Consider the following 115,343-nt stretch of genomic DNA (forward strand, 5'->3'; position numbering starts at 1 on the left):
TTATACTTATGACGGTCGTGAGTACGATGTTTACAAAGGCGGGATCTCGGTCCTCGAGAGCGACGAAGAAAAAACGTACCAATTCACGGTCGATTCAGAGACTGGCGCTTTACTTGAATATGCATGAAACAAAGTCGGCGAAACAATTCGCCGACTTTTTTGTTTAAACCGTTCGAAAGAGTGGAAAATTGAGAATGGTAGTTTTCAAACTTAAAAAGGAGTGATCCCACGTGAAAAAACTGATTGGTGAAGCAAGTGAACTTGTGTCGCAAATGGTCGAAGGGATGGTACACGCCCATCCTGAACTGTACGGTCGCGTCGAAGGGGTGAACGTCATCTGCAGAGCGGATGGCGCCAAGTCCGGAAAAGTCGGACTCGTCTCAGGTGGCGGAAGCGGGCATGAACCTGCACACGCCGGTTATGTTGGCGATGGGATGCTCGACGCCGCTGTCTGTGGTGAAGTGTTCACGTCCCCGACCCCAGACATGGTACTTGAGGGCATCAAGGCTGCGGACGGTGGCAACGGTGTGTTGCTCGTTGTCAAAAACTATGCTGGTGATGTCATGAACTTTGAACTAGCCGGCGAACTCGCTGACGCCGAAGGGATTAAAGTCGATCACGTCGTCGTCGCTGATGACGTCGCGATTGCGAATAAAGAAGACCGCCGTGGCGTAGCGGGCACGGTGTTCGTGCATAAGATTGCCGGAGCCGCAGCAGCGAGCGGGAAGTCATTGGAAGAAGTGAAAGCGCTTGCCGAGAAAGTCGCATCTCACGTCCGCTCGATGGGAATGGCGGTCGAGCCGTGCTACATGCCAGTGAGCGGTAAACCTGGCTTTGACCTGAACGAGGAAGAGATGGAAATCGGAATCGGGATTCACGGCGAGCGCGGTGTCGAACGGAAACCGACGACCGACGTCGATTCGATTGTCGACGACCTACTCGAACATTTGACAAAAGAAGTCGAGCCTGGAGAAGTCGCCGTCATGGTCAACGGTATGGGTGGGACACCGCTGTCTGAGCTTTACGTGACGTATCACTTCGTTGCCAAAAAATTAGAAGCAGCTGGTTACACGTTAAAACGTAAATACGTCGGTAACTATATGACATCTCTCGAGATGCATGGTTTCTCCATCACCCTGTTACCGCTCGACGATGAATTGACAAGTTATCTTGACGCGCCATCAGCGGCGCTCGGTTTCAAAATCTAACAAACGAGGTGTTTAATCGATGTTGACGATTGAAGGGTTCAAACAAGCGCTGCGCCATGCCCAATCTGAGATTGAAGCGAATAAAGATACACTGACAGACCTAGACCGGGCGATCGGGGACGGTGACCACGGCATCAATATGTCACGCGGCTTTGATGCAGTCGTTGCAATCCTCGACGATGAGTACGCTTCTCTCGGTGAGTTGAGTAAGAAAGTCGGGATGACGCTCATGTCAAAAGTCGGTGGTGCGGCCGGTCCACTCTACGGTTCGGCATTCGTCAAAGCAGCACCGAAATTTGGTGACGCGACCGAGGCCGACTTTGCGCTCGTGAAAGAAGCGCTAGAGGAAGGGACGGCTGCGATCAAAGCTCGTGGCAAGTCCACCGCCGGGCAAAAGACAATGGTCGACGTCTGGGAGCCATTTTTAGACGGTTTGAGTGAATCAGATGATTTCACCTCAAAGTTGGATCATCTCGTCAATGAGACGGAGGGGATGCTGGCGACGAAAGGCCGCGCCTCATACTTCGGAGAGAACTCTCGCGGTACAATCGACCCTGGCGCGTTGTCCAGTTCAATCGTCTTGAAAGCGATCATGAAGGAGGTCGATTGACATCGTAGAGCTCATCATCGTTTCGCATAGCGCTAAAATTGGTGAAGGGATTCAAGATTTGATGAAAGAGATGGCTCCAGCCGTTCCGATTCATCTTGCGAGCGGACTAGAAGACGGCAGTATCGGAACCGATGTGACCCGTATCCTCGAGGCCATCGAAACCGTCGGCAAAGAGGCACTCATCCTGTCCGATATCGGATCGGCGACGATGAACGCTGAGCTTGCCATCGATATGTATGAAGGCGATAAGAAAATCAAGTTCTATGACGGTCCGATCGTCGAGAGCGCGTTCGTCGCAGCCGTCTCTTCAGGAAACGGCATGGGTCTTGATCAAATTATGGAACAGTTGAAAATGACGTAAAAAAAGAGCCAATTCGCGAAAAGCGAATTGGTTCATCTTTTTTTATGTTCGATGACCTTGAGGCGCTCTGCCCGGCACAAGATTGAAAAAATGGTATGTATACAGTCTCTCCAGGCCAGTGAACTGGCCAACTTCTTCATATTTTATGCGGTGGCTGCCATAAGGTTGGCGCGATGGACGATGGAGAAGTCGACATGGCGGTCAATCTTACGGACGAGGTGGTTTTTCGGGACCAACTGGTCTAACGAGGCGTCGGTGCGGATCGGTTCATGATGATTCCCTTCCTGTTCGGAGGCGGTGACGGTCCATACATACCGTTTTCCGTTTTCATCGGTTCTAAGAACATATCCAGGGCTTTTCTCGTCGGCCATCGAGGCCTCAGAAAAAGACAAACGGCCGCCAGATGGCGACCGTTTGCGTTGCTCGTCCGACGGCGCCCCGACTCCTGCAGGAAAGCGTGGGCGCCGGAAGGACGAGCGATTCTATTGATGTTAGTCAACAAGCTGAAGAGCCTCTCGGCTCTTTTTTTTTTTAACGTGGATTATCGTTTTTCTCATAAATCGGATTCATGTAATCTGTCGTCGAGTAGAAGCGTGGTACGACGAAGAAAAGAATGAGCGCCGGAACCGCGATTAAGAGCAACATGATCAAGACCGGCAACCAGTAGATGATCTGTTGACCGAGCATGTCGATGTTCGCGTCCGAAAACTCGGTCGCACCTTCGACTTCGACAAGGTCAGCCGTTGCAAGAATCTTGTTGTCCGTCGCATCGTAATAATGGAACTCCGTCTTACGTGTGATGAAGATGCCGTCACGTACCGTATCGAGTTCGACGACCGCTGCGATGACTTCGTTGCCGTTCGAGTGCGTGAGCGTCTCTTCTTTGACGATTTTAGCCGTTCCTTCTTTATAGTCGTAATGCGTCGCTTTCAAATCCTCTTCGAGTGCGTCTAAGAACGCCTCGTTTGCCGAGGTATTGAGTGGTGCGATTGTTAGAATGAAGATTACTGCAAGCAGGCTTGCCCATGCTTTTTTCAACATCCCCATATTCCCCCTTCTCTAATTCCAATTTAGCGTCATTCCTATTGTACCAAGAAGAAAGAAAAAAGTGTGAAGAAAATGCTATCAAAATAAGAAAAAAGCGTGTCAAATTTTCGGTCGGAACGCTGCTTCCATCCGGTAGATCGGCTGACCCATGGCGCTGAAGCGCTCTTCGTACTCGGTACGTACGTTGTCAACAGGTTCGTTTGCGTGCAAATCGAGTGAAATATCCGTGAAGTACATGCCGTATTGGCTCATACTCTCGAGCGAATATTCGAACAGACTTCGGTTGTCCGTCTTAAAGTGGATTTCGCCCCCGCGAGGCAGAATCGCTTCGTATGTGGCTAAAAACGTCTTATACGTCAAGCGGCGCTTCGCATGTCTCGTCTTCGGCCAAGGGTCCGAGAAGTTCAAGTAAACGCGGTCGACTTCTCCTGCTTCGAAATAATCGACGAGTTGCTTCGCATCGACGGTCAAGACGCGTACGTTTGGCATCGGCGTTTCGACGAGTTTTTGGACGATCGAAACGGCAACGCTCTCGAATAGCTCGATGGCGATAAAGTTGGCGTCCGGGAACTGTTGGGCCATCCCGAGAACGAATTGCCCTTTCCCAGAACCGACCTCGATAAAGAGTGGATTGTCGTTACCGAATTCGGTTTTCCAACTCCCTTTCAACTGTTCGGGATTCGTGATAAATACATGTTCTTGGGCTTGCATATAGTCTTTAGCCCAAGGTTTATGGCGTAAGCGCATTGAAATCCTACCTTTCGTTCATGAAATGTTCAAGTTTCTGCTGACTGAGCCGCTTTACGCGAGCAGTCCCCTTGCGATTATACACGAAATCATTGTTTAATGGACATGAATCATCCCTCACAAGGAGGTTAAATCAATGAGCACGTTAGATCAATTCTTAATCTTTTATGCGGCCCCGCTCACGTTTTTCGGCGCCGTCATCGCTACGTTCGTCTGGGCGTACTTTATGAAACCTGAAGATGTCTGATGTATATCGAAAGGGATGACTCACATTCGTGAGCCATCCCTTTTTTCATTGCGTCCGTTCATCCGCTTCGTCGAGTAGCTCACGAAGCACGGTCAGACCTTCAGCTCTTGCCATAGCGCTCTGTTCACCATAGATGGTCAACACGGTCTGGGCAATCGCGTACCAGTGCATCCGATAATGCAGATCGGCGGTCAGCGTGATCCCGTAATGGCTGAACCACTCTTCCCAATCGACTTCATCGACGTAGCTATAGACGACCATCGCCAAATCAAACGCGCGATCCGCGATAATGGCGTCGTCCCAATCGGTCAAATAAAGAAGTCCCGACTCATCCTCAATCCAATTATTGTGATTGAGATCAGAGTGACAAACGACCAGTTCGCGCTCGTCATCGGGCAGCCGATGGTCTGATAACCAACGGACCGCCTCATCGATCGTCTCATCTGCCTCATCTTGCTCATAGGCGGCACATTGCCGGTACAACAGTTCTGAAGTGACCGGTGTATGGTTTAACTGCTGTAACATGAATAATAGCTCTTTCGAATGATGGATCTTTCCGAGTTGCGCCGCCACTTCGGAACGCTCCATGTCGGCAGGCGATAACTCGCGACCTTCGATGAACTGTTGGGCACTGAGAACGTCTCCGTTGAACATCCGCTTCGTCCACAATAGTTTCGGGACGATGCCTTCGGCGGATAGAATCGCTAAAAATGGAGACGAATTCCGTTTAACAAAGATTTTTTGTTGGTGCGTCGTCGCTACGTACGCTTCACCCGTAATCCCGCCTGCGGAAGCCACTGTCCACTCTTCACCGAGGGCACCGATTATATCTGAATACATGTTCATCACGCTCAAATCTCATTGGAAGTTAAAAAGATACAATCACAATATTAACACGCGATAATCGTCATTGACAACGACTCGACTTGAATCTGACTCGGGTTTCGAACAATCGGCGTCAAACTTGCCTTATCCCCTTGCACGTATACGTTCCAGTCGCCTTCGGCTTGGAACGTCACTTGCTCGAACGTCCCGTTCAAATACACACGCACTCGCTGCCAAGCATCGTAAGAATGGCTTGCTGTCAGTTCGTAAGCGATCACACCAGGCGGCGACGGGAGAAACTTGAACTGCTCGACTACTTTTTGCCGGGTATCATATCGGAAACACGTGTGGCGCCGGCGTAACTTGAGCAGCGTTTTCACATACTCCACTTCTGTCGCCCGACTGTCACGAAGGTCCCAATCAAAATGATTGATCCGATCAGGGGCGTTGTAGCTGTTCTCTACGCCTTGTTTCGTCCGACCGAACTCTTGTCCGGCGTGAAGGAACGGAACGCCTTGTGACGTAATGACGATCGCCGTAGCCAGCCGTTGCATCCGTAACCTCGTCGTCTCATCCGTATCCTCACAAGCGAGCAGCAATTTATCAAACGTCGTATAGTTATCGTGCGCTTCCACATAATTGATCGTATATTGCGGACTCGGGAACCGACCGACGGTGACGTTCGGAATCTGAACGGCACCGGTGATGCATTCACGAAGTTCCCACTCCCGCCATTCGTTCCCGGATACGAAGCCGCGCTCGCGCTCGTTGAACGAGGAACCTTTCAGCGCATCTCGCATCATATCGTTAAAATGACCAATTCGTGGCATATGCGCCGCATTGTGGGAAGACGCCTTCAAGGACGGGCCGAGCGGTGTCGCCAAATCCCAACCTTCTCCATAGATCAAGATAGACCTGTCGACTTTATCAAGCGACGTCCGAACTTGGTTCATCGTTTCCACATCATGGATCCCCATCAAATCGAATCGAAAACCGTCAACTTGATACGTCGTCGCAAAATAAGTGATGCAATCGACAATCATGCGACGCATCATATACCGTTCAGACGCTGTATCATTCCCGACACCGGTACCGTTTGCGACCGTCCCGTCGTGCTCATACCGGAAATAATAATATGGCACGAGCGCTTCGAGCGACGACTGTTCACGAATGAACACATGGTTCATGACGACATCGACGACGACGCGCATCCCGGTTTTGTGTAACTCGTTCACCATTCGGGCATACTCGAGCACTCTTGTTGTCGGGGCGCTTGGGTCTGAGGCGTAGCTCCCTTCTAAAGCAAACCAATGAATCGGGTCGTACCCCCAGTTATAAGGCATGCGTGTCAACTCGTCGACGCTGCCGAAGTCATGAACCGGGAGCAATTGTAAATGTGTGACGCCTAACTCTTTCAAGTAATCGAAACCGGCACTCTTATCACCGGTCGTCCGAATCCCGGTTTCGACGATGCTGCCGTATAATCCGTTTAGACGGCTCGTCGAAGCGGGGTGGCTCGTGAAGTCGCGGATATGAAGTTCGTAGATGACGGCGTCAGTCGCTTTTCGGAGCGGCGGCCGTAACACCGGTTCAACGTGTTTCGCAATCTCGGCTTCGACATCGACCAATACGCCAAATTCGCCATTCAAGCTGACGGCTTTCGCGTAAGGGTCGACGATATCGTTCGTTTCGACCGGTGTTTTGACGTGAAGACGGTACAGTAAACCTTCGTAACCTTTTGGCACCTCGGCATGCCAGACGCCGCGGCTACCGCGCATCATCCGAAATCGCTCGATTTCCCGATGCGTGTCTTCATCATGCACCGTCACCCAAATCGAGAAAGCGACAGGTGACCAGACGAATACGTCAATCACATTTATGCCAAAGAGGAGTCCGAGCGGTCCATCGTAGGCGTATCTGCGTTCAAACTCATTCGTCTGGACAATTTCTCTCGGGACGACCACGATTGTTTTATGTCCAGGATGAAATACGGTATAAACCGATTCCAGCGTTACCGGGCGCGCGAGACGGATGTCCCGTTCAATCGTCCCGGCCTCAGTTGATCGTTCTTCGAGCACCACGTAAGTAACAGGGCGCCCATTTTGCTCGATTTGTACTGGAATGGACTCATATTCGGCGATGACTTCGAGTCGAACCGTCTCAAATGAGAGGAGCGTTGCCCGCTCGATTGTCACATGCGTTGTCGCCTGTTGATCAGGTGTGTGATACATACTCGTTCCATCCTCTCCTACTGATCCAAAAATTGTCGAAACGGCATCTGTGCTGTCGTATCTAGAAGTTTCGCCACATCTCGAATTTGTTGGGCTTTCACGATGGATGCCCTCGCATTGACTTGTTTCATCCATTGGTCGTAATCCGACCGTGAAACAAACTGGGTCGCGCGTGTCTCCGGCACATGATCGAAATAGCCGTTCGGAGCCAACGCCACTTTTTGGATGACCCCATCATAGGACGGAAGAAACTGCCTTACGATTTCTTCGGTGCGTGTCAATGCGATGAGCGGATTGACTACACGTTTATTTTCCCCTTTGAGTGGTTGATGAATCCAAGTCTTCTGTTTCGATACGTGATAGATGCTGCGGTCACCTTCAAGCCATTCAACGAGATAAATATGCGACGGCCCAACGATGATATGGCTTAGTTCAACCATGGCCCCGTTCCACTCGACGACAGGACGATACATGAAAAAGTGATGCTCGTTCCATTCTGTAAGCATATGCCGATAACTATAGTCCCGCAAAAAAGCTAATAGTGGCATATCCGCTTCTGTTGCCCCTTCGCACGCAAATTGAAGCTTTTGGATGCGGCGCCGGTTTGTGAGCAGCGTTTGAAATTGTTTTTCCGTCAACGGGTTCGCTTCGAGTTCGATGCGCTCCGTACGACGCCAAAATTTCCACCACGGGTTTTCAAACTCCATGATTTCCGGCGGAGTTAGCCGATTTGAGTCGTAGAGTCTGCGCATTCGCGCCGTATCGGATTCGATATACTCTTGAAAACGATTGAATTGATCGAGCATGTTCCGTTCATATTTAGAAATTACGTCAAAAATTTTAATCGGGATCGCCATGTGTCCTCCTCTGAATGCGCTAGCGGAAATACTTCAACTGCTTCATAGGCAGGAGTCTTTGTCGGATTGATTCGATAGAGCACTACTTCTGTGATTGCTTCTTCCACGTCAAACGCAGGTGCGATATAAGGGATCCGCTCGCCGGTATCCCATTTCTTTGCAAGGGTGACGTGTGCTGCGAACGGTTTCCGATCGATGGCTGAAATCTCTTCTGCCAATTTGCGCCGAAGTGTACTGACGAATGTCAAAAGCGCTTCAGACGGATTCGGGATGATTGTCAGCACGCGCGGACGATCCGGTCTCCCAAAATGATCAATCTGCTGAAAAAGTAACGTGAACGGCGCCGTTTCGTGCGCCACGCCTCGAGTGATCTCTTTGACTGCCTCTACTTGGTCATCGTCTAATGCCCCTAAAAATTGAAGCGTCAAATGAAATTCCTCTGGTCGATAAACGCGGCGATAGGAATAAAACGGTAAGATGTCCCGTTGGATTTGTTCAAACTGTCGCGCTTCGATCGGGAGCGCTATAAAATAATGTGTCGACATCGCTCGTCATCCTTTCTCACGGAACCGTCTCAGTCCCAAGAATAAAATCGCGCCGATGACACTGACTGCTGTGTACATCCAAAATACACCGATAATGCTGTCTACTTCAATGATAATCCCGCTCAACTGATTGAATGCGGCCGTCGCCAAGCCCGATGTGACAGCCATATAGACGCCAATCGCTGTCGAAGTGACGTTTAAGCTGACAAGACTTCGGACAAACTGAAGTGCAACCGGAATGAGCAATCCGACGACGAGTCCTTGGACGATGGCAAGCAACCAAACGACCCACAACGACGGTTCGAGTGCGAGCCAACCGTTCCGAAGCGCTGAAATCAAAGCTGCCCCAGCGAGTACGTTGACGGTACCGAGACGTGCGACAATTTGATGCGCCACTTTCATAAACGGGATCTCACAGAGCACCGCCACTAAAAACAACGTCCCGACGAGCGTCGTCGAGCCGCCGATGCTCGTCACATAAATTCCAAAATAGTAGTTGTTTGCGTAAATCGGACCAAAGACGAGCATGCCGCCGACTAAAAACGCCACGAACGGTGCATTCCAAATGGCTGACCAAGCGAACGGGGCTGCTGTCGTCGTATGGGTTACACCCGTATCCGTAATTTGCTTCAAGGCGACGGTTCCGACGACGAGCACGATCGCACTAAGCAGAAACGTACTCGATAACCCCCATGACGTATCCGCAATCCGGCCGATCATGAAGACCGCGATGGCAAACCCAGCCGAGCCGAACAAACGGATGGCTCCGTAATCGATTTTAGCGCGGGACGTGTAGTCGAGCGTCATCATATCGACGAGCGGAATGTGGGCACATTGGAATATCGACCAGGCCACCATCAACAGAATGATCCAGACGTACGATGTCGCAAATAAAAATGTGAGCGAGATTGCCGCAGCCGCAATCATTGCTAACATTAACCAGGCGCGGGTTCGGCCCGTGCGGTCGGCCAGCATGCCCCAGAGTGGTTGTACACCAATCGATAAAATCGGCAAAATGGCGACGATCGTCCCGACCTCACTCGGTGACAAATCAAAACGTGCTTGTGAGAAGAACAAGGCCATGTATGGGATGAGGGCGCCTTGTGCGAAAAAGATGGCGACATAAATCGATTGAAACGATTTTTTTTGCTGGTTCACGTTCAACTTCCTTCCTAACAGACAGAGAGCCGACCGATGCAGTCAGCTCTCAAAGGTTATTATTTGGCGAGCTCGTAAATTGCTTCCGCATAGATTGCGGCCGCACGTAATAAATCTTCAACTTCCATATACTCGTCGACCTGATGGGCGACATCTTTCGCTCCCGGGAACAATGCGCCGAACGCGACGCCGGCTTCGAGCGAGCGAGCATACGTACCGCCTCCGATTGCCATCAGGTGCGCTGATTCACCAGTTTGGCGCTCATAGACGCCTGCTAATGTTGTCACGAGCGGATGGTCTTCCGAAACGTGGTGTGGCGGCATATGGTGTTTTGTCGTCAATTCGAAACCGAATGACAACGCGATTTCTTTCAAGTTTTGCAGACGTTCCGTGAACTTTGCCGTATACGGGTAACGGATGTTGACCGTCGCCATCCGCTCCGTGTCGTTGTAGCGGAAGACGCCACCGTTGATCGTCAGATCCCCGGTCTCGTCACTCGCTTCAATACCGAGCGAGATGCCGCGTGAGTCCGCAAAGACGTGACGGACGAACTCGATGTAGCGCTCACCTTGAATATCGAGCGCGAGCGTGAGCAGGAAGCCTGCGAGCACGTAGGCCGCGTTCACCCCGTTGTCTGGTTCCATCGCGTGGGCCGCGACGCCTTTTATTGTGAACGTGTACATCCCTTCTTCAAAAACACACGTCCCGTCCGCTTCATACTTCTCGAGATACGCCTCGAATTGGTCTTCGAGCACTTCATTCGTTTTCAACACCGCTGTCGCAACGTCTGGCACCATGTTCGGGCGTTCCCCGCTGATGAACGAGACGAGGTGATGTTTCGTTCCCGTGCCGTGCTGGATCGGAAGTTGCTTGAGCACGCCATCGTATAGACCTTTCTCGGCGTTGATAATCGGGAAATCGGCGTCAGGCGCAAACCCATACGTCGGCATTTCTTCTTGTTTAAAGTACTCACGGACGCAACGCCACTCGCTCTCTTCGTCACAGCCCGCAATGAGACGGACCCGTTTCGATAGTGGCAAACCGAGCTCTTTGACGATCCGCAGTCCGTAATAGGCAGCCATCGTCGGTCCTTTATCATCATTGCTGCCGCGTGCAAAAATTTTGCCGTCGGTGATTGTCGGGTTGAACGCCCCATACGTCCACCCGCCCCCGGCTGGTACGACATCGAGATGGCACAAGATGCCGACGAGTTCTTCACCTTCGCCGTATTCTAAATGTCCCGCATATCCGTCGACATCCTTTGTGATAAAGCCATCACGTTGACCTAGATCGAGCATATAGTCGAGCGCTTGACGGACTTCTGGGCCGAACGGCTCGTTCGGTCCTGTTTTCGATTCGTTTAACACGCTCGGAATTGTAAGTAATCCTTTAAGATCGTTTAAAAACGCATCTTTTCGTAAGTCGACTTCTTGTCTCCAGTTCATGTCAATCTCCCCTTTGCGAATGTTCTCTCCCTTATTAGTATATCCAAATGTCAGAAAGACGAACATTTATTTCGAAAATAATTTTTCGTTCGTCTTTAAGCTCCATAACCGATGATTTACAGTTCGTTCATTCGATATTTACGTTCATAACATGTTCTTTACATTGAAATCGTTCGTTCTTTTCTCTTGCTTTTCTGTTTAGGAGCGTTATACTTAAGATGTAATTTTAGAAAATAACAATTTCATATTTCATTCGTCGTCCGTCGGTTTCGTCTTTCACCATTCTACGCATTGGGAGGTCATCCAATGAAAGGTTCAACAGATCGTATGCTAACCCGTATTAAGTCGATTTATTTATTTATCAACGAAAGGGATTGCGTTACCACTTCAGAACTAGTAGAAGAGTTCGGCATCACATCACGCACTGTCCAGCGTGATTTGAACGTACTTGAATACAACAATCTTGTAGAAAGTCCGAGTCGCGGCACGTGGACGTCATCGAAACGTTCACTGAAGACGGCAAATTGAATATAATTACAAGGGGTTCCGCGAGCGGGGCCTCTTTTTTTACATAAAAAATGAGACCGGATGCCTTTCTGACATCCGGTCTCACTTTTCACTCCTGATTCATGACAAAAACTGTTCGACTTCTGCTTCAGTCAGTTCACGGTATTCACCAGGCTGTAACGATTCATCGAGTTCGAGCGGTCCAATTTGGACACGTTCGAGCTGTTCGACGTGCTTACCGACCGCAGCGATCATCCGCTTGACCTGATGATACTTCCCTTCCGACAACGTCAGGCGAACGACCGATTTTTGGCCCGTCTGACTGAGCACTTCAAGACGCGCCGGTTTCGTCGTGTATCCGTCCTCGAGAGCGACTCCTTCCGCGAACGTGCGGATGTCCTCGACCGTCATCTCACCGTCGACTTCGGCGATATACACCTTGTCGACGTGTTTACGCGGTGACATGAGAGCGTGGTTGAACGCCCCATCGTTCGTGATGAGCAGCAGGCCCGTCGTATCTTTGTCGAGACGACCGACAGGAAACAGCTCGTAATGGGCGTAAGCCGGGTCGATCAATTCGATGACCGTCGACTCAACTTTGTCCTCGGTCGCACTGATGACACCAGCCGGCTTATTCATCATCAAGTAGACGAACGGACGGTACTCGACCGGCTCACCGAGCACGGTGACCGTCTCACTGTCCGTGTCGACGTGACGTTTCGCATCTTTCACAGGTTGGTCGTCGATTCGAACCGCTCCCTGTTTTAATAACAGTTTCACGTCTTTACGTGAACCATAGCCCATATTGGCTAACAACTTATCAATTCGCATTATTTTTCCTCCGATATTGGAATCGTTTTCCTAACAGTTTCCCGGCCAAGTGGCTTCTCCATCCGAGATAGCCATACACGACGAGCCCGATCCCGAAGCCGACGACGGTCGCAACGATGTCATTGCTCCAACTTGGTTGGTCATTCAGTGTGACGAACAACGACCCATACACCGCAACGAACATCGCCGCACCCATCGCAAACATAAGGATCGTGCGACGTAACAGTTGTTTGTATGGAAACTGAAGTGCCCGCTGAATCTTCCACACCATGAGGATGATCGCCACGATGTATCCGGCAATCGTCGCATACCCGGCACCGATGCCGCCGAGCGCGTATACGAATGGGACGTTCAAGACGACTTTCGTCAAGAGCCCCATCGCTGTCGCGAAAATCGTGAAGTATTGTTTATTGATTCCTTGCAAAATTGCCGCAGCGACCGAGTAATAGGCGAGGAAGAATGCACTCGGTGCGTAGTGGAGCAAGTAGACCCACCCTTCCCGATCACCCGGGAAGAGCGTCCCAAACAACGGCTCTGAGAGCGCGACGAGTCCGATGACGGCTGGAATCGTCACGAAGAACGATACTTGGAAAATATGATTGACTTGATTGCGGACTTTATCCATGTCCCCGTGTGTGAACGATCGGGTGACGAGTGGAATCGTCGCCATCGACACACTGGCCGCGATCGATACCGGGATCAAAACGATCTTGTGGGCGTTACCGGTCAAAAAACCGAACGCCGACGTCGCCTCAGCCACCGATTTCCCGGCGTTGAGCAACGTGTTGACCATCGTCAACTGATCGACGAACTGGTAGAGCGGTGTCGACAAGCCGACCATGACGATCGGAATCGAGTAGCTGAGCAATTCAAGCAAGAGCGACTTCATCGAACGGACCGGCGTCCCTTCAGGGTTGTCGGTTTGACGATGAATGTCTTTCCGTTTGCGCCAGTACATCGCGAGGACGACGATACTTCCGATCGCCCCAATGAACGCACTGAACGTCGCGATCGTCACGGCGAGCACTTTCAATCCATTCAGTTCCGTCGTCTCGACCGCCGCCGTCCCGCCGAGCGTGTCAGCGAGCGGACGGACGAACTCCGAGTCTGAGAAGACGAACAAGACGAGCATCGTTCCGCTGAGCAAGAACATGATGCGTACGATCTGTTCGATGACTTGTGAGATAGCCGTCGGGGCCATATCTTGATGTCCCTGGAAATAACCACGGACCATACTCATCGCCGGGATGAGTAAGAGCGCAAAACTGACGCTTCTTGTGACGAGCGTGAGCGAGTCGATATACTGTTGATTATTTTCCGAATTGCGGACCATGAGCTCCGACAACCACGGAGCGGCAAAAAAGAGTAAGAAAAAGGCGACGACACCGGTCAAGAGCATCAGCTTCATCCCTTGCCGGAACAGCCGTTGACTCGTCCCATACTCGCCGAGCGCGTTATACTTGGCGATGAATTTCGAGACGGCAACCGGGATCCCTGCCGTCGAGATGGCGATCATGAGCGCATAATACGTATATGCCGCTTGGTATAACGTAACACCGGCAATCCCGACCATCGCTTGGAACGGGAACGTGTACAGCAGTCCGAGCGCACGGGAAATCAAGTTCCCGGCTGATAAGAGCAGCGTTCCTTTGACGAAGGATTCTCGTCCTGAATCTTGTTTGACGCTTGATGACATGAGATACCTCCATCTATTCATACAACGTTTGAAATGTCCTAGTTTTACAAAACGACCGTTTCTCATTATACTCTTACTGTTGCGGATAATAAAGTTACGATAATTTTACGTGTCGATTTGAAACAGAAACGAGGGATACTATGATGAAAGATGTCATCGTCATCGGAGGAGGCCCAAGCGGCCTGATGGCGACCTATGCAGCCGCAAAAGCCGGAGCGAACACGCTCCTGATTGATAAAGGTTCTAAACTCGGACGCAAACTCGCCATTTCAGGCGGAGGACGTTGCAACGTTACGAACCGTAAACCGGTCGATGAGTTGATTCAATTCATTCCTGGGAACGGACGCTTTTTATACAGCGCCCTCGCCCAGTTCGATAATCAGTCCATCATCGATTTGTTCACGGGCTTCGGCATCCCGTTGAAAGAAGAAGACAATGGCCGGATGTTCCCGGTGACGGACAAGGCCCAGGACGTCGTCAACACGCTCCTTCGCGCCATCGATTCGCTCGGGGTCGAGATTCGGAAGAACGCGAAAGTGAAGACGCTCCATTTTAATGAAGCAAACGAGTTCGAAGCGGTCGAATTAGAAGACGGGGAACGGATCGAGGCCAAGGCATGCGTCATCGCCGTCGGCGGACAATCCGTCCCCCACACCGGCTCGACCGGCGACGGCTATCCGTGGGCCGAGAAAGCGGGGCACACGATCACAGAACTATTCCCGACCGAGGTACCCATCCTATTGAACGATTCGTTCATCGGGACGAAACAGTTGCAAGGACTGTCGCTTCGTGATGTCGCACTCACCGTGCACGGTAAAAAAGGGAAGCCGATCAAGACGCACCGCGGTGACATGATCTTCACCCACTTTGGCATTTCGGGTCCGATTGCACTCAGATGCAGCCAATATACGATCAAAGAACGCAAGCGCAGCAAAGAACGGGTCGTCGCCCTATCCCTTGACTTGTTCCCGGACATGGCGCGCGATGAGCTCGTTCAAGAGTTGTGGAACCAAGTCCAAGCTCAGCCGAAACGTGCTGTCAAAAACGTCTGGAAAGGGTTCATCCCGGAGCGGATGCTCGACCTCCTCTTGGCTGAACTCGCTTTCGGCGAAGAGGACGCGAGCCAGTTGAAACGACAATCGGTTATCGATTTCGCGACGCGTCTCAAGACGTTCGAACTGCACGCGACAGGTACGCTCGACTTCGATAAGGCGTTCGTCACTGGCGGTGGTGTCTCGGTCAAAGAGATCGCCCCACAGACGATGATGTCAAAAAAAGCAGACGGTTTGTTCTTCGCCGGCGAGGTGCTCGATATTCATGGATACACGGGCGGCTATAACATTACGGCCGCTTTCACGACCGGCCACTGCGCCGGGTCACATGCGGCGGAATTCTCCACACTCGAGCCTGCAACGTAAAGAGAGCGTGGACTAACAGGAGTGATATCGCTCATCCTATCGGCGCCCACGCTTTCGCAGGCAATCCCGGAGCCGCATCGCGACTAACGTCGCTGCTGGGTCTCCGTCGGATTGCTTTCCTGCAGGAGTCGGGGCGCCGTCTGACGAGCAACTTAAACGGTCGACATCGGGCTACTGCGGACTCGACTTCAATTTTATGTTAGGCAGAGCGTCTCAAGGCCCTTGAACATAAAAAAAGATGAACCAGATCGCTGTTTACGATTTGGTTCATCAACAACCTGAGAGCGTGGTCCTAGTGACCACGCTCTCTTATTTTTCTGCCATTTGGCGATGGACCTCAGCCTCGAGTTCAGGCTCGGGTGGCATCCACCCTTCAGGCTTCATGACTTTATTGTCTGACGCGCGCAGGATCGGCAATCCGTCCGGGCCGAGTTTCGCCATGTTGGCACGCTGGACGATTTCAAACAGCGGCACCGGGTCGAGCCCGAGCTCGACGAAACTCCCCATCACGAAATAGAGTGCGTCCGTGAGCGCGTCCCCTTGACCGACGAGCCGGTCGACGTCGTTCGTCGGCGGCGCTTCTTGAAGCGATTTGTGCACGGCTTTCTCAAACCCTTGCTGGAACGTCGCGACGGCTTGCAAAAACTCGTCTTCCGTCCGGGCCGACTGGTGCAAAAATTCGACGACCGCTTCTTCTGCCGTCCAGACCGACCGTTTCACGGCCCGATCAAGTTCGAGCGGGCTCGGCACGCTTGCTTCCGGGTGTCCGAAAGTTTCGTGAAACTGGCGTACTTCTTCATAAAAATAGCGTTTACTCATTTAATCCGCTCCTATCAGTCGACCGAGACGAATGCGTCAAGATCGAACACGTCTGGTCGTACGATTGCAAAAATTTCATTGTCTTGCAGGAACATGCCGGTCGAACCGTAGACGCGGGGCGTCACCATTTGACCGTTCATCGTCCCTTCCCCTGGGTTGATCGTATATAACACGAGTTCTTCCGAATCGAGGACATAAATCCGTCCTTGCCGTTCGACGAGACCGACCCCACGGAACTTCTCAAACTTCTGTTGAATCGAGGCGCTCATCCCTTCCGTCGTGAGCGGCTTGCGTGATTCAATCGTCCACTCCGTCAACGGTTCGACGTCTTCTGTTTCTTCCGTTCCTTCTGATTGAAGTGCCTCATCTTCCGGAGAGACAGCATCCGTCTCGATCGTTTCTTCAGCCGATTGGGCCGGTTCATCCGTTGCTGGTTCGGCTTCCTCATCCGGTGTCGCTTCGGGTTCCTCCGGCGTTTTCGCCTTCATAATCCGTTCTTGTACATAGATGAGTTCGACATCCTGTGTCGCTGCCGTGCGGTTCATGATGATGAGCCGTTCCGTCTCTTGGTCGTACCCGAGCCCGAACAGCCGATCGGTCGAAACAAGCCCGCCGATTGCTTTTCGTTCGCGCTCCATCCAACGTCCTTCTTCTCGCTCGATCGTCACGATGACACCGGTCGATGTGACGGCATAAATTTTATCTTCTGCAATCATACGCATCCCGATAAAGTCACCGAGCGGGAACGATTGATTCTCGGTCTCGAGCTTGAACGAAGCGTTCACTCGATTCGCGTTTCCGCTCACTTCAAAGAAGTCGTTGTCTTTCGTCAAGACCAAATAAGCCCCGATCGTGTCGCTATAGTAAACCTCGTCAATATTCTGTATTTGTTCGAGCGCATCGGTCGTATCGATGTCTTCTTCGTCTGGCGAGGCCTCGACCGGAGGCATCGACGTCGCTTGATGACTCGTTTGAATCTCAATCTTTTCAAATGTCGCAGCGATTTGGCTTTGAATGTCTTCGTCTGAAAAAACGAACACGTAACAAAGAATCACGCCGACCACGACCGCAAACAACGTCGTGTACAGTACGTAAGATCGTTTCATGGACGCTTAGTCCCCTTTATATTCAGTGTCGCCCTTTAGTGTAACAAAACCGCCTCAAAAAGAAAACGGCATCCCCAAAAAGAAAGGAACGTGTGACAATGTCACACATTCCTTAACTTATCCTACGACGATGTTGACGAGTTTACCTGGGACGACGATCACTTTACGGACCGTTTTTCCTTCAGTGAACTCTTGTACACGCTCGTTCGCGAGTGCCTCCGCCTCAAGTGCTTCTTTTGAAGCGTCGCGCGTCACGTGCATCTTCGCCCGGAGCTTGCCGTTCACTTGGATGACGACCTCGATCGTATCGCTGACGAGTTTCGACTCGTCGAACGTCGGCCACGCCGCATACGTCAACTCTTCTGCCATCCCGAGACGCTCCCACAACTCTTCAGCCAAGTGTGGTGCGACCGGAGCGAGCATCTTGATGAAGTTGACCATCTCTTGCTTCGGTAACGTGTCTTGTTTGTACGCTTCGTTGATGAAGACCATGAGTTGCGAGATCGCTGTATTGAAGCGAAGTGCCTCATAATCTTCCGTCACTTTTTTCACAGTCTGATGGTACGTGCGCTCAAAGCCGGCCGTCGCAGCGACGTCTTCGAGTTTCGCTTGTTCGAACAAACGCCAGACACGGTCGAGGAAGCGACGTGCCCCGTCAAGGCCGTTCGTCGACCACGCGATGGCCGCATCAAGCGGTCCCATGAACATCTCATAGAGACGAAGCGTGTCGGCACCGTGCGACTTGACGATATCGTCCGGATTGACGACGTTGCCTTTTGATTTCGACATCTTCTCGTTGTTCTCACCGAGAATCATGCCTTGGTTGTAGAGCTTTTGGAATGGTTCGTTCGTTGGGACGATCCCGATGTCATAGAGTACTTTGTGCCAGAAACGCGCGTAGAGCAAGTGCAGGACCGCGTGCTCCGTACCACCGACGTACAAGTCGACCGGGAGCCAGCGCTTCAACTTCTCAGGATCGGCGATCATGTCTTCGTTATGCGGATCGATGTAGCGGATGTAGTACCAGCAACTGCCGGCCCATTGCGGCATCGTGTTCGTCTCACGACGACCCTTCTCACCCGTCACCGGGTCTGTGTACGTCAACCACTCGTCTGCGTTCGCGAGTGGTGACTCGCCTGTGCCTGACGGCTTGATCTCATCGATGATCGGAAGTTCGAGCGGAAGCTCTTCGATCGATACCGTCTTGAGCGTCCCGTCTTCCATATGAACGATCGGGATCGGCTCGCCCCAATAGCGTTGACGGCTGAACAACCAGTCACGGAGACGATACGTCGTCTTCGCCCGGCCTGTGCCGGCAAGTTCGAGTTCTTCGATGATTTTGGCGATGGCATCGACTTTATTGAGACCGTCGAGCGCTCCTGAGTTCACATGTTCGCCGTCTTCCGTGTAAGCCGCTTCATCCAAGTTACCGCCTTTGACGACTTCACGGATCGGGAGGTCAAACGTCTTCGCGAACTCATAGTCTCGCTCATCGTGGCCCGGTACGGCCATGACCGCACCCGTGCCGTACGTCGACAAGACGTAGTCAGCGATCCAGATTGGAAGTTGTTCCCCGTTGACCGGGTTGACCGCGTAAGCGCCCGTGAAGACACCCGTCTTCTCTTTGGCGAGATCGGTCCGTTCGAGGTCGGTCTTCTTCGAGACTTCTTCCGCGTACGCTTCGACTGCGACGAGTTGTTCCGGCGTCGCGATTGCTTTGACGAACGGGTGCTCAGGCGCGAGTGTGACGTACGTCGCTCCGTAAAGAGTATCAGGCCGCGTCGTGAACACGGTAACGACTTTATCGTGCCCGTCGACTTTAAAGTCGACTTCGGCGCCGACCGATTTTCCAATCCAGTTGCGTTGCATCTCTTTGACGCTCTCTGGCCAGTCGAGTGTTTCTAAATCATCAAGCAACCGCTCGGCGTAATGCGTGATGCGGAGCACCCACTGTTTCATCGGGACGCGGTAGACCGGATGGTTCCCACGCTCAGACAATCCGTCGATGACTTCCTCGTTAGCGAGTACCGTACCGAGGGCCGGACACCAGTTGACCGCCACTTCGTCGACGTAGGCAAGGCCACGCTCATAGAGCTGCGTGAAGATCCATTGCGTCCACTTGTAGTATTTCGGGTCGGTCGTGCTGATCTCACGGTCCCAGTCGTACGAGAAGCCGAGGTCTTTCAACTGACGGCGGAACGTCCCGATGTTACGCTCCGTGAACTCGCGCGGGTCGTTCCCTGTGTCGAGGGCGTACTGTTCGGCCGGAAGACCGAACGCGTCCCAACCGATCGGGTGAAGGACGTTATAGCCTTGCATCCGTTTCATACGGGCGATGATATCTGTCGCCGTGTAACCTTCCGGGTGACCGACGTGAAGTCCGGCTCCTGACGGGTAAGGGAACATGTCGAGGACGTAGAAACATTCCTTGTCCGGATCTTCCGTCGCCCGGAATGAATCTTTCTCTTCCCAACGCTTTTGCCATTTCGGCTCGATGTCTTGATGTTTAAAATAGCTCAAAATTATTCCTCCTCTGCATAATAAAAAGCCCTCCGCCCCGGTAAATGGGACGAAAGGCTTGAAAGCTCTCCGCGGTACCACCCATGTTGCATGTCTGCCACTTGAGACGCCGGTAACGAGGCGTAACTTCGGTTCACCCTACTTTTCGTTCAGGCGAACAGCTCCAAGGCGAGTTCTCGGGGTCCATATACCGGTTCACACCAACCACCGGCTCTCTACAATATCGACCTTACGATACTATTCCTTATCAACGCAATTTTTATCTCACCTCTTCATTCTAGCGCAAGATAAAAATCCACGTCAATGTGAACTTACAATCACGTTTTAATTTGTTTGAGCGTCGAGATCGTTTTCACTGCGAAGAAAGCGATCAATCCGAATCCGACCTTGTTGACCAAGTCGGCGACGTTGTAGATGAGCTCACGCACTAACTGAACCTCTACCCCGGTCGCGAACAGCGTGACCGCGTAACCGATCGGGTAAATCGCCCAACCGATCAAGATGAACAGGCGCATGTTGAGCAGCGCTTTCCGAATCGGGGCCGGCGACGATTCCGCCGCTTTCGTGACGTTCGTGAACAGCAAGTAGATGATATAGATCCAGGCCAAACAACCGACTAGATAGCCCCACAATCCAAGTTGCGTGAAGCCGCCGTTCAAGTTGATCGACGATTCACCGAGATATCCCGAAACGATCATAATAATGTCGGCGACGATCAATTTCGTCAGCAGTCCCGACTTCATCTTCCCTTTCAAACTGAGGAGCAACGGGAACTTCACGAGCAAGAGCGGTGTCGTCACGAGCCAATCGATATAACGAATCTCGGTCGGGAAACCTGTGATTTCAGACAACAGTCCCGTATCCCCGACGGCGTCCTTCATGAAATAGTAATGGATGGCAGCGACAAACGTGACCAAGGCAGCGACCGTGGCGACGGAACGATATTCCGGGTCGAGGCTGTTTCGTTCCACTAGAAAATAGAGCGTCGCGGCGGCCATTCCGACAAATCCGACCCAAAACATGTATTGGGTCGCGAGCACGAGTAAATTGACTTCTTCGTTCATGGTGTACATCCCCTCATCGGCTAGAAACAGGAAACGACGGAACGATTATGTGAAAGGATCCTTTACCTAGATTTTAAATGAGATTGCAACATCGCATGCGAATTGAATACGCGGTCGATGTGCAATTCGAATCAAGTTTGACGATTCAACGAACTGATTTTCATAAAGAAGAACAGCGCTGTGACAATGAGTAGAAGCAGCAATCCAAACACAGCGTTCATCCCGAGCAAATCGAACGTGAGTCCTGAGAGCGTCGGTCCAATCATCCGTCCGACCGACGCGGCGATGTTGACGAGTCCTTGGAACTGTCCGGCTTTACCTGGAGGTGCAAGTTTTGCGGCGATCGTCGGAACGGCCGGCCAGATGAACATCTCACCGATCGTCATGACGATCATCGCGACCATGAACATCGTAAATCCTCCCGCGAACGGGACGATGATGAAAGCAGCGAGGAAAATGACAGCACCGACGACGAGTTGGCGCTTCAAATCGTCTTCAAAGTAGCGCAGCGCCCGGTTAAGGAGCGGTTGGGCGAACACGATCAACGCCCCGTTGACCGTCCACAGCAATGAATATTGGCTGATCGTCACACCGAGGTCTTTCGAATGGACGGCAATCGTTCCTTGCCACTGGACGTAGACGAACCAGAGTGCGGCATAACCGATGGCGACAAACCACATCGATTTCATCGTCGCACCAGAGAGCGTCGTCGCCGCGGCCTCGAGCTGAGACTGGACGATTGGACGACCCGGGTTTTTTAAGTAGCGCAGGCCGAACAACAGCACAACGACGAAAAGGACCGACAAGAAGAAGTTCGCATAGAAGATCCACTCGATGTTGATACGCGCGATCTGACCGCTCATCGCCGTCCCGAGGGCGACACCGACGTTTTGGGCGACGTAGATCGCGTTGAACGAGCGTCGACCGCCTTCAGGCCAGATCAAACCGGCAAACGCGTATACGGTCGGAAAGACGAGACCTCCCGAGAACCCGATCAAACCGAGCCAAGCCAAATACCCGAAGAACGTGGCATGGAACAATAAGAAGCCGAGCGAGCTCGCGAGCAACAGCCCGACCGAGATGACGAGCGTCCGCTTCCCGCCGATGCGGTCGAACAACGTCCCGCCGATATAGTTACCAGCGATCGCGAGCGCCGAGTTGACGAGCAGCGCAATACCTGCGAGCGTCATCGACTCGCCTAAATATCCATTAATATAGAGTGTGTTAAATGGCCATAAAAAAGACGCCGCCGTTGTGTTGAGCGCCATCGCAATGACTAGAATCCATACCGAAATCGGCATTTTATTGTTCATACCCGTTACTCCTTTCATTCCTTTAAACGATAAAAAATCCGGCACGACGGCCGAATCTGTGATGAGTCCTTCTCCAAGCTAACGGAACGCTACATAACTGTCAAGAAAAATTACTTATTATGAAGTAAAGCAAGCTCCACCTTGTGATAGCATGAGCAAGGAAGGAGAGGATAGCATTGAATAATCCGTTTAGCCAAGCTAGATTCCACAAATTAAATGAAGCGTATCGTCGCGAATTCGGCGAGAAAGTGTTCAAAGTCCCGCTCGATGGCGGCTTCACGTGTCCGAACCGCGACGGCCTCGTCTCAAAAGGCGGCTGCACGTTCTGTTCGGATGACGGCAGCGGCGATTTTGCCGGCAACGCCTGTGATCCGATCCCGGTCCAGTTCGCCGAGGGCACGGCCCGTCTGCATCGGAAATGGAAGCAGGCGTTGTATATCGCCTACTTCCAAGCGTTCAGCAACACGTACGCACCCGTAGAGCGCTTGCGTGAGCTGTTCGAACCGGCACTCGCAGAAGAAGGCGTCGTCGGACTCGCGATCGCGACACGACCCGACTGTCTGCCAGACGACGTCGTCGACTATCTCGCTGAGTTGAACGAGCGGACGTCGCTCACGGTCGAACTCGGCCTGCAGACGATCCATGACTCAACCGCGAAAAAGATCAACCGGGGCCACGACTATAAGACGTTCCTCGATGGTCTCGCGAAACTGCGGAGCCGGAACATTTCCGTCTGTGTCCATATCATCAACGGGCTTCCCGGTGAAACGCCAGACATGATGCTCGACACGGCCCGAGAAGTTGCTAAAATGGATATACAAGGAATCAAGATCCATTTGCTCCACGTCTTAAAACAGACGCCGCTCGCCAGACAATACGAGTTAGGGCTGCTCGAACTCATGGACGAGACGACATACGTCTCGCTCGTCTGCGATCAGCTCGAGTACTTACCGCCTGAGATCGTGATTCATCGATTGACGGGCGACGGTCCACCCGACTTATTGATCGGACCGACGTGGAGCCGGCACAAAATGGCCGTCTTGAACGCCATCAACGCCGAGTTGGAACGTCGTGATTCCTTCCAAGGAAAAAAGAAGGATGAGATCTATGGGATTAATGAGAGTTTTACCGTTCGCGAAGCATCTATTAAGTGAACACGTTACAGACGGTGCCGTCGCCATCGATATGACGGCCGGCAACGGACACGATACATTGTTTCTAGCAGAACGAGTCGGCAGCGGCCACGTCTACGCGTTTGACGTCCAAGAGGCGGCAGTCAAGGCGACGACAGACCGCATCACCGCCGCCGATCTGCTTGATCGTGTCTCGGTCGTCCACGACAGCCACGACACGGTCAAGGCGGTCGTCGCGGATGAAACCCGCCCGATCACGGCGGCCGTCTTCAATCTCGGCTACTTGCCCGGGAGCGACAAGTCGATCACAACGACCGGCAACACGACGATCGACGCCCTCGAGCAATTGCTCGACGTGATGGCCGTCGGCGGTGTCATCGTCGTCGTCATCTACCACGGCCATGAGAGCGGGAAAGTCGAGCGGGACGAAGTGCTCACGTTCGTCGAGTCACTCGACCAAAAACGAGCCGGCGTCCTCCGTTACGGTTTCGTCAACCAAATCAATCATCCGCCATTCATCGTGGCAATCGAAAAACGGGCATAATAACAGGCGACTCACGCGAGTCGCCTGTTATTTATTCCCGAATCAATTCATAAAACGTTAACAGCGTCTCCGCGAACTTCGTGTTCAACCGTTCATAGCCAAAGTGCGGGAACCCTTCGAGCCGACGGATGTAGACTTGATCGCCGCCGATTTTGCGGCAGACGTTCAACGTCAGCTTCACATCGGCGAAACGATCGTCCGGCGCGTAGAAGCAAGCGAGCGGTAAGCGAGGTAAATGTTTCTTCTCCTCTTGATGCTCGACGATCTCTTCTTCGATTTCGCGGTACTGCGCGTACGTGATCTCGCCGAAACGAGATGACTCTTCCCCGCCGCCAGTGAACGTCATCATACTGAGCGGCAAATCGGGGCGGAACCGGTCGACCGCACTGGCGACGACTTGCTTGAGCCCGCCGATTTGGCGGGATGAATGCCAATCAAAGAGCGGGGAGATGTATGTCAAACTCCCGAGCGGTACGTCGTACTCTTGCAGAAGGCGGTTCGTCAAGAGCGCCCCGAGACTGAAGGCGATGACGTGAATCGGTAGTTTGGACTGACTCGCTTCCCGTAGCGTGTTCTTGATCAGTTGTTTATGGTCTTCTGCCGTTAGTCCGACCGTCTGTCCGGTCACGACGAGCACCTCATAGTCGACACTGAGTCGCTGCAAAAATGCTTCGCTGAGCCGGGACGTGAACTGCAGCGGGTAAACGATCACGATGACCCCTTTTCGTGATTCTTCTTCATATGTCATGCTGTCACCTCATTATTAGTATGTCTCATCAATTCTAACAAAAAACATCAGCCGCTGACTGATGTTTGAAAGAAAATCCGTCTGGAGTCTTAGCGTGGGTCGTAACGCAAATGGATGAGCTCCATCGGTTGATCGTACACTTCTTCTTGAATTCGGTTCAGTTCGGTGAACGCTTGGTGGCTTAAGAACGCGATCGCCTGCTCGTTCGAACTCTCGACGTATAGCTCGATCGGCTGCGCCTTCCGCTCTTGGAGATGCGTCAGCAGTTCCGCCCCAAGTCCTTGGCGATGGTGAGCCGGATGAAGATAGAGACGAAGCACTTCCCACGTATCACCGCGGTCGATCGCATGGTAAAACCCGATGACGTCTCCTTCGGCCTCACCGACGATGAACAACTGTTCTTTCGCTTCTTCACTCGAACCGATGGCCCGGACGATCTCTTCTTGTTGATAGGCGCGCTCCATCACCTTAGACCGAACGTCATCTGTCACACTGATGGTCGCAAGTGCGATATCTCGAATCGTGGCGGCATCTTCTGGTACGGCTTCCCGCATCTTCATAACAGCTTCCCCCTTTTGGCCAATCTAGTACTATCATTCCCCATCACGTAAAAAATATCCTGCCCTTCTATTACTTTTTCGTGTCGAAATAAAGCAGAACGTTATTTTCTATTTTAACTAGGGTATATGAGTACCAATGCCAACTTACAAAGGAGTGTTTAGATATGGAACCAACATTACAAAACGATCCACATGCAGCTAACGCTAACAACCCGAATCGCCAATTCGACCAAACCAACTCGGGTGGTCCTAAAATCAATGTCGTGACCGGGATGCTTCTCGGTGCGCTCGTCGGTGGTCTGATCGCCCTACTTAGCTCGTCGAACCGTGAGACGACGAAACAGTCGCTCACGAATGCGAAGTCGTCTGTCGGCGGTCTCGTCGACACGATCAAAGAAGATCCGGCCGGTAAAGCGTCTCAAGTCATCGAGCAAGTGAAGTCGGCGTCAGGTATGATTCAAGAAGTGTCGACCGATGTGCAAAACGTCTATGAAAAAGTTGTCGGTGAAGTCGACACGGTCAAAGAAGACGTGAACAAAGTCGTCGAGACGGCCCAGGAAGCAAAATCAGATTTACAAGATATTGGTGAGAAAGTCGTCGAGGCGAAAGATACGGCACTCGGCAACGAGAACACTACGAACGAAAATAAACCACAAGCATAATAAAAAACGACCTTTCTCGCGAAAGGTCGTTTTTTTATTGCTTATGCGAAACGTTTTGCGCCTTCTTCAAGAACTGCCGCTTTGTCCGTCTGCTCCCATGGGAGTTCAACGTCTGTGCGGCCAAAGTGTCCGTAAGCTGCTGTCTGTCTGTAGATCGGGCGACGAAGGTCGAGCATCTTGATGATGCCGGCCGGACGAAGGTCGAAGTTCTCACGGATGAGTTCAACGAGTTCAGTCTCGCTCAATTTACCAGTGCCGAACGTGTCCACCGCGATTGAAACCGGGTGTGCGACACCGATCGCGTATGCAAGTTGAACTTCCGCTTTGTCAGCAAGTCCAGCTGCCACGAGGTTTTTCGCCACGTAGCGGGCCGCGTATGCTGCCGAACGGTCAACTTTGGTAGGATCTTTACCTGAGAACGCACCACCGCCGTGGCGAGCGTATCCACCGTATGTGTCGACGATGATTTTACGTCCTGTGAGACCTGCATCACCTTGTGGTCCACCGATGACGAAACGGCCAGTCGGGTTGATGAAGTATTTTGTCTCGGCGTCGATGAGTTCAGCCGGGATGACTGCTTCGATCACGTGTTCTTTAAGGTCCGCTTGGATTTGCTCGAGCGTGATGTCTTCTGCATGTTGTGTCGAGATGACGATCGTATCGATACGGACCGGGTTGTTGTCTTGGTCGTATTCGACAGTTACTTGTGTCTTACCGTCTGGACGAAGGTAAGCGAGCGTTCCGTTTTTGCGAACTTCTGCCAAGCGACGTGACAATTTGTGAGCAAGTGAGATCGGGAGCGGCATGAGTTCAGGTGTCTCGTTCGTTGCATAACCGAACATGAGGCCTTGGTCACCGGCACCGATCGCATCGATCTCTTCGTCAGTCATTTGACCTTCACGAGCTTCGAGCGCTTGGTCGACACCGAGGGCGATGTCTGCCGACTGCTCGTCGATTGCTGTGAGTACAGCACAAGTCTCAGCGTCAAAACCATATTTGGCACGCGTGTAGCCGATCTCACGAACAGTTTCACGTACAACTTTCGGGATATCCACGTAAGTCGATGTCGTGATTTCACCAGCTACGAGCACGAGACCTGTCGTGACAGACGTCTCAGCCGCAACGCGGGCGTTTGGATCTTCAGCCAAAATTGCATCCAAAATCGCATCTGAGATTTGGTCACAAATTTTATCCGGATGTCCTTCAGTGACGGACTCCGAAGTGAAAAGTCGACGGTTCAAGTTTGACATTTCGAAAAACCTCCTATTAATAAGGGTGATGTGTGGACGGTACTCGTTCCCCTTACGCGTTGCTTTGGGACGGTAATGAAAAAAACCTTTCGCCACGTTCAATGGGAAAGGTTGAATCGTTCTTCCTTACCCTCTTATCGTTCGAAGCTGTCGCTTCGCTTCAGGATAGCACCTTTTCCGAAAAAGACTACAGGATCGGACGGTTGCTGGGCTTCGTAGGGCCTTGTTCCCTCCACCGCTCAGAATAAGAGTATCCGTTACGAACACCATCATATAAATGCCATACCGTTCTGTCAAGCGTATCTGCTTAATTTGTAAATTTCTTCGTAATCACGGAAATCATTTATGTTTGTGAAATATCAAACATTTTTTTGACGGTTTCCGTTTTTTCACTCCCCGCTTATACAGAATATGTTAGAATGTCCTTGTAAGAAAGCGCTTACTTTAAAGGGTAAAGAAATGCTTGTTTTTGATTAGTGTGTCACATATAATAAAAATGTCATACTAATTAAACGCGGAAGTATGCGGATTTCATCCACATCTATTTAGGGGAAAGGTGGGATTCAGGATGGCGACTACGCTCCTGAAAATCGAAGAATTAATTAAGGGTGCCGATGTATTACGGAACTTAACCGTTCCAGAATTGGTGGAAGAAGCCATTCGTAACGGTGAAGGCGTACTGACGAAAGACGGGGCTTTATCGGTCAGTACAGGGAAATTCACAGGGCGGTCACCGAAAGACAAATTCGTCGTCCAAGATGAAGTCAGCAACTCGTTAGTAGATTGGGGTCCGGTCAATCAGCCGATCGCAGAAGAAAAATTTACCGCTCTTCTCGACAAAGTCCTCACCCATCTCGAGACGAAACAGAAGCTGTATTATCTCGAAGCTTCGGCTGGAGCAGATGAGCACTACACGTTACCGGTACGCGCCATCACCGAGTACGCATGGCACAGCTTGTTCGCGAAGCAGTTGTTCTTGCGTGAGTGGCCGACAGCCGGTGCGTTTGACCCGTTCACGGTCATTTATGCGCCGAGCTACAAAGCCGACCCAACAGTTGACGGGACGAACTCAGAGACGTTTATCCTCGTTTCGTTCGCCAAGCGTACCATTCTGATCGGGGGAACAGAATACGGCGGCGAAATCAAAAAATCAATCTTCTCGGTCATGAACTTCCTATTACCTGAACAGCACGTCTTGTCGATGCATTGCTCGGCTAACGTCTCGGACGCCGGGGAGACGGCGCTCTTTTTCGGACTATCGGGAACGGGCAAGACAACGCTTTCGGCCGATACGGAACGTCATCTCATCGGTGACGATGAACACGGTTGGTCACCAGACGGCATCTTCAACATCGAAGGCGGTTGCTACGCCAAGACAATCAACTTATCGCGTGAGAACGAGCCGCAAATTTATGACGCCATCCGTTTCGGCTCGTTGATTGAAAACGTCGTCTTGAACGAAGACCGCTCAGCAGACTACAAAAACATCTCGCTCACCGAGAACACGCGAGCAGCTTACCCGATTCAATTTATCGATAACGCGATGCTCCCTTCACGGGCCGGCCACCCGAACACGATCGTCTTCTTGACGGCCGATGCTTACGGGGTGCTCCCGCCGATCAGCAAGTTGACGAAAGAGCAAGCGATGTATCACTTCCTATCAGGCTACACGTCAAAACTAGCCGGGACGGAGCGCGGCGTGACCGAGCCACAAGCAACGTTCTCGACTTGCTTCGGCTCACCGTTCTTGCCGCTCGCCCCGGAACGATACGCCGACATGCTCGGCAAGTTGATCGAACAGCATAACGTCGACGTCTATCTCGTCAACACGGGTTGGACCGGCGGAGCTTACGGTGAAGGTTCGCGTATGAAGCTCAGCTACACACGGGCCATGGTGAACGCCGCGATCAACGGTCAATTGCGTGACGTCGACACTGTGAAGCACGACATCTTCAACGTCGACATCCCGGTCCATATCGACGGCGTCCCACAAGACGTGCTCAACCCACGTGACACTTGGAAAGATGCCGCTCATTACGATGTCGAAGCGCGAGCGCTCGCCTTGAAGTTCCAACAAAACTTTAAACGATTCACGAAAGCGAGTGAGAAAGTCATCGCGGCCGGGCCAATCGTCTTTTAACTCAAAATGACTAGTACCCCGCTCGGGTACTAGTCATTTTTTTGTCGCAAGCGCCAACATCCAATCCATCGCTCGGTCCGTCGTCTTCCACTTTTCCCAGAACGGGAGCTGATGGGCGAACGGCAAGATCCAAAGCTCTGCTTGCGAACCGATCTTGTCAGCGAGGGCGGTCGCATGACGAAGCCGGACTTGCTCGTCGTCCGTCCCATGGATGAGTAGCGTCGGCGCCTGCCAGTCTTTGAAGAGCGGAGACCGTTCGACATACGCCTCATGGACCGTCTCCGGGTCCCCCCCGGTCATCCGGCGCAACATCTTCCGCATCGAACGCTGTTCTTCATACGTCCACTCCAAATTCGTCACACCCGCCCACGATGTAACCGACGTGACGGGACGTTTTGATGCGAGCGACAACGCCATCATGCCGCCACGGGAAAAGCCGAGGGCGTGGATCGTCTGGTGCGTCCGGCTAACGCGGTCATACAGAGACACGACGTCCTCTAAATCGGCGCCTCCGAAATCCTCTTTCCCGGTCCCTCCGTGGTTCCCGCGATAGACCGGCGCCACGACATGGAACCCTTTCGCCGCGAACTGCATCAGCCGAGGCAACCGGACGTCACCGATCCTCCCAGTGCCGCCTCGTAAATAAAACAGCACCTGGCCGTTCGGACGTTTTGGCGTGATCGTGTAGGCGACGACTTCTTCCCCGTCACTCGTCTCGTACCAACCTCGATGCACGGGATATCCCGCATAAGGAGGCAGGACGTCGACGCGATCAAACCAACTTTTTGTCATGGAGTACTTTCATCGTCTCGGGCAACACTTTATCTTTCATCATGAAACTGTAGCGGCCGTTACGGAGCAGGTTCGTCGGTAACGTGTCCAACAAGACGGCCCCGTCGGTCTCATCGACGGCCGGATGATCCTCGAACCGCTCGATCTCCGCAAAATAAATATTTTTGATGACGGTGTCGCCACGCCCGAGCACCCGGTACTGCCCTAAATAATGGAGTGTCTTGACGACGCCTCCCGTCTCCTCGTACACTTCCCGAATCGCCGCGTCGTCCTCGTGTTCGCCGGGTTCGACTTTCCCTCCCGGAAATTCGAGTCCGCGCTGCTTGTGCTTCGTGAGCACCCATTTGTCCGCATAGCGGGCGACGACCCAGACGTGCAGCGGCGTATCCGAAAACGGATAGTGCTCGAAGCTCAACTCGACTTTATTGTGATAGTAGTCCGTGAATGTCAACATAGTCCATCCCTTTCTTTCCCGTGTCTACTCTCACTTTACCTTGTCTCACGCTAGTTTCAAACAAAAAAATAGGCCCGCCGAGGCGGACCTACAACAAATCATTGGTTTAAGCGCTTTTCAAGCTCAGCTTTTTGTTCTTCATAACCTGGTTTTCCAAGCAACGCGAACATGTTCGCTTTATATGCTTCAACACCTGGCTGGTTGAACGGGTTGACTCCGAGAATGTAGCCGCTCATCGCGCACGCCTTCTCGAAGAAGTAGAACAAGTATCCGAGATGATATGGCGTCATCTCTGGCAATTCGACGACGAGGTTCGGCACGTTTCCGTCCGTGTGGGCGAGGAGCGTTCCTTCTGCCGCCTTGTCGTTGACGAATTGAATCGTCTCACCGGCAAGGAAGTTCAAGCCGTCGAGGTCTTGTGCGTCTTCCGGGACGTTCAACGCGTGACGGACGTTCGTGACACGGATGACCGTCTCGAACAAGTCGCGGCGACCTTCTTGGATGTATTGTCCCATCGAGTGGAGGTCAGTCGAGAAGTCAACAGCCGCCGGGAAGATCCCTTTGTTGTCTTTGCCTTCCGACTCGCCGTAAAGCTGTTTCCACCACTCTGATACGTAGTGGAGTGCCGGCTCGTAGTTGACGAGAAGTTCGATTGATTTACCTTTCGCATACATGGCGTTACGGACGACCGCGTACTGATACGCCTCGTTCTCTGAAAGTTCAGGTGAACTGTAGGCATTTTCCGCGTCTCGCGCACCTTCCATGAGGGCATCGATATCGATGCCTGCCGCCGCGATTGGAAGCAAACCGACTGGTGTGAGGACAGAGAACCGTCCACCGACATCGTCCGGAATGACGAACGTCTCGTAACCTTCTGCATCAGCGAGCGTCTTCAAAGCGCCACGGGCACGGTCTGTCGTCGCATAAATGCGCTCGCGTGCGCCATCTTGGCCGTACTTCTCTTCCATGAACTGCTTGAGGACACGGAAAGCAATTGCCGGCTCTGTCGTCGTTCCCGATTTTGAGATGACGTTGACTGAGACTTCTTTGCCTTCGAGTACTTGAAGCAACTCCGTCATGTACGTTGACGAGATGTTGTGGCCCGCGAAGAAGACTTGCGGGGCGTTACGCTCCTCTTTTGACAATACGTTGAAGAATGAATGTTGAAGCATCTCGATGGCTGCACGAGCGCCGAGATACGACCCACCGATTCCGACGACGACGAGGACGTCCGAGTTGTCGCGGATTCGTTCAGCGGCCGCTTTGATGCGTGCGAACTCATCCGTATCAAAATTCGTTGGAAGGTCGACCCAGCCTAGAAAATCGCTGCCGGCACCGCTCCGGTCGTGGATGACCGAATGGAGTGCTTTCACCGTTTCTTGCATTTGATCGACTTCGTGTTCCCCGACGAAAGACAGGGCGTTAGAATAATCGAAACGTACTGTTGACATGGCATTTCCTCCTTTAAATCGCTCATCTAAGAGCCATACATGACTCATCATAAACGGAAACGACGGATTCGTTCAATCATTATTGCAAAATAGGCATCAAATCGCCTTATTTGCTCAATTCAAGAATCGCAGCCACGTCTTCGCGTTCGAGTGTACGGAAACGTCCGAACGCTCCACGTTTCATCGCTGAATCAAGGATCGCCTCAAACGTCGATTCGTCGATCTCATAGTCACGGAGTGAACTTGGCGCACCAAGTTGGTCGAAGAAAGCACGAACCGCTGTAATCGTACGCTTTGCCGTCTCAAGGTCTGTCGCACCCGGTTCGACGTCGAACACTTCTGTCCCGAGTCGTGCGAACCGTGCCGCGTTGTCTTCTTCAAGGACGTGCTCCATCCAGCGTGGGAAGAGGATGGCGAGGCCGCCTGCGTGCGGGATGTCATGGACAGCCGAAACGGCGTGCTCGATGTTGTGCGACGCCCAGTCGCCAGAAGCGCCCATCTGCAAGACCCCGTTCAAGGCGATCGTGCCTGCGAACAAGATGATGGCACGCAAGTCGACGTTCTCTAAGTCGTCGACGAGCTTCGGTGCCGACTCGACGACCGCTTTCAAGACGCCTTCAGTCATCCGCTCTTGAACCGGAGCGTGGTTCGGGTGGAAGTACTGCTCGAAACAATGGCTCATCATGTCGACGATGCCATAGATCGTTTGGTCTTTCGGCACCGACACAGTATAGCGCGGGTCGAGGATCGAGAACGTCGGATAGACGAGCGGGTGGCCCCAACCATATTTCTCTTGCGTCTCCCAGTTCGTGATGACCGAACCGGAGTTCATCTCAGAACCTGTCGCCGCGAGCGTGAGAACCGTTCCGAACGGTACCGCTTCAGTCGGGATATGGTCACGGAGGACGATGTCCCATGCGTCGCCGTCATACGGAATCGCTGCCGAGATCAATTTCGTGCAATCGATGACTGAACCGCCGCCGACCGCGAGCAAGGCGTCGATGCCTTCTTCGCGTGCTTTCGTGACCGCACGTCTCACCGTTTCGATCCGCGGGTTCGGTTCGACACCTGAGAAGTCGACGAACTCGATGTCCGCTTTATTTAATTCAGCAACGACTTCCTCATACGTCCCGTTCTTCTTGATGCTCCCGCCTCCATAGACGAGCATCACTTTCTTCGCGTCAAGCGCTTTGAGCTCCCCTGTGAGCTTCTCGATCTGATGCGTCCCGAAGATCAATTTCGTTGGGTTTTTGTATTCAAAGTTGTGCATAAGTCATCCTCCTTCAAAAATATGTAACACCTACACTATATACCCTGTTTTTCTGGATTGAAAAGTGATTAGCCCTGACTGTATATGCGGTCGATGATTTGATGAAGCAGGACCGCCTGTTCGGCCTGCTCGTATGACGGCTCACGCCGACACGCCTCAAGGAAGGAGCGAATCTGTGTCGCGTACGGATCGTCTAACGTCAAATGAGCCGGCGTCTTGTCAAACAGAGCGCCATGTTCTTCTGTATGGATCGTGAGCGGGAACAACGACGCCCCGCCGGCTGTCCCGCGCAATTCCACGTTCATCGTATCCTTCGGCCCGATGTTCGCCATGAAGCTCGCATCTAAAAATAGTGAGGCCCCGTTCTCGAACGTGACCATCGCTCGGGCCGTGTCTTCAACCGAGAAGTTGTCGGCGTCCCAGTCCCCCATCAGACCGACACCCGGACGCGTCCCAAGATACTGTCCGACGTGACCGACCACGTCGACCGGTTTCGGATAATCCATCAAATAGAGGGCGAGGTCGAGCATATGTACGCCGATATCAAGCAGCGCCCCGCCTCCTTGAAGTTCTTTGTCCGTAAACACGCCCCAACCCGGGATGCCACGGCGCCTTAGGGCGAGCGCGGTCGCCGCATAGATGTGACCGAGTTCATTTGAGTCAATCAAGCGTTTCAGCAGTTGCGTGTCCGTCCGATACCGGAAATGGAAGCCGTAGTGGAGCGTCCGGTTGGCCCGCTTGGCCGCTTGTAGCATCTCGTCCGCCTCACGCTCCGAGATAGCCGGCGGTTTCTCGCAAAGGACGTGACAACCGGCATCGAGCGCTTCGATGACATGGTCTTTATGCAGGGCGTTCGGTGTGCAGACGCTGACCGCATCAAGCTGCTCATTTGCGAGCATGTCCGCTACCGTGTCATAAACCCGTTCGATCCCGAACTGACGGGCAACCGCCTCCCCGCGCTCCCGTGTCCGGTTCATGACCGCGACGACGTCCGCCCCGGCCGCGATGTAATGCGGGATGTGTGCGTTTGTGGCGATACCGCCCGTCCCGATGATTCCAATTCTCATGTTAATCTACTCCTTTCTCTATCTCTTTCGGGAACGTCTCTTCAATTTCCTGTACAAAAAAAAGGCGACCTATTTGGAATAGGCCGCCTTTCATCACTTACTTCTTGAAGTTCGTGTTTTTGATCCAGTCTTCGAGCTTGTCCTTGAGGACTGTGAAGCCTGGCGCTTCTTCTTGCTTGAAGTTTGAAGCTTCGTTGCGGCGTGGTGCGCCACGACGAGCTGGCTTAGCCGACTTCTCGCGTTTTGGTGCTTCTTGTGTCGCTTTCATTGAAAGCTTGATTTTCTTAGATGCTTCATCAACATCAAGAATTTTCACTTCAACTTCTTGGCCGACTTGAACGTACTCGTTCACGTCTTTCACGTAGTCGTGTGAGATTTCAGAGATGTGGACAAGACCTTGTGTCTCGTCGTCGAGTGCGATGAACGCACCGAAAGGTTGAATTCCTGTTACTTTACCTTTTAAAACTTGATCTTTTTCGTATTTTGCCATTACAAACACTCCTATGCTAAATTCATCAACTTACTATAACATACTTTTTTCGATAAAGTGTAGAAAATAGTAAAAAAGATTATTTAGGATTATTTTGACGTTTCAAAGTCGCACCTCAGGGTAAATACAAATCAAGCAAGACTTCAAGTATTCCCCCCTGATTCCGCTAGGCTAACGCCTAGCCCTTTTTTTGTTTTAAGATGTCGCAAACGTCCATTGCTAGCCGATTTCATAGACGTCCCTACTAGCCATCTCGTCCAAACTCATCGCGAATCGACCGACCGATATCCCCAAGTTCATCGCGGTCGGATCGTACGAATGTTCAAGGTTCGGGTGCCTCACTCACTTACCTTCTATTCCGCCCTCAATCTCGACCCCATAATCTATATTCACACGCCACTTTCGTATATCTTCCCATTTTATGTTACATCGTTCAACCCATTTTAGAATAATCGGTCGATATTCGGTCGTGGGCGAGGCGCAATCACCATTCACCTTATCGCTAAAACGTCAACAGACCCTCATCGCTGAGAGTCTGTTGACGTTGCCAGTTCAAACTGTTTCATAAACCGATCGATACGGCGGATCGCTTCTTGAAGCTGCTCGATCGACGTCGCATAACTCGCACGGACAAAGCCTTCCCCGCTCGCCCCGAACGCATTGCCCGGAACGACCGCCACTCGCTCTTCAAGCAGTAACCGCTCGGCGAACTCCTCGCTCGAAAGCCCAGTATGACGGATGGACGGGAATGCATAGAACGCACCACCCGGGACGTGGGTCGGGAGACCTGCGTCATTTAACGCCTGGATAAAATAGTTACGACGCTGGCGATAACTCTTCACCATCTTCGGGACGTGTTGGTCACGGCTGCGCAGCGCCTCGAGCCCTCCGAATTGGACGAGCGTCGGCGCACACATCATGCCGTACTGATGCACTTTAAGCATCTCACGCGTCACGACTTCCGGCGCGCATGTGAACCCGAGGCGCCATCCGGTCATCGCGAACGCTTTTGAAAAACCGTTGACGACGATCGTCCGCTCACGCATGTCGTGGAGCGTCGCGAAGCTCGTGAACGGAGCATCGTAAGACAGCTCCGCGTATATCTCGTCGCTCACAACCCACAAATCGTGTTTCGTAGCGAGTTCCGCGATTTCGGCGAGTTCGTCGCCCGTCATCGTCGCGCCGGTCGGGTTCGACGGGAAGCAGAGCAAAATCGCTTTCGTCCGTTCCGTGATCGCTGCTGCGACGTCTTCCCGATTCAAGCGAAACCCAGACTCCGGACGACAAGCGACTGGGACGACGGTTCCACCGGCTAATTCAATGAGCGGCCCGTAGGAGACGAAAGCTGGCTCGACGACGAGAACCTCGTCACCTGGGTTCAATAAAGCACGGAAGGCGATATCGAGCGCCTGAGACGCCCCTGTCGTGACGATCAATTCGGTCGCCGGGTCATACGTAACGTCAAAACGGTCGGTCATGTAACGAGCAATCGCTTCACGCAGCTCGAGCAGACCCGCGTTGGCACTATAAGCCGTATAGCCTTGCTCGAGTGCCGCGTAGCTCGCTTCGCGGACGTTCCATGGCGTGATGAAGTCAGGCTCTCCCACCCCAAGAGAGACGACATTTTCCATCGTCTGTGCCAAATCGAAGAAACGGCGAATGCCAGACGGCTTCATCGAGACGACTTGATTCGATAGCGACTTCATGGCGTAATGTTCAACCGTTTGTCTTCGACTTGTGGGGTGAACAAAATACCGTCATGCTTGTACGTCTTCAACTTGAAGTGGGTCGTCGTCGACACGACCGAGTCAAGCGGTGATAGTTTGTCCGAGACGAACGACGCCACGTCTTGGAGCGAATTCGCCCGGATGACGACTTGCAGGTCGTACGCGCCCGACATCAAATAGAGAGCCGTCACTTCCGGGAAGCGGTAAATCCGCTCCGCGACCTCGTCAAACCCGCGACCTCGCTTCGGTGTGACTTTGACGTCGATGAACGCCGTGACATCGTGACGGTTAATCTTCTGCCAGTTGATCATCGCCCGGAAACCGAGCAAGATGCCGTCTGCTTTGAACTTCTCGAGCATCGTTTCGACGGTCGCCTCATCGGTCGCGAGCAAGTTCGCGAGCAACTTCGTCTCGAGGTATCCTTTTTCTTCAAGCAATTCCAAAAGTTCTAACTCTTTTGTTGTGTACATATTAGTTGTCTCCTTCCGTTCTACCGGGAAACGTCCCTGCGAACGACCTTTCTGTCTGTCTCACGTACTCCCGCCGTTCGGACTGGACGATATGAAAATTCTTCATCTCCATATCCACCAAACCGTGTTTTTGACAAAACCGCTCAAAGTAGCGTCGACGCGCCTCATCTTGTTTCGCCGATAAGTTGTCGGTTCCGTTAAAAGCGTAGAGCACGGTTGCCCGGGCTGGATGAACGACCGTCCCGTGCTCGATCACACGTAAGATAAAGTCCCAGTCCCAATAGTTATAAACCGTCTCATCGAACATGCCAATGACGTCGTGAAGCCGCTTGCGGTAAAGCGTGCCGGACGGGATGAACGTCGAGTCTTGCCGAATCCGGTCCAAGTCGAGTTCGTAGGCGAACGCCTCCCACTCCGTGACGACCCGCCGTCCGTCTTGCCATGTGAACCGAAACAGTTCCGCATCGGTGAAGACGAGGTCTGCCGTCGTCAAATCATCGAGCGCTCGTTCGATATGGGTCGGCATGAGTAAATCATCGTCATCTAATAAGAGAATATACTCGCCTCTTGCCTCCATCACACCTCGGTTTCGCGCTTTGACGTGATGATTTTCTTCAAGCTCGATCAACCGAACCGACAATCGATTCAAAAAAGGCGCCAAAAGATGTTGTTTTGGCGGCCCATCATTATTTACTACAAGCACTTCGAACTGTTGAAACGTCTGTACCGTCAAACTTTCGAGCAGTTCCGTCAGTTCCGCCTCGCGCGCGTAGGCCGGAATGACGATCGAAACGAGCGGGTTCATCCGCGGTAAGCAGTTTCGACGTGCGGTAAGATTGCTTCCCAGCTGACGCCGTTCTCTTTTGATACTGTGACAAAATCGCCGTAAGCGAAGACGCTCTCGACACCTTCGATCGTGACGAGTTTCGCGAGAAGCGGTTGATCTGTTGATTCGCCGGCTTTCACGCTTTGGCTCTTAGCTCCGAAGACGTTTTCAGGAAGTGTAATTTTCATTGCATTTGGATTAGGTGTTGGATCGATTCGTAACATGTTGGTTCCCCCTTATAATTGACAAGCCTCTGAAGATGTAAGTAATTGTCTGGCCATGGCGCGCGTATCGTCCTCAGACGGGCACTCTCCAAACGAATCCGTTAGAATACGACGAATCGTTTCATTCAACTCCGCTTCCGAGTCGATCTGCACGAGCGCCACTGTGATGTCATCGAACTCTGGCCCGTAAGACCCAAGCCCGTAACCGAGCGGGTCCCATGCTAATAATAAATCTTCTGAACGCATTTTTAAAACCCTTCTTTTTAGCCTTGATATTATATCGTACTTCCTCAATCTACCGCACTTTTGACGATGGCGCTAGCCTTACCTCGGATTTCCCGCTTTTTCAAATCGAGCCAACACTATATCTAGTATTGGTTCCTGGTCATAACCTTTTTAATAATTTATGAAATCAGTGACATTCTTCTTGATTTCCGTATTGACAAATCGGATTGAACGCTTACGAAAAAAGCGGACAGCTTTGACCTCGGGAGTCAGTAAATCTTTTTTTTCGTCTCATATCACGTCTCAAAACGGTTGAGAGCGCCGTTTTAGAGTAAAAGTAATTCATAGCGTCACAGTTTTATGAATTTCAAAGATTGCAAAACTAAATATGGGTGATTTATGATTAAAAAGAGAATAAAACGTCAATATATAGTTAACGGATATTTATCACGTTCTCTACCCAATGACGTTGTATCGGACTAGTTCCGCTATACCTTTATAATTTCTACACCTGAAGAAGGAGTGATCGTTTTGACATCCCCTATCCACCACGAGACGATGTTGCCGGCAACACCAACCCTTGCCGACGTAACAACATTGATCCAATCCTTAACACAGCGCTACCCGCAGCTCAGCGTCGCACGCTACGAGGAACGTTTGATTCGAGCGCTCGATTCAAAATCACTGACACAAGATGTAGTATATGACTTGATGACGATGCACGCCCTCGATATGTTGAAGGCTGAAGAGCCGGACTGGACGTTCGTCGCGACCGAGATGTACTTAAACCGTCTCTACCTTGAAGCAGCACGCAACCGCGGGTATGACGCTTCGATGCGTTACGGCTCACTCTATTCGATGATTGAGACGCTGACGAACAAAGGCATCTTCACGTCGGCGTTAATTGACACATACTCTAAAGAAGATATCGCTTATTTAGAGACGTTGATCGACCCGTCACGCGATCGCCTCTTCACATACATCGGCCTACGGACGTTATCGGACCGTTACCTCGGACGCGATCACGTCAAAAACTTATATGAGCTCCCACAAGAGCGGTTTATGGTCATCGCCATGACGCTCATGCAAAACGAGGCCGCGTCTAAACGGGTTCAACTTGCCAAAGAAGCCTACTGGGCGCTATCGAACTTATACATGACCGTCGCGACGCCGACGCTCTCGAATGCCGGTAAATCGTACGGGCAGCTTAGCTCTTGCTTTATCGATACGGTCGATGATTCACTTCGCGGTATTTACGACTCGAACACGGACGTCGCCACACTTTCAAAAGGCGGCGGTGGCATCGGGGTGTACCTCGGCAAAATTCGTTCACGCGGAAGTGACATTAAAGGATTCAAAGGTGTCTCGAGCGGTGCGTTGCCTTGGATGAAGCAGTTGAACAACACGGCCGTCTCGGTCGATCAACTCGGCATGCGTCAAGGCTCAATCGCCGTCTACTTGGACATCTGGCACAAGGATATCTTTGAATTCCTCGATGCCAAGTTGAACAACGGCGATGAGCGCCTCCGCACTCATGACTTGTTCACCGGCGTCTGTTTACCGGACTTGTTCATGCGTACCGTCGAATCGCGGGGCGATTGGCATTTGTTCGACCCGCATGAAATCCGCACAGTCATGGGCTTCAGTCTTGAAGACTTCTACGACGAGACGGATAACGGCGGTTCGTTCACCGAGAAATATATGGCTTGTGTCAATAATCCAGAGCTCACACGTGTAACGGTGCCGGCCATCGACCTCGTCAAACGTTATATGCGCTCACAGCTCGAAACGGGCACGCCTTACATGTTCTTCCGGGATGCGGTTAACCGCGCCAACCCGAACAAACATGCGGGTATGATTTACAGCTCGAACCTCTGTTCAGAAATCGCTCAGAACATGTCGGCGACGACAATCGATGAAGAGTACACAGCAGACGGGAAAATCGTTATCACGAAGACGCCAGGCGACTTTGTCGTCTGTAACTTGAGCTCGATCGCACTCGCACGTGCCGTCAAATCCGACGTGCTCGAGCGCCTCATCCCGATTCAAATGCGAATGCTCGATAACGTCATCGACCTCAACACGATCGAAGTGCCGCAAGCGATGATCACGAACCAGAAATATCGTTCTGTCGGTCTCGGCACGTTCGGGTGGCACCATTTGCTCGCCCTCGAAGGCATCCGCTGGGAATCGGTCGACGCCGTCCAGTACGCTGAAAAACTTTACGAAAAAATCGCCTATCTCACGATTCAAGCGTCGATGGAACTCGCGAAAGAAAAAGGCGCGTTCGGCGTGTTCGAAGGTTCGGAATGGCACACGGGCGAATACTTCAGTCGCCGCAACTACCGGTCGCATGACGAGCTCGACTGGGACGGCCTCGCGGCTGAGGTTCACCAAAACGGTGTCCGTAACGCCTATATGATGGCCGTCGCACCGAACTCGTCGACAGCGATCATTGCCGGTAGCACCGCTTCGATCGACCCGATCTATAAGAAAGTATATTCGGAAGAGAAGAAAAATTATAAGATCCCAGTGACCGTCCCTGACCTCAACCCGGAGACGAACTGGTTCTACAAATCAGCGTTTGAAGTCGACCAACTTTGGAGCATCCGTCAAAACGCGGCCCGCCAACGCCACATCGACCAAGCGATCAGTTTCAACTTATACGTCAAGAACGACGTGAAGGCGACTGAAATGCTGGCTATGCACCTCGAGGCATGGTCGCTCGGTATGAAATCAATCTATTACACGCGTTCAACGACCGTCGAAGTCGATGAATGCGAATCGTGTTCGTCGTAACATCTGTTTAACGAAAGGTGGGACCAAACCATGAACGTCGCAATCGTCTATAGTTCAATGAGCGGGAATACAGAAGAGGTCGCCGAGTTGATTCAGGCGACCCACGTCAATCGGGGCGACCGTGCCGTCTTGTACGAAGCGGACCGCATCGGCCATCGCGAGGCCCAAGCGCTCGCCACGTACGACCTCGTCTATTTCGGGTCGTACACGTGGGCCGATGGCGTCTTGCCAGACGAGATGAAAGATACGTTCCGGCTTCTCTTGAAAGAGCAGTCGGTACCGATTCGTCAAGCCGCCGTGTTCGGGACGGGTGACAAGATGTTTGTTCATTTCTGCCGCGCTGTCGACGAGATGGCGTACCACCTTTCGAAGTTTGGAATCCCCCTTGCCGGTGAACTGTTGAAAATCGAACAGTCGCCGCGCAACCAACCGTACAACGTCCGTGCTTGGACCGAGCGGTTGGCACGAAACGCCGAAGAAGGAGTACACGTCTATGACCATTCAAAAGATCAAACTACTGTCGCCCAAACATCCTAACCGGGCGACAGCCATTATCGGTGGCGAGACGAGTTCGATCGTCAACTGGAACGATATCGCCTATCCGCAATTTTATACGATTTATAAACAGTTGCTGTCTAACTTTTGGATCCCAGATGAGATCTCGATGTCAAAAGACATGCAACAATGGCCGCAACTGACCGAGCGTGAACAAGACGCGTTCAAGCGCATCATCGGCTTGTTGTCGATTCTCGACTCGGTGCAGACGCGCTACATTCTCGAGTCGGCGATGTTCTCTTCCGACTCGTCGGTCCACTCGGTGCTCGCCATCATCGCCCAGCAAGAAGTCGTCCATAATCAATCGTACAGCTACGTGTTGTCGAGTCTCGTTCCGCTCAGCGAGCAGAACCGCATCTTCGATATCGCCAAAGATGACGAGATGGTTATGAAACGCAATCAGTTCATCTTAGACTTGTATGAAGACTTCCGGGCCGTGCCGAACGCGGAGAACTTCGCGAAGTCTCTCGTCGCCTCGGTCATCCTCGAAGGCATCAACTTCTATTCCGGATTCGCCTACTTCTATAACCTCGCCCGTCATCAGAAGATGGTCGGGACGTCGACGATGATCAGCTATATCCAACGGGACGAGATGCAACATTCGCATTTCGTCAGCCAGCTGCTGCGCGCCGTCTTGACCGAGAACCCGGAAATCGACGCCGACGGAAGCTTCAGCCAGTTCGTCTACGACACGATGGGACAAGCGGTCGACCTCGAGATCGAGTGGTGCGAATACGTACTCCGTGACCTCGATGGCCTCGACGTCAGCGAGATGCGTGATTACATCAAATATCTCGCCAACAAACGCCTGCGCGTCATCGGGTTGAACGACTTGTATGAAGGCTTCAACGAGGACGTCATGCCGTGGATCCGTGCCTATTCGGACGACTCGCTCAACGCGACGAAATCCGATTTCTTCGAACAAAAATCGCGTTCATACGCGAAAGTGACCGACGCCAACGGCTTCGACGACCTATAAGCCAAGCCCTCGCCTATTCGGCCGAGGGCTTGTTTACTTTATAAAAGGGAAAGGCCCCGACTCATTTTGAGCCAGGGCCTTCTGTATACTCCTGCGCGAGCAGGTTGGAATTAATGGTACGCTCTCACGTATTGGGCAATACCTTCAGCAACACCGATTGCCATGCGCTGGCGTGATGCTTCACTGCGAAGGTGGACAATATCTTGCGGAGACGAGATGAACCCGAGTTCGACGAGTGCTGACGGCATCGTGTTATACGTGATGACGTAGTAGTTCGCTGTCTTGACACCGCGATTTCTCATCCCTGACATTTCACCCATCAAATTCGATTGGATGTTCGTTGCGAGCACCCGACTCTTGGCACTATGGGCCGACGAGGTCGAGTAGAACGTTTCGACTCCGTTCGCCGCGGATGTCGTCGCCGCGTTCGTGTGCAGGCTGACGAAGAGATTGCCACGTAAGTTTCTAGCCGCTTGGACACGTTGATCGAGCGTCAAGTAAACGTCTGTCGAACGTGTCAACCGGACTTCGTAACCATACTTCGAACGAAGATACGCTTCCGTACGTTTCGTCACGTCGAGTACGACCGTTTTCTCATAAAGCGAACTTCTTACTGCACCCGGATCGGTTCCACCATGTCCGGCATCGAGAATGATGACAGCACCACTTGACGTGCTAGGCTTCGAAGCCGATGCATACGCCGTTGAGATGTAACCATCACGGTTGTTGTATTTAATCTTGTAGAAGCCGTTCGATGAACCATAGTGGTCGACTTGCGTGCCGTGCGTAAGTTTCCCGAGTATCGTCGAGCTGGCCGAAGCCGTCGCTCTGACGTTCAAGACATCACCCGGTGTGTTGATATACACTTTCCCTTTCGGGGCAGCGACCGGTGTTGATGGTGCTTTACCAGCAGTCAACCATGAAGTCGGTGTGAAGTAGGTCTTCGTCCCGACGAAAACGTTCGACCAGCTTGAGTTGTATGTGCTGTACGTGACGGCCGTGTACTGCGGCAAGACGAGCAATACCGACGAACTCTGGTGCGTTTTACCGAACAAGTTGATGTTGCGGTTGGCGTATCCTTGAACTTTCGTCTCGACTGGTTTTGTCGTTGTCGGCGGTTGAACCGGGGCAACGCCTGGTGTGATCCATGCCGTCGGTGTGTAATACGTGTCGCTGCCGATATAGACAGTCGACCAGCTCGAGTTGTACTTACTCGATGCGACTACCGTGTTCAACGGAAGTATTTTAACGACTTTTGATGCTTGGTTGCGCGTATCGAACAATTTCAAGTCCCGGTTCGCGTAGCCAGTCTCTGTCGTCGTCGCCGGCTTCAATGTTCCGGCTGTAATTCCTCGAGTCGGTGTGTAGTAGGTCTTCGTGCCTTCATAAATAACCGACCAGCTCGAGTTGTGGACGCTGAACGTGACAGTACGCTTGGCCGGGATTGTTTTCGCGACCGGTGATGTTTGTAGCGTGCGATTGAACAGCTGAATGTCACGATTCGTGTAGCCTGATTGTTTGCTAGGCGCTGAAGCGACTAGCTTTGGCGCGATATACGCTTTCGCCGCGTAGTACGTCTTTCCATTCAAGAACACTTTGGCCCATGATGAGTTATGGACGGCATAGTTCACTTCAGTGCCTTTTTTAAGCGTCGTAACGATTTTCGCATCGCGGTGTGACGTCACTCGAACGTTCAAGTTTTCTGTTGTGACGCCTGTCGATGATGCTGCTTGCGTCGTGATCGTCGTCGGTGACGAGGCGATCCGTTTAATGTACGGGGCCGAAGCATAGTAAGTGCGACTATTTAGATACACTTTATGCCATGATTGGTTATAAGTCCCATACTTTACTTTTGTGCCTTTCGGTAACGTCGTGATGACCGCTCCCGTCGTGCTTGGTGTCGATCGAACGTTTAAATTGACAGTCGTTTCGCCATCTAATGTCGATGCCTCAACCGCAGGGATTTGAGCACCGAACAACAACAGCGATAAGATGAGAGCAACTTGCAATAGCTTCATTTTCATCCAAAATATTCCTTTCTTCTCGCGCTAATTTATACTAACAACACCTTCATAGTAGCATAACGCTTTTTAAAAAAAAGTAAGTATTTGAAAAAAAGATGAATATTTTTGATAAAAAGGGGAATACTTTTCTACCAGTTTTTACGAATGATGATAAATTTGTCTATTTCATGCCATTCTTCGTCGATTATGAACGATTCCGGCAACTTCCAGTCTTGCTCGAGAGAGGACGTTACGATGAACGGCTCGTCCGGTTGACGAATAACGAACCCATCCAGCCCTTCGACATGGGCAATCTTTAAAAAACGTTTTAAGTTATATTCTCTTTCTCTATATCGGCTCGCTTCCTCCGAAGGTTTAGCTTCAATTCCTCCCCAATATCGACCAGGTTTAAAGCGCGTGTACAATCGCACCGACGATTCGGTGATCGGGTCAGGCGTATGGTCGAACCGTCCGAAATCCCGCGCGGTTTTCTCATCGATCAGCGAACCGATTTCTGCATACAAATCAAGCTCAATCTCGCGCGCAATATCGAACACCGCTCGTTGGACGCCCTCAATTCGGTGCTGCAACGAACCCGGCGTCGATGATGCTTTCAATTTTTTATCCCCTTCGTATGCGTTCAAAGTCCGAGCAACCTCTCCCGCTTCCCGAACGAGCGAATAGTAAGCGCGATGAACGAGGCGCTCCCCTCGTCCGCTCGATTGATCGTCAAGTTCGATCGCATACTGATTGGCGAGGCAAGTTGAAATGACGAATACATCTAACAATTCTTCCACGAGCGCTGCTTCGTCCTGGTCATGCAAGGCACCGCCCACTTCCCCCACTTCTTCTAATAATCTGGCCAACCCCGATAACGGCCGCCAGTAACCTCCTAAGTGGATAATCATCCGATCGATTTTCTGTTGAATCTCCTTCATATTTAATCACCTATCCATCCTCTTAATTTACCAGTTGCGTGGTATACTATGCTCAATCCAATTGTTAGGAAAGGGGCAACGCCTCATGTCTCCTCTAAGGCTTTGGCAATTACTTCGATTTCTCCTTGTCGGCATCGGACTCGTGCTCGTTATTTGGGGACTGAGCGTCCTCTTTACGTACACGTATCCTTTCGTGTTCGCTTTCTTGTTATCCTTGTTGACAGTCCCCCTCGTCAATATGTTCGAGCGTCAGACGAAGATGCCGCGTGCCCTTGGCACCCTCGTTTCACTGCTAATCGTCATGAGTCTTGTCAGCGGCGTCATCGCCATCGTCGTCACCCAATTGATCCGTTACTTGACGATCGCGGCCGAAAAACTTCCAGACCAGATCGAGACGTTCACTGCCTACGTGCAGCGTATGTTCAATCAAAAAATCGCCCCGTTCGTCAACGACGCCTACGACAGCATCCAGCGGTTAAACCCTGGTCAAACGACATCGCTCGAAGGTGGCATCACTGAAATCGGCGTCCAACTCGGTGCCGCGATTGGCGTCCTGTCACGAGGTGTCGCCGGGCTCCTGCAAGACATTCTGAGCGCACTCCCGCTCGTCCTGCTCTTGTTCGTCGTCATCGTCCTAGCCTGGTTCTTCATCACGAAAGACTGGCCGTCTTACATGCGTTCGATCGAACGGTTGAACAAACGAAAAGGCTTTAAAGAGTTCGAACTCGTCATGCTCAATTTACGTTCGGCTTTGTTCGGCTATGTCCGGGCCCAACTGACCCTCATTTCCATCACGTTCGGAATCGTCTTGGTCGGGATGTTCATTCTACGTGTCGACAACCCGTTCTCATTCGCCTTGTTAGCCGCATTCTTTGATCTGTTGCCTTACCTCGGTGTCGGGACGCTCTTAGTGCCATGGGCAGCCTACGCCGCCATCTCAGGCGACTGGTTCAGCGCGATTGGCCTTCTCGTGCTCTACATCCTCGTCATCGTCCAACGTAACTTGGCCGAGCCGAAGATCGTCGGCTCTCATATCGGCCTCGATCCGCTCGCGGCTTTGATCTCGATTTTTGTCGGTCTGCAACTGTTCGGTGTCCTCGGTTTCATTTTAGGACCAGTCCTCGCGGTATTGCTGAAAGCACTCTACAACGCCCAAGTATTTCATTACATATGGAAGTTCGTCCTCGGACCGACCCAGACACCAAAAGAGCGATGACCGCGTCATCGCTCTTTTGGCTTCGGTACCGCTACGAACGGTAATCCCTCTGTTTGATGCGGATGCGTCTCTAAGCCTGTCGTCCCGGCCTCATAGGCGGCGACGGCAAGGATGCATGCGTCGATGATATCGTCGACTTTGACGTTCGACATCTTCCACTTCCACGGCGAACTTTTCGAATAGCGCCGCAACAGTTCGATCCGTTCGGCTTCGCCGGCCTCAGTCTTTTTGCTGAACTCGGCCTCATGTCCGGTCATGACGGCGAAACAGACTTCCGGATGCGACTCATACACGTCTTCTGCCGTGATTGTTTGAAACTCACGAATACGCGGCACGAGGTTCCATGCTTGCTTGCTGATTCCTTTTCCAATCAGTTCGCGGCTTCTCACATTGGCGGCTTCATACGTCTGTTCCATCACGACGTCTTGAATCGGCGGTGTGAAGATCGACGACTTCCGTTGCTTCAACTGGGCCCGCATCCACGCGTCACATGTCCGGTCCGGGTTTGAGATCGTCCCGAGATCGTTCGGCATGTCGACGAAGTGCATTGCCCCGTCAATCAATAAATCTTCCAACTGTTCTGAGATGGTCAAACACAGCGAGATGCTATCGTACGTGATTCGCACCCAGCCTCCGCGTGCCCCATCAATTCCTACTCCGACCACGGCGTCCCTCCTGAATCAAAAACAAAACTCCGAGCACCGCACTAAAGACGGATACCCCTAACAACAACTGGCTTGGCCAAGCCGCATAGCCCAGACCTGCGGCGATGGCCAAACCGATCAACATCAATCCGAATTTCAACGCTTCCATCCTTCGAGCATTGACGCGAGCGTCCGTACCATGACACCGGTCGGGCCTTTTGGACCGAGATCACTCGCCGAAGAGCGCTCGCTCGTTCCCGCGATATCGAGATGAAGCCACGGTGTGTCACCGACGAACTCGCCGACGAACGCCCCACCGAAAATCATATGACCGTAACGGCCCGGTGAGTTGTTCAAGTCGGCGACTTCAGATTTCCGAACTTGCTTGATGAACACGTCAAAGTAAGGCATTTGCCAAACGAGCTCATTCGTCGCTCGGCTCGCCGCCTCTAGCGCCTCATAGAGCGAGTCGTCGTTCGTCAGGCAACCAGTCACCTCAGTACCGAGCGCGACGAGCACACCGCCTGTCAGCGTCGCTACATCGATGATTGCTTGCGGGTCGTACGTCTTCGCGAACGTCACCGCGTCGGCAAGAACGAGTCGTCCTTCCGCATCGGTATTGAGCACTTCGATCGTTTTCCCGTTCATCGCCGTAATGACGTCGTCCGGTTTGAACGCGTCTCCTGAAATCATGTTGTCCGTTGACGGGATGACACCGAGCACGTTGACAGCCGGTTTCGTCGTCGCGAGCGTCTCGAACAGACCGAGCACGGTGGCTGCTCCACCCATATCGCCTTTCATCCCGACGATCCCGTCTTTTGGCTTGATCGAGTAACCGCCCGTGTCGAACGTGACACCTTTTCCGACGACGGCAATCGGTGCATCGTCACCGGCACCGTTGTACTCGAGCACGATCAACTTCGGCGGGATTGTTGAACCTTGATTGACGGCGAGCAGCGCACCCATGCCGAGCGCCTCCATCTCTTCTTTCTCGATGATTCGATGGTTGAAACCGTGACGATCGGCTAAGTCGACGGCATAGTCGGCTAATGCCACTGCGTCCAAAATGTTAGCCGGCATCATCGTCAACTTACGAGCGACGTTGACCCCACGCCCGTAAGCGGCACCCGCTTCGACGTCCGCTTCGTTCACGTCTCCTAAAAGTGTGATCGTCACGTCCGGTGTCGCCGACTTCGGCGCCGACTTATATGTAGGATGCTCATACGTCGCCATCTCATACGCTTCGGCGAACAAGCTTGCCACACCTGGTTCAAACGTATCGAGAGCGACCGCAACGTCCGTAAAACCGCGGCCTTTGATTTCTTTCGCGACTTTCCCGAACCAGTTCCGCAAGTTTTCGACGGACGAATCGTTCCGTTGTCCTAAACCTACGAACAACACGCGCTTGATGTTCCCTTCAAACGTCGGCACGATCGACACTTCCCCTGTTTTCGTCGAGATGTCAGCTGACTGGATGAGCGATTTGACGCGCCCGTTGAACAACGTGTCGAGCCCTGCTTCGACGGCGTCGGCCGCCCCGATTCCGACAACAATCGTCTCGTGTGAACCGGTCCAATCTAATTCAGCGAATGTGTACATTTTTGCCACTTCCCTTCTTTATATAAGGTAAGCATAACGAACTTCATCGAAATAATGAAATAGTATGCGCAATCGTCGCTAATTCTTCAAATTCAAAGGCCATCTCCTCGTTGTGACGATGATTTATTTTATGATAGGATAGGAAAGTACGCAATCAGGCATCCCTCGTGCTCGAGGCGAGGCCATTTTGTTCGGTCGAGGCTTCCCCTAGTAGTAGACCGTTGCTACTTTAATCTTCCGGGTTTTCGTTAGTTCCTTTTTCATTTCGGGTAAGAACTAACGAGGTAACCGTCGGAAAGAACACTATTTCTTTGAAGAGAGGGATTACGCTTATGTCACACATTAAAGGTATTGGCGCATCTGCAGGAATCGCAGTTGCGAAAGCATTCGTCATGGAGACACCTTCATTTGACATCCCGACGAACAAAATCGAGGACGTAGCAGCTGAGAAGGCACGCTTCCAAGCAGCCATCGCTCAGTCGAAAACTGAACTCGAAGAGATCCGCCAAATCACGCTCCGTGAACTCGGAGAAGACAAGGCAGAGATCTTCTCGGCTCACTTGCTCATCGTGGAAGACCCAGAGATCGTCTCGCAAGTGAACGAAAAAATTGAAAGCGAACACATGAACGCTGCGAAAGCGCTCGATGAAGTCGCTCAAACGATGATTATGATCTTTGAATCGATGGACAACGAGTACATGCGCGAGCGCGCAGCCGATGTTCGTGACGTCACGAAACGCGTCATGGCCCACATCCTCGGCGTCACGTTCATGACACCTGCTTCAATTTCTGAAGAAGTCATCATCATCGCTGAAGATTTGACACCGTCTGACACGGCTCAGCTCAACCGCAAATACGTCAAAGGGTTCGCGACAAACATCGGCGGTCGTACGTCACACTCGGCCATCATGTCGCGCTCACTTGAAATCCCGGCAGTCGTCGGAACAAAAGTCGCACTCGAAGAAATTAAGAACGGCGACCTCGTCGTCATCGACGGGACAGAAGGAGACGTTTTCGTCAATCCGTCTGAAGAACTCGTCAATGAATACGTCGCAAAACGTGCGTCATTCGAAGCCTACAAAGAAGAGTTGAAGCAACTCGTCAACGAAGAATCTGTCACGGCAGACGGTCATAAAGTGAAACTCGCGGCGAACATCGGGACACCGAACGACCTTGAAGGCGTTCTTAAAAACGGTTCTGATGCGATCGGTCTTTACCGGACAGAATTCCTTTACATGGATTCAGAAACGTTCCCGACTGAAGAAGAGCAGTACACAGCATACAAAACAGTAATCGAAGGTATGGAAGGCAAACAAGTCGTCATCCGTACGCTCGACATCGGTGGAGATAAAGAATTGTCTTACCTCGACCTACCGAAAGAAATGAACCCGTTCCTCGGCTATCGCGCCATCCGCCTTTGCCTTGAAGAAACGGACTTGTTCCGCACACAGCTTCGCGCCCTTCTCCGCGCCTCGGCTCACGGTGACCTCGCTATCATGTTCCCAATGATCGCGACACTTGAAGAGTTCCGCGCGGCGAAAGCCCTTCTTCTCGAAGAAGAAGCGAAGTTGAAAGCAGAAGGCGTCGCTGTCGGTAACTACGAAACAGGGATGATGGTCGAAATTCCTTCGACAGCCGTCATGGCGAAACAATTCGCGAAAGAAGTCGACTTCTTCTCTGTCGGCACGAACGACTTGATTCAATACACGATGGCAGCTGACCGCATGAACGAGAAAGTCTCGTACTTGTACCAGCCGTTCAACCCGGCCATCTTGAACCTTCTCCACAACGTCATCACAGAAGCACACAAAGCAGGCAAATGGGTCGGCATGTGTGGCGAGATGGCTGGAGAAGAGCTCGCGATTCCAATCCTGCTCGGACTTGGCCTCGACGAGTTCTCGATGTCGGCTTCAAGCGTCCTTCGCGCACGTAGCCTCGTGAAACGTTTGACGAAAGCTGAAACAGAAGCGATCGTCAACGACGTCCTCAACATGGATACAGCCGAAGAAGTCGTCAACTTCATCAGCCAAAAATTCGATATTAAAGCATAATCAAAAGTGGCTCTCGCAATTTGCGAGAGCCGCTTTTTTTTGCGCTTATTCCGCGCCTTTGTCATCCGTTCTAAAATCAAGTGCTTCCCCGGCGACGACTGTCTCTCCGAACGGTACGACGACGACTTTGCCGTCCCCGTTCGTCCAAATGATCGGCGTGATGAGCGACGGGACTTTGTCACGAATCAAGTTGAGGTCGACCTCGAGCAGAATATCTCCCGCTTCGACGCGGTCACCTTCTTTGACTTTGGCGACGAACCCTTCCCCTTTCAGATTGACCGTATCAAGACCGACGTGGATGAGAATCTCGCGTCCGTCGTCCGCGAGCAGCCCGATCGCGTGTTTCGTCGGGAAGAACGTCGTGATGTGACCGGTGACCGGAGCCACGACTTGGCCTGAACTCGGCTCGATCGCGAACCCTTCACCCATCATCCGGCCCGAGAAGACTTGGTCCGGTACATCGTCAAGCGACAAGATGACACCGGACATCGGTGCGAGGAAGCGGTGGTCGGCATGTTCGGCCGCTTCCGGCGTGATGACCGCTTTTTCTTTCGGTTTGTACTCGCCACCTTCGATGATGGCGGCGATTTGCGATTTGAGTGTATCGGACTTCGGTCCGAAGATAGCTTGAATATTATCCCCGACTTCAAGCACACCGGCGGCACCAAGATCTTTCAGCAAGTCTTTGTCGACTTGTTTGACATCATTCACGGTGACACGGAGTCGTGTGATACAAGCATCAAGATGCTTGATATTCTCAGGACCACCCAGACCGACGAGCACTTCGTACGGAAGGTCATCCCCAACGACAGCCCGTGCGCCTTTTCCTTCGGCGACAACGTCACGACCAGGAACTTTCAAATCGAATTTCGTGATCGCGAAACGGAATCCAAAGTAGTAGACGACCGCGAAGACGAGACCGACTGGAATGACAAGCCACCAAGCTGTCCGGTTCGGTAATACCCCGAACAACAGATAATCGATGAGTCCGCCTGAGAACGTCATCCCGATTTTGACGTTGAGTAAATGCATGGTCATAAATGATAGTCCAGCGAATACAGCGTGAATACCAAAGAGAAGAGGTGCGACGAAGACAAACGAGAACTCGATTGGTTCTGTGATCCCCGTCAAGAATGAAGTGAGGGCTGCTGAGAAGTAAAGTCCTTCCACGTCTTTACGACGCTCTTTCGGGACCGTATGGTACATGGCGAGACAAGCGGCCGGTAATCCGAACATCATGAATGGGAATTTCCCGGTCATGTACGTCCCGGCTGTGAACTCGACGCCGTCACGAAGCTGGGCGAAGAAGATCCGTTGGTCACCTTGGACGAGGTCTCCCGCCTGGTTCGTATATTCCCCGAACTGGAACCAAAACGGCGAGTACCAAATATGATGTAGCCCGAACGGAATCAATGAACGTTCGACCAACCCGAAGACGAATGCGGAAACGGCTACGTTTGCTTCAATAATCGTACTTGAGAACGTATTGATGGCCGTTCCGATCGGCGGCCAGATATAAGCCAGCGCAATCCCGATCACCAAACTGAACGCGGCGGTCGCAATCGGAACGAAACGTTTCCCGGCAAAGAATCCTAAGAAGTCCGGCAACTTGATGTTAAAGTACTTGTTATACGCGAACGCGGCAATCAAACCGGCGATGATACCACCGAATACTCCCATTTGAAGCGTCGGGATACCAAGTACCGAGGCATAGGCAGGGTCTCCTTGGGCAATTTCTGCAGTAATCCCGTTCCACGTGCTGATAACTTTGTTCATGATCAAATAACCAACGATAGCTGCTAACCCGGCAACACCGTCTCCGTTGGCCAGCCCAATGGCGACCCCGACGGCGAACAACAGACCTAAATTGGCGAACACGATATCCCCGGCATCGGTCATGACTTGCCAAATGAGGACGAGTGAATCGTTTGCCAAGAAAGGTAACAGCGAAACGAGATCAGGATTTTGGAACGCCGTACCAAATGCAAGTAATAGACCGGCTGCCGGCAAAATCGCAACCGGAAGCATGAGCGCCTTCCCGATCCGTTGCAATACGCCAAACACTTTCTTCCACATCATGGTTCCTCCTTTTGTCAGAATACTTACTTTTCCCCATCTGATACCAGGCTGAAACCGTTTCCCCATACAAAAAAAGCCAACCCTTAACGGATTGGCTTAATACTTAGTTTGCTTTCTTTTCGTTACCTGAAGCGATGACCGCTTGCATCTCTGATTTCAATGCATCCGAACGCGGTCCAAAGATCGCTTGAATGTTGTTACCGACTTCAAGGACACCAGCTGCCCCGAGACGTTTCAACTCTTCTTTGTTCACTTGGCTCTTATCTTTCACTTCGACGCGAAGACGTGTGATACATGCGTCAAGGTGTTTGATGTTTTGTGAACCACCGAAACCAACGAGGATATCTTGTGCAAGTTCCGAACCAGTAGCAGTTGATTGCTCAACGACTTCATCTTCACGGCCCGGTGTTTTAAGGTTGAACTTACGGATAACGAAACGGAATCCGAAGTAGTAGACGACTGCGAACGCGAGTCCGACTGGAATGACGAGCCACCAGTCTGTACGGTTAGGAAGTACACCGAAGAGAAGGTAGTCGATCAAACCGCCCGAGAACGTCATCCCGATTTTGACGTTCAAGATGTGCATGACCATGAATGAAAGACCAGCGAAGACTGCGTGTACTGCGAACAAGAGTGGAGCGACGAACAAGAATGAGAACTCGATCGGCTCTGTGATACCTGTCAAGAACGATGTGAGTGCTGCCGAAGCTAACAAACCACCGACGACCGCTTTACGCTCAGGACGTGCTTCATGGTACATCGCAAGTGCTGCTGCAGGAAGACCGAACATCATGAACGGGTATTTACCAGTCATGAACGTACCGGCTGTCAACTCGGCGCCATCACGGATTTGAGCGAAGAAGATCGCTTGGTCACCGCGGACGATCGTACCAGCTGCATCCGTGTATGATCCGAATTCGAACCAGAACGGTGAGTAGAAAATGTGGTGAAGGCCGAACGGGATCAATGAACGTTCGATCAAACCGAAGACGAATGCCGCTAACGTGCGGTTTTCAGTCAACATGAAGTTCGAGAACGTGTTCAATCCGTGCTGAACCGGCGGCCAGATGAGAAGCATGACGAAACCAGCGACGACAGCCAATACAGCTGTGACGATTGGGACGAAACGCTTACCAGCGAAGAAGCCAAGGAATTGTGGCAATTCGATGTTGAAGTACTTATTGTATGCCCAGGCCGCTATCAGACCGACGATGATACCACCGAAGACACCTGTTTGAAGTGTTGGGATACCAAGGACTGACGCGTAAGCCGGGTCACCTTGTGCGATGATCTCAGGTGTGAGTTCGAGCCAAACACCCATGACTTTGTTCATGATGAGGAACCCGACGATGGCTGCGAGTCCGGCAACGCCGTCCCCTGCTAAACCGATCGCGACACCGACTGCGAATAAGAGTGCTAAGTTCGAGAAGATAATTCCGCCTGCTTGCTCCATGAGCTGAGCAAACTTGACAACGCCTGCGTTCGTCAACCAACCAGCGCGTGACGTAAGGGCCGGGTTTTGCATCGCGTTACCGAATGCGAGAAGAAGACCGGCTGCCGGCAAGATGGCTACAGGAAGCATAAGCGCTTTACCGACTTTTTGAAGAACACCAAAAATCTGCTTAAACATGATAAATCCTCCTTTTGTAATTGTTTATTCTGAAACCGAACGTAGATGTCAGACAACCGACGTATCTAAACGTTTTCATAATGAACGTTTATAAAAACAGAAACAGGCATGAATAAGGTATAGAACGTAGACTTCTCCTCAATAGAGAAATCGTAGCCGTTCCACTCCTTACTCATGCCTGATCGAATCAGTAACACGTAAGATACGTGGTATCAGTTATCTACTTGTAGTCAGTCGCTGGAGATGCATCGTCAAATATGTCGCTTCACCTCGTGGGACAGGACGCTTTAATTCGCGTTCCATGATGCCCATCAGCTCCCAAGCAGTACTATAGCATAGCGGATATTCTTCACGCAACACCTTTTCTATTTTTTGTGGGGCCTCGACCGTCTCACCTGTCGCAACCCGCTCAACGGCGTACCTCAAGTGCCGAAGTAAGCGCTTATAATCGAGCGAAGTACGGTCCATTTTGACGTTCAAACGACTCTCAATCGTTTGAACGATCTGGCCGATGATTTGATTGTGACGATTGACTTCGAGGACGTTTTTAAACGTCGTCGCCGAATGGATATGAAGGGCGATAAATCCGACCTCGGCATCAGGAAGCAATACGTCGAGGCGCTCGTGGATCATGTCGACGATCCGTTCGGCGAGCGCGTACTCGTTCGGATAGAGCGATTCGGTCTCGAGTAAGAACGGGTTCGTCACTTCCATCCCTTGTTCGATCCGTTTCATCGTAAAGAACAAGTGATCGGTCAGGCCGATATGGATATGTTGGTCGACTTTTTTTCCCGTGTTGCTCTCGATGAAGCCGACGATGTCTTGCATGAAGGCGATGAAGTCTTCATCGACGTGCTTCACGAGCTCACGGTATTGAGATTGCTCTTCCTTATCCGTCAATTGATACACTTTCTCCGGGACGCTGGCCGGGTCGACGAGATCGCCCGCTTTCTTGCCGAAGCCAATCCCCTTCCCAAGCAGAATGACTTCCGGATCCGTATCATGTTGACAAATGACAACGCTATTATTCAACACTTTTTTGATCGTATACATCGGTAATGTCAAACGTATCGCATCCCTTACTAATTAAATCGTTATCTTATCTAGTATATCGGTTCAGCTTCTAAAAAAGTAGGCAGAAACCAAAAAAAGACGAACATTTCTGTCGTCTTTAAAACATCGAGTAACCGCTCTTACGCAAGTACCGGATGGTGACCCCTGCCAAGATGGCACCGAGCAATCCGAATCCGAGCATAAAAATGTCGAGGAACTGCAGACCGAGCAGACGCTCATAGACGTTCGCGAGCGCGGTCGATGTTTCCGTGACGTAGCTTGACAGCTTGACGTTGTCGATCATCATAATGACGAAAATCGGATAGATGAACACGAGCGTCCACGTCTTTTTCAGCAGCATATTCAAGATGAACCCGATGCTGAAGAAGATGACTAAATATAAAATCGCGCCAATGACGGCTTGGATGATGTGCATGTGATTGCCCCCTTTTCCCGTTGTCTATTATACCGAAAAGAAATCCGCTTGGTCAAAGAAGTTCACTGAATCGTTGACATGAAAAAGCAGCCCGTTCAAATGAACAGGCTGCTCGTTGGCTCAAACGAATCAGAATTTACCTTTTTTAAGGACGAGACCGTATTTTTTGAGCTCGATAAAGTGTTTGTTGTCGATGACTTTCTTCATGAATGAAGCGTTGCGACCGAAGATCTTTTTGCCCATGACGATCCCGATTCCATCGTTATGACCAAGTGACGCGACCGTCCCTTTGCTCTCATACGTGAACTTCGAAGTCGACTTGCCGTTGATGAGCGCAGCGATGTTTTTCGCCACGTTGTGCGCTTGTTGCGTCGCAATTTGCGCCGTCGGCGGGTACGGACGGTTCGAGACAGGATCCATGACCGCTGAGCAGTCACCGATGATGAAGACGTTATCGTGGCCAGGGGCACGGTTGTCCGCCTCGACCATGACACGGTTACGGACCGCTTCAAAGCCAGACTTCTCAACGATCGGGCTGCCGCTGACGCCGCCTGTCCAAAGGATCGTGTTCGCTGCAATCGTCTCCGTCGTCTCGCCTTGGAGTGGACCGAACGTGACGACACCTGGCTCTACACCTTTGATGCCGTTGCCGAGTTTCATCTCGACGCCGTTACGCTCGAGCCATTTTTGCGCATACGTCGTGAGTTCCGGGTCGAACCCTGGAAGAACCGTTGGCGCTGCCTCGATGTTGACGATGCGGACCGCTTCACGGGGAACATCGTACTGTTTGCAAAGTTCAGGGACACGGTTGACGAGCTCACCGAGGAACTCGATACCTGTGAATCCGGCACCACCGACAACGATCGTGACGAATGAACGGTCAGATGATCCGTTCGTCTTGTATTGCGCGAACGAATACTCGATATGTTCTTTAATTTTACGAACGCTGTTGAGCGAGTTGATCGTCATCGCATTCTCTTTAAGGCCCGGGATACCGAATGTTTCCGGTACGCCACCGAGGGCGAAGACGACGTAATCGTACTCGACAGTCGATCCGTCTTCGAGCATCACTTGTTTGGCCGTAGTATCGACGCGATCGACGATCCCTTTGACAAGTTTAACGCGTGACGCATTGACGACGTCGTTAATGTAGACACGAGCTTGCTCAGGCTTCATCGTTCCAGCCGCCGGCTCATGAAGCCAAGTCGTTTGGTAATGGTAATCGTGTTTGTTGATCAACGTGATGTTTGCATCTCCAGCTGAGAGCGTCTTTTGCAGGTTGACTGCCGTGATGAGTCCACCGAAACCTGCGCCGAGGATAACAATGTTAGGTCGTTTCATGTTCATTTCCACCTTGTTTTAAAAGTTTTGTTTTCCTGAACAACTATGTTGTGTGTTTTTTCACATAGACGTTCACAATAAAGCCTAATTCTTGTTCAACCAATGTTCACAATTGCTTCCCGTTCATTGTACGACGTTTAATCCGTTTTCTCAATGAAAAAGCTTATCTTCTTGAATTTTTTTCGAAAGTATTGCATCTTTGTACTGAATGGATTTAGTTTACGTTAGACCATATAATAGAAGTACACGCTTCACGAGGAGGAATTCGATGAAATCGACGAAAGATGTAGTCATTATCGGTGGCGGTCCAATCGGGCTGTTCACCGCATTTTATGCAGGTATGCGCCAACTCGATGCGACGTTGATCGAAAGCTTGCCGCAATTAGGCGGGCAATTGTCGACGCTCTATCCAGAGAAATATATTTATGACATCGCCGGCTTCCCAAAAGTGAAGGCACAAGATCTAGTCGACCAACTGAAAGCGCAAGCCGATCAGTTCGAACAAGATTATCGCCTTGGCGAGACGGTCGAAACGGTCGAGCGACTCGAAGACGGTACGTTCCACATCTCGACGAACAAGGACGAGTACCATACGAAAGCAATCATCATCACAGCCGGCAACGGCGCGTTCGCCGCACGTCCGCTCGGACTGGACGGTTGTGAAGATTACGCGAACCTTCATTACTTCGTCGACAGCATGGAGAAATTCCGCGACCGTCGCGTCATGATCGCCGGCGGCGGCGACTCGGCCGTCGACTGGGCACTCATGCTCGAAGGTATCGCCAAAGAAGTCCATATCGTCCACCGTCGTGACCGTTTCCGGGCTCACGAGCATACGGTCGAACAAATGAAAGCCTCGACAATCAACGTCTGGACGCCTTATAATATCGAATCACTCTCGGGCGCGACGCATATCGAGTCGGTCGAACTAACTGACAAAGACGGCGCATCGAAGTTCGTCGACATCGACGACTTGATTTGTAACTACGGGTTCGTCTCATCGCTCGGCCCAATCAAAAACTGGGGCATGGAGTTTGAGAAAAACACGATACGTGTCGACTCGCGAATGGAGACGACAGTCGCAGGCATCTTCGCTTGCGGTGACATCGCCACGTACGAAGGCAAAGTCAAATTGATAGCGACCGGCTTCGGTGAAGCACCGATCGCCGTCAACCAAGTGAAACAGCTCGTCGACCCGACAGCGCGTCACCCACAACATTCAACCTCGGTATTTGCCGGGAAATAAAGACTGGCCTCTCATCTGCGAACGATGAGAGGCCGTTTTTTTCATTTGCGGATCGTTTGAATGATGACACGGTCAATCCAATCATCGAGTTGCGTGAACACGAAGCCAGCTTTTTTCGCCTCGGCGTTCGACATGTAGTAGTCGACGTCTGTATCGTACGGGGACGACTCCCCATCCTTAATGATTTGGACCGGTTTACCGATATGCTGTCCAATTCGTTCCATGAGCGCACCTAACGAGATGAGACCGTCGCTCGCGGCGTTGAACGGCCCCCTCACGTCGGCACGGCCGACCCATTCCAAGAAAGCTGCCGCCTCGAAACTTGAGATGAATCCCATCAGCGCCTCCGGGTGATGTAATACGATCGGCTCTTCGTTCCGAACCGCGTCGACATAAAATTTTAACCGGTCGGTGTAATCATCCGGCCCTAGGACGATCGGCAACCGCACCGTCGTGACAGGGAACGAGGCCCGATGGAAGAAGTACGATTCGGCCTCTCGTTTCCCTTGTCCGTAATCGTGTTCCGCGTCGAGGTGATATTCATGATGGAGCGGATTGAAGTCGCTCTCTTTTAAAGCCGCCTCTGGCGCATAGACGGACATCGTCGACGTGAGCACATATTTCCCGACCCGGTCCATGAAGGCATCTGTCGCGATCTTCGCCTGATACGGATTGAAACAAATATTGTCGTAGACGAGGTCATACTCGTTGCGTGCGAGGTCTTTCATCGTCGCGACCGACTGACGGTCTCCTTTAATGGAGCGGATACCTTCCGCTTCCGGCACTTGCAGCTGTCCCCGAGTGACAATCGTCACGTCGTCGCCTGCTTCAGCGAGCCGCAGTGCGAGCCGTTTCCCAAAGTAACGCGAGCCACCGAAAATCAACACTTTTCTCATCACTCCTACCCCCTTATCATCCTTCTCCATCCAATATTCCCGTTCATTTCCTCTCATTAACATGCTCACCAAAAAAGGTTGCCGAGCGTGTCGGCAACCTGTCTATCGTTTAGCAATCCCCCGGCGTGCCGGCGTTCGCCGCCGTCCGGAAACTTGAGCCGCAACCGCACGTCGCGATTGCGTTCGGATTTTTGATCGTGAAGCCACCGCCGAGCATCGACTGCTTGTAATCGATTTCGAGACCGTCGACGACACCGTGGTCTGCTTCGGCGACGATGACGCGGACGCCATGATGGTCGAACTGGACATCCTTGTCCGTCTTGTCTTCATCGAACCCCATCCCGTAAGATAAGCCGGTACACCCACCGCCTTGGACTTTGATCCGTAAGAACTGGGCCTCAGGGCGTTCGGTCTGTTTCATCATATCGATGACTTGTAGTGCGGCTGGCTCTGTCAAATGAATCATCTGAACTCCTCCTCATTTATCTTCACTTCAAGTCAACTGACTTGTGATTTTGTGAAATATCTTGTATAACTAAACTGTAACAAAAAAAATTAAATCGTTCCATCTTCGGGGCAGGGTGAAATTCCCGACCGGCGGTATTGAAGACAAGTTCTTCTCAGCCCGTGAGCGAGCAAGGCGTTGCTTGCTGATTTCGTGAGATTCGAAAGCCGACAGTAAAGTCTGGATGGGAGAAGATGGCGGCATCCGACCGATATCCGGATGTTTTCTTTGGCGTGGACTCCACACCGATGAGAACATCTATTTCGTATGCGCGTAAACTCTCCCGATTGTTCACACAATCGGGTTTTTCTATGCGACGGGTGCCATTCATCAAGGAGCGACAAAAGGAGAGATTTTGATGAAAACAACGCGCAACAAACGATTGACAACACTGGTGACGCTATCGATGCTCGGGGCGATTTCATTCGTCCTCATGCTCTTTAACTTCCCGCTGCCCTTCCTGCCACCCTTCCTGAAAGTGGACTTCAGTGACATCCCAGCGCTCATCGCCGGTATCGTCTTCTCGCCACTCGCAGGTGTCGTGGTCGTCGCTCTAAAAAACGTCCTCTACTATGTCTTTAACGGTGGCGGCGTCCCGGTCGGTGAAGTCGCGAACTTCTTTGCAGGTGTCGCATTCATGTATCCGGTCGCTTGGTTCTACCATAAACGTAAAACGAATAAAGCGCTCGCTTCAGGCCTCGTGGCAGGTACGATCACGATGGCGCTCAGCTTGGCGATTTTGAACTACCTACTCATCTTACCAGCTTACGCGTTCTTCTTCGGAATGGCCGAGATGGCCGATCCAGCAGTCAAGACGAACCTCGTCCTGTACGGTATCTTACCGTTCAACTTGATTAAGGCATTATTGATCACCGCCTTGTTCGTCCCGCTCTTCCTGAAGTTGAAGCCGTGGATCGAACGTCAACAAATGCAACTGCAAGCGTAATGCCAAATCATCCAAAGGAAACATTCCTTGGGTGATTTTTTATGTTCAATATATGACGACCATGAACAAGAGCGCCCACCGGAGTGAGCGCTCTTGTTTGTGAATAACGATTAGAGAAGAAGACCAGCGAGAGTCGCTGACATCAAGTTCGCAAGCGTACCTGCGAGAATCGCGAGGACACCCATACGTGCGATGTCGTTACGACGGTTCGGTGCCATACCACCAAGACCACCGAGAAGGATGGCGAGTGATGAGATGTTGGCGAATCCACAGAGTGCGAACGCAATCATCGCTTCTGTACGAGCTGACAACTCACCTGAACCGATGATCGGTGCGAACTCAGAGAAGGCAACGAATTCGTTCAAGACGAGTTTTTGTCCAAGGAAGCTACCGAATTGTACGGCATCCGCCCATGGTACACCGATGACGAACGCGAGCGGTGCAAACACGTAACCAAGGATCAATTGAAGTGAGAGGCCTTCTAGACCGAACCAACCACCGATTCCACCGAGAAGCAAGTTGACGAGTGCGATCAATGAAACGAAGGCAAGAAGCATCGCACCGACGTTCAATGCGAGGAACAAACCGTCTGACGCACCGCGAGCGGCCGCATCGACGAAGTTTGCTGCTTTGTTCTCTTCATCTTCAGCAATTTCGATATCATCATCCGGTACATCCGTTTCTGGGACAATGATTTTTGCAAACATCAAACCAGCAGGCGCTGCCATGAAGCTCGCTGCGAGCAAGTACTCGAGCGGAACTCCGAGTGCGGCATATCCAGCAAGTACCGAACCGGCAACTGATGCGAGACCACCGACCATGACGGCAAACAATTCAGATTGTGTCATTGTTGGAAGGTAAGGCTTGATGACGAGCGGTGCTTCCGTCTGACCGACGAAGATGTTCGCCGTCGCTGAAAGCGATTCTTTACGTGACGTACCGAGTGCTTTTGCAAGTGCCGTACCGAGGATACGGATGACCCATTGCATGACGCCGATGTAGTAAAGAAAGGCAATTAAAGAAGACATAAAGATGATGATAGGTAAGACTTGGAACGCGAAGACGAAGTTGTCTCCCCCGACTGCCGTACCGAAGACGAAGCCGATTCCGGCGTTCGCCGTGTTCAAGACGTTTTGTACGCCTCCTGAGATAAATTCTAACGCCGAACGCCCTACCGATGTGAAGAGGACGAGGAACGCGAACGTAAACTGGATCGCGAAAGCGGCAAGAACTGTACGCCATTTGATGGCTTTACGGTTGGTCGAGAAGATGTAAGCGATTCCAATTAGTGCCAAAATACCAACCACGCTCATGATATTCATTGGTGTTGTGCTCCTTTCATATTGAAAACCCGATGATTGTGTTATACCCGAATCAAGATGTGCCCTACCGTTTGAAACGCTTTCTTTTTATGTTGTTAAACGTCAGACAACCTACATTCGAACCTCTTAGAATATACCAAACCGTTTTAAAAAAAGCAACGGGTCAAAAAGAAAAAAGTTTGAGAAATCTCAAACTTTTTTACCAGGCCATCTCTTCGATTTTTTCATACACGTTCGTAACGAGTTGTTCCGGTGTCTCCCCAATCACGACTTCTCCGTCGACGAGACAGAACAAGTCGAGCGAGCAGACCCCACAGTAGCCGGTACAGCCATATTCGACGACGTCTAGGTCAGGATCGGACTCTAGTTTTGCCCGGGCGATCTGTGAACCCATCGCTAAGTTCGAGGCACAAAACTCGATGATCGGATTCATCATTTTTTTCACCGTCTTTCTTCCCCTATTGCGGGAAAATGGTTCTTCTACGAGGTATTATATCATGGTACAGTTAGAGAGTAACAAAGGGGGATTTTTATGCGCAAATTAGTCGTCTTAGGAGGCGGTTACGGGGGTATGCGTGTAATCGAACGCGTCCTCGGCCATCAGCTGAAGGACGTATCGATCACATTAATCGACCGTCTACCTTATCACGGATTAAAAACAGAGTATTATGCACTAGCCGCAGGAACGGTATCCGATCGTGACATCCGTGTCGATTTCCCGGAAGAAGTCGACTACATATACGGGCAAGTCACGGACATCGATACGACCGACAAGATGGTGTTGCTCGCAAGCGGGGAAAAAGTGCCGTACGACGACCTCGTCATCGGCTTAGGCTGCGAGGACAAATACCATAACGTGCCCGGCGCCGCCGAGTTCACGTATAGTATCCAAACGTTAGAAGAGTCACGCAAGACGCAACAAGCGATCAATGGCTTGTCGCCCGGTTCGATCGTCTCGATCGTCGGGGCCGGGCTATCCGGTGTCGAGCTCGCGAGCGAACTTCGCGAGAGCCGTCCCGATCTGACCGTCCGACTGTTCGACCGTGGCCCTTCCGTCCTGTCCTTTTTATCGAGCCGTGTCTCGATGTACGTTCAATCATGGTTTGAAGAGCATGGCGTTGAAGTCATCAACAATGCCAACATCGTCCGGGTCGACCCAGACGGTCTATGGAACCACGAACAACACTTTGCCGCTGACTTGACGGTCTGGACGGCCGGGATCCAACCGGTCGCCGTCGTCCGGAACCAAGGCTGGGAACTCGATGGGGGCGGCCGTGTGAAACTGACACCGCATCACTACGTCCCCGATTCGCCTGACGTCTTCGTCGTCGGTGACAACGCCAGCCTCCCGTACGCACCTTCAGGTCAACTCGCCGAGGCACAAGCGGAACAAATCGTCCAAGTCCTGCTCTGCAAGTGGAAAGGTGTCGCTTATCCTGAGTTGCCGGATATTAAACTCCGCGGCACGCTCGGATCGCTCGGGAAGAAGGCCGGCTTCGGCGTCTTCATGGGGAAACAGTCGCTGACCGGGAAAGTGGCCCGACTTCTCAAGTCCGGTATCCTGTGGAAACATAAAGTCATCAAATAAAATAATACGACCAAATCGCGAAATGGCTGCCTTGCCATCTCGCGATTTTTTTATGTGATTTGATTCGGCGGATGCGACGCTCTCAGGATACACGGCAAGTTCAGCGACGTCGTCGTTCCAACTTCGCTAAGTCGAAAACAAGGTTGAACGAATGTGTATTCGCTCAACCTTGTTTTATGATGTCGTTCAGTTCTGGTCGATCGCCGTATACACTTTACGCAACTGGACGACTCCTTCGTCGACGACTTCCCCGTTCAAGAGGACGAGCGGGTAAAACCATTCGTCTTGCTTGATCGCCTCGGCGATGTCATCGTCCGCTTGCTCGAAGTCGATGTATTCGAACTCGAACTTGCGCTCCGGATATTTCCGGGCGAGCGCACTTTGTAACCATTCATATGTCTCAATCGAGCTCGGTGCCCCGACACAGCTTGCACACTGCACTTCTGCCCCGTATACCGTGATTTTCATCGTCATTCCCCCTCTTCTAACTTATTATACAAAATTCATCAAGTCGCCTCATCTTCAAACGCTCAGCGTTAAAGATTGAGAAACAATCTCAAACTTGCTAGAATGGAATAGAACCAGAAAGGGGTAGATACCATGGAAATGTTTGATCAAGTCCAAGAAGTACTCGATAAATTACGCCCGTTCTTGCTTCGCGACGGCGGTGACGTCGAACTCGTTGATGTAGAAGAAGGCATCGTCAAACTTCGTTTGATGGGTGCATGCGGCAGCTGCCCGTCTTCAACAATCACTTTGAAAGCCGGAATTGAGCGCGCGCTCATTGAAGAAGTACCTGGCATCGTCGAAGTCGAACAAGTATTCTAAACAAAAAGGGAGACAAGCGTCATCCCTTTTTTTCATGCATGTGTCCATTCGTCCAAGCTCTCGACCATATAGGTCGGGAGCTTTTCTTGTTCTTGGATGAACGCCGGCCCGTGAACGCCTGAATTGACGTGTAGCGTCCGTAGTCCTCCGTTAATTCCGAACAAGATGTCCGTATGGTAGTTGTCCCCGACCATGACGACCTCGTCTTTCGTCAGACCGATCATCTCGAGGGCGATGTCGATCATGACCGGCTCCGGCTTGCCGATGAAGAACGGATCTTTTTCCGTCGTCACCGTGAGCACGGACGTGAGCGCCCCGTTGCCCGGTAAAAAGCCGCGCTCGGTCGGGATGGCGATATCCCCGTTCGTCGAGATGAAGCGGGCGCCTGACCGAATCGCGAGCGCACCTTTCGCTAATTTCTCATACGTGATGTGGCGGTCGAGTCCGATGACGACGTAGTCGGCTTTCGGTTCGTCCGTCACATGGAAGCCACGCTCTTCAAGCGCGATTCGGAGACCGTCTTCCCCAATCATATAAACGGTCGCCCCTGGTGTCATCTTCTCGATATAACGTGCCGTCGCCATCGCACTCGTCAAGACGTGCTCGGGCGTCACGTGGACACCCATCGACACGAGCTTGTCCGCGACTTGTTTCGGCGTCATCGAGGCGTTGTTCGTGACGAACAAGTACGGGAAGCCCGTCGCCTCGAGCCGATTCACAAAGTCGACCGCTGCTTTGATCGGCTCGGTGCCCGCATAGATCGTTCCATCTAAATCAAATAAGTATCCTTTAATTAAATTCATCTAATCACTCGCTTTCCGGTAGAAATGCTGATACTGGTCCAAGTTCCACTTCTAAATAGCGGCGGACTTGCCCGGGAAATGCTGCGAACGTCTCTTTTTGACGCTCCGTCCAGGCGTCAAAGCGGGCCGAATCCGACGTGACGAACTCCCGGACGTAATAGGCACGCATCATGACGAGCTCTTTCGCCGCTTGAGCCGTCTGTGCGTCGAGCACACGCTCGTCCAATAAAATGTCGACGATATCTTCATAACTCCCCGGATCGCGCATAATGAAGCCGTCGATCATCGAGTTGCCGACATCGATGACGCCTTCCATCAAATGCACGGCCAAACGCTCTTTCGCAAGTTCAAGTGTGAACGCGTCCCCTTCGAGCTGATCAATCCGATGCAACATCGTTTCCATATGGGCCAGCGTCTCATTGATTTTTTCTCTATTTACAAAATACATCGTCATCCCCCCTGCCCCTTATCATAATCTTTTTTCCGACTCGAGAAAAGAATCTCCCCTATTTACATCATTTATCTGATTGTGATACACTAATCCACGGATTAACACTTTAATTAGTATGTCACATTAAATAGAAATCACGTGGAGGGTTCAACACTATGGAACGAGAATTAGCGTTAGAGATCGTACGAGCAACCGAGGCAGCGGCATTGGCATCATCAAAATGGATTGGTCGCGGCCAAAAGAACGAGGCCGATGACGCGGCGACGTCAGCGATGCGCGAAGTGCTCGGTACGGTCAATATGGATGCGACTGTCGTGATTGGTGAAGGCGAATTAGATGAGGCGCCGATGCTTTATATCGGCGAACGCCTCGGTACGACGTTCGGGCCGGAAGTCGATATCGCGGTCGATCCGCTCGAAGGGACATCGATTGTCGCCAAAGGACTCGGCGACGCCATGGTCGTCATCGCAGTCGCCGATAAAGGCGCTCTCCTCCACGCACCTGATATGTATATGGATAAACTTGTCGTCGGACCGAACCTGAAAGGGAAAGTCTCGCTCGATGAACCGCTCGAGTCGATCATCGAGAAAGCCGCGCTCTATAACGGCAAACGTATCGAAGAAGTGACCGTCATCATGCAAGACCGCGATCGCCACGAACATCTCCGTCAAGCGGCGATGCGTATAGGCGCACGCGTCAAACTGTTCGATGACGGCGATGTCTCGGCCGGGATCGCCGCAGCCATCAAATCGAACCCGATCGACATCTTCATCTCGACAGGCGGCGCACCAGAAGGCGTCATCACGGCAGCAGCCGTCAAGGCGCTCGGCGGCGATATGCAAGCCCGCCTTCACCCGATGAACGAAGACGAGACGGCCCGCGTCATCTCGATGGGCATCGAGGATCCGCTCCAACTCCTCACGATCGACGATCTCGTCAAGAGTGACGACTGCATCTTTGCCGCGACCGGTGTCACGACGGGTGAACTGCTCGACGGCGTTAAGTTCTTGACGGACGATATCGTCGAGACGACGTCGCTCGTCATGCGTTCGAAGACGAAGACGATCCGCAAAGTCGTCGCTGAACACACGTTGTCGTTGAAGCCGTACCTGAACAAACAACAAGTCGAAGCATGACAAAACCTCCGCTCAAAATTTGAGCGGAGGTTTTTTTAGAATCCTTGTTCCATATCAGGCGTACCTACGTGGTTAGTGCGCGGCTGATCTGCTTCACGAAGCGAATCATAGAACGCGGCGTACGTCGTCGAGAAGTACGGATACACGTATAAGAAGCCGATTCCGAGCGTGAGTACGCCGACGAAGAACCAACCGATGAACGAAAGGACGAGCTTGAACGCGTCCATCTTGTGACCGTCCATCATCCGGCGCGACTCGGTAATTGCCTCGAGAGCCGACAGTTCCGGCTGATCACGTAAAATATAGTTCGTGAGCGAGTACGAGAAACTTTTAATGATTCCAGGAATCAAGAAAAGAAGCGACCACAGCGTGATGAACAGCCCTACAAAGAACGGCGCGAGCACGTGCTTCAAATAGCCGGTTTGGAACGGTTCAAATAATTTCGAGACGGCCGGCTTGTCGCCGCGTGACACGGAGAGGACGAGCCATGACCACCCGACTGTGAGCGGTGCAATCAACAACGTGAGCAGAAGTGATAAGAATGTCAAACCAGTTTCTGTCGATGTAGGCACTGCATCCGGGTCGATTGTTGGCATAAAGGATTGAGGAATCCCATTCAAGACAACGAACAAAATCAAAATTCCGGCAAGCAGCCAGCGATTTCCTGTCAACATCTTTTGTGCGTGTTGTTTCCATTGTGCTGTCATAATATCCACCCTTTTTTTTGTTCTCCTCTTAGTCTACGACACGAATCAACAGAAAGTTTCAAAATTCACGAAAAAAGGGAAAAGGTTTTCCCCTTTTCCCCGTTAATATAAGATATTGCCCATAAAAAACTGCGACATCGATAGAATAAATAAGAGCACACCTGTAGCGACAACAGTCAATGAGATCGCTTTAAACAACCGGCTTTTTAGAAATGTATTCCGATACTCAAACCGGCGAACGACCAAGACATGGACCAACTCAAACAAAAGGACCGCGGCTGTGAAATAGAATGTCATGATACTCCCTAATCCGAAGAACAGCATCGCCAATAAACCTAACCCTAAGTTATGGATTCGGTTATGGACATCATCGCGATCACCGACGGTCGTCGTTTGTACGTGTTGCATCCTTCCACCTCATTTCCAAAACCCGAACAGAAAAAGTTATCTTATATATAAGTTATCACAATTTTCTTATCCCTAAACCTGTCACACCGTCTTTTCACCCAAACGAAACATTCAGGAAATATCTGTAACAAAAAAAGCGCCGATGTCATCAGCGCGTCATGAACCGGTCGAAGTTTCAGCTTCTTCCGCTTTATTGAATTTTCGTTTTAGTTTGAGCGGTTGTTTCGTTCCGCCGAACACAGGACCGTCTTCGCTTTCATCAATCTCCGTCTCTTTCTTGAGGACAAAAAACGGACAACCGAAGTTACAATACTCGTACACATAGTCCATCACATGATCGATTCGATTATCGTACGTGGCAAACTTCGACTTCACTTCATAAAATCCTTTGAGACGAAGTTGACCATGTCCCCAATCGCCGACGATGTAATCATATTTATCGAGCACATCACTATAACGAGCGATGAATGCCTCTTCATCAAACCCATCGCGTTTCTCTTCAATGACGGTATATCCATGGTGATTCACTCTAATCATTTTCACACCTCCACTTTCTTATCATATCACGCCAATCAATAGTTCCCCTATCGTTTTCGGATCGCATCATGACGCGCCATGATTGTTTCACGTAACACGTCGCGCAGAAGTTCCGGCATATAGTAACGTTTTGGCTGATCCGCCAAATACGGCAAAAGCGGACCGAACGTGAACATATCGACCGTGGCGACACGATACGTCTGTTCCAGTCCAATCTCGTTGCCGTGAAGCAAGTAACGGCCTTGTTTCAATTCAAGACCGTGGACGATCGGTTGTCCGAGCACCGTCCCGCGAAACCCGAGCCCACGCACATGCATCGTCGTGAACGGCTCCTCATGAACATCGCTCAAGAACCGAAGCAACGTTGCGCCGTTGAGTGTCAACAGGCATGGGTTGATCGGGTGCGGACAGATGCGATGTAACATATTGAGCGTGACTTGTCCGGGTGCCAAGCCTTCAAGCAGGATGCCCGATGGAAGGATACTTACTTCGGCATCACACCAGTCCATTAATCCGTCCGCCAACAATTCCGCAATCGGAGATGGTCCGAACCAATCGCTCCCATAGCCCGGCGTGGCGGCAATCGTCACGTCAAGCAAGCTCTCGGCTTGTTCATATTCGACACGTAACGCCCGTAGCGTATCGTCGTCCTGATCGTGGTCCGTCAAGTCATGGAGACAAGCCTTCTTCTCTACGACTTGGTCGCCTCGAAGCGTCAACTCGACTTCTCCGACGTATTGTCCGTACTTCCCGGCCTGGGCGATCAATACCCCGTTCTTCATGACACCGTCGTTTAGCACGTGATGCGTATGTGCCCCGAGGATGACATCGATGGTCGGGAACGCTTCGGCGAGACGCTCGTCGGCATAAAAACCGAGGTGACTGAGCGCGATGATGACGTCACATTCTTTAAGTTCCTCGAGTGCCCGAGCCGTCGCCGTCAGGGGCGACTCAATTTTCCAACCGAGTTCAGGATATAGCTCTTCATACGGTGCGGTCACGCCGAACAGACCGACACGGACACCGGACCTCTCGAGGACTAGCGTTTCCATCGCCCAGTCCGGTCGCGTCCCGTCCGCGTGATAAACGTTCGCGAGCAAGACGGGGAACGTCGCATCCTCATAGAGCGAATCGAGCCATTCGTGCGGAAATGTGATGCCTTCGTTGTTGCCGATCGTCACGGCCGTCGGATTGAGCCGATTGAGCAAGCGGACGTTCACTTGCCCTTTCGTCACTTCCGTCGCCGGGTGTGTTCGATCGGCATGATCGCCGAGGTCGAAGACGAGCGTGTCCTCATGCCGGCGTTCGTTCAAAAAGGAGACAAGTTGGGGCCAATTATGAAATTTTGAATGCAAGTCATTGTAATGAAAGATTTTAATCGTACGCACGGCCATCCCCTCTTCCTAAAACAGGCTGATTTGGCTCGGGGCGAGCTCATACTCGGCACCGAGAATCTCAATCAAACGTTTCGCGTTCGGTGCCGCATCCCCGGCCGAGTTGTTGTTGAAATAGACGTAGACCGACTTGGCATCTCGTTCGAGTGCCCGGCACGCCGTCGCAAGTTCCTGCAGTTCGTCTTCGCTGTATCGATACAGGCAACGGACGTGACGCCACTCTTGGCTCGTCATCCCGGGTTTGCGGAGCCACCCTGCCGTATTGCGGCCGTGCAGACGGACGACTGCGACTTCCGGGTTCGTGACGACCGGGACGAACGGGATGCTGCTCTCTTTCGTCTGAGGTTCGTCGCACACCGTGTTGATGAAGCGTTGCTCGCTCAAGAACGCGAGCGTCCGGTCGCGAAATGCTTCCGAGAACCACGTCGGGTTCCGAAACTCGACGGCGATGTCATAGTCGATCAGCTCCGCTCGAATCGTCCTTAAATAGTCGAGATGCGGCTTCGAGACGTCGAACCACGGCGGGAGTTGGACGAGGACGGCCCGAAGTTTACCCGCCTGTTTGAGCGGCTCGACCGATGTCCGGTAGCGATCGAACAGTTCGGCGAGCGGCAGCTTCGGTTCACGGTCGTGACCGCTCATTTCCCTGGAAACTTTGACGACGAACTGAAAGCCGTCCGGCGTCTCACGATTCCATTTCTCATAGTTTTTCACCGGTTGAATCGCATAGAACGAGGAGTCGACCTCCACCGTCGGAAAGTGCCCGGCGTATGTCGACAGTTTCTGCTTCCGCTCTTCCGGCGTCGTATAGAGCAGGTCGTGGTCTCCCCAACCGGTCACACCGACATAAATCATCGTGTTTCCTCCTCACATTATTGTTCGAACGATGTCTCCGCGTTTCGCTTTGACCAATTTAGGGTCCCGCTAAACGTCACGAGCAACAAGACAAGTCCCATGATGAACGGATAGCGCATGTCGATATCGAAGGCAATCCCGGCAAGCGTCGGCCCGACGATATTACCGATACTCATATAGGCGTTGTTCATCCCCATCGCGAAGCCTTGTTCTTTATCTGCCATCTTCGACACGAGCGTATTCAACACCGGACGAAGAATCGAGGTCGACAAGAAGATGATGAGCGTGATCGCGAAGAAAATCGCATACGAGCCCGCGAACAGCGAGAACAAGAAGCCGAGTGCCGCGAGCATAATGAAGATGAGCACGACTTTGATCTCACCGAAGAGCGAGACGAGTCGGTCGACGGCAAACAGCTGAACGATGACACTGACGATCCCCGTACCTGTGATCATGACGGCAATTTCTTGCGGCGTCGCACTGAACGTCTCACTGACGAACAGTCCGAGCACCGATTCGTAGGCCATGAGGCCAAACGCCATGACCAAGTTGATGACGAGCACGAAGAAATAAGGTTTTTTAGTCGACGATAAGAGTTGACGTGGTAACGATTCGGTCTCGTTCGTCCGGACGTATGGTTCCCGGTCCGGCTCTTTCAATAGAATGATTGACGATATGACGGCGACGAATGAGACGATCGCCGACAACAAGAGCGGTGCTTTCAGCCCGAATTCGGCGAAAAAGCCACCGATCCCGGGTCCGATGACGATCCCGAGCGACATTGCCGCGGAAATATAGCTATTCCCTTTCGCCCGTTGTTTGAGCGTCGTGATGTCGGCCACGTACGCAAAGATTGCTGGAATGAGCAATGCGGCCCCGACTCCGCCGATGGCGCGCGAGATCAGTAAGACCGTCAGATTGTCCGATAAGTAAAAGACTGCCATCGAGATGGTGAACCCAATAAGCCCTGAAATAATCATCAGCCGGCGACCGTAAACGTCAGCCCATTTCCCCGCAATCGGTGACATGAGCAGCTGGGCCCCGGCAAAGACCGAAATCATCAGTCCGGCGGCGGTACCACCTTCGCCAATCATTTTTAAATAGTCCGGGATGATTGGAATGATAATCCCGAATCCTGCTACGGCGATGAACATGTTCAGCATGAGGATCGCCAATTGTTTCTTTTGTTTTGTTGTCAACGTGTGTCACTTCCTTTTCATCTATTCATTTTACTTGTTGATGAATGAAATGAGCAAACGATAAGACAGCAAAACACCCATCCTGGACCAGAGGATGGGTGACGGTAAAATTATGAGATGCGTGACTCGGCGAGTGATCGACTCGACCGCTGTTTCGGTAAGAACAGTGTGACGACATAAACAATCAACGTCGGAACTGCCCAGGCGAGCCCGATTTCAGCCATCGGCAAGTTCGTGACCCATGCAGTCACGGCTGTTGGAGCCAAGCCTTGTGCCGTCTCGAACAACGAGAACACGAGCGCCGTGTAAACGGTCGCCTTCATGGCGACTTGCGGGTTACGTTGAATCCGTTCCGTGACCGAAACGAGCACGAGTGCGATCATGACCGGGTACAAGAGCGTGAGCAACGGTATCGCGATTTCAATCAATGTGCCGAGGCCGACGAGTGAAATCAAGTAACCGAATAGCGTTGTCCCGATGACGACTTGGTAGTACTTGAGCGACTCGAACGTGTTACTCATGAACCGCGAAAACTCACTGATGAGTCCGACCGCTGTCGTCAAACAAGCAAGGAAGACCGCTGCCCCGAGTGCGAGCATGCCGACTTGACCGAACGATGTACCGGCAAACGTTTGAAGGAGGCTTGCGCCGTCAGTCGTTCCCGTAAGACCCGTCATGTTCGCCCCGATCGATGCGAGCGAGATGTAGACGAGCATCAAACACGTGACGGCGAGTAAACCGGACGTCCGGAGAAGCGATGACGCTTCTTTTTGATCCGACATCCCGTTCGCTTTAAGTGTGACGAGGACGATTGCACCAAAGACGAGTGCCCCGAATACGTCCATCGTCAAGTAACCTTGTTTAAAGCCTTCACCGAGTGCCCCGAGCCACGTCTCATACCCTGCTGCTGGCGCGACCGGTGAGCCGAGCGGGGCCACAAGGTTTGTGATCCCGATGCCAGCAAGCAAGACGAGGAGGATCGGCGTAATGATCCGTCCGATGATCTCGATCAACTTTTGAGCGCGGAGCGTCAAGAGGAACGTCAAGCCGAAAAAGACAGTTGAACTGATGGCGAGTGTGAACGTCGACGGCGCACCGAGAAACGGCACGACTCCCATCTCATACGTGACCGCTGCAGTCCGAGGAATCCCGAAGAACGGTCCGATGGCCACGTACATTAATCCCGTCAAAAGGAGTGCAAGACGCTTCGGAATATACTGGGCGATTTGATCAGATCCTCCACCGACCCGTGCGACTGCGAACAAGGCGAGTAAAGGAAGTCCGACGCCGGTAATGACGAATCCGACTAGGGCTGGGAACAGGTTCTCACCTGCTAACGCTCCTAGCATCGGTGGGAACAGCAAGTTCCCGGCTCCGAAGAATAATGCGAAAATCGTAAACGCTAACGGGAATAATGTTGATTTTTTCATACAACTACCTCCACATACATTGTAATGCCTTCCGTGTCGTGCAATGCAACTAAATAACTAAATTTTCTGACAATGAAGCGCTTGGTCTATTCCATTATACACACTATCTTTTTTTTGACCACCCTATCTTTAAAAAAGATGTTTATTTTTCCGCGAAGTAGATTTCCATAAAAAAAAGCCCCCTCTTTTTTTACAACAGGAGCCTACTTGTCAACCGAATTCATGTCATCTTTTCAAAAAAATAGTCAATAGCGGATATCGAATTCACGATACGATGCTTCCGCGATATCCGTTTCTTCGATCTGTTCGACGCCGACGAACCGATTCCCATCGTAGAGCGCGCGTTTGAACAAGGCATAGTCCGTCTCTTCCCCTTCGACGTGGAGCTCGACCGTACCATCACTCAAGTTTCGGACCCACCCTTTTAGGTTCGATTCAATCGCGGTCGCTTGACAAAAATAGCGAAAGCCGACCCCTTGGACGCGTCCTGAGACGATCAATTGTTTAGCAAGTTTCATGAGTATTCTCCTCCTTCATATGAAATAACAGGTTTAGCGAGACGCTGCTTAGGTAACACTATATAAGTAAAATACTGGATTAGGAGTGGTGATGTGGATCAGATTGTGAATATCGTGACGTCGTTTTCAGATTGGTTATGGGGAGTCCCAATCATCTCCCTACTCGTGTTATCAGGTGTATACTTGACCATCAAATTAGGATTCTTTCAATTCCGATACCCGCTTTATATAGTTCAACAAACGCTAGGAAGCGTCTTTAAAAAACCGAAAGGCGAAGGCGACATCAGTCCTCGTCAGGCGTTGACGTCGGCGTTATCGTCGACGATCGGTGCCGCCAACATCATCGGTGTCCCGGCTGCGATCATGTTCGGGGGACCGGGCGCCATCTTCTGGATGTGGGTCATCGCCGTCGTCGGGATGGCCATTAAGTTCTCGGAAAGTGTCCTCGCCGTCCGTTACCGCGAGAAAAATGAAGCCGGCGAATTTGTCGGTGGCCCGGTCTACTACATGGCCAAAGGGCTGAAGTGGAAATGGCTCGCCTCATGGTTCGCGTTCGCCCTCATGATCGAGCTCATCCCGAGCATCATGGTCCAAGGCAACGCGGTCAGCTCGGCCGTCCGTGAGACGTTCAACGGCGACACGCTCATTACCGGGATTATCGTCGCCGGACTCGTCGCACTCGTCGTCTTCGGTGGCATGAAACGAATCGCTAAAGTAACAGAAATCATTGTTCCAGCGATGGCACTCGTGTACGTCGGAGCCGGTTTCATCATCGTCTTGATGAACTTCTCGCAAATCCCTGACGTTCTCGGTCTCATCTTCTCGTACGCGTTCCAACCGATGGCCGCGCTCGGCGGATTCGCCGGGGCAGCCATTGCCGAGACAATCCGTTGGGGTTTCGCCCGCGGACTCTATTCGAACGAGGCCGGTCTCGGGACGGCGCCGATTGCGCACGCAGCCGCCCAGACCGATCACCCGGTCCGCCAAGGTTTCTGGGCCGTCATCGGGATCGTCATCGACACGCTCATCATCTGTAGCACGACCGCGTTCGTCGTCTTATCGTCTGGTGTCTGGACTCGCGAAGGCGCGATGAGCGACCCGGCCGCACTCACGACGATCGCTTTCCGTGAATATTTCGGTTATACGGGCAGCCTGCTCGTGACGATCTCGCTCATCTTCTTCGTCTTGTCGACGATCATCGTCATCATCTTTTATGGCTCACGCCAAGCCGAGTACTTATTCGGTTTAACGGCAGGTAAAGTGATGAAAGTCGTCTATATCGCATCGATCGTCATTGGTTCAATCGGTGGCGCCCAGATGATCTGGAACTTCCTTGACTTCATGCTCGCGATGATCCTCATCCCGAACATGATCGCCGTCTTGATGCTAAGCGGTGAAGTGAAGCGACTGACGACCGAATTCTTCTCGTCTGAAAAGTATTACAAGAAAGACGTCGCCGAGAAAAAGGCGTCGTAACAACGAACCCGGCTGCATTGGCAGCCGGGTTTTTGTTATGAACTTGTCTCGATTTTGTCAATCGCCTGGCGAATCCGTCCGACCGAGGCGTCGAACTGTTGTTGCTCCTCAGCCGTCAGGTCGATCTCGATGATTTGACTGATACCGCTCCGGTCGATCAAGGCAGGTACCCCGATATGGAGGTCGGAGGCGCCGTATTCACCGTCGAGATGGGCACCGATCGTCACGACCGTATTTTCGTTCCGGACGATGGCGCGGACGATGCGCAGCAGGCCAAGACCGATCGCGTAATACGCCGCGCTCTTATAGCCGATGATCTGGTTCGCCGCATCGCGTACTTCTTGATAGATGGCGTCTAGGTCCTCTTGGCGATACGACTCATTGTCTGCGAGCAGTTGTTTCATCGACTTGCCATAAATGCGGGCGTTGTCCCAAGCGACGAAACCACCGGCACCATGTTCGCCCATATAGTAGACGTGACAGTTACGCGACGACAAGTCGAAGTATTCGCCGAGCTTATAACGCAGACGTGCCGTATCAAGTACCGTCCCTGAGCCGATGACGCGGTGTTTCGGCAAGCCGGACGCTTTCCAGGCGACGTGGGCCATCACATTGACCGGGTTCGTCGCGACGACGATGATCCCGTCAAAGCCGCTCGCCATGATTTGTTCTGTGACGTCACGGACGACGATAGCGTTTTGCCCCGCCAGGTCCATCTGTGTCTGCCCGAGCTTTTGGGCGGCGCCTGCTGTGATGATGACGATGTCGGCGTCACGGCAATCCGTGTAATCCCCTGCCCAAATCCGGACCGGACTCGGTGCGAACGAGATGCCGTGGTTCAAGTCCATCGCCTCACCTTCCGCTTTCGCGTGGTTCGAGTCGATCAAGACGAGCTCTTCACAGAGTGCCGCCATCGATAATTGGTAAGCAAAACTGATGCCGACCCAGCCGGCGCCAACGACGGCGATGCGGGTAATGTCTTTTGGATCAATTGTTTCCATATACATGACTCCCTCGTTTTTATAATCGTGGATCTACAGGCTCGGCCTCCATCGCAAGCGTCGCTAGAACACATTCATGATAACGCTCAAGCGGCTCGCGATGAACAAATCGCTTTATCCCTTCCATACCGAGCGCAAACTCACGTAAAGCCAACTTTTGCTTTTTCGAAACGTTCCGTTTTTTCAAACGCTTCAAATTTTCGGGTTCCAAATAATCCATTCCATAAATGATTGATAAGTATTTGCGACCCCGCACTTTTATCGCAGGTTGAATCAGTTTTCCGTCAACTTGCGTCAAGAATCGGTCCGGCTTGATGACAATCCCCTCATGACCTTCTTCAGTCATGGCTTTCCACCATTCAATCACATCGTTTGCGGTGTCTGCATCTTCAATTAATCGATATTCGGTCGCTAGAAATAACTCGTCCATGTCAGCAAACCTCTGATTCATACCCATATGCCATTCATGCGTCTTATCGAAAAATGTTTCTTCACTATGTGCTAAAACATGAAATGGTGCGATTTTGATTGCATTGATGTCTTCAACATCCCAACAATACGTTTGGAACGCCTGCTTAAACGTCTCTGCTTGTTCAAGCTTTTGATTCACTTCAGTGTACCAATCACAAACACCTTCCACGCGGTCTACCGCTGACTCGAGTGCATGTTTCAATTGTTCTCGATCGAGCAACGCCTGTTCCGCCACATGCGCATACTGATTACGAATCAGATCTCTAGCTTTTAAATTCCAAGGCAATATTTCGGCGTCAAGCAAGACGAACTCTGTTTGATGCGTAGTAAAGTATTCATGTGATATCAACGACTGATGGAGTCGCGTGACGACTTCAAGCTCCTGCTCAGATTCAAAGAACCGTCTACCCGAACGCGTATAGATGATTCCCTTCGTCCGACGACCAATCGTTCGCTCTGCGGCATCCTCATCTTTAAATACAAGAAGAATAGCACGACTACCCATATGTTTCTTCTCAGCGATGAGCCGCGTAATGCCATGTTCTCGGTAATAGGCAATCGCTTCATCTGGGTGCTCGAGATAACCGGCCTCAGCAGCCGGCTTCGGTGTCGGACTCATCGTTGGTGGAATATAAACGAGCTCTTCGAGTGGGACCGTATGATGAGATACGAGATCAATGGACGGCTCGATTGTTTCTTTCGAGACATGAATCGCGCCGAACGCTTCCGTTTCAACAGTGTAACCATTCATAAACTTCCCGATATTAGGCGGGTCTAATCGTTTTGCTTCTAGCGTCACGAGCGGATTGTCATCCACTTGTGCATAGTCCTGATTTGCTTCCACTTGAACGAATGTTTGTTCTGGGTAACGAAACGCCGTCAAGTTTCCCCCGAAGACAACACCTTGATCGATATTTATCGTTTGATTAAGGCGAAGCGGACGTTGACGTGGATCGTGCCCCCAAATGATCAACATCTTCGAATGATGCTGCACCGTCCAATCTTTTCGAATCGGCTTACCCGAATCATCGAATCCATCGTTGTCACCGTAGCGACAAAAATCACTAATATCTCGGGATGATTTCCCAATGAACTCGTCTCGAATACCCGCATGCACACAGACCGCTGTCGGAATGTCGTGTTTGGTCAGGACATAGTGAGAGGGTGCATTTTTTAGCAACCGTTTGATCGAAGACCGAAGCGCCTCCGTTAATTCTGCACCATTCTCTTCTTCGAATACGTTGAACTCTTCAACGAACAGTTCATCCCCGTGCTTCATCGTGACATTTCGTCCTTCGAGCCAACGCAACACTTTCCAACCATGATTACTATCAATCATGTTGGCGAGGCCCGCTTCGACATGACGGACAAAGAAACGAATGGTCTCAAGTGACTTCGGCCCCCGACTCATAATATCACCGAGCGACAAAAATGTTCGTCCTTCTGGGTGCACGTACAGTCCTTCCTCATTTTCACTGTACCCTAAGCGTCCGAGCAACTCGATGAACTCATCGAAACATCCGTGAATGTCCCCGATCACATCAATCCCATGATCCGCCGATATATGGAGCGGATTATCCATTGGGCGCACAAGTTCGACTTTCTCAACGTCTGCAACGATGTGAAGTTGATCGAAACCTTCCCGTTTCATCGAGCGTTTCTCACGATTGAACACTTGGACTTGTTGCTTCACGCGTCGGCCGCCACGTGGGAAATCACGCTGTTGATCACGCTCGAGCAATGTGACTTGATCGATGTCTAATACGAGCGCATAGACTGGTTGATGCAATCGGCGTGCCAGTTCGATATATTTTTTACGATCAGACGCATAAAGGTGTGTCGCGTCGATAATCGTCAATTTATTGAGCCTTGCTCTTGCTTCGATGAGCGAAGTCATTAGGGTAAACGCCTCTGTCGAGATATCTTGATACGCTTCATAAAGCGCGTCAGCTTCGTCCGACGGATGTCCTTTCCAATCGATATGCTCGACATCTCCGACAAGCTTTCGATAATCGTCAGAACTGACGACTTCGCTCGGAAGAATCGTTTCGTTTTCAATCAATCGTTTGAGCCATGTCGACTTCCCACTATTTGACGGTCCGACCAATAATATAATTCCCGCATGTGGAAGTTGAATCTGCATTATAACACCTGCTTTCTTGTAAACTCGGCGAGTTGTGTCGGCTCTCCGAACGTCGGATGGCTGTCGCCAATTCCACTGAACGTACACGTATAACCGAACAGTTCTGCCTGCGCCTCACAAAAAGACCTAAACTCTGATCTTGTCCATTCAAAACGATGATCCGGGTGTCGATATGACGAATCGAGCCCATACACCTCGTTATACTCTCGATTCGGTGTCGTCACGAAGAGCGTCTTCGGTCGATACGTATCAAGAAGTGTCGCCATCATCTTAAGAATGCGCCCCTCGTCAATATGTTCGATTACTTCACAAAGAATTAAGACGTCCGCTCCGCGTAATCGATCATCCACGTAAAACAGCGAACCAAACATCGATATCGGTTGATTGAATGGCTTATCCTCGGCAGTTTTTTCATAACGCTTTAGTGCTTTAAGCCGCTCGCGCTCAGACGGTTCGACCGCATAAATCGTTTCAATCCCTGAAACGAACCCAAGTTTGCTCGCAAGCTTCCCTTCTCCTGCACCCATATCAATGACGACACGACGCTCTGGTAAGGCGCTCACTTTCTCGATGATTGCCTCATAGCGCAGATCGTTCAAACGCTGGCGATCGACTTTTGGCGCCTTCGTCGCCGCTTTTTCCTCAACGAGACGATATACTTCTTTAAAGCGCAATGCTTGTTTCAGAATAAACGTACGCTCTGGATGATCATCTAACCACCCTTCCCCGTAACGTTTGAGTTTTTCAATTTCTTTTTGATCGATAAAATAATGCTTATAGTTGTCCATGACAGGAATCAAGACATACAATTGTCGCAACGCCGATTGAAGTGTCGTCACGCCTGACAGTTGTAGCATGCGAGCAGATTGTTTTTTCGTTAAATCGAAATCGTAGCCTGCCTCGCTATAGGCGAACCCGACCTTGTAACCGAGCGGCTCAAACAAATCACGAATCGCGTCATCACTTAACGCACTCGCAATCGGGCCGACAGATATAGTTAACGGAAAGGAATGATTGACCCATTCCGCATATTCTGGTTTTGGTTTACCGTTTAGTGCCGTACCGAGGGCTGTTCGTAATAATGAACAAAAAATACTGCTGACGGCAAATTCCCGGTCGTTTATGTATGAAGTGATATCGTATTGTCCGGCGTTGTTGCGTGAAAGTTCAATCGGGTCAGGCGTCACAAAAAATGTGACATCCACATGTTCAGCTTCAAAGCGGTTGAAGAACATACGGACGAGATGACCGTTTTCATTGCGTTCGTATATATTATTTGGGTTTTTTGCAAGCAAGTAGGACAACACGTCTACGTGCTTGCCTGTGGCTTGGATGGAAAGTTGCATCGTTTCACCTAACTCTCTTCGAACTTATTCGTTCAATTTTATTCAAATATACCATATTTTTGAATTCTTTCGTACTCCCCATGTGCTTGAATGACTTAATTCCAATCGCAACCTTTACGATTTTCATATAGGGTTCTACTTTTCTTTTCGTTGAAAAATCCTTGTATCCCGAACATATCCAAACACTTGAATGATGTCTCCTTTTTGGATGAATGGGATTCGCTCTTTCTTTAGGATGTTTATAAGTTCATCGGTCATATCACATACGTCTGGGTCAACGATGACTCCTTTATAGAGCAACATCTTCGACCGCAATCGAATCCATTCAACGACCGTAAAGAAGACTCCACCCAAATGTCATCCCAATCTAAAATTTATGAATTGGGACAATTCTTCACTCGGAAACAACGTATCTTCTCCTAAGTATTTGATTTGATATGGCGGCAAATACGGTAACGTCGCGCTCACTGTTTGACCGAGGCGCTTCCATCTCGTCTCATTCATCACCGATGTCAATTGCCGCTCTTCTATTTCTTGTAACTCTTTTTGTCGGTCCATCGCTGTTCATCCTTTCTCACATGCGAGTTCTAAGCGCTTGATTGCCCGCAACACACCTTCACGGTTGTGCTTTTGCTTCATCCACTTGGGCAAGCGACTCTCAATACTGCGGTTCGCGCCGTCGCTTGTCCGAACACTCGCTTCCACGTACTGTCTCATATACGCGAGGTGCTCCTGATTATAAGCCCATAGGACATGACCACAACAACCAGTTTGCAGATAGAGCGGCAATCTGAAATGTACATCGAAAGCTCCGCCGATGTATTTCGTACCGCTCTGCTTCATTTGTAGATAACCGCACTGAAAACAGCTCAAGCGTGCCTCATTAGCCTTCTCCATAACGTCCGCTCGTCCCCCACAACGTGGACAAATCACGACCATCTGACCCATGAATGTCTCAAGTCCTCTGCTCTCTAGTGAAAATCGATTTGTCACGTCATCGCCTCCTCATTTCATTATACAAAAAACCAGCGAAACTAAGCTCGCTGGTCAAGGTAGTGGACTATTAAATCAATTGTTACATCTCAAACTTGACGAGACCGTTCACTCTCTTTCCCAATAATAGTGAACCGGCCGAATTTCAATCCTCCAGCCTAACGATTCCGCTTCGGGCACTTGGGTCGTCGGATGGATGGAAGCAATTCTGACCGCGTCCTCTATGTCCGCCGCTTCAATCAAAAAAGTACTTCCTACTACTTCCTTTGACCCCAAGACTGGTCCATCCGTTATCTTGATCTGATCAGCATGACGCTTGACTTCTTTCACACTCGCTTCAAGCTCAATATCTAATACAACCTGCTCACTTGCATAAAACTGATGTAAGTATGGTTCACAAGTAGCCATGATTCGGTCTATTTCATGGTCCGTCTTTTCATTCATTTTTTCAGCATTGAAATAGCCTGTTACCAAAAACATCATGTTCGCTTCTCCTCTCGGGTCGAGTATATGTTTCACTACTTTATTCCCTAGTTCAGGTCGAAATAGCTCCTATGAAACGAGAGGGGTTCAATCCAAAAAAGACGGTCGACATGATTTCATGTCAACCGTCTTCCTCAATCTATTCAGGATTATCCGATCGAACCTTCCATCTCAAACTTGATGAGACGGTTCATTTCGACCGCATATTCCATTGGCAATTCTTTCGTGAACGGCTCGATGAAGCCCATGACGATCATCTCGGTCGCTTCTTCTTCCGAGATACCACGGCTCATGAGGTAGAAGAGCTGCTCTTCTGACACTTTCGAGACTTTCGCTTCGTGCTCGAGCGAGACTTGGTCGTTCAAGATCTCGTTGTACGGGATCGTGTCCGACGTCGACTCGTTGTCCATGATGAGCGTGTCACATTCGATGTTCGAACGGGCACCTTTCGCCTTACGGCCGAAGTGGACGATTCCGCGATACGAGACTTTTCCGCCTTGTTTCGAAATCGACTTCGAGACGATCGACGACGACGTGTTCGGTGCGAGGTGAATCATCTTCGCCCCAGCGTCTTGGTGCTGCCCTTTACCGCCGAGTGCGATCGAGAGCGTCATCCCGCGTGAGCCTTCACCTTTTAAGATGACGGCCGGGTACTTCATCGTGAGTTTCGATCCGATGTTGCCATCGATCCACTCCATCGACGCGCCGGCTTCACAGACGGCACGCTTCGTGACCAAGTTATAGACGTTGTTCGCCCAGTTTTGGATCGTCGTATAGCGGCAGTATGCGTCTTTGTTGACGAAGATCTCGACGACAGCAGAGTGAAGCGAGTTCGTCGTGTAGACCGGTGCCGTACATCCTTCGACGTAATGGACCGAAGCGCCCTCGTCGACGATGATGAGCGTCCGCTCGAATTGACCCATGTTTTCCGAGTTGATGCGGAAGTAGGCTTGGAGCGGTTGCTCGAGTTTCACACCTTTTGGCACATAGATGAACGAGCCACCTGACCAGACGGCCGAGTTGAGTGCCGAGAACTTGTTGTCCGTCGGCGGGATCAATTTCCCGAAATACTCACGGAACAAGTCTTCGTTTTCTTTCAAAGCAGTGTCCGTATCTTTGAAGATGACACCTCTTTCTTCGAAGTCTTCTTGCATACTATGGTAGACGACCTCTGACTCGTACTGAGCCGAGACACCTGCCAAGTATTTTTGTTCCGCTTCCGGGATTCCGAGCTTATCAAACGTCCGTTTGATTTCTTCAGGTACCTCGTCCCATGAATGTTCCGTCTTCTCAGACGGTTTGACGTAGTACGTGATCTCATCAAAATCAAGTGACGTGAGATCGCCGCCCCATGTCGGCATCGGCATCTTGCGGAACTGTTCGAGTGATTTTAAACGGAACTCGAGCATCCATGCCGGTTCTTCTTTCATGTTCGAGATCGTTTCAACGATTTCTTTCGTCAAGCCGCGGCCTGAACGGAAAATCGAGATGTCTCGATCATGGAAGCCATATTTATAATCGCCAACGTCTGGCATGTTTTTCGCCATATCGGTCTCCTCCTTCTACTTACGCTTCCTCGTCGACTCCCTTTTCAAGCGCTTTCCACGCGAGCGTGGCGCACTTGATACGAGCCGGAAACTTTGAGACACCAGACAACGCTTCGATGTCGCCTAGGTCGAACGTGTCTGTATCGTAGTCTTTCCCTTGGACCATCTGTGAAAAGATGTTAGCCAATTGGAGCGCTTCGTCTACAGACTTGCCTTTTACGATTTGGGTCATCATCGATGCCGAGGCGAGACTGATCGAACAGCCTTCCCCTTCGAACTTGGCATCTTTCACGATTCCGTCTTCGACTTGAAGTTGGAGTCGGAGTGAATCCCCGCACGTCGGGTTGTTCAAGTCGATCGTCACGCCATCTTCGATGACGCCACGGTTTCTTGGGTTTTTATAATGATCCATGATGACTTGTCGGTACAACATGTCGAGATTGTTAAAACTCATAATTGAAATACTCCTTCGTTTGACGTAACCCTTCGATGAAGCGATCGACTTCATCTCGTGTGTTATACAAGTAGAAGCTCGCTCGGGCAGTCGATGATTGCTTCAGGAGGCGCATGAGCGGTTGGGCACAGTGATGACCGGCCCGTACCGCGACCCCTTGCATATCCAAGACGGTCGCAAGGTCGTGGGCGTGGACATCGTTCAAGTTGAACGTGACGAGCCCTACGCGCTCCTCAGGACCGAAGATCTCGATCCCTTCGATCGTACGCATCTGTTCGATGGCGTACGTCACGAGCGCCCGTTCGTGCGCCTCGACATTCTCGAGACCAAGGTCTTCTAAAAAGTCGATGGCGGCAGCCAAACCGACCGCACCGGCGATGATTGGCGTTCCCGCTTCAAAGCGGTACGGGATATCTTTCCACGTCGACTCATACAAGTCGACGTAATCGATCATCTCACCGCCGAACTCGACCGGCTCCATGTTTTTAAGCAGCTGTTTCTTCCCGTATAAGACACCGATCCCGGTCGGACCGAGCATCTTATGGCCAGAGAAGGCAAGGAAGTCACAATCGAGCGCTTGGACGTCAAGCTTCCGGTGCGGCGCGCTTTGCGCCGCATCGACGACCATGACCGCGCCTTTTTCGTGGGCGAGTTGCGCCACTTCCGCGACTGGATTGATCGTGCCGAGCACGTTCGAGACGTGACTCATGGCGACGATCTTCGTCCGGTCCGACAACACTTCCCTCACCGCGTCGAGCGTGATTCGGCCGTCTGGCGTCAATTCGACGTAACGGAGTTTCGCGCCTGTACGTTTGGCGAGCTGTTGCCACGGAATCAAGTTCGCGTGGTGCTCCATCGGTGTGAGAACGATCTCATCACCCGCGCTGACGTTGGCGTCCCCGTAACTGGAAGCGACAAGGTTGATCGCCGTCGTCGTCCCACGCGTGAAGATGATCTCTTCCGGTACTGAGGCGTTGATGAATGAACGGACACGCTCCCGCGCCCCTTCATACGCATCCGTCGCGTGCGTGCCGAGCGTATGGACGCCACGGTGCACGTTCGAATGGATGCGGCGATAGTAATCCTCGATCGCCTCGATGACAGCAAGCGGTTTTTGGGAGCTCGCCGCGCTGTCGAGATAGACGAGCGGATGGCCGTTGATTTCCTGATCTAAAATCGGGAACTGTTTACGAATCGAGGCATCAATCATCTTAACGCACTTTCCCTTCGATGACTTCACGGAGACGGTCTTTGACCGACTCGATCGCGAGTTGCTCGACGACCGGGTTCAAGAATCCGTGAATGATTAAACGTTCTGCTTCTTTACGTGACAGACCGCGGCTCATCAAGTAGTACAACTGAATGTCGTCGACGCGTCCGACTGAAGCGGCGTGGCCGGCCATAACGTCATCCTCATCGATGAGGAGGATCGGGTTGGCGTCACCCCGTGCTTTTTCAGACAACATGAGAACGCGTTCCGTTTGGACACCGTTTGACTTCGAGGCACCGTGATGAATCATCGATGTCCCGCTGAAGATCGCTGTTGCCGAGTCTTTTTGAACACCGTGGATCAAGATGAACCCTTCCGAAGACTTCCCGAAGTGGTCGGTCCGGATGTTAAAGTTTTGCTTCTGCGCGCCACGACCGATCGTGACTGCTTTCGTGTTCGAGTACGTGTTGTCTCCGACGAGATGCGTCTTCGTCTCGACGAGCGTGTTGCCGTCGTTCATATGTCCGAGCGCCCAATCTAGGTGAGCGTTCTCGTAGACGACACCGCGGCGGTTCATGAACGTGAGTGCTGACTCAGCGAGCTGGTCGACCCCACCGAATACGACTTTCGCGTTCGCTCCGACGAACACTTCCGTCACGGCGTTGACCGTGTGCGGCTCATTCGTGTTCGACAAGAAACTTTCGACATACGTCACTTCACTGCCTTCATCGGCGACGACGATCGTATGGTGGTACAACGAACCGTTCGCTTGTTCCATCGTGAAGATGGCTTGAAGCGGGTCTTTCAATTGCATGTTTTTCGGGACGTACAAGAAAGCCCCACCGTTCGTGAGCGCTGCGTTCAAGGCAGACAAGCGATCTTCGTCAATACGAACGCCTTCTGTCATGAAGTATTTCTCGACGAGGTCTGGATGTTGTTCCATCGCTTGTTGGATTCCCATGAACAAGACGCCTTCTGGCATCGTAAGTTCGTTATAGACGACATGACCGTTGCGTTCAACGAGCACGTTTGTCCGGTGGTCTCCGAGCAATGCTTCGATTTCAGGCGTCAACCCGTCAAGCTTCGCGAGCTCGACGTCTCCGCTTGTGAAATCCCATTTATCAATCTTGATTTTTTCAACTTTAGGCAAGGCGAGAGTCGGCGCAAGTTCTGCTGCTTCTTTACGTCGGTTGACCATCCATGCTGGTCCACCGAGCGCCTCTGCACGTGCCGCTACTGCTTGTGCATCTAATTCAAATTGTACGGTCATCGTACAGCCCCCTTACGCTTCTGTGTCTACTGTCATCCCAAGATCTTGCTTCACCCAGTCGTAACCTTCTGCTTCGAGTCGTTGTGCGAGCTCTTTGCCGCCCGACATGACGATTTTACCGTCGATCATGATATGGACGAAATCTGGCTCGATGTAGTTGAGGAGACGCTGATAGTGCGTGATGATCAAGCAGCCGAACTCTTCAGTGCGCATTTCGTTGACACCTTTAGCGACGACTTTGAGCGCATCGATATCAAGACCTGAATCGATCTCATCAAGAATCGCGATGTTCGGTTTAATCATCATCATTTGAAGGATTTCGTTACGTTTTTTCTCTCCGCCCGAGAAGCCTTCGTTCAAATAGCGGTGTGCCATTTCTGAAGGGATTTCAAGAACGCCCATCTTCGAATCAAGTTCGCGGATGAATTTCATAAGTGAGATTTCTTCGCCTTCTTCGCGGCGCGAGTTGATCGCTGAGCGCAAGAAGTCGGCGTTTGTGACTCCGCTGATTTCAGCTGGATACTGCATCGCGAGGAACATGCCTGCTTGCGCACGTTCATTTACTTCCATCTCGAGGACGTCTTCTCCGTTCAAGTCGACGCTCCCTCCTGTCACTTCGTACAATGGATGACCCATGAGGGCAGATGCGAGTGTTGATTTACCAGTCCCGTTAGGACCCATGATGGCGTGAATTTCGCCACCTTTAATTTCAAGATTAAGACCTTTGACGATCTCTTTTCCTTCGATTGAGACGCGGAGGTCATCAATTTTCATGTGTGGTACGTTAGACATTCGGATACCCCTTCCGTTTTCTCGCCATTTTTGGCGTAGATTAGATATATTCTAATCTTAATCTAGGCAATTTTTTATTTCAAGCGACTCACCTTATATTTCATTCTCAATAAAACATAAATGTTGAGAATGAGAATATCGGGAAATCAAGACATTATCCAACATTTTCCTCGACTTGAACCGAATTCGCTTGTTTTTCCCGTAGCGCGCCGGTGAAGAAGAAGGCGCCACACGCGGTCAGAACGGCTAGGCTCCCAAATACAGGGAGCGACGCGTTGTCGAAGCCGTCGAGCAGCAGTCCGCCGATGACCGGCCCGATCGATTGACCGAGTGCCGTCAACCCCATCGCCCCGAAATACGTGCCGCGCAAATGTTCCGGTGCCAAATCGTCTGTCAACACGTCCGTCATCGTGAACATGAGCACTTCCCCGACCGTGAAGATGACCATCGCGACGAACAATACCCACACCTCGGCAGCGAAGCCGATTAACAACAGCCCAATCGAGAGCGTCGCGATCCCAAAGAACAGCGACTTGATCGGCGAGACGCGAATGCCGAACCTCATGATCGGATACTGCACGATGAGCACGGTGATCGCGTTGACCGTCAACAGATAAGCGAATAGGCGCGACCCGTCACTGAATCCGTCGTGAAACGCGATGAACTGCGGCAACGTCGAATTGAATTGACTGTAGCCGATGATGGCGAAGATCATGCCGATGATGACGAAGCGGAACGTCTTGTCTTCTTTTAACACGCGGAACGTCTCCGTCAGGCGCGGCCGCACTTTGACGCCGTCCCCTTCTTCAAACGGATATTTCCGGAACAACGTCGAGATGACGAGGCCGTAAAGGATATAGACGGCGGTCACGACGAAGAATGCACTCTTCGCTCCCGTAAGTGACAAGACGACCGCAAGCAGCGGTCCGATCGCCGCAGCGATGTTGATCATGAAGTAGCGCACATTATAGACGATGACGCGCTGGTCGGGTTGCGTCGTGTCGCTGATCAAGGCTCGTGACGCCGGTTCAAGGAATGAACGTGAAACGCCCATCAATACCGAAAATATGTAAAACCAAACGAGCTCCGTTGCGAGTGCGAAACCGGTGAACGTCAAGGCGTTCAAACCGATACCGATCAACATCAGCTGTTTGCGCCCGTAGCGGTCAGACAGCGTCCCCCCGAAAAAGCTCATAAATAGACCGGATAATGCCGACGTCGCGAACACCGTCCCGATCACGCTCGCCGAGAAACCGAGCGTCGCGAGATAAATCGCAAAAAACGGCATGACAAAAAACGTCGACAGCCGTGCAAAAAATGTACCGAACAAGACGCCTAGCGTCAGCGGATGAATGTGTCGTATGCTCACCCGGATCCCCCCTTTTTCTACATATAAATAGTTTACTTCTATTATTGAAGCAAAACCACTGCAAACAAAAAAGGCCCGGGATGTCCCGAGCCTAAAATCAATCATTATTTAACCGGTACGACCGCACCTTTGTACTCATCCAAGATCCACTGTTGTGTCTCTTCTGATGTCAATACTTCAAGGAGTGCCTTGACGCGCTCATCGTCTTCGTCGCCTTCACGCGTGACGATCAAGTTGACGTACGGTGAGTCTTCGCCTTCAAGAGCGATTGCGTCTTCGAGCGGGTTGAGGCCGGCATCGATCGCGTAGTTCGTGTTGATGAGGACGGCATCGCCTTCACCGTTGTTGAACGCTTGCGGGAGAAGTGCCGCTTCGACGTCCGTCTTGAACTCCAAGTTTTTCGGGTTGTCGACGATGTCAGCGACTGTCGCGTCTGTCGTCTTGCCGTCAGCGAGTGTGAGCAAGCCTTCTGTTTGAAGCATCGTCAAGATTCGTCCGTGGTCAGCGACCGACGAGCTCATGATGATTTCAGCGCCGTCCGGAAGCTCATCGAGTGATTTGTAGTCTTGTGAGTAGACACCGATCGGCTCGATGTGGACGCCGCCGGCTGAAGCGAATTTATAGTCTTTGTTCTCAGCCATTTGTGACTCGAGGTACGGCTCGTGTTGGAAGTAGTTCGCGTCGAGCTCACCAGCTGCGAGCGTCTTGTTCGGGAGCACGTAGTCTTGGAACTTCTTGATTTCAAGCGTGTAGCCTTTTTCTTCATATTCGTCTTGGACGTGCTCTAAAATCTCGGCGTGTGGTACGTTCGACGCGCCGATGATGAGCGTCTTGTCGTCGCCCGAGCCTGATTCTGAGTCCCCGCCGCCACATGCCGCGAGAATTGTGAGTGCTGATGCTGCTGTCAATCCGAGTACTGTTTTCCATGATTTCATTATAAAACCCTCCATATGATTGTATTTGATTAAGCTGATCGCTTATCGATTTTTGAGACGAGTCGATCGCCGATGAACTGAACGACGAAGACGATGACTAAGATCAATACGGTCGCGACGAACGTGACGTCGCTTTGTGAACGCTGGAACCCTTCGAGGAACGCCAAGTTCCCGAGACCACCACCCCCGACGACTCCGGCCATGGCCGTGTAACCGACGATGGCGACGATCGTCACCGTGATGCCTGACACGATGGCCGGGAGTGCTTCCGGGAACAACACTTTATAGACGATCTGCCATTTCGTCGCGCCCATCGACTCGGCCGCCTCGATGACACCGCGATCGACTTCGCGGAGTGCGAGCTCGACCATACGTGCATAAAACGGGGCCGCACCGATGATGAGCGCCGGGAGCGCCGCCGTCGAGCCGAGCATCGTTCCGACGAGAAGGAGCGTGAACGGAATGAGCAAGATGATCAAAATAATGAACGGGATCGAGCGGAACACGTTGACGACCGCGCTGATGATCGTGTAAATCGGACGATTCTTCATCATGAGCGGTTCGTTCGTGACATATAAGAGCATGCCGAGGGCGAGACCGATGACGAATGTCGCGGCTCCTGCGACGAGCGTCATATAGAGCGTCTCCCACGTCTGTTCGAGCATGACTTGCCAATCTACATTAGGAAACATCGCTTTCTACCTCCACTTCCACTGCCTGCAATCGGATTGAGGCGATGGCCCGCTCGACTTCAGCCGGCTCTCCGATCAATTGGATGAATAGCGTTCCGAGCGCGCCGACTTGGGACTGCGTCACGTTACCGCCGATGATGTTGAAGCCGATGTCGTGCTGTTTCAACACTTCCGATAAAATCGGCTGTTCGGCCGTCTCGTTCAAGAACTTAAGTTTGACGATTTGGCCACTCGGATAACGTGCTTTCAAATGCTCGAACGTGAGCGACATGTCGTCGACGGCACCGATCTGTTTGACGAACTCTTTCGTGATCGGCTGTTCCGGATGTTGGAACACGTCCGCGACTTGGCCGGTCTCGACGACTTTCCCTGCCTCCATGACGGCGACGCGATGACAGATCTTTTGGATGACGTGCATCTCATGGGTGATGAGGACGATCGTCAGTCCGAGTTTCTTATTGATGCTGACGAGCAGTTCGAGAATCGAATCGGTCGTCTTCGGGTCGAGTGCGCTCGTCGCTTCATCGCAGAGGAGCACGTCTGGATTTGTAGCGAGCGCGCGGGCAATCCCGACTCGCTGCTTTTGACCGCCCGATAGTTGCGACGGATAGCTGTCTTCACGTCCGGCGAGACCGACGAGATCGACGAGCTCTTGGACGCGGCGTTTACGTTCACTGGCCGGTACCCCGATCAGTTCGAGCGGGAAGCTGATGTTCTCAGCGACCGTGCGCGACCATAATAAGTTAAAGTGTTGGAATACCATCGAGACGTTTTTGCGCACCCCGCGCAGTTCTTTCGGAGTGAGCTTCGTCAGCTCGCTCCCTGCGACGACGATTTCACCGCTTGACGGTGACTCGAGTCGGTTGAGCAGACGGATGAGCGTCGACTTCCCCGCCCCTGAATATCCGATTATTCCAAAAATTTCGCCGCTCTCGATTGTGAGCGACACATCATCGACCGCCTGGACTCGACCGTTCTTCGTGTCGAACCATTTGGCCACATTACGTAATTGAATCAATACCTTTCCCTCCTGACAACAAAAAAAGTACACACGTTTGAGCAAACGTGCGTACTTTATCGGTACGGACAACGATTGCTCTCATCTTCCAAGGTTCTCACCTTGCTGGAATTAGCACCATTTCGGATTGCTCCGCGGTTGCTGGGCGTCATAGGGCCAGTCCCTCAGCCTCTCTTGATAAGAGTGTTGTTTATTCGATTAGCTTTATAATAGCGACACATTATTTTCATGTCAAACTATTTTGTGCGAAAAATCAAAAAAAGGTGCCATCCGAGGATGACACAGAACGTAGCACCTTGAGTCACGGAAGGACAACCCATAGATGAAACTCTTTTGCCCGATCAGAGTGTTCATCCTTATATGGGGGATTCAAGCCATCCATCACTCGGCCTTAGAACGTACCATGCGGTTACGCGGTAGGTGTCCCTGCGCTTGATTTTTTTGGGGGACAATCGAAGGGAAGGTCCACCTAAAAGTCGCGTAAAGTGATGCACCGGCTGTTCTAAAACGTCTTGATGGCTGGAGAATCTCGTCCTATATTGTGTTCAAGTAAGATGTTGTAATGAATATACCATTCGTGAACTTTTTGTGTCAACTGATTATTTAAAATTTTCTGATTATTCTAATCATCCTATCTCATTTAACGAAAGATAGGACGTGCTGTACGTTTTGGAACGCATATAATCGGTCTTCGACTTGGCCGTCTTTAAGCTTTAACAGCGCCGGGACGCTCATCACTTGATACGCTTCTAACTCTTGCGGGATAAAGTTGGCGTCCTGCTTGTCAATCGCGAGTGTCGGGTCGACCGCTTCGACGACGGCGAGCATCCGCTCGGCCACAGCGCATGTTCCACACATCGGGGCGTATATATATAACAATCCGTCTGTAATCATTGTTCTCACCTCTTTTATAAGTATATGAATGTGAGCCGATCTGTTCAAAAGTTGTGCTCACCCCACGAATTTTCTGAATCGTTCAACATTTCCTGTTGACGCTTCACGAAAAGAGGCATAGTATGGTCATTAACTTTAACGCTTTCGTACATAACAGCATATACGTAGAAAAGGACAGGTGAATCGACTTATGACGGAACAAACGAAACTGACAGGCAAACAATTTTTGATGAACGTATTGAACGGACTCAGTCTCGCTATTTTAATCGCCCTCATCCCGAGCGCGTTGCTCGGTGAATTAACGAAAGCCATCTTACCGTATTTTCCGTCTTTGCAGTTCATCTTAGACGCGACGACGATCGCGATGCGCCTGCTCCCGGTCATCATCGGTGTCACCGTCGCGATGCAATTCGGACGCTCGGCGCTCGAGGCCGGGACGATCGGTATCGCGACCCAGGTCGGGAGCGGCGCTATCCGTATCGAGGAAGACGCGTTCCTCATGGCGGGAATCGGCGACGTCATCACGGCCGGTGTGACCGCCGCCCTCGCGACATATATGGTAATGCAGCTGTCGCCACGCTTAAAGACGTACACCGTCCTCGTTTTACCGATGACGGTCATCGTCATCGCCGGCGGAATCGGCATGTTCTTACTCACGTACATCTCACAGATCACGACGTACATCGGCACAGTCATCATGACGATGACTGAACTCCAACCGATCGTGATGGGCATGTTGATCGCGATGGCGTTCTCGCTCATCATCGTCTCCCCGATCTCGACGGTCGGGATCGCGACGGCGATCAGTCTGTCCGGTGTTGCCGCCGGGGCCGCTAACCTCGGCGTCGTCGCAGCCGGTTTTGGTCTCGCTATCGCCGGGTGGCAGATGAACGCGACCGGGACGTCGCTCGCTCACTTCCTCGGCTCACCGAAAATTCAAATGGCGAACTTCGTCCGTCGTCCGATCATGATGCTCCCTGTGCTCGCGAACGCGGCCATTCTCGGGGCGCTCGCCGGTATCCTTCGTATCGAAGGAACACCGATCAGTGCCGGATTCGGTGTCTCTGGACTGATTGGACCTGTCAACGCCCTGCACTTGATGCCAGGCGGATTCGCGCTCTGGAACGTCATGCTCGTCATCGTCTTGTTCGGCCTCATTCCGGTGACGCTCGGGATTGTCTTCTATCGCCTGTTCAACCGGACATCACTCATCCAGCCTGAACATTACCGCCTCGACTTCGACTAAATCAAAAAATCCCGGCTTCTCATAAAGAGAAACCGGGATTTTTGTTAGCCTTGAATCATCGTTTCATATTCTTCTGCCGACATGAGTTTGTCGACGTCCGTTGAATCGTTCAACTCGACTTCGATCATCCATGCGCCTTCGAACGGTGCTTCGTTGACAAGTTCCGGCGAGTCCGCGAGTGATTCATTCACCGCCGTGATTTTCCCAGAGATCGGTGCGTACAGTTCAGACACCGTCTTGACCGATTCGACCGAACCGAACGGCTCGTCGAGCAAAATCGTGCCGCCGACTTCAGGAAGTTCCACAAACACGATGTCCCCTAGTTCGCTTTGTGCGAAATCCGTGATCCCGATGCGGGCAACGCTTCCGTTCACTTCAACCCATTCGTGTTCTTTTGAATAACGTAGATTTGCAGGTACTTTGCTCATCTTGACTTCCCCCTCAAATAAATTAGAATCACATGTGTATTATAGCACTTAGCCCCAAACGTCTGTAAATGACTTTTCTGAAAAACCGACCGTCGATTTTTGACCGTCAGTGACGATTGGGCGCTTTAAAAGCATACCATTGCTGACTAAAAGCTCGATTTGTTCGTCTTCTGACAAATTCGGGAGCTTATCTTTAATACCTTCGTTACGATACACTTGCCCGCTCGTATTGAAAAACTTTTTGAGCGGTAATCCTGACTGTTGCCAGATCGACGTGAGTTCATCTTTTGACGGTGTCGCCTCGACGATATGAACGTATGTATACGCGACGTCGTTCTCCTTCAACCATTTCTCTGCCTTCTTACACGTACTGCATGGCGGATAGCCATATAGTGTCACCATGTTTCATCACCTCTTGTTTTACTGTAGCATACTCCATTCCCGCAAATCACGCTTCGAGCAAGCGTGCGATTTCTCGCTTCAGCGTCGCGTTGACCGGGTGACGCGCTTCGATATAGCTCAGCATCGCCGCGGCCGCTTCGACCGACTTGCCGTAACCTGGAAGCCATTCGCTGAGCCCGGCGACGAGCTCCGGGTGCCGTATCTCGACCCGGCGCGTCGGATTGAACGGGTCGCCCGTCTCTCCATGTGCTTTCAACACGTTGTTGACGGCCGCGACTTGGATGAGTTCGAAGCCGGCGAGCTTCTCTCCGCGTCGTTCACGGAGCAGACCGACGTACAGGTTCGTCAGCGCCTCTTCGTAGCAGTGCGCGGCGTCGGGAGCCTGTGTGACGAGTTTCGGCGTCGCGAACGATTCGAGCGCTTCCTCCCGCTTCCAGACGATCCGTCCCGGAGTGTAGGCGATGTGTGGCATCTCAGGCAAATCGAAGACGGCGAACTCGGCGTAAATACCGTCCGCATACATGACTTTATGGCCGTCTTTCGTGTTTTGGAACTGGTAAGCGATCGGTTCAACCTCGAGCCAGTCCAAGTTGTCGATGAAGCGGGTTTTTCGTCCGTCCTCGACGATCAAAAAGAAATCGAGGTCGGAGTAGTCGTCGAGCCGCTCGGTCTCGAGGCCAATCGAACCGAGGGCGAGCAGCATCAGCGCCCCTTCTTGTTTCGCGACCAAACGCCCGATTCGTTCCATTCGTTCCAACAGTTGATCTCGTCTCATAAACATTCCTCCTTTTCCTCATTGTACGTTCTGATCAAACGAAAAAGAAAGGGCTGACCGCGTCCGGCCACCCCTCCCTGTTCGAGAAATTTTTATTACAGAATTTGCGAACGAGAAAGCCCACTCCTTTAGTGGTGGGATGAACGTGAGCTTGATTTCGGAGTCCCGTTAGTCGGAATTTCAGAAATCAACAAGCAGAATCTTATCCCGATAAAATGTATCACTCTAATAAATCTAATGATACAATGGACGTATGAACAACTACAGAAGAACCAAAACCACCGTATCGATGATCCATTATCATTTCGTGTTCTGCCCGAGGTATCGCCGAAAACTATTTGATGACGATACGTTCGAGCAACGATTCAAAGAGATCGTCCGTGATGTCTGCGAAGAGCTCGACATTCGACTCATCGCCATCGCGTGTGATCGGGACCACACACATCTATTCTTGTCGGCGTTGCCATCCCTCAGCCCGTCTGACATCATGGCGCGCATCAAAGGCGTCTCGTCGAAGCGACTACGAGAGGAATTTCCCCATCTCACACATCTCACAAGCCTTTGGACGAGATCCTTCTTCGTCTCGACGGCCGGAAATGTTTCCAGCGAGACCATCAAGCGTTATGTCGAGGAACAAAAGACAAGGAGGTGACACCGTGTCGCAGACATTGACGGTGAACATCAAACTTCATCCGACAAAAGAGCAACAATCGATCTTAGAGCGGATGATGCGCACCTACATCGGTACGACGAACCAGCTCGTCTCGGACATGGTGCAGGCTCGAGAAAACTTAAAGCTGACGAGCAAAAACGTGAGTTCCGATCTGCCGAGCGCCGTCAAGAATCAGGCCATCCAGGATGCGAAGAGCATGTTCAAAAAGGCGAAGAAGAAGGGCTTCCAGGTCGTCCCTGTCCTCAAGAAGCCGTACTGCACCTGGAACAACCAAAACTACTCGTTCGACTTCGAGTCGATCTCCTTCCCGGTCATGATCGACGGAAAGGTCAAGAAGACGGCGATCCGCGCCGAGATGGTCGACCCGGACAACCGGAACGCCACGCTCCTCGCCAACAAGCTCGGGACGCTCCGCATCATCAAGAAGTCGAACAAGTGGATCGCCCAGATCGCCGTCACGATCCCCACGACGGAGAAGGGGGGCACCAACGTGCTCGGGGTCGACCTCGGCCTGAAAGTCCCCGCCGTCGCATCGACAGATCGTGACAAGGCGCGGTTCTTCGGGAACGGGCGTGAGAACAAGTATATGAAGCGCAAGTTTCGTGCGAAACGGAAAGAGCTCGGTCAACAGAAGAAACTGGATGCGATCAAGAAGCTGAACAACAAAGAACAGCGCTGGATGAAAGACAAAGATCACAAGGTGAGCCGTGAGATCGTCGACTTCGCGAAAGAGAACAAGATTTCTGTCATCCGCCTCGAAAGATTGGCGAACATCCGACAGACGGCAAGAACAAGCCGTAAACACAACAAGAACCTGCACACCTGGTCGTTCTATCGCTTGGCACTATTCATCACGTACAAGGCAAAGCTCGAAGGCATCAAGGTCGAATCTGTCAATCCGGCCTACACCTCCCAGACATGCCCTTCTTGTGGAGCAAAAAATAAAGCGAAAGACCGAACATATTCCTGTCCGTGCGGATTCAAAAAACACAGAGATCTAGTCGGTGCGATGAATATCCGATACGCACCTGTGGTCGATGGTAACAGTCGACCAGCCTGAGAACCTATACGGTCTGTCTCAGGAGGGGTGATGGCACACCCTCATCTGAAGGCTTGAACAAAACAGAAATGGACTGCGTTCGCACAAGCACTTCAGAATCCCACTCATACCGAAGGGGTGAGCTTGCGGCTTTAGCCGTGGGAGTGTCAAACGATGAACTTGTTCGCTTTGATGAGACTCGCTGCGACTTCGCGCTTCGTACCGATGACGTTGATTGGCTGATAGCGGCTGAACTTCTTCATCGCCGAGAGCAACATCCGTTGCTCGTCGCCTGACGCTGCCGCGTACAACACTTCTTTCGCCATGAGCTCGACTTGCTTGAACACTTGCTCGGCGAAGATTTCCGTGTAACGTACTTTTTGTTGGTTCTTATCGATACCAGTCCGCGCAATCGCTTTATCCGTCCGCGCAATCGCCGCTTCGAGCGCATAGATGGCGCTGATGATGTCGGCGATCTTGGCGAGGATTTCTTGCTCGTTTTGGAGGTTCTGCTGATATTTCTGGACGGCTGTCCCGGCGATCATCAAGTTGATCTTCTTCATGTTCGATAGAAGCATCTTCTCGCGCGCGAGCGGTGAACCGTCGAGCTCTTGCGGCATGTAGCTCATGAGCTCTTTTTGGAGCTTCTGTGCTTCGGCGAGGAGTGGCAAGTCGCCTTTCATCGCTTTCTTGAGGAGCGTGCTCGGGACGATCAAGCGGTTGATCTCGTTCGTTCCTTCGAAGATCCGGTTGATCCGTGAGTCACGGTACAAGTTTTCGACCTCGTACTCGGTCATGAAGCCGTAGCCGCCGTGAATTTGAACGGCTTCATCGACGACGTAGTCGAACGTCTCAGACGCGAACACTTTGTTGAGCGAGCATTCGATCGCATACTCCGCGATCGATTGGGCGACTTTCGAGCCGTCGCGCATGTTCTCGTCACCAAGCGCGTCGAGGCTGTCTTGGAACAAGCCGCCTGTGCGGTAGACCGAGCTCTCCATCGCGTAAATGTTCGCCGCCATCGTCGCTAATTTTTCTTGGATGAGCGGGAATTGACTGATCGGCGTCTTGAACTGCTTGCGTTCGTTCGCGTATTGGACCGAGAGATCGAATGCACGTTTTGATGAACCGACCGCTCCGACCGCGAGTTTGTAACGACCGACGTTCAAGATGTTGAAGGCGATGACGTGCCCTTTACCGACTTCACCTAACAGGTTATCGACCGGGACTTCGACGTCTTGTAAAATGAGCGTCCGCGTCGACGATCCTTTAATGCCCATCTTCTGCTCTTCAGCACCTGTCGAGACGCCGTTGTAGTCGCGTTCGACGATGAAGGCGCTGAACTTGTCGCCGTCAATTTTCGCGTAGACGACGAACACGTTAGCGAAGCCTGCGTTCGTGATCCATTGTTTCTCACCGTTCAAGACGTAGTGCGTTCCAGCCTCGTTCAAGACAGCTGTCGACTTCGCGCCGAGCGCGTCCGACCCTGAGCCTGGCTCTGTGAGCGCGTACGCTGCGATCCATTCGCCCGTTGCGAGCTTCGGCAAGTACTTATGCTTTTGCTCTTCTGTCCCAAAGAAGACGATCGGAAGCGTCCCGATCCCGACGTGAGCGCCGTAACTGAGGGCAAACGAACGGGCTTTGGCGAACCGTTCCGTGATGATCGATGACGAGATCTTGTCGAGCTGATAACCGCCGTACTCTTCAGGTACATCGGCACCGAGCAGACCGAGTTCGCCCGCTTCTTTCAACAGTTCGACCGAGAGATCGAACTCATGTTTTTCGATGCGTCCAAGTACCGGCATGACACGGTCGTCGACGAAACTCGACGTCGTGTCCCCGATCATCTTATGCTCGTCTGAAAAGTCTTCCGGTGTGAAGAGACGATCCGCGTCGAGTGCGTCAATGACAAAGCTACCGCCTTTAATCAATTCGTGTTCTGTACGTTCCATAGTCATTTCCCCCTTATAGTAATTCGAAGACGCCAGCAGCGCCCATTCCGCCACCGATGCACATCGTGACAACCCCATATTTTTCATTGCGTCGTTTCATTTCATGCAGAATCGATACCGCTAGTTTCGCGCCCGTACAACCGAGTGGATGGCCGAGGGCGATCGCGCCGCCGTTGACGTTCACTTTGGACGGGTCGATGCCGAGTTCACGGATGACGCCGAGTGATTGGCTCGCGAACGCCTCGTTCAACTCGAACAATCCGACTTCTTCAAGCTTCACGCCAGCCATCTCTAACGCTTTCGGGATGGCGACGACTGGTCCGATCCCCATCACTTCCGGGCGGACCCCGCCGACTGCGAACGAGAGGAACTTCGCCATCGGCTTCAAGCCTTGGCGTTCCGCCTCTTCCCGCTCCATGACAAGTACGGCTGCAGCGCCGTCTGATACTTGTGACGCGTTACCGGCTGTGACCGACCCTTTGATTTTGAAAGCTGGACGCAATTTGCCGAGTGCTTCGACCGTCGAGTTGGCCCGGACGCCTTCGTCGTGCTTGACGACAAATTCACGTTCCGCGACTTTCCCGTCTTCACCGAGGACGTGCTCGATGACCGTCACCGGCACGATCTCTTCTTCGAACTTGCCGCCCGCGATCGCAGCCGCCGCTTTTTGATGGCTGTCGATGGCGAACAGGTCCTGGTCAACTCGTGAGATGTTGTACTCGGCCGCTACGCGCTCAGCCGTGTGTCCCATGCTCATGTAATACTCAGGCGCCGTCTCCATGATCGTCGGGTTCGGACGGATGACGTGTCCGCCCATCGGGACGAGGCTCATCGATTCCATTCCGCCGGCAATGATCGCCGTCGCTTGACCGATCATGATCTTCGCTGCCGCGTCCGCGATCGCTTGAAGGCCTGACGAGCAGTAACGGTTGATCGTGACGGCGGGCACTTCGTGTGATAGTCCACCGCGTACGGCCGCATAACGGGCGATGTTCATCCCTTGCTCCGCTTCCGGCATGGCGCATCCCATGATGACGTCGTCAATCGGTCCCGTGTATCCCGACCGCTCGAGCGTCGCTTTGATGGCGTGACCTGCGAGCTCGTCCGAACGAACGTTTCGGAACGACCCGCGTTTTGCTTTTCCGACCGGTGTCCGTGCACCGGCCACGATGACTGCTTCTCTCATCTGTTAAGTCCCCCTTTTGTCAGTTCCGAAGTGGTTTGCCTTTGACGAGCATATGTTGCATCCGTTGCTGCGATTTCGGTTCTCCGATGAGGCTCAAGAACGCCTCACGCTCGATGTCGAGGAAGTATTGCTCGTCGACCATCGTGCCGTATGCCAAATCGCCGCCGCTGATGACGTGGGCAAGTTTTTTGGCGATCTTCAAGTCGTGCTCTGAAATATAACCACCGTAGAACATCTCGTACGCTGCGAGTTCGAGCGTCGCTTTCCCGGTTCGACCGACGACCGGCAACTTCTCGCGCATCGGCGCGACGTATCCGTCTGTAAGTCCAAGGACGGTTTGTTTCGCGTCGAACGTCAAGTGGTCACGGTTCATCGAGATGCCGTCGACCGGACGATGATAGCCGAGCGCTTTCGCGTCGTACGCCGACTTCGATACTTTCGCCATCGCGATGTTCTCGAACGTCTGCTGTGCCGCCTTCTCGATGTTTTGCATCGATTTTGGCGTCTGTTCAAGTAGACGACGGTACGTGTTGACGTTGCCGCCGCCGCCAGGGATGAGGCCGACACCGACTTCGACGAGTCCCATGTACGTTTCGAGCGCCGCTTGCATGCGTGCTGCCGGCAAACTGATCTCCGTGCCGCCTCCGAGTGTCATGCCGTAAGGTGCGACGACGACCGGGCGACCTGCGTAACGGATTTTTTGAACGACTTGTTGGAACTTGTTGATGATCCAGTCGAGCTCATACCAGTTCTCGTCTTCCGCTTCCATGAGCATCATCGCGAGGTTGGCGCCGACGCAGAAGTTTTTACCATCATTGGCGAGGACGAGTCCTTTGAAGTCTTGCTCGACGAGGTCGATCGATTGCTCGATCATCTGCATGATGTCGACCCCGATCGCGTTGTTCGGTGACGTGAACTCGAGGGCGACGACGTCGTCACCGATATCGATGAGGCGAGCCCCGCCGTTCTCGAGAATGATTCCGTTCGACTTGGCGAGCGGTGCAAGTTTCAATTCTTTCGGGTTGACGGTCTTCTCGACGTACGTCCCAGACGCTTGATCGTAATACTGGTCCCCTTTATAGAAGGAAGTGTGTCCGGCAGCGAGCATCTCATCGATCCACGCCGGGACGGCATATCCTTCCGCTTTCATGCGTGCGACCGATTTTTCGACACCGAGTGCGTCCCATGTCTCGAACGGTCCGAACTTCCAACCGAATCCCCACTTCATCGCGTCATCGATGGCGACGATCGAGTCACTGATCTCACCTGTGAGTCGTGCCGAGTAGACGAGCGTCTTCGCCGTCACCGGCCAGAGCAACTGTCCGACGCGTCCCTTGTTCAAGATCGCGCCTTTCAGTTTCGCTTTCGAGCCTGGGAGCGACTTGATTTGGTCGAGCTCAGGTCCTGTAATCGCTTTCAATTGTTCGTACTCAAACGTGCTCAAGTTGAGTTCCTGGATGACTTTCCCGTCTTTCTTATAGAACCCTTGACCAGACTTTTGTCCGATCCAACCTTTTTCGACGAGCGTCTTCATTTCAGCAGGGACATCGAACGTATCTTTCTCCTCGCCCGCTTCGAGCGCCTCATAGACGTTCCCGGCGACGTGGACGAACGTGTCGATACCGACGACGTCGAGTGTACGGAATGTCGCTGATTTCGGACGGCCGATGAGCGGTCCTGTGATCGAGTCCATCTCGCCGATCGTCGCGTTTTGTTTCAACATCTCCTCGAACGTGACGAGCAGGCCGTACGTGCCGATGCGGTTACCGATGAAGTTTGGCGTGTCTTTCGCCTCGACGACGCCTTTACCGAGACGGTCCTCAGCAAAGCGGGCCATGAAATCGATGACCGGGCGCGCCGTCTTCTCCGTCGGGATGAGTTCGAGCAGCTTCAAGTAACGTGGCGGGTTGAAGAAGTGCGTCCCGAGGAAGCGTGACTTCAAACCTTCCGGCAAGGCGCTCGCCATCGCTTCGATCGAGATCCCAGACGTGTTCGAGCTGAGTATCGCGTCTTCGCGGATGTAAGGTGCGATTTTGTCGAACAGTTGCTGTTTCACGTCGAGCCGTTCGACGATGACTTCGATGACCCAGTCGGCTTCTTTCAATCGTTCGAGATCATCTTCTAAGTTCCCGACCTCGATGAAGTTCAAGTGTTCCGCCGTCGCGAGCGGCGCCGGAGTTTGTTTCAACAACTTGTGACGGTTCTCGGACGCGATCCGATTCCGTACTTCCGGTGATTCGAGCGTGAGTCCTTTCGCTTCTTCTTGCGCCGTCAATTCACGTGGTACGATGTCGAGCATGAGCGAACGAACCCCCGCGTTCGCCAAATGGGCCGCAATCCCCGCCCCCATTACTCCTGAACCGATGACGACCGCAAAACGGATATTGCTCGTCAAACGGAGGTCGGCTGATTGTTCGATGTGACTCGTCATATTGTTCCCCCCTCAATGAGAATGAATAGTGATTCATTTCACGCGTAAAAAAAATCGCAATCACCATCGTGTTTACTCTTCTATCATAAATGAATGACAATTCATTCGCAAGCGTTCATTTTTCAAATTCATTCCATTTTTCTGATTTACGATTATTTTTTGATGTGTGTGGTATAGACACATTGAGTCAATTTTTGAAAGGGGACTAAACAATATGAGTGACAATCGTTTAAATACAGTCGGAAGCCGCAAGGATTTTGAATCGTTCAAGAAGGACGGACAAGCGCAAGCCCATCAACCGGGAATCGATTCGAAGATGGAGCCGTTCCCGATCTATGAGCGTGAAGGATACAAAGGAAGCGACAAATTGAAAGACAAAGTCGCCATCATCACAGGCGGTGACTCGGGGATCGGGAAATCGGTCGCCATCTTCTTCGCCCACGAAGGCGCAAACTCGGTCATCGTCTACAAAGACCAAAACGAGCTCGAGGACGCCGAGGCGACGAAGGAACGGATCGAAGAACTCGGTCAAGCGTGCTTGTTGCTGCAAGGTGACCTCGGTGATTCGGCGTTCTGCCAAGACGTCGTCAAGCAGACGCTCGAGACGTTCGGCCATTTGGACATTCTCGTCAACAACGCCGCCGAGCAACATCCGCAAGAGTCGCTCCTCGACATCTCGGACGACCAGCTCGAGCGGACGTTCCGGACGAACATCTTCAGCATGTTCTATTTGACGAAAGCGGCGCTCCCGTACTTGAACGAAGGCGCGAGCATCATCAACACGACGTCGATCACGGCGTATGAAGGTAACGACCAGTTGATCGACTATGCGTCGACGAAAGGTGCGATCACATCGTTCACACGCTCGCTCGCCAAAAACTTGGCCGAGAAGAAGATCCGCGTCAACGGCGTCGCACCAGGCCCGATTTGGACACCGCTCATCCCGGCTACGTTCCCGGCCGAGAAAGTCGCCACGTTCGGTGACTCTTCTGAGATGAAGCGTGCGGGTCAACCGGCAGAGCTCGCTCCGGCTTACGTCTATCTCGCAAGCGACGACTCGACGTACGTCAGCGGACAGGTCATGCACGTCAACGGCGGTACGGTCGTAAACGGATAATCTTGTAAGATGGCCCAGTGTTCAGTCACTGGGCTTTTTTTATGGGAAATTAACCCAGCGTATGTTAACGTTATTTGCAGGAATTAGTCCAGTCATTTAGACGATTATACGGAAGAAAGGAGCCAACGCTTGATGATTCATTTTCAATTGACAAAAGATGATTTTTTCGCCTTACAAAAAAACTTCATCGAAAATTCCGATTACCATAAAAGAAGAGCTAGACACGTCACGATTGTATTGATGTTGCTTACAGTATTATGGGGATTCTTGCTCGCAATTTTTTTGTTACCTCAAACGATTTCTGTCCCCCTATTCCTCGGACTCGCCATCGGTTCAAGTTTGTTCCTAGCGCTTCTATTGTTCCCCTTCTTAAAAAAAGCGTATGTAAACATCACACTTTGGCAATTCCGCTATCTACTGAAACAAGAGACGAAATGGCCACGTGACATCACGTTGTACATCAACGAAAACGGGATTGAGCGCAATTCACTCCACAACAACGTCAATAAACGCCTTCAAGTCGCATGGGACGCGATTGAACGAGTGAGTGGGGACGAGACAAATCATTACCTGTACGTTGAGGCAAGAGAAACGATTGTTGTACCGAAGCAAAACCAAATGCTGAGCGAGACGGAGCAAAATAAAATCAATTACTTATTACAACAAAACTTAAATATCACACTCTAGTTACCTATGTCACCTAAATACAGACATGGTCTAATGTTTCTAGACTTACACGTATATGACTTGATCAGAAAGGAGTAGCTCAAATGGTCACCACGTATAAACTGACGCTTGAAGATGTTCTATCATTTCAACAGGACATGATTCACCATTCAAATCAACATAAGAAGAGCCGCAAAATATGGTTGATTTTTATGAGTGCCCCTGCATTCCTGCTCGGATATTTAGCTACAACTTTTATTCTACCTCGCCCCGAGTCGATCGCTTTATTTTCACTCACTGTAATCGGTGTAGGGATTTTGTTTGCGCTGTTGCTCAGACCGCTCCTGAAGGATTTATATGCACCATTCGCCCTTCGGCAATTTCGTCTAGTTAATAAAGACAGTGCCTGGCCAACAGACATCACGCTCCAACTTTCTGACAGTCATGTCGAGATGCATGTCGTTCATGGCAAAATCAATCGAACGACTCAAGTCCCTTGGACGTCCATTCTCAAAGTGAACGAGAACGAGACGCATCGCTTTCTATATTTTGAAGACGATGAAGCGTTGATCATTCCTAAGGCAAGAGATGGAATTACGGAAGTCGAACAAAGTGAAATCGACCGCTTGTTAGGAAAACATCTTGTAAATATCCTTTAATCGATTAAATAGAACGGTACGTTACTTTAGGAGGTGCTGTACATGCTATCTTGGTTAGGCATAACGAAAGAAAAGGAAACGGGACGGCAGTTCTTTGGGAACATACATAAGAAAACAATCACGTTCGTCTTGCTTTCGTCCATTGTGATACTCTTCGGAGTGAAATCATTGTTGACTTATCTACTCCCAAAAGCAGCTCTCGCCGACCCCCTGGTTGCTGTTCTGCCAGGTACAGTAGGCGTTCTTGTTGCTCTAGTGTATGTTCTAGTTATTGAACGACTCTTACTAGACAAGGCCGAACGTGGAAAGTAATATGTCATCTGACGAGTATACTAATGACTAATAGGTAAAACTGGAGGCCAATCGATGACAAACCAGCACAGCGATGATGAGTATGAAGCGTACGATGAAGACAGGTTAGAGTTCGATCCTTACTTTTCTCATGAGGCTAAAATGGAAGTCAGTCTGAATGCAGCTGGGGTCAATTTCGTCGGCAACGCAGAAGGCTATCTCGCCCTCGCGAGAATGTTTACGTTTTTAGCCGAAACACATATGTCCATTCGCATGGAAGAAAATCCTTCGCCTGATATAAATACTTCCTATGGGTATGGCCCGTATCATATGACCGATTACATCCGAGACAAGTTCATTCAAAATAAACAGTATGTATTTGACCCGGGTGCCTTGCATGATTCACATCCAGAACATGAAAAAGAGCTTTTCTTCTGGCTATCTGATCAAATCGGTCCAGATTTCTGGGTCGAAAATCGAGAAGATGACGAGCAGGAATAACGCCTCATAAGAACTCCATAAAAAAGCACACAAGTTCGATATGAACTTGTGTGCTTTCCTCATTTTTTGACCATTCCTTTTAACACGAACGCGACGTTCGCCGGACGTTCCGCGAGGCGGCGCATGAAGTAGCCGTACCAGTCACGGCCGTATGGCACGTAGACACGGACTTTATAGCCTTGGCGGACGAGCTCGAGTTGACGCTCGACCCGGATGCCGTACAGCATTTGGAACTCGAACTGGTCGAGTGGGATGTTGTTCAATTTCACATGCTCGATGATGGCATCGATCATGTGGTCGTCATGGGTCGCGATAGAGGCGTAGTTCCCGTTCGCAAGATGGAGTTTGACGAGCTTCAAGTAGTTGTGGTCGACGTCTTCTTTCTCCGGGAAAGCGACCGTCGCCGGCTCTTTGTAAGCCCCTTTGACGATACGGAGGTTCGGCTTGAGCGGCGCGAGATGATTGATGTCGTCTTCCGAGCGGTACAAGTAAGATTGGATGACCGTTCCGAGTCCGTCAAAGTCCGCTTTCAACTTCTTGAACAAGTCGAGCGTCTTCTCGCAGCGCGACTCGTCTTCCATGTCGATGGCGACGAAAACGCCGACCGACTTGGCCGTCGTCAAGATTTGACGCATGTTGTCCTCGATCAACTCGTCCGAAATATCGAATCCGAGTGACGTCAGCTTGAGCGACATGTAGGCGTCGAGCTTCTCTTCGGCCATAATCTCGATGGCACGGATGATCTCGTCACGGTTCTGGTTCGCTTCGTGAACCGTCGTAATAAATTCCCCTAGATGGTCGACCGTGACCGATAACCCTTTCGCGTTCAGTTCGCGAATCGTCGGCACCGACGTCTTGAAATCTTCTCCCGCCACAAATCGTGACGCCCCGAACCGAAGCCCGTACTTTTTAGCTAAACTGTTGAGTGCTTTGTTTTGAGACATGTAAATAAATCCATCGCGTAACACTTTTTCCATCAGATTTTCCCCCTTGCGTATACACCCATCTATCTCTATGACGATGTCTGAAATTATTATGACATACAAACGTCAATTCGTCTTTAGTTTTGTAACCGTTTCCAACACTTCATTGGCTAAGTTTATAAAAAAGCAGACGCCCTCACGGACGTCTGGTTCACAGGCCTGTATTCGGTGCGACGTAGAGCAAAATACTAAGGAAGACGAACACGCTCCCGGCGAGCACGAACAAGTGCCAAATCGCATGATTGAACGGCAGTTTCTGCCAGACGTAAAACACGATTCCGACCGAATAAGCGAGCCCACCAGCAAGCAGCAACATGAACCCTTGATGGCCGAGCGACTCGTAGAGCGGACGGATCACGATGATACAAATCCACCCGAGCCCAAGGTACGTCACGTTTGATACCCACATGTACTTCCCGGTCGAATACATTTTCCAGACGATGCCTAAGATGGCGACGCCCCAAACGATGCCGAATAACACCCATCCGAGCGTTCCCTGAAGCGACACGAGTGCGAACGGCGTGTAGCTCCCGGCAATCAATAAGTAAATCCCAGCGTGGTCGAACACTTGGAGCACCCGCTTCGCCCGTGGATGCGGGATCGCATGCATGAGCGTCGAGAACAAGTACAACAGGATCATCGATGCCCCGAACACGCTCACCGCAATGACGTTGCCTGTGCTACCGGTCTCAGTCGCGGTCGTGACGAGTAGGACGAGAGCGACGATGCTGAAGATGACCCCTAGTCCGTGCGTGACGGCGCTCGCGATCTCTTCGCCGAGCGTATCGGCATGGAGCATATCTTTTAACTTCTCTTGATCCATACAGGTACCACCTTTCATTTCTGTTCCTCTAGTATGGTCATTTCCCGATTTTGTTGCAAACAAAAACATGAGCCTCGAAGGACTCATGTCAGTGATTATGCGACTTCTTTCACCGGAACGTCACATTCCATATTTTGTGCCCGCATCGCACGTGCGCGCATGTGGAACAAGACGAGCAGCGTCACTGTACCGATTGTCGAGATGACGTACGGGATCACCCCATCCATCTTGAAGCCGATCGGTGCTGTGAGAATGTAGAACCAAACCGCATATAGCATGAACGTCCCTGGAATAAGTGCGATCCAATGGTTGCGTCCTTTAATGTACAAGTACATCGCCCCGACGAACAAGGCGATGACCGCCGTCGTCTGGTTGGCCCAGTTGAAATACTGCCAAAGCATCTGGAAGTCCATATTCGTCAAAACATATGAGATCGCGAAGAGCGGAAGCGCAATCCAAAGACGTGACGAGAACTTTTTCTGTGCGATTTTCAAGTAGTCGGCGATAATCATCCGGGCACTGCGGAACGCCGTGTCGCCTGACGTGATCGGCAAGACGATGACGCCGAGGATGGCGAGCGTGCCGCCGATGCTGCCGAGCATGAGTGTCGCCACTTCCTGGACGACGAGTGCCGGAGTACCTGCGCTGATGAGTCCGAGCAACTCGCCTGGCTCGAAGATGGCCATGGCCGCTCCGGCCCAAATCATCGCGATGACGGCCTCGACGATCATCATGCCGTAGAAGATGCTGCGGCCATTGCTCTCTTTCATCGTCGTCCGCGAGATGATCGGCGACTGCGTCGCGTGGAAGCCCGAGAGTGCGCCGCACGAGATCGTGAAGAACAAGAGTGGCCAGATCGGCAAGCCGTCCGGGTGCATGTTCGTCAATGTCATCTCTGGGATTTGATAGCCTTCGACGAACAAGCTGACCCCAATCCCGATTGCGCTGATCATGAGGAGCGCCCCGAAGAACGGATAGATGCGGCCGATGATTTTGTCGACCGGGAGGAGCGTCGCTAAGATGTAATAAGCGAAAATCGCAAAGACGACGAACACGAGCGTCGACGCGTTGCCGTCGAACAAGTTGTTGATCATGTTACTCGGCGACGTGACGAATACTGTCCCGACAAGGAGCAGCAGTAACAGGGCGAACCCGTTGACGATATGGCGGAGCGAGCGACCGAGGAACTTCTCGGCGAGCTGCGGCAAGTGTGCCCCGTTGTTGCGGAGTGAGATCATCCCCGTCAAATAGTCGTGCACGGCACCTGCGAAGATCGATCCGAAGACGATCCACAGGAATGCGACCGGACCGTAGAGCGCCCCCATGATTGGCCCAAAAATCGGACCGACGCCGGCGATGTTCAACAGTTGGATCATCGAGTTCCGCTTTTTCCCCATCGGCACGTAGTCGATGCCATCCTGCGACGCATAGGCGGGCGTCGTCCGCTCTTCCTTGATGCCGAACGTCTTTTCGACGTAACGGCCGTAGACGATGTACCCGACAATTAAAATAGCTAAGGCAATAAAGAATGTAATCATGTGTGATGTCCCCTTTTAAACTGTGTAGCCGATCCCCATCGGCCCCGAAAAATGAATCCTGATGTTTTACGCATATAATGTAAACGCTTTCGTGAATGATTATACAGCAATTCCCAACGTTTCGTAAGGGGTTTTGTTCACTTTTTCGACACTTCTTTAACACGAGAAAAGACGGCGTCCGCTTGGGACACCGTCTCGGCTGAATCGCTTATTTCAAAACAAATTTCGCTTGTTTAGCACCTGCGCCTTTATAGTCACTCGCAATGACCGCATAGTTCCCTTTAGCGAGACCTTTCTTGAATGTGAACGTATACGTGCCGGCCCAGCTCGCCGTCACTTTAGCAACTTGCTTGCCTTTCGCATCTTTCAAGACCACAACTGCACCCGGTGTCGTCTTACCGATGAGCGCTCTCGTACCGTCCTTCACACCTTTCGTGTTCTTAGGTGTCTCGATGGCCGCTTTCTTGAGCGTGAACGTCTTCGCTTTGACGACTTTTCCGGTCACATCTTTAGCGATGACCTCGTAATCACCATAGATGAAACCGGCCCGTTTCGTGAACTCGAATGAACCGTTCTTGTCTGCTGTCGCGTAGGCGATCGTCTTGCCGTCACGTTTCAACGTCACTTTTGATTCCGGTGTTGTTTTCCCAGGAATAACGTTCGTGTTTGCGTACGTCAACTTCGTCGATAAGGCGGGCGTCGCCACAAATCCGGCACCGACGATTTTTGTTTCAGTGAACGTTTTACCAGCTGATTCACTGACAACAGTGAGTTGTTGACGTAATTTTAACGGTTTGACTGTGAAAGCATAGGTGCCATCTGCTTTGGCAGTGGTCGTCGCAAGGACTTTGCTTCCTTCTTTAAGTGTCACGTTTGCGTTCGGAATCGTCGTACCTGTGACTTGCTTCGCTCCTGGCTTGATGACATCGATTGTGAGCGTCACATCCACGGCCGCCGCTTCAAGCTCAGCCGTATACGTCCGGAAGAGGCGGTTTGCCGCGTCAGCTCGTGTCGCATCTGTCGCTTCAATCCCCTCATACAAGTCGACGTACTGCTTGCCGGCGTCTGCCGTCTCAAACTTCACGGTCCGTTTCGCGTCCGCGACAATCTTCCAGTTGTCGTCAGCTTTATAGTCGACGGCACCACGACTAGCGATAATATAGTCCGAGATGACGTTACGTGTCTCATATGCCGAGCGATAGACGATATTCTTTCCGCCGCCAAGACCTGGGAACGAGCTCGACCCAGCCCGGTAGTTGTTCGTCGCGACCAAGAACTCTTGGTCCATCGTAATCGATTTTCCGTCATACTCGACGTTTTTGACCCGGTTCGCTGACGCGTCGAGCAGTTTCCCGCCACCGTCATACTTCGCCGGTCCCGTCACGTCGATTTCATACGTCAAGCCGTCCAAAATATCAAAGTTGTAGCTGCGGAATTGAAGGTTCAATAGTTCGTCCCCGTCCGCATCGATCTCGTTATACACCCCAGCCGACATCTCGAGCCAGTCCATCACGTCCGCTCCCGTCACTTTGACGACTTCGAGCGTGTTCGGATAGACGTACAAGTCAGCAACGTTCTTCAAGGCGATTTGGCCTTTCGGGATGTTCGTGTAGTATCCGGCATCTGTCAATTCACGGCCACCCGCTTTGAACGGGGCTCCCGCTGACAGGAGTGGCAGCCCTTTGTACGGGGCGAGGTCTGGATTCGTCTCGAGCTCTTTCTCGACGTACCATTGTTGTGCGTTCGTCACGAACTGGACCGACGAGTCGTCGCGGACGAGCGCGAAGTAACTTTGAATGTCGTCTTGAATCTCACCGACGGAACGATTGATGTAGTCGATCGTCGCCCGGTGCTCCGTGTCGATCAGTGCATGTGTCGCTGCATCGACCGGCGTGCTCGCCGTGACCGTATCTAGTTTCGCCGACGCGTCGAGAACTTGCCACTTGCCGTCGACTTTCTCAAGTTCGAAGTCGATGACGCCGAGGTCTTTCCCTTGGTTATTTGCCATGACCACCGGTTTGCCGTTGATGAGCCCCTTCTCATTGTCTACGTTCGGGAACGAGGCGAACATGCCTTTCGCATCCGGGAAGCGACCGTGTTGGTGTCCCGTCATGACCATGTCGAGCCCGTCGATTTTCGTGAGCGCGTAGCCGACGTTTTCTTCGCTGTCGAGTTGGGCGTCCGCGAGCGCCGCACTCTCCCCGATACCTGAGTGCGCGAGCGCGACGACGACGTCCGCCCCTCGGTCTTTCAACTTGCTGACCGCTTCACGCGCCGACGGGATGATATCATCCGCCGTCACACGGCCTTGGAGGTTCCCCGAATCCCACGACATGATTTTCGGTGGTACGACACCGAAGACGCCGACTTTGATCGTATGCGTCTCCCCGTCCGTGTCCGTGACCGTCCGCTCGATGATTTGGACCTCTTGTCCGTCAACGTTGAATTTCGACACGATTGGATTCCCCTGTAAATCCTTGACGTTCGAGTTGACGAAACGGAGCTTGCCTTTTGACCCTTCCATCGCGTCATATAAAAATTCAAGCCCAAAGTTGAACTCGTGGTTGCCGAGCGTGACCGCGTCATAGTCGAGCGAAGCCATCGCCTTGTACATCGGGTGCTCGAACGTGCCCGGATTTTGTTGATGCAATTCGCGGATGTAGTCTCCGAACGGTGTCCCTTGAATCGTATCCCCGTTATCGAACAAGAACGTGTTCGCCGCCCCCGCCTGTATCCGGTGCGATTTGATCAGCGTCGCTGTCTTCGTAAGCCCGATCGTCTCATCTGTCTTGTCTTGGAAATAGTCATAATTCGTAATGTTTGTATGTAGGTCGGTCGTCTCTAAAAATCGCAGTTTGACGAGGTCTTCGTCCGACGCCGCCAAGACGTTCGGTGCTTGGAGCGGTAACGTCGAAGGCAATACGAGTGCGGTCGCGATTGTCCATTTCAGAGCAGTTTTCATGTTTGTTTCCCCTTTTGAATGAAATTGGTCTCACCGTTTTCAATATACCACCAGATTGAGAGCACAACTATTAAATTTTTCCAAACAAAAGACCTAATTTCCTTTACAGAAATCAGGTCTTTTGTCACTGCTTATTGTTTGATGCGGACCGTGAACGGACCGTCCGCGGTGACGTCTTCGAAGACAACCGAGACCGGATAGGCGTGCTTGCCTTGGACCGGCTCGCTCAAGCGAATCGTCGTGTTTGCGATCGCTTCGTCCCCGCTCACGAGTTCGAGCGGTAACTGTTCAACGTTCAGTTCATGCTCATAGCCGTTACGGAGAAGCAACGTCGCCGTGACGTTCGTCTCACTTGTTTCGACCGAGACGAGCATCAAATTGAACTCATTCTCGCCGACGGGCGGTGTCGACACGTTCGTGCGACGGAGCTGTTGCCACGCCGTGTTCGAAAATTGTTCGACTTCCTCATCTAGAAGCATCTGTAACGGATCGATCGGATTCATTTGGAAGACGAGTCGCATCGACGTCAGTTCTTCCGCTTCAAACTCGCCGAACAGTTCATCTGCAAAAAAGTCCAAATAGACCGGTTTGCTCGTCCACGGCTCGAAGCTCGGAAGGTCGACACGGCTCAATACTTTCCGTCCGAGCGGGACGTTGTCTTTGTTCAAGAGGAGAACCGGCAATTCATTGACTTCGAACGAGCTCGGGAGTGTGTTCCGGAACAAGGCGACGAGTGACAGGCCATCCATTAAGTTTTCAGCGTGCAACAGCTCGATCGACAGTTGGTTGTCGAGGAGCGCCGGCAGCCGCTTCGCATGATAGCGGAACATGTACTCGTCTTCTTTCGGAATCCCCATGTCGCTGTCGATCACGAGCGTCAGTTGACGCCCTGTCTCAGTCTTCCCTGTATCGATCTGTTTACGTTTACGAAATCCTAACATATTACTCCTCCTCCAATTGCGTGACGAAATAGCGGTCAAGCTGACATACTTCCGTCGTCACTTCACGGGCAATATTGACATACGTCTGTTCGAAGATTTCAAATCCTTCTTTGCCGAACTGACGACTCGGGTCTTCCTGCCCATAACTGCGGAGTCCGATGCCTTCTTTTAATCCGCTCATCGTCGTGAGGTGGTCTGTCCATTTTCCGTCCAACGCCCGTAACAGCGATTCTCTGACGAACGTCACGACTTCTTCCGCTTGAAGACGGGCCTCGGCCGTTTCGACAATGTCGTCGATCCACGGCGCAAGCGCTGCCTTCAATTCCAACGAGTCGGCGATCTCATCTGACCAGACCGGCTCGCGTGTCGTCAAGTAGACGAGGTCTGTCTTCAACTCGTCGAGCGGCCACTCTTCTGGGACGAGCTCGTCCGAGACGTGCATGTCGATACTGTTCGATAAAGCGAGACGCATCATACCGAGCACGTTGTTCGTGATCGCCGCAGCGTCGGCGTTGACCGCCTGATCGCGGATCGTGTAGATGATTTTCCGTTGTTCGTTCAAGACGTCGTCGAGCTTGAACAAGTAGTCCCGAATCGAGACGCCGAGTCCTTCGATCGTCGTCTGCGCGTACTCGATGACGTCAGCCGCGTCTTTTGCGGACACTTCGCCACGTTTGTCCGGCTTCAGTTTCTTCTCGATGCGCTCTAGTTTTTGGATCGCGTAGCGTTTGACGATCTCATCTTCGAGCGAGACGAAGAACTGCGTCGCGCCGGGATCGCCTTGACGTCCCGAACGGCCCCGGAGCTGGTTGTCGACACGTTGCGACTCATGGCGTTCCGTCCCGATGACGAACAAGCCGCCCACTTCTTTCGATTTCGCGTCAAGCATGATATCGGTCCCGCGACCGGCCATGTTCGTCGCGATCGTCACTTTGCCGAAGCGTCCGGCGTCGGCGATGATGCCCGCTTCTTGCGTGACCGTCTTCGCGTTCAACACCTCGTGCTCGATCCGTTGCTTCGACAAGTGTTTACTGATGGCCTCGGACTGGGCGATCGACGTCGTGCCGATCAACACCGGGCGTCCCGTCTCATGCAGTTCGACGACTTTGTCGGTCACAGCCGCATATTTTTGGTCGACCGTCATAAAGATGCGGTCCGGGTGGTCTTCGCGCAACCGCGGCCGGTTCGTCGGCACTTGGACGACGTCCATGTTGTACGTCTTCAAAAACTCTTGGCGAGACGTCTGGGCCGTCCCGGTCATACCGCCGATGAGCGGATACATCCGGAAATAATGCTGAATCGTGATCTCGGCCGTCGTCTTGTTCTCCTCAGTGATCGTGACGCCTTCTTTCGCCTCGAGCGCCTGATGGAGCCCTTCCGACAGACTGCGTCCTTCCATGATCCGTCCCGTGAACAAGTCGATAAGCTCGATTTTGTCTTCTTTGACGATATAGTCGACGTCGAGTTCGAACAAGACGTTCGCCCGGAGCGCCTGGACGAGGTAGTGATAGAGCACTTGATGCTCGGCGCTGAACAAGTTGTCGACCGCGAACATATCTTCGATTTTCAAGATTCCGGAGTCGGTGAGCGCCGCCGATTTTGATTCGAGGTCGACTTCGTAGTCTGCCTCGTCGAGCTCGGTGACGACACGTTGCGCCAACTCCTTCAAGCGGATGTGCGAGCGGTCTTTTTGCGCGATGATGAGCGGCGTCTTCGCCTCGTCGATCAAGATGCTGTCGACTTCGTCGATGATGGCGAAGTGGAACGGGCGCTGGACGCGCTCTTCCGGTGACCCGACCAAATGATCGCGCAAGTAGTCGAACCCGAACTCGGTCCCGACGCCGTATGTAATGTCGGCCTGGTAAGCAGCGTGCTTGTCGCTCTGTTCCATCTCAGGAACGTTCAACCCGACCGAGAGACCAAGGAAATCGTGGATCTGCCCGATTTGGTTCGCGT

At 51.8% G+C, this 115,343-nt stretch carries 109 protein-coding genes, 3 pseudogenes, 3 riboswitches and 1 other annotated feature (2 of these 116 only partly in view); of the genes and pseudogenes, 29 read left to right on the forward strand and 83 right to left on the reverse strand.

All coding sequences use genetic code 11. The features are described 5' to 3' along the window. The 4 genes from EVJ22_RS02370 to dhaM all read left to right on the forward strand — a co-directional run. On the forward strand, window positions 1-127 hold the end of the coding sequence (locus EVJ22_RS02370; RefSeq protein ID WP_016508468.1) for a PepSY domain-containing protein. Its footprint begins 176 nt before the window's first position; only the last 127 of its 303 coding nucleotides appear in the window; the start codon falls outside the window, past its left edge; the stop codon is at window positions 125-127. 103 nt (window positions 128-230) lie between these two features. Further along, window positions 231-1,208: a dihydroxyacetone kinase subunit DhaK gene (dhaK, locus tag EVJ22_RS02375; protein WP_071397850.1), complete on the forward strand. Its 978-nt coding sequence runs from the start codon at window positions 231-233 to the stop codon at window positions 1,206-1,208. Between the two features lie 19 nt (window positions 1,209-1,227). Then, on the forward strand, window positions 1,228-1,818 hold the full coding sequence (gene dhaL / locus EVJ22_RS02380; protein WP_071397851.1) for a dihydroxyacetone kinase subunit DhaL: 591 nt from the start codon (window positions 1,228-1,230) through the stop codon (window positions 1,816-1,818). A 16-nt stretch (window positions 1,819-1,834) separates the two neighbouring features. Then, window positions 1,835-2,179 (forward strand): dihydroxyacetone kinase phosphoryl donor subunit DhaM, encoded by a 345-nt coding sequence (gene dhaM, locus EVJ22_RS02385; RefSeq protein WP_255569939.1) that lies wholly within the window; start codon window positions 1,835-1,837, stop codon window positions 2,177-2,179. Window positions 2,180-2,322: 143 nt separating this feature from the next. On the opposite strand, the gene EVJ22_RS15440 is transcribed toward dhaM, so the two are convergent. The 3 genes from EVJ22_RS15440 to trmB form a co-directional block, all read right to left on the reverse strand. Then, the gene (locus EVJ22_RS15440) at window positions 2,323-2,571 is read right to left on the reverse strand and encodes a hypothetical protein (RefSeq protein WP_158625486.1); all 249 of its coding nucleotides are present in this window, start codon (window positions 2,569-2,571) and stop codon (window positions 2,323-2,325) included. 139 nt (window positions 2,572-2,710) lie between these two features. Then, window positions 2,711-3,220: a hypothetical protein gene (locus EVJ22_RS02395; RefSeq protein WP_233589570.1), complete on the reverse strand. Its 510-nt coding sequence runs from the start codon at window positions 3,218-3,220 to the stop codon at window positions 2,711-2,713. Between the two features lie 105 nt (window positions 3,221-3,325). Continuing rightward, the gene (gene trmB, locus EVJ22_RS02400; protein ID WP_071397854.1) at window positions 3,326-3,973 is read right to left on the reverse strand and encodes a tRNA (guanosine(46)-N7)-methyltransferase TrmB; all 648 of its coding nucleotides are present in this window, start codon (window positions 3,971-3,973) and stop codon (window positions 3,326-3,328) included. A gap of 136 nt (window positions 3,974-4,109) precedes the next feature. Here trmB and cydS point away from each other — a divergent pair, with 136 nt between their 5' ends. Next, window positions 4,110-4,220: a cytochrome bd oxidase small subunit CydS family protein gene (gene cydS, locus EVJ22_RS15760; protein WP_438802343.1), complete on the forward strand. Its 111-nt coding sequence runs from the start codon at window positions 4,110-4,112 to the stop codon at window positions 4,218-4,220. Between the two features lie 45 nt (window positions 4,221-4,265). Here cydS and EVJ22_RS02405 read toward each other — a convergent pair whose 3' ends face one another. The 6 genes from EVJ22_RS02405 to pepV are packed head-to-tail and all read right to left on the reverse strand — an operon-like array spanning window position 4,266 to window position 11,281. Continuing rightward, window positions 4,266-5,060, reverse strand: coding sequence for a phosphotransferase family protein (locus EVJ22_RS02405; RefSeq protein WP_070329440.1), 795 nt, complete (start codon window positions 5,058-5,060; stop codon window positions 4,266-4,268). 50 nt (window positions 5,061-5,110) lie between these two features. Next, on the reverse strand, window positions 5,111-7,276 hold the full coding sequence (pulA, locus tag EVJ22_RS02410; protein ID WP_071397855.1) for a type I pullulanase: 2,166 nt from the start codon (window positions 7,274-7,276) through the stop codon (window positions 5,111-5,113). Between the two features lie 17 nt (window positions 7,277-7,293). Beyond that, window positions 7,294-8,133 carry an NERD domain-containing protein gene (locus tag EVJ22_RS02415; RefSeq protein WP_071397856.1) on the reverse strand — a complete coding sequence of 280 codons (840 nt, stop codon included), beginning with the start codon at window positions 8,131-8,133 and terminating at the stop codon, window positions 7,294-7,296. Beyond that, window positions 8,103-8,678: an RNA 2',3'-cyclic phosphodiesterase gene (gene thpR / locus EVJ22_RS02420; RefSeq protein WP_131443053.1), complete on the reverse strand. Its 576-nt coding sequence runs from the start codon at window positions 8,676-8,678 to the stop codon at window positions 8,103-8,105. Before thpR ends, EVJ22_RS02415 begins: the two co-directional genes overlap by 31 nt. 6 nt (window positions 8,679-8,684) lie before the next feature. Then, window positions 8,685-9,836: an MFS transporter gene (locus EVJ22_RS02425; protein WP_233589571.1), complete on the reverse strand. Its 1,152-nt coding sequence runs from the start codon at window positions 9,834-9,836 to the stop codon at window positions 8,685-8,687. Window positions 9,837-9,895: 59 nt separating this feature from the next. Further along, window positions 9,896-11,281, reverse strand: coding sequence for a dipeptidase PepV (gene pepV / locus EVJ22_RS02430; RefSeq protein WP_071397859.1), 1,386 nt, complete (start codon window positions 11,279-11,281; stop codon window positions 9,896-9,898). A gap of 306 nt (window positions 11,282-11,587) precedes the next feature. Here pepV and EVJ22_RS02435 point away from each other — a divergent pair, with 306 nt between their 5' ends. Further along, window positions 11,588-11,809 carry a DeoR family transcriptional regulator gene (locus EVJ22_RS02435; protein ID WP_083274163.1) on the forward strand — a complete coding sequence of 74 codons (222 nt, stop codon included), beginning with the start codon at window positions 11,588-11,590 and terminating at the stop codon, window positions 11,807-11,809. A gap of 99 nt (window positions 11,810-11,908) precedes the next feature. On the opposite strand, the gene EVJ22_RS02440 is transcribed toward EVJ22_RS02435, so the two are convergent. Both EVJ22_RS02440 and EVJ22_RS02445 read right to left on the reverse strand, forming a co-directional pair. Then, window positions 11,909-12,619: a pseudouridine synthase gene (locus EVJ22_RS02440; protein ID WP_071397860.1), complete on the reverse strand. Its 711-nt coding sequence runs from the start codon at window positions 12,617-12,619 to the stop codon at window positions 11,909-11,911. Further along, window positions 12,609-14,315 carry a putative polysaccharide biosynthesis protein gene (locus EVJ22_RS02445; protein ID WP_071397861.1) on the reverse strand — a complete coding sequence of 569 codons (1,707 nt, stop codon included), beginning with the start codon at window positions 14,313-14,315 and terminating at the stop codon, window positions 12,609-12,611. The genes EVJ22_RS02440 and EVJ22_RS02445 overlap by 11 nt, the downstream gene beginning before the upstream one ends. A gap of 140 nt (window positions 14,316-14,455) precedes the next feature. Between EVJ22_RS02445 and EVJ22_RS02450 the strand changes: the two genes are divergently transcribed. Then, window positions 14,456-15,733, forward strand: a complete 1,278-nt coding sequence (locus EVJ22_RS02450; protein ID WP_131443055.1) for a BaiN/RdsA family NAD(P)/FAD-dependent oxidoreductase — start codon at window positions 14,456-14,458, stop codon at window positions 15,731-15,733. A 309-nt stretch (window positions 15,734-16,042) separates the two neighbouring features. Here the strand turns inward: EVJ22_RS02450 and EVJ22_RS02455 are convergent, their stop codons facing one another. The 5 genes from EVJ22_RS02455 to EVJ22_RS02475 form a co-directional block, all read right to left on the reverse strand. After that, the gene (locus EVJ22_RS02455; RefSeq protein WP_131443057.1) at window positions 16,043-16,552 is read right to left on the reverse strand and encodes a pyrophosphohydrolase domain-containing protein; all 510 of its coding nucleotides are present in this window, start codon (window positions 16,550-16,552) and stop codon (window positions 16,043-16,045) included. 14 nt (window positions 16,553-16,566) lie between these two features. Then, window positions 16,567-17,658 carry a hypothetical protein gene (locus EVJ22_RS02460; RefSeq protein ID WP_131443059.1) on the reverse strand — a complete coding sequence of 364 codons (1,092 nt, stop codon included), beginning with the start codon at window positions 17,656-17,658 and terminating at the stop codon, window positions 16,567-16,569. Between the two features lie 117 nt (window positions 17,659-17,775). Further along, complete coding sequence (leuS, locus tag EVJ22_RS02465) at window positions 17,776-20,178, reverse strand: leucine--tRNA ligase (RefSeq protein ID WP_131443061.1); 2,403 nt, start codon at window positions 20,176-20,178, stop codon at window positions 17,776-17,778. 42 nt (window positions 20,179-20,220) lie between these two features. Continuing rightward, window positions 20,221-20,438 (reverse strand) — a binding site (T-box leader). A 57-nt stretch (window positions 20,439-20,495) separates the two neighbouring features. Then, complete coding sequence (locus tag EVJ22_RS02470) at window positions 20,496-21,242, reverse strand: bacteriorhodopsin-like (protein WP_071397866.1); 747 nt, start codon at window positions 21,240-21,242, stop codon at window positions 20,496-20,498. Window positions 21,243-21,373: 131 nt separating this feature from the next. Further along, the gene (locus tag EVJ22_RS02475; protein ID WP_084812919.1) at window positions 21,374-22,555 is read right to left on the reverse strand and encodes an MDR family MFS transporter; all 1,182 of its coding nucleotides are present in this window, start codon (window positions 22,553-22,555) and stop codon (window positions 21,374-21,376) included. A 170-nt stretch (window positions 22,556-22,725) separates the two neighbouring features. Here EVJ22_RS02475 and mnmL point away from each other — a divergent pair, with 170 nt between their 5' ends. Together mnmL and mnmM are read left to right on the forward strand one after the other, a co-directional pair. Beyond that, complete coding sequence (mnmL, locus tag EVJ22_RS02480; RefSeq protein WP_071397867.1) at window positions 22,726-23,709, forward strand: tRNA modification radical SAM protein MnmL/YtqA; 984 nt, start codon at window positions 22,726-22,728, stop codon at window positions 23,707-23,709. Beyond that, window positions 23,663-24,232, forward strand: coding sequence for a tRNA 5-(aminomethyl)-2-thiouridylate-methyltransferase MnmM (gene mnmM / locus EVJ22_RS02485; protein WP_071397868.1), 570 nt, complete (start codon window positions 23,663-23,665; stop codon window positions 24,230-24,232). Before mnmL ends, mnmM begins: the two co-directional genes overlap by 47 nt. Before the next feature lie 31 nt (window positions 24,233-24,263). Here the strand turns inward: mnmM and EVJ22_RS02490 are convergent, their stop codons facing one another. Then, the gene (locus EVJ22_RS02490; protein WP_070329405.1) at window positions 24,264-24,980 is read right to left on the reverse strand and encodes an alpha/beta fold hydrolase; all 717 of its coding nucleotides are present in this window, start codon (window positions 24,978-24,980) and stop codon (window positions 24,264-24,266) included. An 89-nt stretch (window positions 24,981-25,069) separates the two neighbouring features. After that, entirely contained in the window at window positions 25,070-25,540 is a 471-nt protein-coding gene (locus EVJ22_RS02495) for a GNAT family N-acetyltransferase (RefSeq protein ID WP_071397869.1), read from the reverse strand. Between the two features lie 164 nt (window positions 25,541-25,704). On the opposite strand from EVJ22_RS02495, the gene EVJ22_RS02500 reads away from it, so the two are divergent. Continuing rightward, a complete protein-coding gene (locus EVJ22_RS02500; RefSeq protein WP_071397870.1) occupies window positions 25,705-26,202 on the forward strand; it encodes a YtxH domain-containing protein in 498 nt (165 codons plus the stop codon). Between the two features lie 41 nt (window positions 26,203-26,243). On the opposite strand, the gene metK is transcribed toward EVJ22_RS02500, so the two are convergent. Continuing rightward, window positions 26,244-27,452 carry a methionine adenosyltransferase gene (gene metK, locus EVJ22_RS02505; RefSeq protein WP_071397872.1) on the reverse strand — a complete coding sequence of 403 codons (1,209 nt, stop codon included), beginning with the start codon at window positions 27,450-27,452 and terminating at the stop codon, window positions 26,244-26,246. Between the two features lie 131 nt (window positions 27,453-27,583). Beyond that, window positions 27,584-27,703, reverse strand: a riboswitch (SAM riboswitch). A 317-nt stretch (window positions 27,704-28,020) separates the two neighbouring features. Here metK and pckA point away from each other — a divergent pair. Beyond that, on the forward strand, window positions 28,021-29,592 hold the full coding sequence (pckA, locus tag EVJ22_RS02510) for a phosphoenolpyruvate carboxykinase (ATP) (protein WP_071397873.1): 1,572 nt from the start codon (window positions 28,021-28,023) through the stop codon (window positions 29,590-29,592). Window positions 29,593-29,625: 33 nt separating this feature from the next. On the opposite strand, the gene EVJ22_RS02515 is transcribed toward pckA, so the two are convergent. From EVJ22_RS02515 to EVJ22_RS02565, 12 genes are all read right to left on the reverse strand, one after another. Continuing rightward, window positions 29,626-30,384, reverse strand: a complete 759-nt coding sequence (locus EVJ22_RS02515; RefSeq protein WP_071397874.1) for an alpha/beta hydrolase family protein — start codon at window positions 30,382-30,384, stop codon at window positions 29,626-29,628. Further along, window positions 30,365-30,838, reverse strand: coding sequence for an RNA deprotection pyrophosphohydrolase (gene ytkD, locus EVJ22_RS02520; protein ID WP_070328784.1), 474 nt, complete (start codon window positions 30,836-30,838; stop codon window positions 30,365-30,367). The genes EVJ22_RS02515 and ytkD overlap by 20 nt, the downstream gene beginning before the upstream one ends. Window positions 30,839-30,936: 98 nt before the next feature. After that, window positions 30,937-32,289, reverse strand: a complete 1,353-nt coding sequence (locus tag EVJ22_RS02525) for a glucose-6-phosphate isomerase (protein ID WP_071397875.1) — start codon at window positions 32,287-32,289, stop codon at window positions 30,937-30,939. Window positions 32,290-32,395: 106 nt separating this feature from the next. Further along, a complete protein-coding gene (locus tag EVJ22_RS02530) occupies window positions 32,396-33,559 on the reverse strand; it encodes an iron-containing alcohol dehydrogenase (RefSeq protein WP_071397876.1) in 1,164 nt (387 codons plus the stop codon). A gap of 68 nt (window positions 33,560-33,627) precedes the next feature. Further along, a complete protein-coding gene (locus EVJ22_RS02535) occupies window positions 33,628-34,626 on the reverse strand; it encodes a Gfo/Idh/MocA family protein (protein WP_071397877.1) in 999 nt (332 codons plus the stop codon). Between the two features lie 97 nt (window positions 34,627-34,723). Next, window positions 34,724-35,116 carry a S1 domain-containing post-transcriptional regulator GSP13 gene (gene yugI / locus EVJ22_RS02540; RefSeq protein WP_131443065.1) on the reverse strand — a complete coding sequence of 131 codons (393 nt, stop codon included), beginning with the start codon at window positions 35,114-35,116 and terminating at the stop codon, window positions 34,724-34,726. Between the two features lie 219 nt (window positions 35,117-35,335). Further along, window positions 35,336-35,458 carry a hypothetical protein gene (locus tag EVJ22_RS15650; protein WP_255569969.1) on the reverse strand — a complete coding sequence of 41 codons (123 nt, stop codon included), beginning with the start codon at window positions 35,456-35,458 and terminating at the stop codon, window positions 35,336-35,338. A gap of 179 nt (window positions 35,459-35,637) precedes the next feature. After that, window positions 35,638-36,822: an aminotransferase gene (locus EVJ22_RS02545; RefSeq protein ID WP_071397878.1), complete on the reverse strand. Its 1,185-nt coding sequence runs from the start codon at window positions 36,820-36,822 to the stop codon at window positions 35,638-35,640. Continuing rightward, a complete protein-coding gene (locus EVJ22_RS02550; RefSeq protein ID WP_071397879.1) occupies window positions 36,819-37,313 on the reverse strand; it encodes an Lrp/AsnC family transcriptional regulator in 495 nt (164 codons plus the stop codon). Before EVJ22_RS02550 ends, EVJ22_RS02545 begins: the two co-directional genes overlap by 4 nt. A 1-nt stretch (window position 37,314) precedes the next feature. Beyond that, window positions 37,315-38,118: a glycosyltransferase family 2 protein gene (locus tag EVJ22_RS02555; protein ID WP_071397880.1), complete on the reverse strand. Its 804-nt coding sequence runs from the start codon at window positions 38,116-38,118 to the stop codon at window positions 37,315-37,317. Further along, a complete protein-coding gene (locus EVJ22_RS02560; RefSeq protein ID WP_035386391.1) occupies window positions 38,115-38,363 on the reverse strand; it encodes a NifU N-terminal domain-containing protein in 249 nt (82 codons plus the stop codon). The genes EVJ22_RS02555 and EVJ22_RS02560 overlap by 4 nt, the downstream gene beginning before the upstream one ends. Window positions 38,364-38,375: 12 nt before the next feature. Next, entirely contained in the window at window positions 38,376-38,609 is a 234-nt protein-coding gene (locus EVJ22_RS02565) for a DUF1871 family protein (RefSeq protein ID WP_016509787.1), read from the reverse strand. 522 nt (window positions 38,610-39,131) lie between these two features. Between EVJ22_RS02565 and EVJ22_RS02570 the strand changes: the two genes are divergently transcribed. Genes EVJ22_RS02570 through EVJ22_RS02580 form a run of 3 tightly spaced genes read left to right on the forward strand, consistent with a single transcriptional unit; the run spans window position 39,132 to window position 42,921 of the window. Beyond that, window positions 39,132-41,387 carry a ribonucleoside-diphosphate reductase subunit alpha gene (locus EVJ22_RS02570; RefSeq protein ID WP_255569973.1) on the forward strand — a complete coding sequence of 752 codons (2,256 nt, stop codon included), beginning with the start codon at window positions 39,132-39,134 and terminating at the stop codon, window positions 41,385-41,387. 30 nt (window positions 41,388-41,417) lie between these two features. Next, window positions 41,418-41,924, forward strand: coding sequence for a flavodoxin domain-containing protein (locus EVJ22_RS02575; protein WP_071397884.1), 507 nt, complete (start codon window positions 41,418-41,420; stop codon window positions 41,922-41,924). After that, on the forward strand, window positions 41,881-42,921 hold the full coding sequence (locus EVJ22_RS02580) for a ribonucleotide-diphosphate reductase subunit beta (protein WP_070328775.1): 1,041 nt from the start codon (window positions 41,881-41,883) through the stop codon (window positions 42,919-42,921). The genes EVJ22_RS02575 and EVJ22_RS02580 overlap by 44 nt, the downstream gene beginning before the upstream one ends. 110 nt (window positions 42,922-43,031) lie before the next feature. On the opposite strand, the gene EVJ22_RS02585 is transcribed toward EVJ22_RS02580, so the two are convergent. Both EVJ22_RS02585 and EVJ22_RS02590 read right to left on the reverse strand, forming a co-directional pair. Continuing rightward, window positions 43,032-44,945, reverse strand: a complete 1,914-nt coding sequence (locus tag EVJ22_RS02585; protein WP_071397885.1) for an N-acetylmuramoyl-L-alanine amidase family protein — start codon at window positions 44,943-44,945, stop codon at window positions 43,032-43,034. A gap of 128 nt (window positions 44,946-45,073) precedes the next feature. Beyond that, window positions 45,074-45,862 (reverse strand): MazG nucleotide pyrophosphohydrolase domain-containing protein, encoded by a 789-nt coding sequence (locus EVJ22_RS02590; protein WP_071397886.1) that lies wholly within the window; start codon window positions 45,860-45,862, stop codon window positions 45,074-45,076. Between the two features lie 85 nt (window positions 45,863-45,947). On the opposite strand from EVJ22_RS02590, the gene ytvI reads away from it, so the two are divergent. Next, a complete protein-coding gene (ytvI, locus tag EVJ22_RS02595; RefSeq protein WP_071397887.1) occupies window positions 45,948-47,078 on the forward strand; it encodes a sporulation integral membrane protein YtvI in 1,131 nt (376 codons plus the stop codon). A 5-nt stretch (window positions 47,079-47,083) separates the two neighbouring features. On the opposite strand, the gene EVJ22_RS02600 is transcribed toward ytvI, so the two are convergent. After that, on the reverse strand, window positions 47,084-47,743 hold the full coding sequence (locus EVJ22_RS02600) for a DUF429 domain-containing protein (RefSeq protein WP_070328771.1): 660 nt from the start codon (window positions 47,741-47,743) through the stop codon (window positions 47,084-47,086). Window positions 47,744-47,878: 135 nt separating this feature from the next. Beyond that, window positions 47,879-49,321 carry a leucyl aminopeptidase gene (locus EVJ22_RS02605; protein ID WP_131443068.1) on the reverse strand — a complete coding sequence of 481 codons (1,443 nt, stop codon included), beginning with the start codon at window positions 49,319-49,321 and terminating at the stop codon, window positions 47,879-47,881. Between the two features lie 332 nt (window positions 49,322-49,653). On the opposite strand from EVJ22_RS02605, the gene ptsP reads away from it, so the two are divergent. After that, window positions 49,654-51,372, forward strand: coding sequence for a phosphoenolpyruvate--protein phosphotransferase (gene ptsP, locus EVJ22_RS02610; protein WP_070328769.1), 1,719 nt, complete (start codon window positions 49,654-49,656; stop codon window positions 51,370-51,372). Window positions 51,373-51,510: 138 nt separating this feature from the next. Here ptsP and ptsG (EVJ22_RS02615) read toward each other — a convergent pair. The 5 genes and pseudogenes from ptsG (EVJ22_RS02615) to EVJ22_RS02635 all read right to left on the reverse strand — a co-directional run. Then, window positions 51,511-53,448 (reverse strand): annotated as a pseudogene (gene ptsG, locus EVJ22_RS02615) (glucose-specific PTS transporter subunit IIBC); the annotation flags it as partial. A gap of 133 nt (window positions 53,449-53,581) precedes the next feature. Further along, window positions 53,582-55,081 (reverse strand): annotated as a pseudogene (ptsG, locus tag EVJ22_RS02620) (glucose-specific PTS transporter subunit IIBC); the annotation flags it as partial. 216 nt (window positions 55,082-55,297) lie between these two features. Further along, complete coding sequence (gene glcT, locus EVJ22_RS02625; protein WP_236637645.1) at window positions 55,298-56,134, reverse strand: glucose PTS transporter transcription antiterminator GlcT; 837 nt, start codon at window positions 56,132-56,134, stop codon at window positions 55,298-55,300. Window positions 56,135-56,252: 118 nt separating this feature from the next. Further along, window positions 56,253-56,570, reverse strand: coding sequence for a YuiB family protein (locus tag EVJ22_RS02630; protein ID WP_070328765.1), 318 nt, complete (start codon window positions 56,568-56,570; stop codon window positions 56,253-56,255). 129 nt (window positions 56,571-56,699) lie between these two features. Further along, the gene (locus tag EVJ22_RS02635; protein WP_131443073.1) at window positions 56,700-57,911 is read right to left on the reverse strand and encodes an NAD(P)/FAD-dependent oxidoreductase; all 1,212 of its coding nucleotides are present in this window, start codon (window positions 57,909-57,911) and stop codon (window positions 56,700-56,702) included. A gap of 268 nt (window positions 57,912-58,179) precedes the next feature. On the opposite strand from EVJ22_RS02635, the gene EVJ22_RS02640 reads away from it, so the two are divergent. Then, window positions 58,180-59,157, forward strand: a complete 978-nt coding sequence (locus tag EVJ22_RS02640; RefSeq protein WP_131441441.1) for an NAD(P)/FAD-dependent oxidoreductase — start codon at window positions 58,180-58,182, stop codon at window positions 59,155-59,157. A gap of 41 nt (window positions 59,158-59,198) precedes the next feature. Here the strand turns inward: EVJ22_RS02640 and EVJ22_RS02645 are convergent, their stop codons facing one another. Both EVJ22_RS02645 and EVJ22_RS02650 read right to left on the reverse strand, forming a co-directional pair. Then, entirely contained in the window at window positions 59,199-60,053 is an 855-nt protein-coding gene (locus EVJ22_RS02645; RefSeq protein WP_070328762.1) for a Rossmann-fold NAD(P)-binding domain-containing protein, read from the reverse strand. 109 nt (window positions 60,054-60,162) lie between these two features. Further along, on the reverse strand, window positions 60,163-60,519 hold the full coding sequence (locus EVJ22_RS02650; RefSeq protein WP_131441440.1) for a HesB/IscA family protein: 357 nt from the start codon (window positions 60,517-60,519) through the stop codon (window positions 60,163-60,165). Between the two features lie 97 nt (window positions 60,520-60,616). Next, a riboswitch (FMN riboswitch) is annotated at window positions 60,617-60,758 on the forward strand. Window positions 60,759-60,916: 158 nt separating this feature from the next. Here EVJ22_RS02650 and EVJ22_RS02655 point away from each other — a divergent pair. Beyond that, the gene (locus tag EVJ22_RS02655; protein ID WP_131443077.1) at window positions 60,917-61,504 is read left to right on the forward strand and encodes an ECF transporter S component; all 588 of its coding nucleotides are present in this window, start codon (window positions 60,917-60,919) and stop codon (window positions 61,502-61,504) included. A 110-nt stretch (window positions 61,505-61,614) separates the two neighbouring features. On the opposite strand, the gene EVJ22_RS02660 is transcribed toward EVJ22_RS02655, so the two are convergent. Together EVJ22_RS02660 and EVJ22_RS02665 are read right to left on the reverse strand one after the other, a co-directional pair. Continuing rightward, window positions 61,615-62,826, reverse strand: a complete 1,212-nt coding sequence (locus tag EVJ22_RS02660) for a NupC/NupG family nucleoside CNT transporter (protein ID WP_131443079.1) — start codon at window positions 62,824-62,826, stop codon at window positions 61,615-61,617. Between the two features lie 199 nt (window positions 62,827-63,025). Further along, complete coding sequence (locus EVJ22_RS02665) at window positions 63,026-63,262, reverse strand: YuzB family protein (RefSeq protein WP_035386187.1); 237 nt, start codon at window positions 63,260-63,262, stop codon at window positions 63,026-63,028. 96 nt (window positions 63,263-63,358) lie between these two features. Between EVJ22_RS02665 and EVJ22_RS02670 the strand changes: the two genes are divergently transcribed. Next, a complete protein-coding gene (locus tag EVJ22_RS02670; protein ID WP_131443081.1) occupies window positions 63,359-64,414 on the forward strand; it encodes an NAD(P)/FAD-dependent oxidoreductase in 1,056 nt (351 codons plus the stop codon). A 186-nt stretch (window positions 64,415-64,600) separates the two neighbouring features. On the opposite strand, the gene EVJ22_RS02675 is transcribed toward EVJ22_RS02670, so the two are convergent. Then, on the reverse strand, window positions 64,601-64,888 hold the full coding sequence (locus tag EVJ22_RS02675; protein WP_233589572.1) for a DUF1462 family protein: 288 nt from the start codon (window positions 64,886-64,888) through the stop codon (window positions 64,601-64,603). 126 nt (window positions 64,889-65,014) lie between these two features. On the opposite strand from EVJ22_RS02675, the gene EVJ22_RS02680 reads away from it, so the two are divergent. Beyond that, window positions 65,015-65,242 carry a NifU family protein gene (locus tag EVJ22_RS02680; RefSeq protein WP_012726833.1) on the forward strand — a complete coding sequence of 76 codons (228 nt, stop codon included), beginning with the start codon at window positions 65,015-65,017 and terminating at the stop codon, window positions 65,240-65,242. Window positions 65,243-65,274: 32 nt separating this feature from the next. On the opposite strand, the gene EVJ22_RS02685 is transcribed toward EVJ22_RS02680, so the two are convergent. Then, on the reverse strand, window positions 65,275-66,045 hold the full coding sequence (locus EVJ22_RS02685) for a TIGR01457 family HAD-type hydrolase (protein ID WP_070328756.1): 771 nt from the start codon (window positions 66,043-66,045) through the stop codon (window positions 65,275-65,277). A 4-nt stretch (window positions 66,046-66,049) separates the two neighbouring features. Beyond that, window positions 66,050-66,493, reverse strand: a complete 444-nt coding sequence (locus tag EVJ22_RS02690) for a DUF86 domain-containing protein (RefSeq protein WP_199749302.1) — start codon at window positions 66,491-66,493, stop codon at window positions 66,050-66,052. Window positions 66,494-66,651: 158 nt separating this feature from the next. On the opposite strand from EVJ22_RS02690, the gene glpX reads away from it, so the two are divergent. After that, entirely contained in the window at window positions 66,652-67,632 is a 981-nt protein-coding gene (glpX, locus tag EVJ22_RS02695; RefSeq protein WP_131443086.1) for a class II fructose-bisphosphatase, read from the forward strand. Window positions 67,633-67,667: 35 nt separating this feature from the next. Here the strand turns inward: glpX and EVJ22_RS02700 are convergent, their stop codons facing one another. The 8 genes from EVJ22_RS02700 to EVJ22_RS02735 form a co-directional block, all read right to left on the reverse strand. After that, on the reverse strand, window positions 67,668-68,339 hold the full coding sequence (locus EVJ22_RS02700) for a DUF975 family protein (protein WP_131443087.1): 672 nt from the start codon (window positions 68,337-68,339) through the stop codon (window positions 67,668-67,670). A 102-nt stretch (window positions 68,340-68,441) separates the two neighbouring features. After that, complete coding sequence (locus EVJ22_RS02705) at window positions 68,442-68,747, reverse strand: hypothetical protein (RefSeq protein ID WP_131443089.1); 306 nt, start codon at window positions 68,745-68,747, stop codon at window positions 68,442-68,444. Window positions 68,748-68,903: 156 nt separating this feature from the next. Beyond that, a complete protein-coding gene (locus EVJ22_RS02710) occupies window positions 68,904-69,284 on the reverse strand; it encodes a YutD family protein (RefSeq protein WP_035386184.1) in 381 nt (126 codons plus the stop codon). 47 nt (window positions 69,285-69,331) lie between these two features. Next, the gene (locus tag EVJ22_RS02715; RefSeq protein ID WP_131443091.1) at window positions 69,332-70,678 is read right to left on the reverse strand and encodes a bifunctional metallophosphatase/5'-nucleotidase; all 1,347 of its coding nucleotides are present in this window, start codon (window positions 70,676-70,678) and stop codon (window positions 69,332-69,334) included. A gap of 9 nt (window positions 70,679-70,687) precedes the next feature. Then, the gene (locus EVJ22_RS02720; protein ID WP_131443093.1) at window positions 70,688-71,533 is read right to left on the reverse strand and encodes a DUF72 domain-containing protein; all 846 of its coding nucleotides are present in this window, start codon (window positions 71,531-71,533) and stop codon (window positions 70,688-70,690) included. Window positions 71,534-71,550: 17 nt separating this feature from the next. Beyond that, window positions 71,551-72,732: an MFS transporter gene (locus tag EVJ22_RS02725; protein ID WP_071397906.1), complete on the reverse strand. Its 1,182-nt coding sequence runs from the start codon at window positions 72,730-72,732 to the stop codon at window positions 71,551-71,553. Window positions 72,733-72,842: 110 nt separating this feature from the next. Continuing rightward, on the reverse strand, window positions 72,843-74,162 hold the full coding sequence (brnQ, locus tag EVJ22_RS02730; RefSeq protein ID WP_131443095.1) for a branched-chain amino acid transport system II carrier protein: 1,320 nt from the start codon (window positions 74,160-74,162) through the stop codon (window positions 72,843-72,845). 245 nt (window positions 74,163-74,407) lie between these two features. After that, the gene (locus EVJ22_RS02735) at window positions 74,408-74,680 is read right to left on the reverse strand and encodes an acylphosphatase (protein WP_071397910.1); all 273 of its coding nucleotides are present in this window, start codon (window positions 74,678-74,680) and stop codon (window positions 74,408-74,410) included. A gap of 93 nt (window positions 74,681-74,773) precedes the next feature. On the opposite strand from EVJ22_RS02735, the gene EVJ22_RS02740 reads away from it, so the two are divergent. Then, window positions 74,774-76,156 (forward strand): alanine/glycine:cation symporter family protein, encoded by a 1,383-nt coding sequence (locus EVJ22_RS02740; RefSeq protein ID WP_071397911.1) that lies wholly within the window; start codon window positions 74,774-74,776, stop codon window positions 76,154-76,156. A 35-nt stretch (window positions 76,157-76,191) separates the two neighbouring features. Here the strand turns inward: EVJ22_RS02740 and EVJ22_RS02745 are convergent, their stop codons facing one another. The 16 genes and pseudogenes from EVJ22_RS02745 to EVJ22_RS02815 form a co-directional block, all read right to left on the reverse strand. Continuing rightward, window positions 76,192-77,163: an L-lactate dehydrogenase gene (locus EVJ22_RS02745; protein ID WP_131443097.1), complete on the reverse strand. Its 972-nt coding sequence runs from the start codon at window positions 77,161-77,163 to the stop codon at window positions 76,192-76,194. Window positions 77,164-77,176: 13 nt separating this feature from the next. Continuing rightward, on the reverse strand, window positions 77,177-79,771 hold the full coding sequence (locus tag EVJ22_RS02750) for a polynucleotide kinase-phosphatase (RefSeq protein WP_131443098.1): 2,595 nt from the start codon (window positions 79,769-79,771) through the stop codon (window positions 77,177-77,179). Next, window positions 79,771-81,117, reverse strand: a complete 1,347-nt coding sequence (locus tag EVJ22_RS02755; protein WP_131443100.1) for a 3' terminal RNA ribose 2'-O-methyltransferase Hen1 — start codon at window positions 81,115-81,117, stop codon at window positions 79,771-79,773. The genes EVJ22_RS02750 and EVJ22_RS02755 overlap by 1 nt, the downstream gene beginning before the upstream one ends. Before the next feature lie 135 nt (window positions 81,118-81,252). After that, window positions 81,253-81,675, reverse strand: a pseudogene (locus EVJ22_RS15685) (DUF6678 family protein). A gap of 6 nt (window positions 81,676-81,681) precedes the next feature. Next, on the reverse strand, window positions 81,682-81,834 hold the full coding sequence (locus tag EVJ22_RS15445; RefSeq protein ID WP_016510087.1) for a hypothetical protein: 153 nt from the start codon (window positions 81,832-81,834) through the stop codon (window positions 81,682-81,684). 384 nt (window positions 81,835-82,218) lie between these two features. Next, window positions 82,219-82,593, reverse strand: coding sequence for a YciI family protein (locus EVJ22_RS02765; protein ID WP_131441429.1), 375 nt, complete (start codon window positions 82,591-82,593; stop codon window positions 82,219-82,221). 149 nt (window positions 82,594-82,742) lie between these two features. Beyond that, complete coding sequence (gene sufB, locus EVJ22_RS02770) at window positions 82,743-84,140, reverse strand: Fe-S cluster assembly protein SufB (RefSeq protein ID WP_070328746.1); 1,398 nt, start codon at window positions 84,138-84,140, stop codon at window positions 82,743-82,745. 19 nt (window positions 84,141-84,159) lie between these two features. Beyond that, window positions 84,160-84,594, reverse strand: a complete 435-nt coding sequence (sufU, locus tag EVJ22_RS02775) for a Fe-S cluster assembly sulfur transfer protein SufU (RefSeq protein ID WP_070328745.1) — start codon at window positions 84,592-84,594, stop codon at window positions 84,160-84,162. Further along, a complete protein-coding gene (locus EVJ22_RS02780) occupies window positions 84,584-85,804 on the reverse strand; it encodes a cysteine desulfurase (protein WP_131443102.1) in 1,221 nt (406 codons plus the stop codon). Before EVJ22_RS02780 ends, sufU begins: the two co-directional genes overlap by 11 nt. 1 nt (window position 85,805) lies before the next feature. Further along, a complete protein-coding gene (gene sufD / locus EVJ22_RS02785) occupies window positions 85,806-87,074 on the reverse strand; it encodes a Fe-S cluster assembly protein SufD (RefSeq protein WP_131443104.1) in 1,269 nt (422 codons plus the stop codon). Window positions 87,075-87,086: 12 nt separating this feature from the next. After that, a complete protein-coding gene (gene sufC / locus EVJ22_RS02790) occupies window positions 87,087-87,848 on the reverse strand; it encodes a Fe-S cluster assembly ATPase SufC (RefSeq protein ID WP_131443294.1) in 762 nt (253 codons plus the stop codon). A gap of 172 nt (window positions 87,849-88,020) precedes the next feature. Next, entirely contained in the window at window positions 88,021-89,235 is a 1,215-nt protein-coding gene (locus EVJ22_RS02795) for an MDR family MFS transporter (protein ID WP_131443106.1), read from the reverse strand. Window positions 89,236-89,339: 104 nt separating this feature from the next. After that, a complete protein-coding gene (locus tag EVJ22_RS02800) occupies window positions 89,340-90,170 on the reverse strand; it encodes a MetQ/NlpA family ABC transporter substrate-binding protein (RefSeq protein ID WP_070328740.1) in 831 nt (276 codons plus the stop codon). 29 nt (window positions 90,171-90,199) lie between these two features. Further along, on the reverse strand, window positions 90,200-90,862 hold the full coding sequence (locus tag EVJ22_RS02805; protein WP_071397922.1) for a methionine ABC transporter permease: 663 nt from the start codon (window positions 90,860-90,862) through the stop codon (window positions 90,200-90,202). Continuing rightward, window positions 90,852-91,880 carry a methionine ABC transporter ATP-binding protein gene (locus tag EVJ22_RS02810; RefSeq protein ID WP_131443108.1) on the reverse strand — a complete coding sequence of 343 codons (1,029 nt, stop codon included), beginning with the start codon at window positions 91,878-91,880 and terminating at the stop codon, window positions 90,852-90,854. Before EVJ22_RS02810 ends, EVJ22_RS02805 begins: the two co-directional genes overlap by 11 nt. Window positions 91,881-91,958: 78 nt before the next feature. After that, window positions 91,959-92,064: riboswitch (SAM riboswitch) on the reverse strand. A 452-nt stretch (window positions 92,065-92,516) separates the two neighbouring features. Beyond that, entirely contained in the window at window positions 92,517-92,774 is a 258-nt protein-coding gene (locus EVJ22_RS02815) for a thioredoxin family protein (protein ID WP_131441425.1), read from the reverse strand. Window positions 92,775-92,964: 190 nt separating this feature from the next. Here EVJ22_RS02815 and EVJ22_RS02820 point away from each other — a divergent pair, with 190 nt between their 5' ends. Further along, a complete protein-coding gene (locus EVJ22_RS02820; RefSeq protein WP_131443110.1) occupies window positions 92,965-94,020 on the forward strand; it encodes a PTS sugar transporter subunit IIC in 1,056 nt (351 codons plus the stop codon). 44 nt (window positions 94,021-94,064) lie between these two features. Here EVJ22_RS02820 and gcvH read toward each other — a convergent pair whose 3' ends face one another. The 3 genes from gcvH to EVJ22_RS02835 are packed head-to-tail and all read right to left on the reverse strand — an operon-like array spanning window position 94,065 to window position 95,625. Further along, window positions 94,065-94,448 carry a glycine cleavage system protein GcvH gene (gcvH, locus tag EVJ22_RS02825; protein WP_071397925.1) on the reverse strand — a complete coding sequence of 128 codons (384 nt, stop codon included), beginning with the start codon at window positions 94,446-94,448 and terminating at the stop codon, window positions 94,065-94,067. 48 nt (window positions 94,449-94,496) lie between these two features. Continuing rightward, on the reverse strand, window positions 94,497-94,850 hold the full coding sequence (locus tag EVJ22_RS02830; protein ID WP_131443112.1) for an arsenate reductase family protein: 354 nt from the start codon (window positions 94,848-94,850) through the stop codon (window positions 94,497-94,499). 46 nt (window positions 94,851-94,896) lie between these two features. Continuing rightward, a complete protein-coding gene (locus tag EVJ22_RS02835) occupies window positions 94,897-95,625 on the reverse strand; it encodes a hypothetical protein (RefSeq protein ID WP_233589574.1) in 729 nt (242 codons plus the stop codon). Between the two features lie 253 nt (window positions 95,626-95,878). Between EVJ22_RS02835 and tnpA the strand changes: the two genes are divergently transcribed. Continuing rightward, window positions 95,879-96,277 carry an IS200/IS605 family transposase gene (tnpA, locus tag EVJ22_RS02840; RefSeq protein ID WP_083274102.1) on the forward strand — a complete coding sequence of 133 codons (399 nt, stop codon included), beginning with the start codon at window positions 95,879-95,881 and terminating at the stop codon, window positions 96,275-96,277. Between the two features lie 4 nt (window positions 96,278-96,281). Beyond that, the gene (locus EVJ22_RS02845) at window positions 96,282-97,358 is read left to right on the forward strand and encodes an RNA-guided endonuclease InsQ/TnpB family protein (RefSeq protein WP_070328733.1); all 1,077 of its coding nucleotides are present in this window, start codon (window positions 96,282-96,284) and stop codon (window positions 97,356-97,358) included. A gap of 146 nt (window positions 97,359-97,504) precedes the next feature. Here EVJ22_RS02845 and EVJ22_RS02850 read toward each other — a convergent pair whose 3' ends face one another. Genes EVJ22_RS02850 through EVJ22_RS02860 form a run of 3 tightly spaced genes read right to left on the reverse strand, consistent with a single transcriptional unit; the run spans window position 97,505 to window position 102,906 of the window. After that, window positions 97,505-99,289, reverse strand: coding sequence for an acyl-CoA dehydrogenase family protein (locus tag EVJ22_RS02850; RefSeq protein ID WP_071397928.1), 1,785 nt, complete (start codon window positions 99,287-99,289; stop codon window positions 97,505-97,507). 13 nt (window positions 99,290-99,302) lie between these two features. Beyond that, window positions 99,303-100,475: an acetyl-CoA C-acetyltransferase gene (locus EVJ22_RS02855; RefSeq protein ID WP_016510281.1), complete on the reverse strand. Its 1,173-nt coding sequence runs from the start codon at window positions 100,473-100,475 to the stop codon at window positions 99,303-99,305. 19 nt (window positions 100,476-100,494) lie between these two features. Then, on the reverse strand, window positions 100,495-102,906 hold the full coding sequence (locus EVJ22_RS02860; RefSeq protein ID WP_131443116.1) for a 3-hydroxyacyl-CoA dehydrogenase/enoyl-CoA hydratase family protein: 2,412 nt from the start codon (window positions 102,904-102,906) through the stop codon (window positions 100,495-100,497). Between the two features lie 214 nt (window positions 102,907-103,120). On the opposite strand from EVJ22_RS02860, the gene EVJ22_RS02865 reads away from it, so the two are divergent. The 4 genes from EVJ22_RS02865 (at window position 103,121) to EVJ22_RS02880 (ending at window position 106,140) form a co-directional block, all read left to right on the forward strand. After that, window positions 103,121-104,023 carry an SDR family oxidoreductase gene (locus tag EVJ22_RS02865; protein ID WP_071397931.1) on the forward strand — a complete coding sequence of 301 codons (903 nt, stop codon included), beginning with the start codon at window positions 103,121-103,123 and terminating at the stop codon, window positions 104,021-104,023. 240 nt (window positions 104,024-104,263) lie between these two features. Next, the gene (locus EVJ22_RS02870) at window positions 104,264-104,710 is read left to right on the forward strand and encodes a hypothetical protein (protein ID WP_158625488.1); all 447 of its coding nucleotides are present in this window, start codon (window positions 104,264-104,266) and stop codon (window positions 104,708-104,710) included. Window positions 104,711-104,793: 83 nt separating this feature from the next. Beyond that, window positions 104,794-105,348 (forward strand): YcxB family protein, encoded by a 555-nt coding sequence (locus EVJ22_RS02875; protein WP_131443120.1) that lies wholly within the window; start codon window positions 104,794-104,796, stop codon window positions 105,346-105,348. 366 nt (window positions 105,349-105,714) lie between these two features. After that, window positions 105,715-106,140, forward strand: a complete 426-nt coding sequence (locus tag EVJ22_RS02880) for a hypothetical protein (RefSeq protein WP_070328725.1) — start codon at window positions 105,715-105,717, stop codon at window positions 106,138-106,140. A 59-nt stretch (window positions 106,141-106,199) separates the two neighbouring features. Here EVJ22_RS02880 and EVJ22_RS02885 read toward each other — a convergent pair whose 3' ends face one another. From EVJ22_RS02885 to secA2, 6 genes are all read right to left on the reverse strand, one after another. Then, window positions 106,200-107,117: a proline dehydrogenase family protein gene (locus EVJ22_RS02885; protein ID WP_071397934.1), complete on the reverse strand. Its 918-nt coding sequence runs from the start codon at window positions 107,115-107,117 to the stop codon at window positions 106,200-106,202. 157 nt (window positions 107,118-107,274) lie between these two features. Then, a complete protein-coding gene (gene trhA / locus EVJ22_RS02890; protein WP_131443122.1) occupies window positions 107,275-107,946 on the reverse strand; it encodes a PAQR family membrane homeostasis protein TrhA in 672 nt (223 codons plus the stop codon). 95 nt (window positions 107,947-108,041) lie between these two features. After that, window positions 108,042-109,484: a carbon starvation CstA family protein gene (locus EVJ22_RS02895; protein ID WP_131443124.1), complete on the reverse strand. Its 1,443-nt coding sequence runs from the start codon at window positions 109,482-109,484 to the stop codon at window positions 108,042-108,044. 208 nt (window positions 109,485-109,692) lie between these two features. Beyond that, window positions 109,693-112,446 carry a bifunctional 2',3'-cyclic-nucleotide 2'-phosphodiesterase/3'-nucleotidase gene (locus EVJ22_RS02900; RefSeq protein ID WP_131443126.1) on the reverse strand — a complete coding sequence of 918 codons (2,754 nt, stop codon included), beginning with the start codon at window positions 112,444-112,446 and terminating at the stop codon, window positions 109,693-109,695. Between the two features lie 131 nt (window positions 112,447-112,577). Beyond that, complete coding sequence (locus tag EVJ22_RS02905) at window positions 112,578-113,387, reverse strand: SLAP domain-containing protein (protein ID WP_131443128.1); 810 nt, start codon at window positions 113,385-113,387, stop codon at window positions 112,578-112,580. Window position 113,388: 1 nt separating this feature from the next. Beyond that, on the reverse strand, window positions 113,389-115,343 hold the 3' portion of the coding sequence (gene secA2, locus EVJ22_RS02910) for an accessory Sec system translocase SecA2 (protein ID WP_131443130.1). 409 nt of this gene lie beyond the right edge of the window; the window shows 1,955 of its 2,364 coding nt (coding positions 410-2,364); the start codon falls outside the window, past its right edge; the stop codon is at window positions 113,389-113,391.

Source organism: Exiguobacterium sp. SH0S7, assembly GCF_004337195.1.
In the GTDB taxonomy this organism is placed as follows: domain Bacteria; phylum Bacillota; class Bacilli; order Exiguobacteriales; family Exiguobacteriaceae; genus Exiguobacterium; species Exiguobacterium aurantiacum_A.

Coding starts and splice junctions, on each gene's coding strand:
- dhaL (WP_071397851.1), top strand. CDS start 1,228: ATGTTGACGATTGAAGGGTTCAAACAAGCGCTGCGCCATGCCCAATCT.
- EVJ22_RS02395 (WP_233589570.1), bottom strand. CDS start 3,220: ATGTTGAAAAAAGCATGGGCAAGCCTGCTTGCAGTAATCTTCATTCTA.
- trmB (WP_071397854.1), bottom strand. CDS start 3,973: ATGCGCTTACGCCATAAACCTTGGGCTAAAGACTATATGCAAGCCCAA.
- cydS (WP_438802343.1), top strand. CDS start 4,110: ATGAGCACGTTAGATCAATTCTTAATCTTTTATGCGGCCCCGCTCACG.
- EVJ22_RS02405 (WP_070329440.1), bottom strand. CDS start 5,060: ATGTATTCAGATATAATCGGTGCCCTCGGTGAAGAGTGGACAGTGGCT.
- pulA (WP_071397855.1), bottom strand. CDS start 7,276: ATGTATCACACACCTGATCAACAGGCGACAACGCATGTGACAATCGAG.
- EVJ22_RS02415 (WP_071397856.1), bottom strand. CDS start 8,133: ATGGCGATCCCGATTAAAATTTTTGACGTAATTTCTAAATATGAACGG.
- thpR (WP_131443053.1), bottom strand. CDS start 8,678: ATGTCGACACATTATTTTATAGCGCTCCCGATCGAAGCGCGACAGTTT.
- pepV (WP_071397859.1), bottom strand. CDS start 11,281: ATGAACTGGAGACAAGAAGTCGACTTACGAAAAGATGCGTTTTTAAAC.
- EVJ22_RS02435 (WP_083274163.1), top strand. CDS start 11,588: ATGAAAGGTTCAACAGATCGTATGCTAACCCGTATTAAGTCGATTTAT.
- EVJ22_RS02440 (WP_071397860.1), bottom strand. CDS start 12,619: ATGCGAATTGATAAGTTGTTAGCCAATATGGGCTATGGTTCACGTAAA.
- EVJ22_RS02445 (WP_071397861.1), bottom strand. CDS start 14,315: ATGTCATCAAGCGTCAAACAAGATTCAGGACGAGAATCCTTCGTCAAA.
- EVJ22_RS02450 (WP_131443055.1), top strand. CDS start 14,456: ATGATGAAAGATGTCATCGTCATCGGAGGAGGCCCAAGCGGCCTGATG.
- EVJ22_RS02455 (WP_131443057.1), bottom strand. CDS start 16,552: ATGAGTAAACGCTATTTTTATGAAGAAGTACGCCAGTTTCACGAAACT.
- EVJ22_RS02460 (WP_131443059.1), bottom strand. CDS start 17,658: ATGAAACGATCTTACGTACTGTACACGACGTTGTTTGCGGTCGTGGTC.
- EVJ22_RS02470 (WP_071397866.1), bottom strand. CDS start 21,242: ATGAACGAAGAAGTCAATTTACTCGTGCTCGCGACCCAATACATGTTT.
- EVJ22_RS02475 (WP_084812919.1), bottom strand. CDS start 22,555: ATGAACAATAAAATGCCGATTTCGGTATGGATTCTAGTCATTGCGATG.
- mnmM (WP_071397868.1), top strand. CDS start 23,663: ATGGGATTAATGAGAGTTTTACCGTTCGCGAAGCATCTATTAAGTGAA.
- EVJ22_RS02490 (WP_070329405.1), bottom strand. CDS start 24,980: ATGACATATGAAGAAGAATCACGAAAAGGGGTCATCGTGATCGTTTAC.
- EVJ22_RS02495 (WP_071397869.1), bottom strand. CDS start 25,540: ATGAAGATGCGGGAAGCCGTACCAGAAGATGCCGCCACGATTCGAGAT.
- EVJ22_RS02500 (WP_071397870.1), top strand. CDS start 25,705: ATGGAACCAACATTACAAAACGATCCACATGCAGCTAACGCTAACAAC.
- metK (WP_071397872.1), bottom strand. CDS start 27,452: ATGTCAAACTTGAACCGTCGACTTTTCACTTCGGAGTCCGTCACTGAA.
- pckA (WP_071397873.1), top strand. CDS start 28,021: ATGGCGACTACGCTCCTGAAAATCGAAGAATTAATTAAGGGTGCCGAT.
- EVJ22_RS02515 (WP_071397874.1), bottom strand. CDS start 30,384: ATGACAAAAAGTTGGTTTGATCGCGTCGACGTCCTGCCTCCTTATGCG.
- ytkD (WP_070328784.1), bottom strand. CDS start 30,838: ATGTTGACATTCACGGACTACTATCACAATAAAGTCGAGTTGAGCTTC.
- EVJ22_RS02525 (WP_071397875.1), bottom strand. CDS start 32,289: ATGTCAACAGTACGTTTCGATTATTCTAACGCCCTGTCTTTCGTCGGG.
- EVJ22_RS02530 (WP_071397876.1), bottom strand. CDS start 33,559: ATGCACAACTTTGAATACAAAAACCCAACGAAATTGATCTTCGGGACG.
- EVJ22_RS02535 (WP_071397877.1), bottom strand. CDS start 34,626: ATGAGAATTGGAATCATCGGGACGGGCGGTATCGCCACAAACGCACAC.
- yugI (WP_131443065.1), bottom strand. CDS start 35,116: ATGGCAAAATACGAAAAAGATCAAGTTTTAAAAGGTAAAGTAACAGGA.
- EVJ22_RS02545 (WP_071397878.1), bottom strand. CDS start 36,822: ATGAAGTCGCTATCGAATCAAGTCGTCTCGATGAAGCCGTCTGGCATT.
- EVJ22_RS02550 (WP_071397879.1), bottom strand. CDS start 37,313: ATGTACACAACAAAAGAGTTAGAACTTTTGGAATTGCTTGAAGAAAAA.
- EVJ22_RS02555 (WP_071397880.1), bottom strand. CDS start 38,118: ATGAACCCGCTCGTTTCGATCGTCATTCCGGCCTACGCGCGCGAGGCG.
- EVJ22_RS02560 (WP_035386391.1), bottom strand. CDS start 38,363: ATGTTACGAATCGATCCAACACCTAATCCAAATGCAATGAAAATTACA.
- EVJ22_RS02565 (WP_016509787.1), bottom strand. CDS start 38,609: ATGCGTTCAGAAGATTTATTATTAGCATGGGACCCGCTCGGTTACGGG.
- EVJ22_RS02575 (WP_071397884.1), top strand. CDS start 41,418: ATGAACGTCGCAATCGTCTATAGTTCAATGAGCGGGAATACAGAAGAG.
- EVJ22_RS02580 (WP_070328775.1), top strand. CDS start 41,881: ATGACCATTCAAAAGATCAAACTACTGTCGCCCAAACATCCTAACCGG.
- EVJ22_RS02585 (WP_071397885.1), bottom strand. CDS start 44,945: ATGAAAATGAAGCTATTGCAAGTTGCTCTCATCTTATCGCTGTTGTTG.
- EVJ22_RS02590 (WP_071397886.1), bottom strand. CDS start 45,862: ATGAAGGAGATTCAACAGAAAATCGATCGGATGATTATCCACTTAGGA.
- ytvI (WP_071397887.1), top strand. CDS start 45,948: ATGTCTCCTCTAAGGCTTTGGCAATTACTTCGATTTCTCCTTGTCGGC.
- EVJ22_RS02605 (WP_131443068.1), bottom strand. CDS start 49,321: ATGTACACATTCGCTGAATTAGATTGGACCGGTTCACACGAGACGATT.
- ptsP (WP_070328769.1), top strand. CDS start 49,654: ATGTCACACATTAAAGGTATTGGCGCATCTGCAGGAATCGCAGTTGCG.
- glcT (WP_236637645.1), bottom strand. CDS start 56,134: ATGTATACGATCAAAAAAGTGTTGAATAATAGCGTTGTCATTTGTCAA.
- EVJ22_RS02630 (WP_070328765.1), bottom strand. CDS start 56,570: ATGCACATCATCCAAGCCGTCATTGGCGCGATTTTATATTTAGTCATC.
- EVJ22_RS02635 (WP_131443073.1), bottom strand. CDS start 57,911: ATGAAACGACCTAACATTGTTATCCTCGGCGCAGGTTTCGGTGGACTC.
- EVJ22_RS02640 (WP_131441441.1), top strand. CDS start 58,180: ATGAAATCGACGAAAGATGTAGTCATTATCGGTGGCGGTCCAATCGGG.
- EVJ22_RS02645 (WP_070328762.1), bottom strand. CDS start 60,053: ATGAGAAAAGTGTTGATTTTCGGTGGCTCGCGTTACTTTGGGAAACGG.
- EVJ22_RS02650 (WP_131441440.1), bottom strand. CDS start 60,519: ATGATTCATTTGACAGAGCCAGCCGCACTACAAGTCATCGATATGATG.
- EVJ22_RS02655 (WP_131443077.1), top strand. CDS start 60,917: ATGAAAACAACGCGCAACAAACGATTGACAACACTGGTGACGCTATCG.
- EVJ22_RS02660 (WP_131443079.1), bottom strand. CDS start 62,826: ATGAATATCATGAGCGTGGTTGGTATTTTGGCACTAATTGGAATCGCT.
- EVJ22_RS02665 (WP_035386187.1), bottom strand. CDS start 63,262: ATGATGAATCCGATCATCGAGTTTTGTGCCTCGAACTTAGCGATGGGT.
- EVJ22_RS02670 (WP_131443081.1), top strand. CDS start 63,359: ATGCGCAAATTAGTCGTCTTAGGAGGCGGTTACGGGGGTATGCGTGTA.
- EVJ22_RS02675 (WP_233589572.1), bottom strand. CDS start 64,888: ATGACGATGAAAATCACGGTATACGGGGCAGAAGTGCAGTGTGCAAGC.
- EVJ22_RS02680 (WP_012726833.1), top strand. CDS start 65,015: ATGGAAATGTTTGATCAAGTCCAAGAAGTACTCGATAAATTACGCCCG.
- EVJ22_RS02685 (WP_070328756.1), bottom strand. CDS start 66,045: ATGAATTTAATTAAAGGATACTTATTTGATTTAGATGGAACGATCTAT.
- EVJ22_RS02690 (WP_199749302.1), bottom strand. CDS start 66,493: ATGTATTTTGTAAATAGAGAAAAAATCAATGAGACGCTGGCCCATATG.
- glpX (WP_131443086.1), top strand. CDS start 66,652: ATGGAACGAGAATTAGCGTTAGAGATCGTACGAGCAACCGAGGCAGCG.
- EVJ22_RS02700 (WP_131443087.1), bottom strand. CDS start 68,339: ATGACAGCACAATGGAAACAACACGCACAAAAGATGTTGACAGGAAAT.
- EVJ22_RS02705 (WP_131443089.1), bottom strand. CDS start 68,747: ATGCAACACGTACAAACGACGACCGTCGGTGATCGCGATGATGTCCAT.
- EVJ22_RS02710 (WP_035386184.1), bottom strand. CDS start 69,284: ATGATTAGAGTGAATCACCATGGATATACCGTCATTGAAGAGAAACGC.
- EVJ22_RS02715 (WP_131443091.1), bottom strand. CDS start 70,678: ATGGCCGTGCGTACGATTAAAATCTTTCATTACAATGACTTGCATTCA.
- EVJ22_RS02720 (WP_131443093.1), bottom strand. CDS start 71,533: ATGATTTATGTCGGTGTGACCGGTTGGGGAGACCACGACCTGCTCTAT.
- brnQ (WP_131443095.1), bottom strand. CDS start 74,162: ATGAAAAAATCAACATTATTCCCGTTAGCGTTTACGATTTTCGCATTA.
- EVJ22_RS02735 (WP_071397910.1), bottom strand. CDS start 74,680: ATGAAACTTGCTAAACAATTGATCGTCTCAGGACGCGTCCAAGGGGTC.
- EVJ22_RS02745 (WP_131443097.1), bottom strand. CDS start 77,163: ATGTATATGGAAACAATTGATCCAAAAGACATTACCCGCATCGCCGTC.
- EVJ22_RS02750 (WP_131443098.1), bottom strand. CDS start 79,771: ATGCAGATTCAACTTCCACATGCGGGAATTATATTATTGGTCGGACCG.
- EVJ22_RS02755 (WP_131443100.1), bottom strand. CDS start 81,117: ATGCAACTTTCCATCCAAGCCACAGGCAAGCACGTAGACGTGTTGTCC.
- EVJ22_RS15445 (WP_016510087.1), bottom strand. CDS start 81,834: ATGAGACAGTACGTGGAAGCGAGTGTTCGGACAAGCGACGGCGCGAAC.
- EVJ22_RS02765 (WP_131441429.1), bottom strand. CDS start 82,593: ATGATGTTTTTGGTAACAGGCTATTTCAATGCTGAAAAAATGAATGAA.
- sufB (WP_070328746.1), bottom strand. CDS start 84,140: ATGGCGAAAAACATGCCAGACGTTGGCGATTATAAATATGGCTTCCAT.
- sufU (WP_070328745.1), bottom strand. CDS start 84,594: ATGAGTTTTAACAATCTCGACATGTTGTACCGACAAGTCATCATGGAT.
- EVJ22_RS02780 (WP_131443102.1), bottom strand. CDS start 85,804: ATGATTGATGCCTCGATTCGTAAACAGTTCCCGATTTTAGATCAGGAA.
- sufD (WP_131443104.1), bottom strand. CDS start 87,074: ATGACCGTACAATTTGAATTAGATGCACAAGCAGTAGCGGCACGTGCA.
- sufC (WP_131443294.1), bottom strand. CDS start 87,848: ATGAAAATTGATGACCTCCGCGTCTCAATCGAAGGAAAAGAGATCGTC.
- EVJ22_RS02800 (WP_070328740.1), bottom strand. CDS start 90,170: ATGAAATCATGGAAAACAGTACTCGGATTGACAGCAGCATCAGCACTC.
- EVJ22_RS02805 (WP_071397922.1), bottom strand. CDS start 90,862: ATGTTTCCTAATGTAGATTGGCAAGTCATGCTCGAACAGACGTGGGAG.
- EVJ22_RS02815 (WP_131441425.1), bottom strand. CDS start 92,774: ATGATTACAGACGGATTGTTATATATATACGCCCCGATGTGTGGAACA.
- EVJ22_RS02820 (WP_131443110.1), top strand. CDS start 92,965: ATGACGGAACAAACGAAACTGACAGGCAAACAATTTTTGATGAACGTA.
- gcvH (WP_071397925.1), bottom strand. CDS start 94,448: ATGAGCAAAGTACCTGCAAATCTACGTTATTCAAAAGAACACGAATGG.
- EVJ22_RS02830 (WP_131443112.1), bottom strand. CDS start 94,850: ATGGTGACACTATATGGCTATCCGCCATGCAGTACGTGTAAGAAGGCA.
- EVJ22_RS02835 (WP_233589574.1), bottom strand. CDS start 95,625: ATGAGACGAGATCAACTGTTGGAACGAATGGAACGAATCGGGCGTTTG.
- tnpA (WP_083274102.1), top strand. CDS start 95,879: ATGAACAACTACAGAAGAACCAAAACCACCGTATCGATGATCCATTAT.
- EVJ22_RS02850 (WP_071397928.1), bottom strand. CDS start 99,289: ATGGAACGTACAGAACACGAATTGATTAAAGGCGGTAGCTTTGTCATT.
- EVJ22_RS02855 (WP_016510281.1), bottom strand. CDS start 100,475: ATGAGAGAAGCAGTCATCGTGGCCGGTGCACGGACACCGGTCGGAAAA.
- EVJ22_RS02860 (WP_131443116.1), bottom strand. CDS start 102,906: ATGACGAGTCACATCGAACAATCAGCCGACCTCCGTTTGACGAGCAAT.
- EVJ22_RS02865 (WP_071397931.1), top strand. CDS start 103,121: ATGAGTGACAATCGTTTAAATACAGTCGGAAGCCGCAAGGATTTTGAA.
- EVJ22_RS02870 (WP_158625488.1), top strand. CDS start 104,264: ATGTTGCTTACAGTATTATGGGGATTCTTGCTCGCAATTTTTTTGTTA.
- EVJ22_RS02875 (WP_131443120.1), top strand. CDS start 104,794: ATGGTCACCACGTATAAACTGACGCTTGAAGATGTTCTATCATTTCAA.
- EVJ22_RS02880 (WP_070328725.1), top strand. CDS start 105,715: ATGACAAACCAGCACAGCGATGATGAGTATGAAGCGTACGATGAAGAC.
- EVJ22_RS02885 (WP_071397934.1), bottom strand. CDS start 107,117: ATGGAAAAAGTGTTACGCGATGGATTTATTTACATGTCTCAAAACAAA.
- trhA (WP_131443122.1), bottom strand. CDS start 107,946: ATGGATCAAGAGAAGTTAAAAGATATGCTCCATGCCGATACGCTCGGC.
- EVJ22_RS02895 (WP_131443124.1), bottom strand. CDS start 109,484: ATGATTACATTCTTTATTGCCTTAGCTATTTTAATTGTCGGGTACATC.
- EVJ22_RS02900 (WP_131443126.1), bottom strand. CDS start 112,446: ATGAAAACTGCTCTGAAATGGACAATCGCGACCGCACTCGTATTGCCT.
- EVJ22_RS02905 (WP_131443128.1), bottom strand. CDS start 113,387: ATGTTAGGATTTCGTAAACGTAAACAGATCGATACAGGGAAGACTGAG.